Source organism: Tenacibaculum sp. Cn5-46, assembly GCF_022347705.1.
Classification (GTDB): domain Bacteria; phylum Bacteroidota; class Bacteroidia; order Flavobacteriales; family Flavobacteriaceae; genus Polaribacter; species Polaribacter aiptasiae.
Genome location: NZ_JAKRGD010000001.1, coordinates 115,344 through 230,686, shown reverse-complemented (window position 1 = coordinate 230,686; position 115,343 = coordinate 115,344). Strand labels below are relative to the sequence as shown.

The 115,343-nt window shown below is 30.7% G+C and carries 95 protein-coding genes and 2 tRNA genes (2 of these 97 cut by a window edge); 58 read left to right on the top strand and 39 right to left on the bottom strand.

Annotated features, from left to right (window positions below; translation table 11 throughout):
- The 3 genes from rsgA to MHN29_RS00995 form a co-directional block, all read left to right on the top strand.
- Positions 1–571, top strand: the 3' portion of a protein-coding gene (gene rsgA / locus MHN29_RS01005; RefSeq protein ID WP_235273471.1) for a ribosome small subunit-dependent GTPase A. 371 nt of this gene lie to the left of the window's left edge; 571 of the gene's 942 nt are visible here — the last part of the coding sequence; its start codon lies beyond the left edge, outside the window; its stop codon occupies positions 569–571.
- A gap of 32 nt (positions 572–603) precedes the next feature.
- Entirely contained in the window at positions 604–1,056 is a 453-nt protein-coding gene (gene dtd, locus MHN29_RS01000) for a D-aminoacyl-tRNA deacylase (RefSeq protein WP_235273472.1), read from the top strand.
- Positions 1,057–1,131: 75 nt separating this feature from the next.
- Positions 1,132–1,776, top strand: coding sequence for a YceI family protein (locus tag MHN29_RS00995; RefSeq protein WP_235273473.1), 645 nt, complete (start codon positions 1,132–1,134; stop codon positions 1,774–1,776).
- A gap of 51 nt (positions 1,777–1,827) precedes the next feature.
- On the opposite strand, the gene lipB is transcribed toward MHN29_RS00995, so the two are convergent.
- Positions 1,828–2,532: a lipoyl(octanoyl) transferase LipB gene (gene lipB / locus MHN29_RS00990; RefSeq protein WP_235273475.1), complete on the bottom strand. Its 705-nt coding sequence runs from the start codon at positions 2,530–2,532 to the stop codon at positions 1,828–1,830.
- A gap of 84 nt (positions 2,533–2,616) precedes the next feature.
- Here lipB and MHN29_RS00985 point away from each other — a divergent pair, with 84 nt between their 5' ends.
- A complete protein-coding gene (locus MHN29_RS00985) occupies positions 2,617–6,642 on the top strand; it encodes a reprolysin-like metallopeptidase (RefSeq protein WP_235273476.1) in 4,026 nt (1,341 codons plus the stop codon).
- Between the two features lie 69 nt (positions 6,643–6,711).
- Here the strand turns inward: MHN29_RS00985 and MHN29_RS00980 are convergent, their stop codons facing one another.
- The 4 genes from MHN29_RS00980 to MHN29_RS00965 form a co-directional block, all read right to left on the bottom strand.
- Positions 6,712–9,465 carry a TonB-dependent receptor gene (locus MHN29_RS00980; protein WP_235273477.1) on the bottom strand — a complete coding sequence of 918 codons (2,754 nt, stop codon included), beginning with the start codon at positions 9,463–9,465 and terminating at the stop codon, positions 6,712–6,714.
- Between the two features lie 26 nt (positions 9,466–9,491).
- Positions 9,492–10,346, bottom strand: coding sequence for a GLPGLI family protein (locus tag MHN29_RS00975; RefSeq protein ID WP_235273478.1), 855 nt, complete (start codon positions 10,344–10,346; stop codon positions 9,492–9,494).
- Between the two features lie 101 nt (positions 10,347–10,447).
- The gene (locus tag MHN29_RS00970; RefSeq protein ID WP_235273479.1) at positions 10,448–11,281 is read right to left on the bottom strand and encodes a GLPGLI family protein; all 834 of its coding nucleotides are present in this window, start codon (positions 11,279–11,281) and stop codon (positions 10,448–10,450) included.
- Positions 11,282–11,292: 11 nt separating this feature from the next.
- Positions 11,293–11,637: a hypothetical protein gene (locus MHN29_RS00965; RefSeq protein ID WP_235273480.1), complete on the bottom strand. Its 345-nt coding sequence runs from the start codon at positions 11,635–11,637 to the stop codon at positions 11,293–11,295.
- 122 nt (positions 11,638–11,759) lie between these two features.
- On the opposite strand from MHN29_RS00965, the gene MHN29_RS00960 reads away from it, so the two are divergent.
- Genes MHN29_RS00960 through MHN29_RS00950 form a run of 3 tightly spaced genes read left to right on the top strand, consistent with a single transcriptional unit; the run spans position 11,760 to position 14,707 of the window.
- Complete coding sequence (locus MHN29_RS00960; RefSeq protein WP_235273481.1) at positions 11,760–13,364, top strand: sensor histidine kinase KdpD; 1,605 nt, start codon at positions 11,760–11,762, stop codon at positions 13,362–13,364.
- Positions 13,357–14,037 (top strand): response regulator transcription factor, encoded by a 681-nt coding sequence (locus MHN29_RS00955; protein ID WP_235273482.1) that lies wholly within the window; start codon positions 13,357–13,359, stop codon positions 14,035–14,037. Before MHN29_RS00960 ends, MHN29_RS00955 begins: the two co-directional genes overlap by 8 nt.
- A 55-nt stretch (positions 14,038–14,092) precedes the next feature.
- Entirely contained in the window at positions 14,093–14,707 is a 615-nt protein-coding gene (locus MHN29_RS00950; protein WP_150900022.1) for a deoxynucleoside kinase, read from the top strand.
- Here the strand turns inward: MHN29_RS00950 and MHN29_RS00945 are convergent.
- A complete protein-coding gene (locus MHN29_RS00945; protein WP_235273483.1) occupies positions 14,704–15,441 on the bottom strand; it encodes an RNA methyltransferase in 738 nt (245 codons plus the stop codon). The genes MHN29_RS00950 and MHN29_RS00945 overlap by 4 nt on opposite strands.
- A 72-nt stretch (positions 15,442–15,513) precedes the next feature.
- Here MHN29_RS00945 and MHN29_RS00940 point away from each other — a divergent pair, with 72 nt between their 5' ends.
- The 6 genes from MHN29_RS00940 (at position 15,514) to folK (ending at position 24,371) form a co-directional block, all read left to right on the top strand.
- The gene (locus MHN29_RS00940; RefSeq protein WP_235273484.1) at positions 15,514–17,967 is read left to right on the top strand and encodes a BamA/TamA family outer membrane protein; all 2,454 of its coding nucleotides are present in this window, start codon (positions 15,514–15,516) and stop codon (positions 17,965–17,967) included.
- A 98-nt stretch (positions 17,968–18,065) separates the two neighbouring features.
- Positions 18,066–19,133, top strand: a complete 1,068-nt coding sequence (gene fbaA, locus MHN29_RS00935; RefSeq protein WP_150900019.1) for a class II fructose-bisphosphate aldolase — start codon at positions 18,066–18,068, stop codon at positions 19,131–19,133.
- Positions 19,134–19,291: 158 nt separating this feature from the next.
- Complete coding sequence (gene accD, locus MHN29_RS00930; RefSeq protein WP_150900018.1) at positions 19,292–20,149, top strand: acetyl-CoA carboxylase, carboxyltransferase subunit beta; 858 nt, start codon at positions 19,292–19,294, stop codon at positions 20,147–20,149.
- Positions 20,150–20,278: 129 nt separating this feature from the next.
- Positions 20,279–20,548 (top strand): 30S ribosomal protein S15, encoded by a 270-nt coding sequence (gene rpsO / locus MHN29_RS00925; RefSeq protein WP_150900017.1) that lies wholly within the window; start codon positions 20,279–20,281, stop codon positions 20,546–20,548.
- A 182-nt stretch (positions 20,549–20,730) separates the two neighbouring features.
- Positions 20,731–22,968, top strand: a complete 2,238-nt coding sequence (locus MHN29_RS00920; protein WP_235273485.1) for a polyribonucleotide nucleotidyltransferase — start codon at positions 20,731–20,733, stop codon at positions 22,966–22,968.
- A gap of 272 nt (positions 22,969–23,240) precedes the next feature.
- Positions 23,241–24,371: a 2-amino-4-hydroxy-6-hydroxymethyldihydropteridine diphosphokinase gene (folK, locus tag MHN29_RS00915; RefSeq protein WP_235273486.1), complete on the top strand. Its 1,131-nt coding sequence runs from the start codon at positions 23,241–23,243 to the stop codon at positions 24,369–24,371.
- A 26-nt stretch (positions 24,372–24,397) separates the two neighbouring features.
- Here folK and gldC read toward each other — a convergent pair whose 3' ends face one another.
- Together gldC and gldB are read right to left on the bottom strand one after the other, a co-directional pair.
- Complete coding sequence (gldC, locus tag MHN29_RS00910) at positions 24,398–24,736, bottom strand: gliding motility protein GldC (protein WP_150900011.1); 339 nt, start codon at positions 24,734–24,736, stop codon at positions 24,398–24,400.
- Entirely contained in the window at positions 24,736–25,701 is a 966-nt protein-coding gene (gene gldB, locus MHN29_RS00905; RefSeq protein ID WP_235273487.1) for a gliding motility lipoprotein GldB, read from the bottom strand. Before gldB ends, gldC begins: the two co-directional genes overlap by 1 nt.
- 96 nt (positions 25,702–25,797) lie before the next feature.
- On the opposite strand from gldB, the gene nadE reads away from it, so the two are divergent.
- Positions 25,798–26,586 (top strand): NAD(+) synthase, encoded by a 789-nt coding sequence (gene nadE, locus MHN29_RS00900; protein ID WP_235273488.1) that lies wholly within the window; start codon positions 25,798–25,800, stop codon positions 26,584–26,586.
- A 217-nt stretch (positions 26,587–26,803) separates the two neighbouring features.
- On the opposite strand, the gene dnaG is transcribed toward nadE, so the two are convergent.
- Positions 26,804–28,804 carry a DNA primase gene (dnaG, locus tag MHN29_RS00895; protein ID WP_235273489.1) on the bottom strand — a complete coding sequence of 667 codons (2,001 nt, stop codon included), beginning with the start codon at positions 28,802–28,804 and terminating at the stop codon, positions 26,804–26,806.
- Between the two features lie 106 nt (positions 28,805–28,910).
- Here dnaG and MHN29_RS00890 point away from each other — a divergent pair, with 106 nt between their 5' ends.
- Complete coding sequence (locus MHN29_RS00890; RefSeq protein WP_235273490.1) at positions 28,911–30,428, top strand: M43 family zinc metalloprotease; 1,518 nt, start codon at positions 28,911–28,913, stop codon at positions 30,426–30,428.
- Positions 30,429–30,550: 122 nt separating this feature from the next.
- Positions 30,551–31,885: a leucine-rich repeat domain-containing protein gene (locus MHN29_RS00885; RefSeq protein ID WP_235273491.1), complete on the top strand. Its 1,335-nt coding sequence runs from the start codon at positions 30,551–30,553 to the stop codon at positions 31,883–31,885.
- A 79-nt stretch (positions 31,886–31,964) separates the two neighbouring features.
- Here MHN29_RS00885 and clpX read toward each other — a convergent pair whose 3' ends face one another.
- From clpX to MHN29_RS00865, 4 genes are all read right to left on the bottom strand, one after another.
- Positions 31,965–33,203 carry an ATP-dependent Clp protease ATP-binding subunit ClpX gene (gene clpX, locus MHN29_RS00880; protein ID WP_235273492.1) on the bottom strand — a complete coding sequence of 413 codons (1,239 nt, stop codon included), beginning with the start codon at positions 33,201–33,203 and terminating at the stop codon, positions 31,965–31,967.
- A 42-nt stretch (positions 33,204–33,245) separates the two neighbouring features.
- On the bottom strand, positions 33,246–33,905 hold the full coding sequence (gene clpP / locus MHN29_RS00875; RefSeq protein WP_150900004.1) for an ATP-dependent Clp endopeptidase proteolytic subunit ClpP: 660 nt from the start codon (positions 33,903–33,905) through the stop codon (positions 33,246–33,248).
- A gap of 127 nt (positions 33,906–34,032) precedes the next feature.
- The gene (gene tig / locus MHN29_RS00870; protein ID WP_150900003.1) at positions 34,033–35,355 is read right to left on the bottom strand and encodes a trigger factor; all 1,323 of its coding nucleotides are present in this window, start codon (positions 35,353–35,355) and stop codon (positions 34,033–34,035) included.
- A 140-nt stretch (positions 35,356–35,495) separates the two neighbouring features.
- Complete coding sequence (locus MHN29_RS00865; RefSeq protein WP_235273493.1) at positions 35,496–35,843, bottom strand: phage holin family protein; 348 nt, start codon at positions 35,841–35,843, stop codon at positions 35,496–35,498.
- A 124-nt stretch (positions 35,844–35,967) separates the two neighbouring features.
- Between MHN29_RS00865 and MHN29_RS00860 the strand changes: the two genes are divergently transcribed.
- Both MHN29_RS00860 and MHN29_RS00855 read left to right on the top strand, forming a co-directional pair.
- A complete protein-coding gene (locus tag MHN29_RS00860; protein WP_235273494.1) occupies positions 35,968–36,501 on the top strand; it encodes a nuclear transport factor 2 family protein in 534 nt (177 codons plus the stop codon).
- A 63-nt stretch (positions 36,502–36,564) separates the two neighbouring features.
- Positions 36,565–37,272, top strand: a complete 708-nt coding sequence (locus MHN29_RS00855) for a hypothetical protein (RefSeq protein ID WP_235273495.1) — start codon at positions 36,565–36,567, stop codon at positions 37,270–37,272.
- A gap of 60 nt (positions 37,273–37,332) precedes the next feature.
- On the opposite strand, the gene MHN29_RS00850 is transcribed toward MHN29_RS00855, so the two are convergent.
- Positions 37,333–37,719: a helix-turn-helix domain-containing protein gene (locus MHN29_RS00850; protein WP_235273496.1), complete on the bottom strand. Its 387-nt coding sequence runs from the start codon at positions 37,717–37,719 to the stop codon at positions 37,333–37,335.
- Positions 37,720–37,863: 144 nt separating this feature from the next.
- Here MHN29_RS00850 and MHN29_RS00845 point away from each other — a divergent pair, with 144 nt between their 5' ends.
- Together MHN29_RS00845 and MHN29_RS00840 are read left to right on the top strand one after the other, a co-directional pair.
- Entirely contained in the window at positions 37,864–38,115 is a 252-nt protein-coding gene (locus MHN29_RS00845) for a hypothetical protein (RefSeq protein ID WP_235273497.1), read from the top strand.
- Positions 38,116–38,411: 296 nt separating this feature from the next.
- Entirely contained in the window at positions 38,412–39,029 is a 618-nt protein-coding gene (locus MHN29_RS00840; RefSeq protein ID WP_235273498.1) for a hypothetical protein, read from the top strand.
- Positions 39,030–39,476: 447 nt separating this feature from the next.
- On the opposite strand, the gene MHN29_RS00835 is transcribed toward MHN29_RS00840, so the two are convergent.
- Together MHN29_RS00835 and MHN29_RS00830 are read right to left on the bottom strand one after the other, a co-directional pair.
- Positions 39,477–40,244, bottom strand: coding sequence for an alpha/beta fold hydrolase (locus MHN29_RS00835; RefSeq protein WP_235273499.1), 768 nt, complete (start codon positions 40,242–40,244; stop codon positions 39,477–39,479).
- A 1-nt stretch (position 40,245) separates the two neighbouring features.
- Positions 40,246–40,959: a pyridoxine 5'-phosphate synthase gene (locus MHN29_RS00830; RefSeq protein ID WP_235273500.1), complete on the bottom strand. Its 714-nt coding sequence runs from the start codon at positions 40,957–40,959 to the stop codon at positions 40,246–40,248.
- Between the two features lie 59 nt (positions 40,960–41,018).
- On the opposite strand from MHN29_RS00830, the gene MHN29_RS00825 reads away from it, so the two are divergent.
- From MHN29_RS00825 to murI, 8 genes are all read left to right on the top strand, one after another.
- Positions 41,019–41,678, top strand: a complete 660-nt coding sequence (locus MHN29_RS00825) for an HPP family protein (RefSeq protein WP_235273501.1) — start codon at positions 41,019–41,021, stop codon at positions 41,676–41,678.
- A gap of 20 nt (positions 41,679–41,698) precedes the next feature.
- Positions 41,699–42,595, top strand: coding sequence for an NAD kinase (locus MHN29_RS00820; protein ID WP_235273502.1), 897 nt, complete (start codon positions 41,699–41,701; stop codon positions 42,593–42,595).
- A 107-nt stretch (positions 42,596–42,702) separates the two neighbouring features.
- Positions 42,703–43,395, top strand: coding sequence for a DUF6089 family protein (locus MHN29_RS00815; protein WP_235273503.1), 693 nt, complete (start codon positions 42,703–42,705; stop codon positions 43,393–43,395).
- A gap of 2 nt (positions 43,396–43,397) precedes the next feature.
- A complete protein-coding gene (locus MHN29_RS00810) occupies positions 43,398–44,150 on the top strand; it encodes an isoprenyl transferase (protein WP_235273504.1) in 753 nt (250 codons plus the stop codon).
- Entirely contained in the window at positions 44,143–46,689 is a 2,547-nt protein-coding gene (bamA, locus tag MHN29_RS00805; RefSeq protein WP_235273505.1) for an outer membrane protein assembly factor BamA, read from the top strand. Before MHN29_RS00810 ends, bamA begins: the two co-directional genes overlap by 8 nt.
- A gap of 62 nt (positions 46,690–46,751) precedes the next feature.
- Entirely contained in the window at positions 46,752–47,576 is an 825-nt protein-coding gene (locus MHN29_RS00800) for an OmpH family outer membrane protein (protein ID WP_235273506.1), read from the top strand.
- A 40-nt stretch (positions 47,577–47,616) separates the two neighbouring features.
- Positions 47,617–48,126 carry an OmpH family outer membrane protein gene (locus MHN29_RS00795; protein WP_235273507.1) on the top strand — a complete coding sequence of 170 codons (510 nt, stop codon included), beginning with the start codon at positions 47,617–47,619 and terminating at the stop codon, positions 48,124–48,126.
- A gap of 65 nt (positions 48,127–48,191) precedes the next feature.
- Positions 48,192–48,989, top strand: a complete 798-nt coding sequence (gene murI / locus MHN29_RS00790; RefSeq protein WP_235273508.1) for a glutamate racemase — start codon at positions 48,192–48,194, stop codon at positions 48,987–48,989.
- On the opposite strand, the gene MHN29_RS00785 is transcribed toward murI, so the two are convergent.
- Positions 48,986–50,038: a type IX secretion system membrane protein PorP/SprF gene (locus tag MHN29_RS00785; protein WP_317208009.1), complete on the bottom strand. Its 1,053-nt coding sequence runs from the start codon at positions 50,036–50,038 to the stop codon at positions 48,986–48,988. The genes murI and MHN29_RS00785 overlap by 4 nt on opposite strands.
- A 12-nt stretch (positions 50,039–50,050) precedes the next feature.
- Positions 50,051–50,890 carry an AraC family transcriptional regulator gene (locus MHN29_RS00780; RefSeq protein WP_235273510.1) on the bottom strand — a complete coding sequence of 280 codons (840 nt, stop codon included), beginning with the start codon at positions 50,888–50,890 and terminating at the stop codon, positions 50,051–50,053.
- A 143-nt stretch (positions 50,891–51,033) separates the two neighbouring features.
- On the opposite strand from MHN29_RS00780, the gene MHN29_RS00775 reads away from it, so the two are divergent.
- From MHN29_RS00775 to MHN29_RS00755, 5 genes are all read left to right on the top strand, one after another.
- Entirely contained in the window at positions 51,034–51,948 is a 915-nt protein-coding gene (locus MHN29_RS00775; protein WP_235273511.1) for a dihydrodipicolinate synthase family protein, read from the top strand.
- Between the two features lies 1 nt (position 51,949).
- The gene (locus MHN29_RS00770) at positions 51,950–53,536 is read left to right on the top strand and encodes an aldehyde dehydrogenase (NADP(+)) (protein WP_235273513.1); all 1,587 of its coding nucleotides are present in this window, start codon (positions 51,950–51,952) and stop codon (positions 53,534–53,536) included.
- 154 nt (positions 53,537–53,690) lie between these two features.
- On the top strand, positions 53,691–54,698 hold the full coding sequence (locus tag MHN29_RS00765) for a 4-hydroxyproline epimerase (protein ID WP_235273514.1): 1,008 nt from the start codon (positions 53,691–53,693) through the stop codon (positions 54,696–54,698).
- A 1-nt stretch (position 54,699) separates the two neighbouring features.
- Positions 54,700–55,947 carry an FAD-binding oxidoreductase gene (locus MHN29_RS00760; RefSeq protein WP_235273515.1) on the top strand — a complete coding sequence of 416 codons (1,248 nt, stop codon included), beginning with the start codon at positions 54,700–54,702 and terminating at the stop codon, positions 55,945–55,947.
- A gap of 30 nt (positions 55,948–55,977) precedes the next feature.
- A complete protein-coding gene (locus tag MHN29_RS00755) occupies positions 55,978–57,771 on the top strand; it encodes an aminopeptidase P family protein (RefSeq protein WP_235273517.1) in 1,794 nt (597 codons plus the stop codon).
- Here the strand turns inward: MHN29_RS00755 and MHN29_RS00750 are convergent.
- Together MHN29_RS00750 and MHN29_RS00745 are read right to left on the bottom strand one after the other, a co-directional pair.
- Positions 57,763–58,830, bottom strand: a complete 1,068-nt coding sequence (locus MHN29_RS00750; RefSeq protein ID WP_235273519.1) for a proline racemase family protein — start codon at positions 58,828–58,830, stop codon at positions 57,763–57,765. The two genes, MHN29_RS00755 and MHN29_RS00750, sit on opposite strands and share 9 nt — an antisense overlap.
- Positions 58,823–59,797 carry an ornithine cyclodeaminase family protein gene (locus MHN29_RS00745; protein ID WP_235273520.1) on the bottom strand — a complete coding sequence of 325 codons (975 nt, stop codon included), beginning with the start codon at positions 59,795–59,797 and terminating at the stop codon, positions 58,823–58,825. The genes MHN29_RS00750 and MHN29_RS00745 overlap by 8 nt, the downstream gene beginning before the upstream one ends.
- Before the next feature lie 120 nt (positions 59,798–59,917).
- Here MHN29_RS00745 and MHN29_RS00740 point away from each other — a divergent pair, with 120 nt between their 5' ends.
- Positions 59,918–61,225 carry a S28 family serine protease gene (locus tag MHN29_RS00740; protein ID WP_235273521.1) on the top strand — a complete coding sequence of 436 codons (1,308 nt, stop codon included), beginning with the start codon at positions 59,918–59,920 and terminating at the stop codon, positions 61,223–61,225.
- A gap of 66 nt (positions 61,226–61,291) precedes the next feature.
- Here the strand turns inward: MHN29_RS00740 and MHN29_RS00735 are convergent, their stop codons facing one another.
- The 12 genes from MHN29_RS00735 to MHN29_RS00680 all read right to left on the bottom strand — a co-directional run bounded on the left by MHN29_RS00735 (position 61,292) and on the right by MHN29_RS00680 (position 81,455).
- Positions 61,292–63,271, bottom strand: coding sequence for a protein-disulfide reductase DsbD (locus MHN29_RS00735; protein WP_235273522.1), 1,980 nt, complete (start codon positions 63,269–63,271; stop codon positions 61,292–61,294).
- A gap of 26 nt (positions 63,272–63,297) precedes the next feature.
- Positions 63,298–63,744, bottom strand: coding sequence for a protein-disulfide reductase DsbD domain-containing protein (locus MHN29_RS00730; protein WP_235273523.1), 447 nt, complete (start codon positions 63,742–63,744; stop codon positions 63,298–63,300).
- 216 nt (positions 63,745–63,960) lie between these two features.
- The gene (locus MHN29_RS00725) at positions 63,961–66,813 is read right to left on the bottom strand and encodes a VCBS repeat-containing protein (RefSeq protein ID WP_235273525.1); all 2,853 of its coding nucleotides are present in this window, start codon (positions 66,811–66,813) and stop codon (positions 63,961–63,963) included.
- A gap of 337 nt (positions 66,814–67,150) precedes the next feature.
- Positions 67,151–70,000: a VCBS repeat-containing protein gene (locus tag MHN29_RS00720; RefSeq protein ID WP_235273526.1), complete on the bottom strand. Its 2,850-nt coding sequence runs from the start codon at positions 69,998–70,000 to the stop codon at positions 67,151–67,153.
- A 7-nt stretch (positions 70,001–70,007) separates the two neighbouring features.
- Positions 70,008–74,186 carry a hypothetical protein gene (locus MHN29_RS00715; protein WP_235273527.1) on the bottom strand — a complete coding sequence of 1,393 codons (4,179 nt, stop codon included), beginning with the start codon at positions 74,184–74,186 and terminating at the stop codon, positions 70,008–70,010.
- Positions 74,187–74,207: 21 nt separating this feature from the next.
- The gene (locus MHN29_RS00710) at positions 74,208–76,124 is read right to left on the bottom strand and encodes an OmpA family protein (RefSeq protein ID WP_235273528.1); all 1,917 of its coding nucleotides are present in this window, start codon (positions 76,122–76,124) and stop codon (positions 74,208–74,210) included.
- A gap of 15 nt (positions 76,125–76,139) precedes the next feature.
- The gene (locus tag MHN29_RS00705) at positions 76,140–77,057 is read right to left on the bottom strand and encodes a type IX secretion system membrane protein PorP/SprF (RefSeq protein WP_235273529.1); all 918 of its coding nucleotides are present in this window, start codon (positions 77,055–77,057) and stop codon (positions 76,140–76,142) included.
- 6 nt (positions 77,058–77,063) lie between these two features.
- Positions 77,064–78,290, bottom strand: a complete 1,227-nt coding sequence (locus MHN29_RS00700) for a gliding motility-associated C-terminal domain-containing protein (RefSeq protein WP_235273530.1) — start codon at positions 78,288–78,290, stop codon at positions 77,064–77,066.
- 82 nt (positions 78,291–78,372) lie between these two features.
- Entirely contained in the window at positions 78,373–78,996 is a 624-nt protein-coding gene (locus MHN29_RS00695) for a hypothetical protein (RefSeq protein WP_235273532.1), read from the bottom strand.
- A gap of 292 nt (positions 78,997–79,288) precedes the next feature.
- Positions 79,289–79,361: transfer RNA gene (locus MHN29_RS00690), tRNA-Met, on the bottom strand.
- Between the two features lie 142 nt (positions 79,362–79,503).
- Positions 79,504–80,457 carry a sterol desaturase family protein gene (locus MHN29_RS00685; protein WP_235273533.1) on the bottom strand — a complete coding sequence of 318 codons (954 nt, stop codon included), beginning with the start codon at positions 80,455–80,457 and terminating at the stop codon, positions 79,504–79,506.
- 35 nt (positions 80,458–80,492) lie between these two features.
- Positions 80,493–81,455 carry an isopenicillin N synthase family oxygenase gene (locus MHN29_RS00680; RefSeq protein WP_235273535.1) on the bottom strand — a complete coding sequence of 321 codons (963 nt, stop codon included), beginning with the start codon at positions 81,453–81,455 and terminating at the stop codon, positions 80,493–80,495.
- A 119-nt stretch (positions 81,456–81,574) separates the two neighbouring features.
- On the opposite strand from MHN29_RS00680, the gene MHN29_RS00675 reads away from it, so the two are divergent.
- Positions 81,575–82,984 (top strand): rhodanese-like domain-containing protein, encoded by a 1,410-nt coding sequence (locus tag MHN29_RS00675; protein WP_235273536.1) that lies wholly within the window; start codon positions 81,575–81,577, stop codon positions 82,982–82,984.
- A 44-nt stretch (positions 82,985–83,028) separates the two neighbouring features.
- On the opposite strand, the gene MHN29_RS00670 is transcribed toward MHN29_RS00675, so the two are convergent.
- A tRNA-Met gene (locus MHN29_RS00670) sits at positions 83,029–83,101 on the bottom strand.
- 141 nt (positions 83,102–83,242) lie between these two features.
- Here MHN29_RS00670 and era point away from each other — a divergent pair.
- A complete protein-coding gene (era, locus tag MHN29_RS00665) occupies positions 83,243–84,124 on the top strand; it encodes a GTPase Era (protein ID WP_235273537.1) in 882 nt (293 codons plus the stop codon).
- On the opposite strand, the gene MHN29_RS00660 is transcribed toward era, so the two are convergent.
- Positions 84,121–84,570: a GTP-binding protein gene (locus MHN29_RS00660; RefSeq protein ID WP_235273538.1), complete on the bottom strand. Its 450-nt coding sequence runs from the start codon at positions 84,568–84,570 to the stop codon at positions 84,121–84,123. The two genes, era and MHN29_RS00660, sit on opposite strands and share 4 nt — an antisense overlap.
- Before the next feature lie 163 nt (positions 84,571–84,733).
- On the opposite strand from MHN29_RS00660, the gene der reads away from it, so the two are divergent.
- The 3 genes from der to MHN29_RS00645 all read left to right on the top strand — a co-directional run bounded on the left by der (position 84,734) and on the right by MHN29_RS00645 (position 91,426).
- Positions 84,734–86,038 carry a ribosome biogenesis GTPase Der gene (gene der / locus MHN29_RS00655; RefSeq protein ID WP_235273539.1) on the top strand — a complete coding sequence of 435 codons (1,305 nt, stop codon included), beginning with the start codon at positions 84,734–84,736 and terminating at the stop codon, positions 86,036–86,038.
- 77 nt (positions 86,039–86,115) lie between these two features.
- The gene (locus tag MHN29_RS00650; protein ID WP_235273540.1) at positions 86,116–88,890 is read left to right on the top strand and encodes an outer membrane beta-barrel protein; all 2,775 of its coding nucleotides are present in this window, start codon (positions 86,116–86,118) and stop codon (positions 88,888–88,890) included.
- Between the two features lie 145 nt (positions 88,891–89,035).
- Complete coding sequence (locus MHN29_RS00645; protein WP_235273541.1) at positions 89,036–91,426, top strand: GAF domain-containing protein; 2,391 nt, start codon at positions 89,036–89,038, stop codon at positions 91,424–91,426.
- 16 nt (positions 91,427–91,442) lie between these two features.
- Here MHN29_RS00645 and MHN29_RS00640 read toward each other — a convergent pair whose 3' ends face one another.
- Complete coding sequence (locus MHN29_RS00640) at positions 91,443–92,651, bottom strand: Pycsar system effector family protein (protein WP_235273542.1); 1,209 nt, start codon at positions 92,649–92,651, stop codon at positions 91,443–91,445.
- Positions 92,652–92,840: 189 nt separating this feature from the next.
- Here MHN29_RS00640 and msrB point away from each other — a divergent pair, with 189 nt between their 5' ends.
- From msrB to MHN29_RS00555, 17 genes are all read left to right on the top strand, one after another.
- Complete coding sequence (gene msrB, locus MHN29_RS00635) at positions 92,841–93,299, top strand: peptide-methionine (R)-S-oxide reductase MsrB (RefSeq protein WP_235273544.1); 459 nt, start codon at positions 92,841–92,843, stop codon at positions 93,297–93,299.
- A complete protein-coding gene (gene msrA, locus MHN29_RS00630; RefSeq protein WP_235273545.1) occupies positions 93,292–93,831 on the top strand; it encodes a peptide-methionine (S)-S-oxide reductase MsrA in 540 nt (179 codons plus the stop codon). Before msrB ends, msrA begins: the two co-directional genes overlap by 8 nt.
- Position 93,832: 1 nt before the next feature.
- Positions 93,833–94,072: a glutaredoxin family protein gene (locus tag MHN29_RS00625; protein ID WP_235273546.1), complete on the top strand. Its 240-nt coding sequence runs from the start codon at positions 93,833–93,835 to the stop codon at positions 94,070–94,072.
- Complete coding sequence (locus tag MHN29_RS00620; protein ID WP_235273547.1) at positions 94,051–94,572, top strand: peptide-methionine (S)-S-oxide reductase; 522 nt, start codon at positions 94,051–94,053, stop codon at positions 94,570–94,572. Before MHN29_RS00625 ends, MHN29_RS00620 begins: the two co-directional genes overlap by 22 nt.
- A complete protein-coding gene (locus MHN29_RS00615) occupies positions 94,569–95,792 on the top strand; it encodes a bifunctional alpha/beta hydrolase/OsmC family protein (RefSeq protein ID WP_235273548.1) in 1,224 nt (407 codons plus the stop codon). The genes MHN29_RS00620 and MHN29_RS00615 overlap by 4 nt, the downstream gene beginning before the upstream one ends.
- A 6-nt stretch (positions 95,793–95,798) precedes the next feature.
- A complete protein-coding gene (locus MHN29_RS00610; protein WP_150899947.1) occupies positions 95,799–96,068 on the top strand; it encodes a hypothetical protein in 270 nt (89 codons plus the stop codon).
- 5 nt (positions 96,069–96,073) lie between these two features.
- Positions 96,074–96,931, top strand: coding sequence for an alpha/beta fold hydrolase (locus MHN29_RS00605; protein ID WP_235273549.1), 858 nt, complete (start codon positions 96,074–96,076; stop codon positions 96,929–96,931).
- Positions 96,921–98,486: a YdiU family protein gene (locus MHN29_RS00600; protein ID WP_235273551.1), complete on the top strand. Its 1,566-nt coding sequence runs from the start codon at positions 96,921–96,923 to the stop codon at positions 98,484–98,486. The genes MHN29_RS00605 and MHN29_RS00600 overlap by 11 nt, the downstream gene beginning before the upstream one ends.
- Positions 98,487–98,667: 181 nt before the next feature.
- Positions 98,668–99,273, top strand: coding sequence for a hypothetical protein (locus tag MHN29_RS00595; RefSeq protein ID WP_235273552.1), 606 nt, complete (start codon positions 98,668–98,670; stop codon positions 99,271–99,273).
- A gap of 100 nt (positions 99,274–99,373) precedes the next feature.
- Complete coding sequence (locus MHN29_RS00590; protein WP_235273554.1) at positions 99,374–100,150, top strand: SDR family oxidoreductase; 777 nt, start codon at positions 99,374–99,376, stop codon at positions 100,148–100,150.
- Between the two features lie 50 nt (positions 100,151–100,200).
- A complete protein-coding gene (locus MHN29_RS00585) occupies positions 100,201–101,109 on the top strand; it encodes an AraC family transcriptional regulator (RefSeq protein WP_235273555.1) in 909 nt (302 codons plus the stop codon).
- 5 nt (positions 101,110–101,114) lie between these two features.
- A complete protein-coding gene (locus MHN29_RS00580; RefSeq protein WP_235273556.1) occupies positions 101,115–101,786 on the top strand; it encodes an NAD-dependent epimerase/dehydratase family protein in 672 nt (223 codons plus the stop codon).
- A gap of 3 nt (positions 101,787–101,789) precedes the next feature.
- Complete coding sequence (locus MHN29_RS00575; RefSeq protein ID WP_235273557.1) at positions 101,790–102,920, top strand: MBL fold metallo-hydrolase; 1,131 nt, start codon at positions 101,790–101,792, stop codon at positions 102,918–102,920.
- Positions 102,921–102,946: 26 nt separating this feature from the next.
- Positions 102,947–103,966: an XdhC family protein gene (locus MHN29_RS00570; RefSeq protein WP_235273559.1), complete on the top strand. Its 1,020-nt coding sequence runs from the start codon at positions 102,947–102,949 to the stop codon at positions 103,964–103,966.
- Between the two features lie 4 nt (positions 103,967–103,970).
- Positions 103,971–104,549 (top strand): NTP transferase domain-containing protein, encoded by a 579-nt coding sequence (locus MHN29_RS00565; RefSeq protein ID WP_235273560.1) that lies wholly within the window; start codon positions 103,971–103,973, stop codon positions 104,547–104,549.
- 95 nt (positions 104,550–104,644) lie between these two features.
- Positions 104,645–108,349, top strand: a complete 3,705-nt coding sequence (locus MHN29_RS00560) for a metallophosphoesterase (protein ID WP_235273561.1) — start codon at positions 104,645–104,647, stop codon at positions 108,347–108,349.
- Positions 108,350–108,413: 64 nt separating this feature from the next.
- Positions 108,414–108,785 (top strand): DUF423 domain-containing protein, encoded by a 372-nt coding sequence (locus MHN29_RS00555; RefSeq protein WP_235273562.1) that lies wholly within the window; start codon positions 108,414–108,416, stop codon positions 108,783–108,785.
- Here MHN29_RS00555 and MHN29_RS00550 read toward each other — a convergent pair.
- The 3 genes from MHN29_RS00550 to MHN29_RS00540 all read right to left on the bottom strand — a co-directional run bounded on the left by MHN29_RS00550 (position 108,768) and on the right by MHN29_RS00540 (position 111,045).
- Positions 108,768–109,628 carry a hypothetical protein gene (locus MHN29_RS00550; RefSeq protein ID WP_235273564.1) on the bottom strand — a complete coding sequence of 287 codons (861 nt, stop codon included), beginning with the start codon at positions 109,626–109,628 and terminating at the stop codon, positions 108,768–108,770. The two genes, MHN29_RS00555 and MHN29_RS00550, sit on opposite strands and share 18 nt — an antisense overlap.
- 98 nt (positions 109,629–109,726) lie before the next feature.
- Entirely contained in the window at positions 109,727–110,056 is a 330-nt protein-coding gene (locus MHN29_RS00545) for a MerR family transcriptional regulator (RefSeq protein WP_150899935.1), read from the bottom strand.
- 20 nt (positions 110,057–110,076) lie between these two features.
- Complete coding sequence (locus tag MHN29_RS00540; protein WP_150899934.1) at positions 110,077–111,045, bottom strand: M23 family metallopeptidase; 969 nt, start codon at positions 111,043–111,045, stop codon at positions 110,077–110,079.
- Between the two features lie 153 nt (positions 111,046–111,198).
- Here MHN29_RS00540 and alaS point away from each other — a divergent pair, with 153 nt between their 5' ends.
- Together alaS and MHN29_RS00530 are read left to right on the top strand one after the other, a co-directional pair.
- Positions 111,199–113,814: an alanine--tRNA ligase gene (gene alaS / locus MHN29_RS00535; RefSeq protein ID WP_235273565.1), complete on the top strand. Its 2,616-nt coding sequence runs from the start codon at positions 111,199–111,201 to the stop codon at positions 113,812–113,814.
- Positions 113,815–113,891: 77 nt separating this feature from the next.
- Positions 113,892–114,518 (top strand): hypothetical protein, encoded by a 627-nt coding sequence (locus MHN29_RS00530; RefSeq protein WP_235273566.1) that lies wholly within the window; start codon positions 113,892–113,894, stop codon positions 114,516–114,518.
- Here the strand turns inward: MHN29_RS00530 and MHN29_RS00525 are convergent.
- On the bottom strand, positions 114,513–115,343 hold the 3' portion of the coding sequence (locus MHN29_RS00525) for a deoxyribodipyrimidine photo-lyase (RefSeq protein ID WP_235273567.1). Its footprint extends 465 nt past the window's final position; 831 of the gene's 1,296 nt are visible here — the last part of the coding sequence; its start codon lies beyond the right edge, outside the window — the gene reads right to left on this strand; it ends in the stop codon at positions 114,513–114,515. The two genes, MHN29_RS00530 and MHN29_RS00525, sit on opposite strands and share 6 nt — an antisense overlap.

Genomic DNA, 115,343 nt, shown 5'->3' with positions numbered 1-115,343 from the left:
TTTAGTTTTTAATAAAATTGATTCATATGAACTTGAGCAACGCGCTGAAGTTTTATACTTAAAAGATATTTATGAAAAAATAGGTTATCAATGTATCGAAGTATCGGCTACTAAAGATATAAATGTAGACACTATTAAAAACCAAATGACTGGTAAGGTATCTATGTTTGCTGGACACTCTGGTGTTGGTAAAACAACTTTGGTAAATGCTATTGAGCCAGGCTTAGATTTAAAAACCAAAGAAATATCAGAACAATATAAACAAGGAAAGCATACAACAACTTTTGCAGAAATGTTTGATTTAAGTTTTGATGCCAGAATTATAGATACTCCAGGAATCAAAGGTTTCGGTGTTGTAGATATGGAAAAAGATGAATTAGGTGATTATTTCCCCGAGTTTTTTGCATTAAAACAAGACTGCAAATTCAATAATTGTATACATATAAACGAACCTAAATGTGCGGTTAAAGATGCTTTAGAAGAAGATAAGGTTTCTTGGTCTCGCTATAAAAGCTATATGCAAATTATAGAAGGAGAAGAAGAACATTACCGAACTGATATTTGGGAATAACCCCAAGATACATACCCCAGTAATTTAAAAACATGAAAGCTGTAATTCAAAGAGTTTCAAAAGCTAGCGTTACAATTAACGGAGAAAAAGTTGCTAACATTCAAAAGGGATTATTAATTCTTGTCGGAATAGTTGAAAACGATACTAAAGAAGACATCGAATGGTTGTCTAAAAAAATTTCAAACCTTCGAATTTTCAATGACGAAAACGAGGTAATGAATAAATCATTAATAGACATATCAGGTGAAGCTATAGTTGTAAGTCAATTTACATTACAAGCATCTACTAAAAAAGGAAATCGACCAAGCTATATCAAAGCCGCTAAACCAAATATTGCCATTCCTATTTACGAACAGTTTATTCAACAAATTGAAAATGATTTAAATAAAAAAGTACAAACTGGTCAATTTGGTGCTGATATGAAGGTAGAATTATTAAATGACGGTCCTGTTACTATTATTATTGACTCTAAAAATAAAGAATAAATTCCATGGAAAGTATTATTTTTTATTTACATTTGTTCTAAATAATTATTACAATCAAATATTAAAATCCTAAAAATGAAAAAAACAATTTTAGCAATTGCATTTGTTGCAATCGGAGCTGTTTCATGTAAAACAGAGAAAAATAAAGTAACTGCTAACGAAGAAGTTAAAGAAGTAAAAAAAGTAGAAAACGTAATAAACTCATATAAAGCTAACGTTGCTGAATCAACAGTTACTTGGAAAGGAAGCAAGCCAACTGGATCTCACAATGGAGTTGTTAGCTTAGAAAAAGGTTTATTAGATATTGAAAACGGTGTCCTTAAATCTGGAGAGTTTGTTATTAACATGAATTCTATTGTTTGTCAAGATATAGAAGATCCTAAAAGTAAAGGAGACTTAGAAGGTCACTTAAAAGCTGGAGACTTTTTTGATGTTGCTAAATTCCCAACTGCTAAATTTGCAGTAACTAGTTCTGAAATGAAAGAAGGAAAATTACATGTAACTGGAAACTTAACTTTAAAAGATGTTACAAAAAGTATTACTATTCCTGCTACTGTAACTGAAGCTGATGGAACAGCAACTTTTAAAAGTGATGTTTTTAGTATTGATAGAACTGACTTTGGTGTTACTTACAAGTCTAAGAAAATTGATGCTGCTTTAAAAGATAAATTCATTAACGACTTAATGGAAATTTCTTTTGATATTAAAGCTAAAAAATAGTTTTTAAATCACAATAAAATAAAAAGGATTGACTAAGTCAACCCTTTTTATTTACACTTTAATGAATTTTTCTACTTCAAATAAATCTTTAAAATGTTTTAATATTTTTTGAGTTACCTCTTCCTCTGAAACTTTCTTTCCTAATTCAACTTCCATTGAGGTAACAGCCTTTCCTCTAATTCCACAAGGAATAATATTATCAAAATACCCTAAGTTGGCATTCACATTTAGCGCAAAACCGTGCATTGTTACCCATCTACTTGCACGTATCCCCATTGCGCAAATTTTTCTAGCAAAAGGAGTTCCTACATCCAACCACACTCCTGTTTCACCTTCACTACGGGTTCCTTTTATACCATATTCTGCGATTGTCAAAATAATTACTTCTTCTAACAATCTTAAATATTTATGTATATCGGTAAAAAAGTTTTCTAAATCTAAAATAGGATATCCTACAATTTGACCTGGTCCATGATATGTAATATCACCTCCTCTATTAATTTTATAAAAAGTAGCTTTTTTTTCTTTTAATTGACTTTCTGATAATAATAAGTTACTAATATCACCTGACTTCCCCAATGTATAAACATGAGGATGCTCCACAAATAAAAAGTAATTTGGGGTCTCTTTTTCCTCTTTGCTTTCTCTGTTTTTCCTCTTTAAAGAAACTATTCCATCTAACAAACTCGTTTGATAATCCCATGTCTCTTTGTAATCTTTTTCCCCCAATTGATTGAGGATTATTTTTTTATTCATAAATTTGAGGTATATAAGATGCTCCAAAGGTAGGGAAAAATACCTTTAAGTTGTTATTATCTATATTAATCGACTAGACAAATTATGATTAAAAAAAACACCCTTTCACTATTATTAATTTTCACTCTTTCCATAGGTAGTTTATACTCTCAAAGCTATTGGAATAGAGTAGAATCGAAGACGGCTTCTGTTAAAAAAGAAAAAATTCTTGACAGAAAAAGCACCCCCGAAAAATACTCTTTAAGAACATTAGATTTAGATGGTTTTACAAACTACATTTCTGGTGCTAAATCTAAAGGCAGTAAAAAAATAATTCAATTACCTAATTCAAAAGGTGAATTACAAAAATTTTCTATTCATGAAACCTCTTCACTAGCACCTGGACTAGCTGCTAAATTCCCAATGATTAAATCGTATTCTGCACAGGGCTTGGACAATCCTACCGCAGTAGCTAAAATTAGTTTGGGTAATGATGGTTTACACGCTATTATTTTTTATGGAAATGAAAGTACTGTGTATGTAGATCCTTACACCAAGGATAAAAAACAGTACATTATATATAAAAGAGAGCATTTACATGCTAATAAAGATGAGTTTTCATGTCAAATACAAGAAACTACTAAAAAAGTAGTTGCTCCATCTTATCAAAACAAAAATGCTAATGATGGTAAATTAAGAACTTATAGAATTGCTATAGCCTGTACTGGTGAATATGCTCAATTTCATTTAAACAATCAGAGTGTACCAGCATCAGCAACTGACGCAGCTAAGAAAGCAGCAGTTTTATCTGCAATGAATACAACCATGACACGTGTAAATGGTGTTTACGAACGTGATTTAGGCGTTAGAATGGTTATTGTTGACGATAATGATAAACTAATTTTTTTAGATGCTGCTACGGATGGTTTAACCAACGACAGTGCTAGTAGTTTAATAAATGAAAGTCAACAAAAATGTGACGCCATAATTGGTAACGCAAACTACGATGTAGGTCATACTTTCAGTACTGGAGGTGGTGGTTTAGCCGGATTAGGAGTAGTATGTGTTCCTGGACAGAAAGGAAGCGGTATTACAGGTAGTAGCCAACCTATTTCTGATCCTTATGATATTGATTATGTTGCTCACGAATTAGGACATCAATTTGGAGCAAATCACACCTTTAATGGAACTGCAGGTAATTGTGGTGGTAATATAGGTCCTACCTCTGTAGAACCTGGAAGTGGTTCGACAATTATGGCATATGCTGGTATTTGTGCTCCTCAAAACATTCAAAACAATAGTGATGATTATTTCCACACAATAAGTATTAAAGAAATGTGGAACCATATCCAATCAGTTGCTAGTTGTGGTACAAAAACTGATACTGGAAATACAGCTCCTACTGCAGACGCTGGTAGTGATTATACGATTCCAAAATCTACTCCTTTCGTGTTAAGAGGTACAGCTACTGATGCTCAAGGAACTGCTAGTTTAACCTACAACTGGGAACAAATAGATACAGAATCTGCTTCAGTTCCCTTAGAATCAGAATCAACTCAAGGTCCAGCTTTTAGATCTTTACCTTCTGATACTTCTCCTAATAGATACATGCCTAAACTATCTACTATTGTAGCAGGTAACACATCTACTAAATGGGAAGTACTTCCTTCAGTTGCTCGAACATTAAATTTTGCTTTTACTGTAAGAGATAATCATGCTGGAGGTGGAAATTCAGCTAGAGATGATATGAAAATAACGGTTACTAATGATGAAGCATTTACAGTTACAGCACCTAATTCAGCAGTAACTTGGAATACTGCAGAGACTCAAACAATAACTTGGAATAAAGGAAAAACAGACGAAGCTCCAATTAATTGTGCTAAAGTAAATATAAGACTTTCTACAGATGGTGGATTAACCTTTCCAATCCTTATAAAGGAAAATGTTGACAATGATGGTACAGAAGATATTGTAGTACCTAATCATCCTACGACTAAAGCTCGTATAATGGTTGAAGCAGCAGATAATGTTTTTTATAATGTAAACTCTACTGACTTTATTATTAACTCTACTGTTCCTACATTTTTATTTACAAACAAAACAAGTAAACAAACTATATGTAATAATGCAGGTACTTCAGTTGACTACGTTTTAAACTTAGATTTTGTTAACGGGTTTACAGAAACCGTAACGCTTTCTGCAACTGGTTTACCTAATGGCGCAACTGCTACTTTTAACCCTGCAACTATCAACGCAGATGGCGATGTAACAATGACTATTAGCAACTTAAATGGAAGTAATCAACAAGATTACACAATAGTTGCCAAAGGTACTTCTACAAGTGTTACTCAAACAACAGATGCTTTCTTAAAAGTTACAGGTACAAATTTTGTTAATATTAATCCTATTTCACCAGCTAACTTAGCTACAAATGTTAGTACAAGTCCTAAATTTGAATGGGGTGCAGATGCAAACGCTTCATCGTACAATATTGTAGTAGCCACTGATGCTAGTTTTGCTAATATTTTAATAAACGAAACTGCAACTACTAACTCATATACGCATTCATCACCTTTAAGTAATTCTACAAAATATTATTGGTATGTAAAGCCTAAAAATGATTGTGGAGAAGGTCCAAACTCAAGTATTGGTGAATTTACAACTGAAGCACCATCTTATTGTTCTTCAACATTTACTGATGAAGCTGGTGGAGGTGATCACATTACCAATGTTACATTCAACACTATTAACAATACTTCTGGAAATGATACAGTTGATGGATATGAAGATTTTACTTCGAAATCAACTACTGTAAGCAGGTCTTTAACTCATAAAGTAAGTGTAACTTTCAATACTGATGGTTTTCAAGATCACTGTTATGTATTTATTGATTGGAACCAAGACTTTCAATTTAATAAAACAACAGAACGATATGATTTAGGTACAAAAACAGAAGATATAGCTACTGCTACCCTTGACATTACAATACCTGAAGGAGCGACATTAGGAAGTACTAGAATGAGAGTTGTTGTAGAATACGCTGACCCTTCAAAAGGATTTGGTGATGGACCATGTGACTCAGACCATAAATCTGAATGGGGTGAGACTGAGGATTATACTATTATTATTGAAGAAAAACCAGTGCCAAGTTTTGCTTTAACTAACACTACAGGAGATGCATCTATTTGTAATAAAGCTGACAATGAACAAAGTTTTGTTATTGACTTTAAAACTTTATATGGTTTTAATGAAAATGTAGCATTCTCAGTTACTGGAATTCCAACTAATGCAACTAGTTCTTTTACTCCTGCATCATTAAGCGCTAATGGAAATGTTAATTTAACATTATCTAACTTAAACAATGCTGCTGTAGGTGATTATAATATGACAGTAACAGGTACATCTGCCTCAGTTACTAAATCTATTAATATTTTATTAAATGTTAATGACAACCTATGTAAATCATCAGGAAATACTAAATCTCAAATTAGTATTACTAATGTTAAATTTGGAGAGATTGATAATGCTTCAACAAAAACTACGGGTTACTCAGACTTTAAATCTACCTCAACAGGGGTTGTTAGAGGGGAAAGTTATGATTTAACAGTTGCCATTAACAAAGATGGTAATGATGATGTGAAAACTTATGGATGGATTGATTGGAATCAAAACTGTTCTTTTGATGCTGGAGAAGCTTTTGATTTAAGCTCGAATTCAAGTTCAATTGTAGTTCCTGAAGATGCTCTTTTAGGATCAACAACACTAAGAGTTTCTACAAAGCTTACAACAGCTCCTAATTCATGTGAGTTGGATTTTAATGGTGAAGTAGAAGATTACACCATTAATGTTGAAGAAAGTTTTGCTACTTCAAAGAGCTTATTTAGCGACTTAAAATTATACCCTGTTCCTGCCGAAGGAAAATTAACGGTAAGCTTCAAAGTGAAGTCTAAAGATTTAACCGTTGTTAGATTATTCGACTTAAGAGGTCAATTATTAGAAACTCAAAGTTTTTCTACAATTTCCAGTTCTTTTAATAAAGAAGTTGAATTTAAAACTATGAGTACAGGAATTTACTTACTTCAAATTGAAAACGACGGAAAAACTAAGACTAAAAAAGTTGTATTCAAATAAAAAACACATATAATACAAACAAAAAAGCGAGCTAAATAGCTCGCTTTTTTTATTCAAATACACCAAATATTATAAGTTATATTTTATACTTAAAACTCCAATCCTTGGTTGAATTACATAAGTCGAATTTGTTACAAAAATGTCATTACTACTATTTTGGTTTAACCCTTTTGAGTTTAATAAATTAGTAACTCCAATTTTATATTCCCATTTACTATCTTTTTTCTGATACGTTAAATCTGCCCTTAAAAACCCATAACTATCAATACTTGTACCGTTATTCACAACATTGTTATAAGTATATCTTGAAGTAAATATAAATTCTTTTAAAAAGTAAGCGTCAAAATTTAAATATGGGCTATGTGTTGTAAAAGTGTTTTTTATCCCTTGAATATCAGACTTATTAATAGATACATTGTATCCTATATCAAAATTTGGAGCTTCTCTAAAGTTTGTACTAAACTTTGTTCTATATGATTGTGAAAAAGTTTTAGCTAATCTATTCTCTACTAAATTCGTTTGACGGTTAGTGATTAAACTATTCGATTTAGCATACGAAACATCTCCTCCTAAACTCAATTTAAATTTCCTATAACTCTTTTGAAAATTAGCTCTTGCTGAAATAGTTTCATCTGGTAAAGCAGAATTTATCGAAGTTCTTATTTGATTTACCCCTAAAAACGCTGTGTTTCCTTTAATAACATCTTTACGTTTACTATAATTTATTGATCCAAAAACATTTGTATAGTTAAACATGTTAAAACTAAAATAGTTTAAGTTTATATTGTGGTACAAAGCATTTTCTAACTCTCGATTCCCTTTATACAAGCTATTATAATTATTAAAAACATAGCCTTCTGCTAATTGATTTACATCTGTAAAACTAGTTTCCATGCTATATCTCAATCGTAAAGTTTCTGATTTCTTTAAACTAATTTTTATAGATGCGTCAGGTAAAATTTTTGTAAATGAATTTTTAGTCTGCGAACCTAATTGCGTGTTTTTAGATACATAATTATGTACATTAAAACCTTGTGTAAAGGTAAATATACCTGTTATAAATTTGTAATGAAGACCAGCATATAAATCGTTAAAAGTAAAATCAACATCATTAATTGAAGCTGGATTTGTTACTTGTGTTTTATTCCCTCCTAAAATCTCAAAAATATCAGAATTAAATTGTTGAGTACTTAATGTTGTTCCAAGAGTTACATTCAAGTTACTTTTAGAATTTATTACATAGTAATAATCTAAATTTGCATCAAACTTGTTTGTCTTTACTCTTTTGTTTTGGCTAATATTAAATGGATTCGCTGTTATATTTAACCCTATTAAGTTAGCAAATGAAAGTTGTTCTAATTCTGCATTGTAAAAAGGATCTTCGTCTTGCCATAAATGTTGAGCTTCAAAAGCAAAAATATTTTTATCATTTAATGTATAATAATAATTTAAATTCTGATTGATTGAAAAAGGGCTTTGATCTGAAAACTGATTAATTGGCACAACCTCATCACTTGCATTCAAATATGTTCTTGAAGATATTGTTGATTGACTTTGACTTTGACTTGATACTTTGGCAAAAATGTCATAATCTAATTGATTATTTGTATTAGGTTTATAACTAGAACTTAATTTAAATAATCCTAAATCACTTTTTTGATTTGTTAAATCTTGAGTATTTTCAGTATCAATAATTGGAGGTGTTCCAACTGGTAAATTATTAACATCTACTCCTCTATTTATGTATTCTCTTGAAGTAGTTTCTTGCATTTCAGTATCATTTCCTGAATAAATAGCAAACCCACTAATATCCCATGTTTTTTTAGGTGAGTAACTAAAATTTAACGCTCCAAATCTTGATTCAATTTCTTTAGCTCTATTATTTCTTAAAGTTAAGAACGATATATCATTTGAACCAACATCAAAATTAGTTCCATTACCAGAACCTCCTAAAGCTCTGAATCCTCCTGTGAACTTAAAATAATCTCTCATGGTAAAAGGGACTTCACCTATATTATTCACATCAGTAATAATATTGATACTGTACTTAGGACTATAGTAAAAAAGCTTAGGATGAGCTATATATCTACTATCATTCATTCCTACACCCAACCCTGCTGTTACTTCACCAAACCAAAAATTCTTTTTCCCTTCTTTAAGTTTTATATTAATTACAACATTATCCTCATTGTCTGTAACCCTACTCATTTGTCCAACTTCACTATGATTCTTTAACACCTCTACTTTATCTACAGCATTTGCTGGAATATTTTTAGTTGCTATTTTAGAATCTCCATCGAAAAAATCTTTTCCCTCTACCATTACCTTTTTTACTGTCTTTCCTTCTACCTCTATTTCTCCATCATCATTTACTTCAACACCTGGTAATTTTTCAAGAACATCTCCCAACTTCTTTTCAGTACCACTTTTAAAACTATCAGCATCATATACTATAGTATCACCTTTAACAGTAACAGGCATTTTATAAGTAATGTTTACTTCGTCTAGCGTATCATCTCCTTTTAAATTAATGTCTTTAACTACATTTACCTCTTTAGTCTCCACTAAAATATCTGAGGTTTTCATTCCTATATAACTAACCTTAATGCTGTAGGAAGAATTCTTCTTTAAATTCAGTTTATAATTTCCATTTGCATCAGTAAAACCATATGAATCTAACTTCTTAGTTCCTTTATTAATAGCAATTACGTTCGCCATTTCTAGCGGATTTCCGATACTATCTTTCACTACTCCTTTCAGGGTAATCTGGGCATACAATCCCCATGTAGCCATGAAAATGGCTATGAATAATATTTTCTTCATTATATAAATTTGTTAATTGTATTTAGTTAAAAGCCTCGACCTCTTCCGCCTCCTCGACCACCACGTCTATTTCTAAACATTTCTCTCATTTCTTCCATCTTCTTTTTCATAATCTCGGCATATTCTTTCTTAGATACTTTTTTTCCTTTTTTTGGCTCTTTAATCTCTACTTTTTCTGATGAATTCATCACAATTTCTGTACATAAAATAGTAGTTCTTCCTTCATTTATTTCTAAAATCAAACCTGGCAAACCTCCATAGTTTCCTGGACCATTACTCACTGGTATTTGAGGTGTATACCAAGCTGTAACTTTAATTTCTTTAGGCATCTCAATTTCATCAGTTATTTTTTTTGTTTTTGTAGTATCGCTCTTTTTCTTTTTAGGTCTTCTTCGCATATTACGCCAATCTAAACCATCCGCCTTCTTTGTCATTGTAGCTTTAAAACATGTATAATTTCCTATTTGTTTTGTTTCACTACCTAATTCCCATTCTAGCTTCTCTGAAGAACTATTTATCAGAAACTTTTTACCAAAAGACTCTTTAGATTCTAAAACCTTATGTTCTTTTAAGTTCTTATAAGTTTCCCCTCCGCTCATCATACCTCCAAAACGAAAACCTCTTCCTGTACCTGGAGTTGCTAATTTTTCTTCCTCTTTATAAACAGATTCATTTTTAGTAAAATTTAAAACATATGTTTTTTCCAACATACTTTTCATTCTTTGTAAAATCTGTTTCTTTCGTTCTTCAGACATTTGCCTACCTCCAAAATTAGGATCTATAGTAGTCTTAGATTTATAAACTGCTTTCCCTTGAAAATTTGATTGGGAAAACCCTGAAATTGAAATGCATAAAATTAGACATGATAAAAAACACTTCATGATTTTTGGCTTTTAAATTGATTAATAAAACTTTAGTTAACTAAAGTTAGACTAGCTAAAAGGCAAAAGGTTTAAATGAGCTTTTTATTTTAACAAAAAAATTATCCTTGAATTTCAATACTAAAAGAATTACCGTCTTTGCTTTTTCTTTTATTTTTAAAACGCTCCATCATATCTTTAGAGTGCTCGTCCATAATTTTATCAAACTTTTCCTGTGTAACTTTCTTTCCTTTTGTAGGCTCTTTTATCTCTATTTTATCTGATGAATTCATTACAATCTCTGTACAAACAATTGTTAGTTTACCATCCTGAATTTCTAAAATTAAACCTGGTAATCCCCAAAACTGTTCAGGACCGTTACTCAAAGGAATTTGAGGTGTGTACCAAGCCACAGTTGTAACAGTTACTTTATCTTTTTTCTCTTCACGTTTACCATCAGTCATGGTAAAAGAAGTTCTTGTTTCCTCACGTTTTCTTACTGCTTTATAACAAGTATAGTTTCCTATATTTTTAGTTTCACTTGTCATTTCCCAACCGTAATCTTCTAATTTATCTTTTATAAGAAATCGTTTTCCACTTATTTCAGTTTTATTCACATACCTTTTATCTGCAATATTTTTATATAAAATATCACTACCTCCACCTCCACCAATAGATATAACACTAATAGAGTTACCTCCTATTGCCTGAGGAGCTGATAATTCTTTATTCTGTGTATATACAGACTCTGATTTATTGAAATTTAAAGTATAAGTTTTTTGAAATTGCTTTTTAAGTTGCTCTTGTAACTGCTTTTGTAACTTAGAATTTCCTCCATGTGTTTCACCTAACTTTATATCAACTTTTCTAAATGTTTTATAAGTAGCTTTTCCTTGAAAATTCTGTCCCAATACTGAGACTGAAATTAATAGTAATAATAATGTAAATCGTATCATTTTCTTTGTTTTTATAAATTCTCAATTACTTTAATCATTCTTTTTGTCATTGCAATTGTTCCATCTAAATCAGACAACTTCCCTTTAACTTTAAAACTATGTTTAAACTTTAATTTTGAATCTTTTTGGTTATCTCTTACTGTGAATCCAACAGCAACAATTTCACTACTATTTTTATTGCTTTTAAAAATTTCTTTTACATCATTCCAATTAATAGTCTTCAGCTCTTTTACAGAATCTACTGAAAATATTAAAGAAGTAACTTTATTTTCATCAAGCTCAACAGTTGCAATATCTTTTTGTCCATATACAATTGCTGATAAACACAATAACAATAAGGTAATTGTTTTTTTCATTTTTGATTATTTTAAATTTTCACTTTACAAATATGAATACTTAAATATTCCTTTTGAGTTAACGAGTGTTAACGAGTGTTAAGCGATTGTTTTTATTGACCTTAACCCCTTATCTTTGAAGCATGAAGAACCCAAAAAGACATTGGATTTTATATTTAATTATAGTTACTATACTAACTACTATAACAGTACAGTTTTATTGGAACTATAAAAATTATGAACAGAATAAGCTACGAGTTTTAAACGAAATTCAAATTAGCTTAGACAATTCTATAGAAGCATATTATGTTGATTTCACTAAAGAAAGTCATTTTGCAATTGTTGAACCAAATCACTTAACAGCTGCCAATAAGAGAGAAAAAGATGCTGCTTGGAAAAGCATCTTTAGAAGGTCAGGAATTAAAAAAAGTGCAAAAAAATTCCCCGAGAAAAAAAAATCATCTTTTGAAATTACTGCCGTTGAAATAAATGGTGGAAAAGAAGATTTTACTAAAATGGATTCAGCTTTTATAAAATCTTTTATAGGAGAAAAAAACATGATCACTTCAAACAAGAAAGACTCATTAATGTTTTCTGGTAGTATATCCATTCAATCTAAAAAAGACAAGGAAACAGTAAAGTCTTATAAAAATCATAATGAAAAAGTTCAATTGTTTCTGGGAAAAAGATCTGTAGATAGTCTAAAACTAATAAAAGGAATACAAAGTATTTTTATTGCTATCCAAAACGATACCATTGACTACAGAAAACTTGATTCTATAATGGCTCAAGAATTAAATAATAAAAAAATTCAAACAGACTTTTATTTTAAACATTTTAAAAACGACTCACTTTTTTATACTAACAAAACAGACAATGTTAAATACCCTTTAATAACTAGTGCTAAATCAACTTTCTTAAAGTCTCATGAAGATTTTAATTTATATTATAATAATCCTACATACGAAGCTTTAAAAAGAAGTTTTACAGGTATACTATTATCCTTTCTTTTATCATTAGCTGTTATTTCTAGTTTAATTTATTTGCTAAAAATTATCAATCAACAAAAGGAACTTGCAGAAATTAAAAATGATTTAATTAGTAATATTACTCACGAATTTAAAACTCCTATTACAACAGTTTCAACAGCTATTGAAGCCATAAACAACTTTAATATTATTGATGATAAAGAAAAAACTAAAAAATACTTATCCATATCATCTATACAGTTAAAAAAGTTACACCAAATGGTTGAAAAACTTTTAGAAACTGCCACCTTAGATAGTGAGAAATTATTATTAAAAAAAGAACCTGTTAACATTATTGATTTAATTGAAAAGCTCACAAAAAAACATCAATTAATTGCTCCAGAAAAAAGCATACATTTTTCAAGTAATGTCTCAAGCTTAGAAAAAGAAATAGACCCATTCCACTTTGAAAATGCTGTTTCAAACTTAATAGATAATGCTATTAAATATGGAGGAGATAAAATTGAAATTAATATAAACTCTCTTCTAAATAACATAGAAATTTCTGTTGCTGACAATGGTATAGGTATTGATAAAAACCAACAAGATAAAATATTTGAAAAATTCTATAGAGTTCCCAAAGGAAACACTCACGATGTTAAAGGGTTTGGAATTGGTTTATATTATACCAAAAAAATTATTGAAAAGCACAACGGAATTATATCATTAACTACCAACTTTAAACAAACTGTTTTTAAAATTTCTTTACCAAATGACTAAAAAAATAAAATTATTATTAGCCGAAGATGAACCTAGTTTAGGCCAAATTATAAAAGAAAGCTTAGAAACAAGAGATTTTGAAGTTTTCCATGCTGAAGATGGAGAAAAAGCATATGAAATATTTCAAAAAGAAAAACCTGAAGTTTTGGTATTGGATGTTATGATGCCTAAAAAGGATGGCTTTACATTAGCTAAAGAAGTAAGAGAAGAAAATAATTCCATTCCTATTATTTTTCTAACGGCAAAATCACAAACTAAAGATGTATTAGAAGGATTTCAACATGGAGGTAACGATTATTTGAAAAAGCCTTTTTCAATGGAAGAATTAATTGTAAGGGTTCATGCTTTATTAGATAGAGTTAACTTGAAAAAAGATAGTTCAAAAATTAGTATTGGTAGTTTTACTTTTAACTACACAAAACAAACTCTAACACTTCAAAATCATTCAGAACTATTAACACATAAAGAATCTGAACTACTTTATCATTTGTCTCAAAAGAAAAACGAGGTTTTAGATCGTGGTTTTATCTTAAACAAACTTTGGGGAAATGATGATTTTTTTAACGCTAGAAGCATGGATGTGTTTATTTCTAAGTTACGTAAAAAATTAAAAAAAGACGAATCTATTCAAATTATAAACATTCGTGGTTATGGTTATAAATTGATGTGTTAAAAACTTTTGAAATCCCTTTTTTTATGTAATTTTACCACCTTGAAATTCGAAAACTATGCATGTAGCAATTGCCGGAAATATTGGCGCAGGTAAAACCACGTTAACCAAATTATTAGCAAAACATTTTAATTGGGAACCTCATTTTGAGTCTGTAGATGAGAATCCATATTTAGATGATTTTTATGGAGAAATGGAGCGTTGGTCTTTTAACCTACAAGTTTATTTTTTAAACAGCCGATTCCGCCAAGTTTTAGAGTTAAGAAAATCTGGAAAGAAAATTATTCAAGATAGGACTATCTATGAAGATGCTCATATTTTTGCTCCTAACCTGCATGCTATGGGACTTATGACAAATAGAGATTTTAGCAACTATAGTTCTTTATTTGAATTAATGGAGAATTTAGTTACACCTCCTGATTTATTAATATACTTACGTGCAGATATTTCTACTTTAGTAGGACAAATACACAAAAGAGGTAGAGATTACGAAAACTCTATTAGCATTGATTATTTAAGCAGATTAAATGAACGTTATGAAGCTTGGATTAGTAAATACAACAAAGGAAAATTATTAATTATTGATGTTGACAATTTAGACTTCGTTGCTAACCAAGAAGATTTAGGATACATCATTGATAGAATAGATGCGCAAATAAATGGTTTATTCTAAACCTGCGCTCTTTTAAATTCACTTAATAAAATAGCTGTTGCAGTAGCAACGTTCAAACTTTCAGTTTGTTGAATTTCCCCAAATCGTGGGATGGTTAATTTGTGCTTTACAATTTCAGAAATTTCTTTTGAAATTCCGTTAGCCTCATTACCCATTACCAGTATTGCTTTTTGGGGTAACTCTGATGTATAAACATTATCACCATCCATGTCTGCAGTATAAACTGGTAAAGTTGTATTTGACAAAAAGTTAGGTAAATCTACATACGAAATATTAACCCTTGTTAGTGACCCCATCGTAGACTGCACTACTTTTTGATTATAACAATCTACAGTAGTTTTAGAACAAACTAACTTGGTTATTCCAAACCAATCACACAAACGAATAATAGTTCCTAAATTCCCTGGATCATTTACATTATCTAAAGCAAGTATAAAATCGTTTTTATCGCTTATATCTTTATTTTCTGGAATTTTAAACAATCCCAAAACCTTATTTGGTTTTTTTAAAGTACTTATTTTTTTTAATTCGTTTTCAGATATCACAACAGAATCAATTTCATTTATAAAACCTAAAGAATCATCAGTAGTAAATACTTGATATAACTCTAAAGACGAATTCAACAATTCATTTACAACCTTTATTCCTTCAGCTACAAATAATTTATGTCGTTGTCTATACTTTTTTTGTTGTAAACTAGTTATTAATTTCAGGTTGTTCTTAGATAAACTCATTAAATCTTTTTTAACACTTTTAAACCACTAAAAAATAGTATTTTTGATAAAAAAATACGAGGCGTAAAGTTAATGAAAAAACTTTCTTTCTTCTTTTTATTAGTAGTCTTATTCTATTCTTGTAGTACCATAAAGTACGTTAAGGAGAATGAATTATTATTAGCCAAAAACACTGTTTACATAGACAGTTCAAAAAACTCCAGTAGTAATATTTCCGAATTATTAATGCAAAAGCCTAACGCTAAAGCTTTAGGAATGCCTCTTTCACTATATTTTTACAACTTAGGAAATCCTGATGGCTCTAAAACACCAAGTGAGTGGGCCAAAAACAATCCAAAAACGTATAATTTTTTTAAAAATAATTTTTCAGAAAAACAAAGTATTGCAGTTGCTAGAAGTTTTATCGGTTTTAACAATTGGTTTTTAAGAAGTGGACAAGCACCTATTATTATTAATGACAGAAAAACAAGAAGAACTGTAGCTAATTTAAGTACATATTTTCAAACAAAAGGTTATTTTAGATCAAAGGTAACTTCAAGAAAAGATACTATTGGTAGAAAAAAAGGAGCTATAACATATAGTGTTTTAAGAGGTAAACCATCTTTTTTAGACTCTATTAGCACAAAAATATCTTCTCCTGTTCTTTCAGCTTTGTACAAAGAATCAAAAGAAAATAGTTTTTTAAAATCTGGTGACCAATACGAAGTTGATAATTTTATAAAAGAGGCAGATCGATTAGTAAAATTGTTTAGAAATAAAGGTATTTATCATTTTAATGAGAATTACATTTTATTTGACATCGATACTCTAAAAAATTATAGAAAAACAGATGTTGACGTTAATATTTCTGACAGAGTTATTCCTTTTAAAATTCAAAAAATTAAAAAGGTAAATATCTATACAGACTATACTTACAATAAAAGAAACCTACCACATCAAGATTCTACATCTTATGAAGGCATTAACTTTTACGCTAACGACAAACTAAAATACAACCCTAAATATTTATCTCAATCAATATTTATCAAACCTAATTCTGTTTATAGTGATTCACTAAGAAATTTAACTAGAAGACATTTAAAAGGTCTAAGAAATTTCAAATCTACCTCTATCAGATACAACGAACTTAGTGATGATGAATTAGAAGCATCCATATTTTTAACACCTATAGAAAAATATACTTTAGGATTTGACACAGAACTTTCAAGGTCAAATATTAGAAATTTTGATATTTCACTAAAATTCTCTTTAACTAATAGAAACACATTTAAAGGAGCCGAAATTTTTAAGTTTTCAACTTTTGGTTCTTATTTTAATTCTAATAATGGTCCTGGTTGGGAAGTTGGAGGCGATATTTCTTTAGAAGTACCACGTTTAATGGCTCCTTTTGGCTTACATAAATTTGTACCCAAAAGAATGTTCCCTAGAACTAAGTTTTTTACTGGAGTAGGAATTCAGAAAAACATTGGTTTAGATAGACAAAATATTACAGTAGGAATTGATTATAAATGGAACTACACAAAGCGTAAATCAATTCAACTAGAATTATTAAATGCTCAATATATAAGAAACTTAAATGTTAATAATTATTTTAATGTATACTCTTCAGAATATTTAAAATTAATAGCCATAGGACAAGTTTCAAATCCAACTTTACCTGTTCCTGACAATACTCCTGGTAATTTTAATCAAATAGGAAATTACGCTGCACAAATAGCTAGTAATACTACTTATTTCCAAAACAATCCTGAAGATCTAGGTGTTATTTTAAATATAATTGACCGATATAGAATTATTACTTCCGATTTCTTAATTCCAGAAATTGCATATAGCTTTACTTACAACAATCAAGAAAATGCAAAAGATCAAAGTTTTTCATTTTTTAAACTTAGAATAGCTAACTCGGGAAATGTAATGGGGCTTTTATCAAAGCAAAAAAATGACAACGGAAAAACTACTGTATTTAAAATTCCTATAGCCCAATATTTTAAAGCAGATTTAGAATATAAAAAATACTGGAACTTAGGAAACAATACAGTATTAGCACATAGAACCTTTCTGGGAGCCATAGTGACTTACGATAAATCAAACATTCCTTTTTCAAGAAGTTATTTTGCAGGAGGCTCAAACGATATTAGAGCCTGGAGGACCTATGACTTAGGTCCTGGTACTCGATCAACAGGTTTAGAATATAACATTGGTAGTTTAAAGTTTCTTACAAGTTTTGAATATCGCTTTGATGTACTAGGATCGTTAAAAGGAGCTTTATTTGTAGACGCCGGTAACATTTGGGACATTACTAAATCTGAATTCATCGACGATGATGCAAAATTTAAAAATATAAAATCGTTAGGAGACATGGCAGTAGGGACTGGTTTTGGAATGAGGTATGATTTTAAATTCTTAATTGCTCGATTAGATTTAGGTTTCAAAGTTCATGAACCTTATTTAACAGGGAATAGATGGTTCAGAAATATGAACTTTTCAAGTTCTGTATTAAACATTGGTATAAATTATCCTTTTTAACTACTTTTTTTGCTACAACGTTATCGTTATTTTTAATTCAGATAAGTTTTAATTTTCTTATTTTTGGAGCATTATAATACAACTAAAAATCAATTTTAATGTCTCATAATATCAAACCAGGTGTTGCTACTGGAAAAGAAGTTCAAGCAATATTTCAATTAGCAAAAGAAAAAGGATTTGCTTTACCAGCAGTAAATGTAGTAGGTTCAAACACTATTAATACTGTATTAGAAACTGCAAAAGAACTAAACTCTCCAGTAATTATTCAATTTTCAAATGGTGGTGCTCAATTCAATGCAGGAAAAGGACTTTCAAACGAAGATCAAAAAGCTGCAATAGCGGGAGCTGTAGCTGGAGCAAAACACATTCATTTATTAGCTGAAGCTTACGGAGTACCTGTAATTTTACATACAGATCACGCAGCTAAAAAATTATTACCTTGGATTGATGGCTTATTAGATGCTAGTGAACAGTTTTATAAAGAAACAGGAAAGTCTCTTTATAGCTCACACATGATTGATTTAAGTGAAGAACCATTAGAAGAAAATATAGAGATTTGTAAAGAATACCTTGCTCGTATGAGTAAAATGGGTATGACATTAGAAATTGAGTTAGGTATTACAGGAGGAGAAGAAGATGGTGTAGACAATACCGATGTAGATGTTTCTAAATTATATACACAACCTGAAGAAGTAGCTTATGCATATGAAGAGTTAATGAAAGTAAGCGATCAATTTACAATTGCTGCTGCTTTTGGTAATGTTCATGGAGTATACAAGCCAGGGAATGTAAAATTAACTCCAAAAATCTTAAAGAATTCTCAAGAGTATATCTCAGAAAAATACAATGTACCTCATAATACTATTGATTTTGTATTTCATGGAGGATCTGGTTCTACTTTAGAAGAAATTAGAGAATCTATAGGTTACGGTGTTATCAAAATGAATATTGATACAGATTTACAATATGCTTTTACGGAAGGTATTCGTGACTATATCATAGGTAAAAAAGAATATTTATCAAGCCAAATTGGTAATCCAGAAGGAGAAGATTTACCTAACAAAAAATACTACGATCCACGTAAATGGTTAAGAGAAGGTGAACAAACTTTTAAAGCTCGTCTTAAAAAAGCTTTTGAAGATTTAAACAATGTAAACACCTTATAAACAACTATAAATCAACAAAAAAAAGCATCTAATCGAGGTTAGATGCTTTTTTTATTGCTCATAAAAGTAAAGTTCGTAAAAATCTTTTACATTTGTAGCCTACTCTTTTCATAAAAAGAGTTGATAACACACAAACAACAAAATATAAACTAAACACTATGGCTTGGTTTAAACGTAAAGACAAGGGAATTCAAACCCCTACCGAAGAAAAAAAAGACACTCCTAAAGGCTTGTGGTATAAAACTCCAAGCGGGAAAATTATTGATACAGACGAATTAAAGAAAAACTTATATGTAAGTCCAGAAGATGGATACCATGTACGTATAGGAAGTAATGAATATTTTGAATTATTTTTTGACGACAATAAGTTCGAAGAATTAAATTCAGAATTAACTGCTAAAGATCCTTTAAAATTTGTGGATACTAAAAAATATCCAGATCGTTTAAAGGCAGCACAAAAGAAAACAGGATTAAAAGATGCTGTACGAACTGCTGTTGGTAAATCTTTAGGAAAAGATATTGTTATTGCTTCTATGGACTTTGCTTTTATCGGAGGATCGATGGGAAGCGTTGTAGGAGAAAAGATAGCAAGAGCTATTGATTATGCAATCCAACATGAATTACCATTTTTAATGGTATCAAAATCAGGAGGTGCTCGTATGATGGAAGCTTCATTATCATTAATGCAGTTAGTAAAAACATCAGCGAAATTAGCTCAATTAGCAGAAGCTAAATTACCATACATATCATTATGTACAGATCCTACAACTGGAGGTACAACAGCTTCTTTTGCAATGTTAGGAGATATTAACATAGCGGAGCCTAACGCTTTAATTGCATTTGCTGGACCTCGTGTTGTAAAAGACACAACAGGTAAAGAATTACCTGAAGGGTTCCAACGTTCTGAATTTGTTTTAGAACATGGATTCTTAGATGGTATTTACGAAAGAAAAAACTTAAAGAAACAAGTTAACTTATATATTGATTTAATTCAAAATCAACCTATAAGAGCCTAATTAAGGAAGCTAGCTAACGCTAGCTTTTTTATTTTTTGGTTCTTTATTAACATTCTAAAAAATAATTGTACATTTGCAGCTTCAATGTAAAAGCATTGAGTACATTAAAATCATTTAAACAATATTGGTATGTATTTAACTAAAGAAGTAAAGGAAAGCATCTTTGCTAAACACGGTAAAGGAGCAAACGATACTGGTTCTGCAGAAGGACAAATCGCATTATTCACGCACAGAATTAACCACTTAACTGAGCACTTAAAGCAAAATCGTAAAGATTTCAACACGGAGCGTTCATTAGTAAAGATGGTAGGTAAGCGTAGAAGCTTGTTAGATTACTTAAAGAAAAAGGACATCAACAGATACCGTGCGATTATTAAAGAATTAGGAATTAGAAAATAATTTCTACCAAAAAGAGGCTCTATAAACGTGCCTCTTTTTTATTTTACAAAAAATTCATTTCTGACTAACAAACAGAAATTTATATAAAAAATCCAAAATTACTAACAACAATTTTGGTTTTCCATTGGAAATACAACAACACAACAACAAAAAACGAATTAAAAATTTAGAAGAATTAATTTATGATTCCAAAAGTATTTAACCAAGTCATTGAGCTTGGAGATGGAAGAACCATCACATTAGAAACAGGAAAATTAGCTAAACAAGCAGATGGTTCTGTTGTTGTAAGAATGGGAGATACAATGTTATTAGCAACAGTTGTATCAGCAAGAACTGCAAACCCTGGTATTGACTTTTTACCTTTAACAGTAGATTATAGAGAAAAATTTGCTGCTGCTGGTCGTTATCCAGGTGGATTTATGAAGCGTGAAGCACGTCCTTCAAACGAAGAAATTTTAACTATGCGTTTAGTGGATAGAGTTTTAAGACCTCTTTTCCCTAAAGATTACCACGCAGAAACTCAGGTAATGATTCAATTAATGTCTCATGATGAAAATGTAATGCCAGATGCGTTAGCTGGTTTAGCTGCTTCTGCTGCTATTCAATTATCAGACATTCCTTTTGAAGCTCCAATTTCAGAGGTTCGTGTAGCTAGAATCAACGGTGAGTTTGTTATTAACCCTAGTGCTACGCAATTAGCAGAAGCTGATATCGATTTAATGGTAGGAGCTTCTAACGATTTTGTTGCCATGGTTGAAGGAGAAATGGATGAAGTTTCTGAAGAAGAAATGGCAGATGCTATTAAAGTTGCTCACGAAGCAATTAAAGTACAATGTGCTGCTCAGGTAGCTTTAGCAGAAGCTGTAGGTAAAAAGGAAACTCGTGAATATGAAGCTGAAGCTACTAATGAAGAATTAGCTCAAAAAATTCATGATGCTTCTTACCAAAAATGTTACGATATCGCTAAAAGAGGTACTTCTAAACAAGAACGTGGTTTAGCTTTTTCTGAAGTAAAAGAAGAAGTAATGGCTATGTTTACTGAAGAAGAGTTAGAAGAATTTGGTGATTTAGTAGGAAAGTACTTCGGTAAAGCTCATAAAGCAGCTGTACGTGATTTAACTTTAAATGAAGGATTGCGTTTAGATGGACGTAACACTACAGATATTAGACCAATTTGGTGTGAGGTTGATTATTTACCAAGAACTCATGGTTCTTCAATCTTTACACGTGGAGAAACTCAAGCTTTAGCAACAGTTACTTTAGGAACTTCTAGAGATGCTAACATGATTGACTCTCCAACTATTCAAGACGAAGAGCGTTTTTATTTACATTATAACTTCCCTCCATTTTCAACTGGTGAAGCACGTCCTTTAAGAGGAACGTCTCGTCGTGAAATTGGACATGGAAACTTAGCTCAAAGAGCTTTAAAAGGAATGATTCCTGATGATTGTCCTTACACAGTACGTGTTGTATCTGAAGTTTTAGAATCTAATGGTTCTTCTTCAATGGCGACTGTATGTTCTGGTACAATGGCATTAATGGATGCTGGTGTTAAAATGAAAAAACCAGTTTCTGGTATTGCTATGGGATTAATCTCTGATGGTGATCGTTATGCTGTATTATCTGATATCTTAGGAGACGAAGATCACTTAGGTGACATGGATTTTAAAGTAACTGGTACTGCAGATGGTATTACAGCTTGTCAGATGGATATTAAAATCAAAGGATTAAGTTATGAGATTTTAGTAAACGCTTTAAAACAAGCTCGTGATGGACGTTTACACATCTTAGAAAAATTAACTGATACTATTGCTACTCCTAATGGAGAAGTAAAAGCACACGCTCCTAAGATGGTAAACAGAGTAATTCCTAACGACTTAATTGGTGCGTTTATTGGACCTGGTGGAAAACACATTCAAGAATTACAGAAAGAGACAGAAACTACTATTGTTATCAATGAAGATCCTGTTACTGAAGAAGGAATTGTTGAAATTTTAGGAACAAACCAAGAAGGTATAGATAAAGTAATAGCCCGTATTGAAGCAATGACATTTAAACCTGAAAAAGGTTCAGTTTACGAAGTAAAAGTTATTAAAATGTTAGATTTTGGTGCTGTAGTAGAATATACAGAAGCTCCAGGAAACGAAGTTTTATTACACGTAAGCGAATTAGCTTGGGAACGTACTGATAATGTTTCTGACGTAGTTAAATTAGGAGACATCTTAGACGTTAAATACTTTGGTTTAGATCCTAGAACTCGTAAAGAAAAAGTATCTCGTAAAGCATTGTTACCAAAACCAGAAGGTTATGTAGCAAGACCTCCAAGAGACAACAATAAAGGTAAAGACAATCGTAATCGCGATAATCGTCGTGATGATAGAAAAGATAGAAAGCCTAGAGAAAATAAAAAAGAAGCTTAAAATTCTTTTTTCAAAAAAAGCAACCATTACTGGTTGCTTTTTTTTATAACCTTATTAATCTTAATAAAAAAGGCCACTGTCAATAGTAGCCTTAGTAGAGTTCGTTTTGATTATTCCCCAATAATCTATTAAAAAATTTACTCTTAAAGAAATTCAGTATTAAAACAAGTAAAAAGTAGTTTACCCTATCCTTTTATGAAGAAATTTGTTAAATAAAAATTTTATTTTTTGCTCGTTCTTATTTAAGTTTTATTTTTCTTTGCACTCTACTCATGAAAATACAAAGAATTACATATTTATCTATAGGAACAAACCAAGGGAATAAGTTGCAAAATATTCAAAGTGCAGTTAATTTAATCGCCGATCAAATCGGTGCTATTCAAAAAATTGCAACTGTATATGAAACTCCTTCCTTAGGCTTTGAAGGAGCTAATTTTTACAACACATGTATTAAAGTTTCTACTTATTTACCTCCTGAAACCTTGATAAAAAAGTTACTTTTTATTGAAAAAGAATTAGGTAGAATTAGAAATACTTCTGAAGGTTATACCGATAGAATTATTGATATCGACATTTTATTATTTGATGATGAAATAATTTTTTCAAAAAACTTAATTGTTCCACACCCAAGAATGTTAGAACGTAAGTTTGCTTTAGTTCCTTTGGTTGAAATAGCTAGAAATACAATTCACCCAATAGAAAAAAAGCATTTATATATTTGCCTTGAAAACTGTGCGGACAGTTCAGAAATAACGCCTATTAACGAAGCGTTAAAAAGACCTATTCCTATTACTGAAAAGTATAATTATATAGCTATTGAAGGAAATATTGGTGCGGGAAAAACTTCTTTAGCTAATATGATGTCTGATGAATTTAATGCTAAAATTGTATTAGAACGTTTTGCAGACAATCCTTTTCTTCCAAAGTTTTATAATGATAATGAACGATATGCTTTCCCTCTAGAAATGAGTTTTCTTGCTGATAGATATCAACAATTATCTGATGATTTAGCCCAGTTTGATCTTTTCAAAAACTTTATCGTTTCTGACTACTATATATTTAAATCTTTAATTTTTGCTCAAATCACATTGCAAGAAGATGAGTATAAATTGTATAGAAAAATGTTCGATTTAATGTATAAAGAAATAACTAAACCTGATTTATACGTTTATTTATATCAAAACACTGAGCGTCTTTTACAAAATATTAAAAAAAGAGGTAGAGAATACGAACAAAATATTGAAGCTAGTTATTTACAGAAAATACATGATGGCTATAGCAACTTTATAAAAACACAATCAGATTTAAATATTTTAATCATTGATGTTTCTGATTTAGATTTTGTAAATAATCCTGAAGATTATCATTTTATAATTAATAAAATCAAAAATCATACAACATAAAAAAAGCAGCTTAAAAGCTGCTTTTTTTATTTTTTAACCAATTCTAGTTTCTCTGCAAAATAATCACAAAAATCGCGCATTGTTGCACTCATTTTATCATCATTGGTAGCTCTTTCAAATGAATTAGCCATCGATACTAATGTTTGATGAAAAAATTGCTTCATTTCATCTACAGGCATATCTTTAGTCCACAAATCCATACGTAAGGTATCCTTTTTTTTATGATCCCAAACAGACAACATGATTGCTTTTGATGCTTCGTTTGTTATTCCTCCATCTTCAGCACTCCATGAAATCTCTTCTGGAATTCTATTCTCATCTAACCCTACTTTAAAAGTAATCTTTGAAGTATGTTCTATTGCCATTATCTCTTCGGTTTATATTTTGATTTATTGAATATTGTTTCTTCGTCCGTTTGTAATAATTCTCGCAAAGATACATCATTCTTTTGCATATATGAGCGTACTATTTGCCAACCTATCCACTCACCTATTCTTCCTGGCGATTCTCCATCTCCTTCCATATAAAACTTAGAAAATGGAGCCAAGTTTAAAAACCTTTTATCATTTTCTTTACTAGTACTATATAATAAATCCTTTCCTACAAAATACTTCCATATCTGTTCTTCATTATCTACAGCCCAATCAAACTTAACTTTTGGATACCCTATTTTATATTCATCTAGTACATTTGGTAAATAAGCATCTAACAAGTACATTTTCTTTCCTTTGTATATCATTTTATCTATAAAGCGTCTTGACCTGCTAGGATACATTTGCTTACTTATTATTGCTTTAGCAACATCAACAATTATATTTTCTTTTTTATTATTCTCTTTAACATATGCAGGATAATCATTATAAAACTCATGTTCTTTTCCTAAATAAGAATCTAATGAAATTAACAGCAAACTATCTGAATAAACAATACGGTTATCATAATCAATATTAGTCAGCATTGTAATTACTTTCGGACTTACAAATTTTGGATTGTAATATTTCACATGTTTAAATAATGAAACTAATTCTAAATCTAATTCATTTATATCATTATACACACGTTGAGTTTCTATAAATAACTCTTGTTCGTCTTTATCATTTCGTTTATTTCCCCATATACTATCGTGAACATTTAAAGGAAATAATATTGGGTATTCTTTTTTTACTTGTTCCAAACTCTTTTCTGATATGTTGTAAAAATCTATATCAAAACGGTCAATTTCTACATTAACTTTTATGTTAGAAACATCAACATCTAACTTCGATTTTCCCTCTTTTTTACAAGAAACCATTCCTAAAACTAAAACACAAAGTGTCAAAAATTTTCTCATGAACTTTAGTATATTTACATTCAAAATTACAACGTCGAAATTACTAAAATAGTTTATATCATCTTTATATAAACTTTCATTAAAATATCTTTCATTATGAATACACCTAAAGTAGCTGAACATATAATTCAATGGTTAAAAGACTATGCTAACAATGCTAAGGTAAATGGTTTTGTAGTAGGTGTTTCTGGAGGTATTGATAGTGCTGTTACTTCTACTTTATGTGCCAAAACTGGACTACCTACTTTATGTGTTGAATTACCTATACATCAAGCAGAAAGCCAAGTTAACAGAGCCAATGAACACATTAAACAACTTAAAGAGCGCTTTGACAATGTAAGTGAGGTTGAAGTTAATTTAACTTCTACTTTTGAAGACTTTAAAACTGTAGTACCTGAAGTTGAATCTTCTGCTAAAACAGATTTAGCATTAGCAAATACCCGTGCACGTTTACGTATGACAACTTTATATTATTTTGCTGGTTTACACGGTTTATTAGTTGCTGGTACAGGTAACAAAGTTGAAGATTTCGGAGTTGGTTTTTACACAAAATATGGAGACGGTGGAGTTGACTTAAGCCCTATTGCTGATTTAGTAAAATCTGAAGTATATGCTTTAGGGGAATATTTAGGCGTACCGAACTCTATCCAAACGGCACAACCTACCGATGGTTTATTTGGTGATAGTAGAACAGACGAAGACCAAATTGGTGCTTCATATGATGAATTAGAATGGGCTATGGAAATGCAAAATATAGGGAAAACTAATGATGATTTTTCTGGTAGAGAACTAGAAGTATATAAAATATATACGCGTCTTAACCGAATTAATCAACATAAAATGATCCCTATACCTGTTTGTGAAATTCCTTTAGATTTAAAGTAAATTAACCAGCATCATTTGCCGTTTAATCTTTTGATAAGTACGTTTCTTTTCACCGTTAGATATTTTAAACGGCAATAAAACCAGCAGTCTAAGCAGTTCAAAAAACTGCAGCAATTTTCTCATAATTTTTGTTCTTTCTTGTTCTTTCCTCGGGATAAAGTTACAAAAAAATCGTATACAATTGTTAATTTCTGTTAACGTTTAAAATAAGTTAACGTTAAACTACTCTATTTAACTTTTCAAACAGACGCTTTTTTAAATCGGTATAATTAGAAATTTCCTCTAAATCAGGCATTTTATTTTCTGTTTGTACTTGTTCCAGTATCTCTTTAATTTTTTCTTCTATCAAAACTCTTCTTAAATTCAATACTGCATCTGACACTAATTTTGGAAGTATTTTTATAGTATCTGTAACAAACACTTCTTTTCTTTCCCAATCGCTTAATGAATATTTTTCTTCATCCATTAAAACATTAGTAACTAGGTTTGATATATTAGTATCTTCATGCATTATCAATTGATCTATAGATATTTTTTCATCTTGATTCAATTGATGAATTAACTCATAATAAGTTAACCTAAATACTTCATTGGTAAATTCAATTTCGTCTTCTTGTAAATTTAGATACAACTCATTACAAACTGAGTTTTGATACTCTTCTTTTTCTAAAATAGGTCTTCCTTTTTCATCTACTCCGTCTACCCAGTTTACAAATTCTATTACTTCATTTCCATACAGTAATAATATTCTTATTACTTCTTTCTCTAAAATATTTAATTGATCTATTTTCTGATTTGCCTTAGCTCCTTTTCCTTTAACAACCCCCATTCTAGGCTGCTCTCTCTCTTGCATACGTTGAGGCTCTGAATAAGAACTTTGCGATTGACCTCCGCTATTTCCTCCGCTTCTACTTAGTAATTGTGCTAACTCACTAAACAATACTCTTTCAGATATATCCATAATATTAGCACACTCTTGCACATATACTTCTCTTTGAATTCCATCTGGAATTTTAGAAATACTCGTTACAATATCACGGATTAATCCAGCTTTCTTTACTGGATCATTTGCAGCTTCCTTCATTAATAAAGATACTTTGAACTCTATAAAATCTTGGGCTGTATTTTCTAAGTAATCTTTTAATTCTTTACTTGAATGAGCTTTCGCAAAACTATCAGGGTCCTCTCCTTCTGGAAAGGAAACCACTTTTACATTCATTCCTTGTTCTAGAATTAAATCTATACCTCTAATTGATGCTCTAATTCCTGCCGCGTCTCCATCAAATAAAACAGTTATATTCTTTGTTAAACGATTTATTAAACGTATTTGATCCGGGGTTAAAGCAGTACCTGATGAAGCGACTACATTTTCTACTCCAGATTGATAAAACGAAATTACATCTGTATATCCTTCTACTAGAAAACAATTATCTTGTTTAGCAATTTCTTTCTTTGCATGATAAATACCGTATAAAATTTTACTCTTATGGTAAATCTCACTTTCTGGTGAATTTAAATATTTAGCTGCCTTTTTATCATTTGTAAGTATTCTTCCTCCAAAACCTAAAATACGACCAGACATACTATGTATTGGAAACATTACACGTCCTTTAAAACGGTCAAATTTTCTATCTTGAGCCCCGCCTTCTTTTACAATAGTCAAACCTGTTGACTTTAGATATTTTAGGTCGTATCCTTTACTTAAAGCTGCATTGGTAAAATTATCCCATTCATCTTTACAATACCCTAAATCAAATTTTTCTATTATGTCTTCTCTAAAACCTCTTTCTTTGAAATAAGACAACCCTATAGCTCTACCTTTTTGGCTGTTCATTAATACATCATGAAAGTAATCTTTAGCAAATTTTGAAACTAAAAACATACTTTCACGCTCATTCATTTGCTGTTTTTGCTCGTCAGACTGCTCAGTTTCTTCTATTTCAATATTATATTTTTTTGCTAACCACCTAATAGCCTCAGGATAAGTATAATGCTCATGCTCCATTAAAAACGACACTGCATTTCCTCCTTTTCCTGTACTAAAGTCTTTCCATATTTGTTTTACTGGAGATACCATGAATGAAGGAGTCCTTTCATCTGTAAATGGACTTAATCCTTTAAAACTACTTCCCGATTTCTTTAACTGTACAAACTCACCTATCACTTCTTCTACTCTAGCAGTTTCAAATACTTTTTCTATCGTTTGTTGAGTTATCATTGGCTATAAATATTGAATTTTCAAAGATAATGCTTTTAAAAATTTTCTTTTTTAAAAAAATAGGAGTATATTTATTAGGCTTTAAGTAGCTAAAAAACAAATACTTATGAATAGAAAAAGGATATCCCTCGTACTCCTGTTTACCATTCTATGCATAGCAAATGGTATATCTCAAAAAAGAATTAGTGAACTTTTAAAAAACAAAAGTCTTGAACTAAATAAAGTTGAAGAATACGTTTTAGAAAAAAAAATTATACCTCCCCAGTGTGGTTCTATCTACGACATAAATCTAATTAACAGCGAACTAAACCTTCATAAAAATACTTCTTCAGCTTCCTTTGATGACTCAAAATATGTTATTAATGTATTTTTTCATATTGTTAATAAAGATGATGGAACCAGAGAAATCCCTATAGAGGAAAGTAACATTATTGAAGCCATTACAATACTTAATGATAAGTTTAATCAGTTTGATATATACTTTAAGTTTAAAGGCTTTAATCATATAAATAATTCAAATAAGCTTACTGTTTTTCATGGACTACAAGGCCAAACTCCATTTGGTACTTTTAATGAGTTAGTCCAATATTCTAAAGACATTAATAAGTATCAGGATGATAGTTTTAATATTTTTATAGTTGATAAAATTTTCAACAACAATATTCAGTTTATTAAGTATTCTGGTATGGCTAATAGAAATGGTGTTAATACTGTTATTGATGATGAGTATTTATTAACCTCTACTTTACCTCATGAAATTGGTCATAACTTATCTTTATTACATACTTATCATAACTGGAATAGCTCAAATTGTGAATTAGCTCACGCAAATGACCATGTTGATGACACTGCTCCATCTACTACTTATGACAGTAGCGAAGTTGACTCTGATTGTTCTACATACACTGGTACCAACAATAATTCTAAATGCAATATTGAGTTTTCCAATATCCCTGCTAATAATTTTATGAGTTCAAGCACATTGCCTTGTAGATCTTTAGAAAATGCAGTATTTACAAAGGGACAAGGAGACAAAATGAGAACAGCTATTAGAGAAAATTCGGATACTAAATTTGCTAAAGTAATGAACTCTCTAGAAAGTTTATACGAACCTTATGCTTCAAAAATTATACTAGGAGAAGTTACACATACTGAGCCTGATCCTAATAATTTTGGGAATGAAATTGTTTATAGAACTCCAAGTAAAATTGTCCATAAGTTTCAAAAAGGGTTTGATTATGAGTTTTATCACACCCAAGCTCCTTGTGATACTCCTGGAAAACTCAGATTAGAGCATACTGTAAGTAAAGATGAAACTCCTGAAGACACAGGGTACATTAGAGCTGTAAAAATTAAACAACTTGGAAACAATATTATTGTGTACACTTGCCTAGGAGGATTTAAAGCTAAAAATTCTAATTCAGTACCAATTACTTCTGTTACTATTACCTCTAAGGAGTCATTAGGTGATAGCTATTATAAAACACAAACATTAGGATTGAACGACATTAAAACAAATCCTTATTATGAACGAGAGTTACCGCCTAATAAATATTATTTTATAAAAAAGGTTTTAGAAAATGGCATGCAAATAAAAAGAACAATCTATAAAATTGATATTTAATTTTTTATCTTTTTATTGTTGTTATGGTAAAAACCTTTTAACGGTTTAAACTTAAAAATAAGTTCTCTTTTAAGGGTAATTATATCGAAATTTTATACTTTTGACGCTAAAATTCCCTTTTTATGAAAACATATATAGGCCTTTGGTTATCTTTATTTCTATGCGCTAATTTATTTTCTCAAGAAACTATACGTATCCCTGATATTGGTCTTGAAGAATGTTTAATTGACTTAGACATTGATACTAATGGTTTAAATGGTAACATTTTAGTTAGCGATGCCGCTTATGTTGTTAATTTAAATATTAATAATCCTATAACAAACAAACTATTACCTAATGTACATTCTAAAATTAAAGATTTAACTGGTTTAGAAAGCTTTCCTAATTTAAAGCGTTTAGACTGTTTTGGTAACAATATTACTAAAATTGATTTATCAAAAAGTAAATCGATTACTTTCTTAAACTGTAGTGAAAATCAAATAGAAAGTTTAAATCTTAGCAATAATACAGAATTAGTATATGTAAGTTGTGACAACAATAAATTAAGTAGTTTAATTTTAGGAAACAACGATCGTTTAGAAACTCTATACTGTAGCTTTAACAACCTAACTGAACTTGATGTTAAAGGTTGTCACAATCTTGAAAACTTAGATGCTACTAGTAATAAAATAGATGTTATCGTAGCTAACGATTCTCAACTTAATAACATTCCTTCTGGTTGGTATAAAGATGGAACTACTTCTTATGCTAATAAAGCTTCAGAAGTACTTAACAATAATACTGTTGCAAATAATACTGAGAAAAAAAACACACCTCAAAACTCGACTCCTCAAAAAAAGGTAGAAACACCTAAGGTTAGTACAAGTAGTCAATCTAGTGACTCTGCAGCTAATTATTATGAGAAGTTTCAACTTTCAGTTATTACTGAATATGATAAATTGGTATTAGATCAAGCTCATTTAGACAATAAAAAAGCTGAACTTCAACAAAAGTACCAGTTAAACCCAGAACAATTTGCTCAATGGATAGCAAAATACTCTAATTTAAGCGCTAATAACGCTTCTAATGCAAATTCTCAGAAAAAAAGCACAATTGCTCATTATTCAAAATTTAAAAGAGCTGCGGTAGAAGAATATGAAAAGTTAGTATTAAGTCCAGCTTACTTACAAAGTAAAAAAGAGGAAATTCAAAAAAAATACAAGTTAAATCCTGAGCAATTTAAAGAATGGATAAACTCATTTGGTACTCCTTCTTTAAAAGCTAAAACAGAGCAACCACAGGAAACTACAGATAGCCATTATACAAAGTTTAAAAAAGCTGTCGTAGGCGAATATGATGCTGCAGTTTTAAACCCTACTTATATACTAAGTAAGAAAAAAGAAGTACAGCAGAAGTACAAATTAACTCCAGTACAACTCAATGAATGGATTAAAAAACACAGTAAGATTAGAAGTTAATCTTAGTTTTAAAATAGTATTATAAAAAAAGACCACATTTTTAAAATGTGGTCTTTTTTTATTTATGAGCTAACTAAATTTAAGAAGCTGCTCTTAATTTCTTTAAAGCTGACTTCGTTAATTTTGCCTCAGCGTATTCTTTAGTTACTATAAACTCTTTATCATCAGAACTAGGCATATCAAACATTGCGTCAGTTAAAATAGCTTCACATAACGAACGTAATCCACGTGCTCCTAATTTATACTCTATTGCTTTATCAACAATGTATTGTAATGCTTCTTCTGTTAACGAGAACTCTACATCATCCATAGCAAACAATTTAGTATATTGCTTAATGATTGAGTTTTTAGGCTCTGTTAAAATAGCTCTTAAAGTTTTTGCGTCTAAAGGATTCATGTAACTTAATACAGGTAAACGTCCAATGATTTCTGGTATTAATCCAAAAGATTTTAAATCTGAAGGAATAATATATTGTAATAAATTACTCTCATCAATCTTGTCTTCATCTATTGACGCACTATAACCTACCGCTTGCATATTTAAACGATTACTAATAATTCTATCTATTCCAGAAAATGCTCCTCCGGCTATAAATAAAATATCTTTAGTATTTACCTCAATAAACTTTTGTTCTGGGTGCTTTCTACCTCCTTTTGGTGCCACATTTACTACGGCTCCTTCTAAAAGCTTTAATAAAGCCTGTTGAACACCTTCTCCAGAAACATCTCTAGTTATTGAAGGATTATCACCTTTACGCGCTATTTTATCAATCTCATCAATAAAAACAATCCCTTTCTCTGCTTTTTCAACATCATAATCAGCAGCTTGTAATAAACGACTCAAAATACTTTCTACATCTTCTCCTACATACCCTGCTTGTGTTAAAACTGTTGCATCAACTATTGAAAATGGAACATTTAACATTTTTGCAATAGTACGAGCTACTAATGTTTTTCCTGTTCCTGTTTCTCCAACTAAAACAATGTTTGACTTTTCAATCTCAACTTCATCTTCATCATCTTTAACTTGTAATAATCGCTTATAGTGATTATACACAGCTACAGACATTGCTCTTTTGGTTTCTGTTTGTCCAATAATATATTCATCTAAAAAAGCTTTAATTTCTTTTGGCTTCTTTAATGTTAAATCTTGAGACAAACCTCCTGTTTTAGCTTCAGCAATTTCTTCCTCAACTATTCCATGAGCTTGTTCAATACATTTATCACAAATGTGTGCATCTAAACCAGCGATTAATAAATCCGTTTCTGGTTTTTTACGCCCACAAAAGGAACATTGTAAATTTTCTTCTTTCGACATCTTATCAACTTTGAGCTAATTATTACTTAGCTATTGTTATTCTTATTTTCTTGTTAAAATCTCATCAACCATTCCGTAAGCTTTTGCTTCATCAGCTTTCATCCAATAATCTCTATCAGAATCGGCATGAACTTTGTCAAAAGGTTGCCCTGAATGGTGTGAAATAATATTATATAATTCAGTTTTCAACTTCCCTATCTCTTTTACAGTAATTTCCATATCAGAAGCTTGTCCTTGTGCTCCTCCTAATGGTTGGTGAATCATGATACGCGAGTGTGGTAATGCTGAACGCTTTCCTTTTTCTCCTGCACACATTAAAACTGCTCCCATTGAAGCTGCCATACCTGTACAAATTGTAGCTACATCTGGCTTAATAAACTGCATAGTATCGTAAATACCTAAACCTGCATAAACTCCTCCTCCTGGTGAATTGATATAGATTGAAATATCTTTACTTGCATCTACACTTTCTAAGAATAATAATTGCGCTTGAATTACATTAGCTACTTGGTCGTTAATACCAGTTCCTAAAAAGATAATTCTATCCATCATTAAACGAGAGAAAACGTCCATTTGAGTAATATTCATTTGACGCTCTTCCATAATGTATGGAGTTAAACTGCTTGTTACTTTTCCTAAGTATGTGCTATTTATTCCGTGGTGCTTTGTTGCGTATTTCTCGAATTCTTTTCCGTAATCCATTCTTAAAATGTTTTTTTGGTTATATGATGTAAATATAAGAACTATTTCGTTAGTATTTTGTTACTGTTTATGGCTAAAAAAACCTGAATTTTCATTCAGGTTTTTCAATCATATCAGCCTTAAACTGTTACTTATATACTTCTTTAATGAAATCTTCGTAAGAAACTTCTTTTGTATCAAAACTCATATTTTCTTTATAGAAAGCTAATAATTTTTGGCTTATTAACTGTCCTTGTAATTTTTGAGCCTCATCTTGATTTTGTAAGATTCTTCCTGCGATATCATCTAACTCTTTTTCTTCTGGGTTCATGTTACCAAACTGAGCCATTTGAGCACGGATAAATCCTTTTGCATAGTCAACTAACTCTGCATAGTCTAATTTGATATCGTTATCTTTCATAATCTTTCCTTCGATTAATTGGTAACGTAATCCTTTTTCAGACTTTTCGTATTCTGCAGCAGCTTCTTCAGTTGTTAATTGCTTCTCTCCGGCAGTTTGTAACCACTTTTGTAAAAACTCAACTGGTAAGTCAAACTTTGTGTTTTCAACTAAGTTTTCAGTAACTGCATTTAACAATTGCTGATCTGCTTGTTGTTGGAATTGCTTTTCTGCGTCTTCTTTAATTTTTTCTTTTAATTCAGTAACAGTATTTACACTTCCATCAGCAAATAACTTGTCAAATAATTCTTTATCTAACTCAGCTGGTTCAATTTCTGTAATTTCTTCGATTGTTAAAGTAACTGGAATCTCTAATTCTTTAGCATCATCATGAGAAACTCCTAAAGCTTGTTGTAATTTGTGCTCTTCTTCGAATAAGTTTTTAGTTTTTAATTCTAAAACATCTCCAACTTTAGCTCCAACAAACTTCTTTAAGTTAGTTTTTCCTTTAATATCTTTTACAGAGATTGTAGATTTTTTGTTAATCTCTTTTTCTTCGTTTACAAATGTACCAGTAATGTTAGCTACTTCTGTACCTTCTTCTTTAGCTGACATTTTACCATAACGAGTTTGAATGTTTTCTAATTCTTTCTCGATTAATTCGTCAGTTGCAACAATATTATATTGAGTTACTTTTTTCTTTGGTTTTAAGTTTACGTCAAATTCAGGAGCTAATCCTAATTCGAACTCAAAAGAAAATTTATCAGCATCCCAATTAAAATCATCTTGTACTTTTGGTAATGGGTTACCTAAAATATCTAACTTCTCTTCAACTAAGAATTTATTTAATGATTCTTGTAAAAGCTTGTTTACTTCATCTATCATTACTGATTTTCCGTATTGCTTCTTTACCATCCCCATTGGTACTTGACCTTTTCTAAATCCTGGGATGTTCGCTGTCTTACGGTAATCGTTTAATACTTTTGTTACTTTATCTTGATAATCTTCTGCAACTATATCAACTTTTACAACTGCGTTTAGCGCATCTACGTTTTCTTTTGTAATATTCATCTTAAAATCTGTTTCTTTAAAATCGGGTGCAAAATTACTACTTTATTTATTTAGAAACAAGACAATTAGACACAAGAATATCGACTTTCTTTTCTTTTATTTAATCGTCTTACCTCTTGATTCTAAACATCTTGTGTTTTTTAATTCTTTTCTTCTTTTAAAAGCGAGAATAGTATCGACCTAAATATGGACAATAACACACTAAATAATAGTGCAGCAAAAAATCCACTTACCACAAATCCACCTACTAACTTACCTGCTAACAATATTATAATTGCATTTATTACAAAAAGGAACAAACCTAAGGTAACTATAGTAGCTGGTAATGTAAAAAATATTAATAACGGACGTACAAACATATTTAACAGTGAAATTACCGCTGCAACTATTACAGCAGTAACATAATTATTCACCATTATTCCTGGTAATATATTTGCTAATACAATAACAGCTAAAGCCGTTAACAATAATTTTAAAAATACTTTCATCTCTTCGTTTTTTCTTCTCTAAATCCATAACCATACCAAAGCTAAAAGACTGCTGTTTTGGCAGTTTAGTAAATTATTTTAACTATTTTTAATACCTCTTTTTATTTTTTAACAACAAAAAGTCATGTTTAAAAAAGCCACCTTCTTCTTTCTGCTATTATTTATAATTTCAAACCATAATTATTCTCAATCGAGAAAAAACCTTGAAGACATTAATAAAACTTGGTTTAAATTTTATCAAGCATTTGATTCTTTGGACTATCAAATAATGGGAAAAATCCACTCAAAAAAACTAATTAGAATCTCCGGTGGTAAAAGAATTTCTGATTACAAAACATATATAAATAATTATAAAACTAGTTTTTCTAAAACTAAAGAGAAAAATATTACAAGCAATATTTCACTTCGCTTTTTTGAAAGAATTAATAACGATTCTATTGCCAGTGAAAGAGGTATTTACAAATTAACAAGAAAACAACCTGACAAAAAAGAACAAATTTATTACGGTAAATTTCACGTAATTCTTACCAAAGAAAATAATGTTTGGAAAATTTTCATGGATTATGATTCTAATGAAAACAATAGTACTGGTGAAAAAGATTATGTAAAAGCTCATAATATAAATGAACTTGACACATTCATTTTAAAAACTCCTTAACACTTTTAATTTAAACCTTTTTCATTTCTCTAGGTCTAAATAGCAAACAAAACCTTTTGAATTATGAAAAGATTTAATTTTACCTACTGTATAGCTTTTTGCTTTTTTATAAGCATTGCCAATGCTCAATTTGTTAGAAACACTAAAGAAGCTATAGATAATAAAAAAGAGATTAAAACTAATAAAGCTCAATTAGAAAAAGACTTTAAACAACTTCATAGTTTTAAATCAAAAATTAATGCTTTTGAAAACGCTTTTATTAATCACAACAACGCTAAACTCAAGAGAATAAAAGTCGATCTTCTTTCTGATATGAAAAGAGAGATTGCTCAAAGCGAACGAAAAATTATACAAGATCAAAAAGAAGTAAAGAGGAGCAAATCGGAATTAAGAGCTTCTAAACGTGAAGCTAGATTATCAAGAAGAGATGTTGCTTATAGAAACACAAAAAAACAACGTCGTGAATACACCGATGATGTTCGTGATAAAAGAGATGATAAACGTGACCTTAGAGACGATCAAAGAGATTTAGCTTCTCAAATTTCGAGAACGAACAGACAAAAAGAGATTTATCGTTCTATCAAAGCTTACAATTTAGTTATTTCTAAAAACAAGTCTGGCAAGCATAAACTTGCTACCAACACTAAATTATTACGCGAATTTGCTAAAACTATGTTAGCTGATATTAATGCTACCAGAGCAGAATTAAATGAAGACTACAAAGAAGTCAGAGAAGACAGAAGAGAACGTAGAGAAGACAGAAGAATATAACAAAATTCTATTTTTTATTTAAATGCAACAAAACCTTGGTTAGTTAAACTAATCAGGGTTTTACTTTTTTAACCCCTCTTCTATTTGAGTTATTAATGCTTTTTTAACTTCTCCATCTTCTAAAAGTAACTTAAGTAAACTTTCTTTTACCTGATTAGCAATTGTTTCTGGTTTATATAATGAACTAGGTTCACTTGCCACATATTCTCCTCTATTATTTAAAAGCATTTCTCCTTTTCCTGTTAACAACCAAGTTGGATCTATTTCTGGAAACGAATGGAGAATTTTGTTTAACACATTACTCTTAAATGACGATTTTCTTCTAATTGCTGTTCCTATCGAATTGTTTGAAACGTTAATCTCCTCTTCAAAAGACCTGATATTAAACCTTTTATAGTTAATTATTTGTTCTACTCTTTTATACGTTTCATCTATAAAATCTTCCATTCAAAAACAACTTTTTTCTAATTAATTTCGATTTTTGTTTGTATTAAGGAATTTTGTTTGTATATTTGTAGTGTTATAAGTACAAAATACGTACAAATATAAAATTATTTGTTATGTGTTTTATAAAAATTAACTGCAGTTTTTATGATATCAATAACACAACGCAATGAATTAGAAAAAATTAAACCTCCTAAATACAGAGAAAAGGTTCGAGAATTTTTAATTCAAAATGGACACGAATTTTCCTTAGAAACCATTCAAAAAGTTTACTCTGGAAAAAGAAAAAACTTGATTATTGCCAAGGCTATCATTACTGTTTTTAACAATCATTTAAAAGAACAGGAATCAATTGATTCAGAACTTAATAATCTTATTAAACAGATAAAAAGAGATTAGGTAATAATTGAACAATAGTAAATTTAAAACCAAAACAAAAAGTATGAGAAAAAACTAATAAATATCCCTCTTCTCTAACCACCAATTATTTAGCTCTTTTAACAATAACTCCATTTAGTCTCAATTCCTACAAGAGATACAGAGCAATACATTCTTACTCTACTTAAACAATAATTGGGAACCATTTACCTTAACAACAACTTAAGCTTTCCTTACACAATTTACAATAGAGCAGCTATGCAAATATGCTTGCTCAAGCTATAAACACATAATATTTAAATTTTAAAATAATGACTATGAAATATTTAAAAATATCAACAATACTAATTGTATTGTTCTTAAGTTGTCAAAATGAAAAAGAAACAGATTCTGTTATTCAACTAACTGCTGTTGACCAAATACTTCAAAAAAACGAAAACTTTTTTAACAGTCTTGATGAATTGTCTGCTACTAAAAATAAAAAAGAAATAAATACTAAAATAGAAATTATTCTTAATGATTATTACGGCAAACAAACTGATTTAAAACTAAAAACAGAATCTTTAAACGAAGTCCAAAGCGAAATATTAAAACAGTATTTCACTGATTTAAATACAAAAGACAATATAACTCAGTTCACTAACTCATACATCCAACAAATTCAAAACAAAAGTATTAACGAATCTGACAAGCTCTTTTGTATTAATGCCATAGATTTTTATCAGAAACTAATGAATTATGTAAATTTAAGTAATGAAACTTACGAAGCCAAGGATTGGGAAGATTGTGCTCATCGAGGCTGTATGAATTGTTGTATGTATCGAAAAGCGCAAAATTTATCAAATTCAAACTGGGTTGACAAAGCATTCTTCTTAGTTTCTGCTGCTCAAACCACTTCTAAATGGTTTGGCTCTTGTTTGTGGGATTGCATTTAATTTTTAACTAAATTTATTTCTTATGAAAAGTTTAAACACCATTGAAAACAAAGTTGATTATTTAATAGTTATAATTTCTTACATATTTCTATTCACAACTACTAAACAAATAATTCCAATATATGTATATGCTTTTTTTGCATTACTTATTTCTTTATATTTCTTTCCCTTAAGATTAATCATCAACTCAAAAAAGAAAATTTCAAAGCTAAATTTAGTTATCACAGGATTAATATTTTCAATTCTATTAACCTTTTCAATTCTAAACCTATATATACCAAATGACAGTTTTATTAAATATACAATCTATGGTACAGGTCTATTAAATATAGCTTTTATGATTTATTATTATTTGAAACATAATCAATTTTTATTGTTAAATTTTTTATTCATTTTCTTCTCATCTGTTTTTTAAAAACTGATTTTTATAATGAATTGATTTGAATACTAAATAATAAAATCTACCACAAGCTGATAAAAATCTCTTGGATTTTCTGCATGTAGCCAATGCCCAGCATTGGCTACTGTTTTTATTGTTGAATTTGGAAAATGCGCTTGTATAAGTGGCTCTTCATTCTCAGAAATATAACCAGAGTTTTCTCCTTTCAAAAACAATGTTTGTCCTTCAAAAACTGTAAAAGACGGCAAAGCTTCTCCTACTTCATTATTATTTTCTGTTAATGACTTTAAATTAAACCTAAAAGCTAATTTTCCTTTTTCCTTCCAATAAGTACTCTTTAATAAAAATTGACGTATTCCTGGCTCTGGAATTAATTCCTTTAATTTTTCCTCTACTAATTTTCGTGAATTATCAACTTCAAAGTCTACAGAATTTAATGCTTGTAAAATATCATGATGATGTGGTGGATACATTCTTGGAGAAATATCAGCTACAATTAACTTTTTAACAAGCTCTGGGTATTCAGTAGCAAACAACATAACAGTTTTACCTCCCATTGAATGCCCTAACAGATTGACTTGCTCTAAGTTGTAATTCTCCATGTAATTGTATAAATCTTCAACCATTAACTCGTAATCAAATTCATCTGAATGAAAACTACGACCATGATTACGCTGATCTATTAAGTGAACTTCAAATCCATCTTCAACAAATTTATTTGCATGAGATTTCCAGTTATCTCCCATTCCAAAATAACCATGCAATATTAAAAGTGGTTCTCCTTCTCCTAAAATTCTTGAATGTAGAATCTCCATTTTACTTCAACCTATCTAAATACATATTTACAACATTCTCTAATCCCAAGTACAATGATTCCGATATAAGTGCGTGACCAATTGATACTTCTGCTAGGTTAGGAATGTTTTCCTTGAAGAATTTAATATTATCTAAGCTTAAATCATGTCCTGCATTGACCCCTAAACCTAGTTCATGTGATAAAACAGCAGCTTCGGTATAACGCTTTACAGCTTCTCTGTTACCAGCCTCATACTGAGTAGCAAACTCTTCTGTATATAATTCAATTCTATCAGTTCCAGTTTTAGCTGCAGCTTCTATGAGTTTTAAATCAGTATCAATAAAAATTGATGTTCTAATTCCATTATTTTTAAATTCAGCAATTACATCTTGTAAATAAGATTGATGCTTAATAGTATCCCAACCTGCATTAGACGTTAACGCATCTACACTATCAGGTACTAAGGTTACTTGTGTTGGTTTAATCTCCAACACCATTTTCATAAATTTATCTATTGGATTTCCTTCAATATTATATTCTGTAGTAACTATTGATTTAAGATCATAAGCATCTTGGTAACGAATATGACGCTCATCTGGCCTCGGATGAATAGTTATTCCTTCTGCTCCAAAATCTTGAATATCTGTTGCAACTTTTAATAAATTAGGAACGTTTCCTCCTCTTGAATTACGTAAAGTTGCAATCTTATTAATATTTACACTTAACTTTGTCATCTTATAAAATTAAACCACAAAGGTAAATCATTAAAACTTTTTAAACTATATTCGTAGTAATGAATATAAACGATTTTATACTTACAGATATTAAGGCTCTTACTTTAAAGAGTACTGTAAAGGATGCACAAAAGTTATGCGAAAACTTGCCTATAACTCACATCCCTATAGTAGAAAGTGGCAAACTAATTGGGTGTTTACCAGAAGCTGATATACAAATTATAGAAGACAAAGATGGTTTACTTAGTGAGTATTCATATTTATTAGACCTTTTTTACACAAACGAAAAAGCCACATTATTAGATTTAATAGTTTTATTTGCTGATAATGATTCTAATTTGATTCCAGTTTTAAACAAGGAAATGAATTACATAGGATACTATGAGCTAAATGATATCTTAGATGCTTTTGCTGATAGTCCATTTTTACACAATGAAAGCGATACTTTAATCATTACAAAAAGTAAAAATGATTATTTGATGAGCCAAATAGCTCAAATCGTAGAAACAAATGGTGGTAAACTTTTAGGTTTTTACATTTCTTCTGAAGGTCAAGACAATGTACAAATTACCTTAAAAATAATTTCTGAAGAAATAAATGAAATCATTCAAACCTTTAGGAGATACGACTACAATGTTATTACACAGCATGAAGATGATTTTTATTTAGAAGAGCTTAAAGACAGAGCTGCTTATCTAAGAAAATATCTAAACATGTAACCTTAAAACACTAATCAAGCGTGAAGAAAGTAGCTATATATGGTCAATCTTATACCATTACAGCAGAAAAAGAGATTAAAATTTTATTATCTGCCTTAGAAAATAAAAATATTGTTATTTTTTTTGAAAAGGATTTTTATGATTTATTAATTGAAAATAATTCATTAAATAAAAAGTACCCTACCTTTTCTCATTTTAGAGATTTATCAAATTCATTTGATATGATGTTTAGTATTGGTGGAGATGGTACTATCTTAAGAGCTGTAACTTATGTTCGTAATCTTAACATTCCAATTTTAGGAATTAACACAGGAAGATTAGGTTTTTTAGCTACAATTCAAAAAGATCAAATAAATGAAGCTGTAGATTTATTATTAAGAAAAGAATACACCATTCAAGAAAGAACTTTGCTTCAAATTAAAACAAGTCCAGTTGCTGAAGATTTTTCTGAATTAGATTTTGCACTTAACGAAGTTACAATAGCAAGAAGAAATACAACTTCGATGATTGGTGTTAAAACTTATTTAAACGACGAATACTTAACAAATTATTGGGCAGATGGTTTAATTATATCTACACCAACAGGCTCTACAGGATACTCTTTAAGTTGTGATGGGCCAGTAGTTTTACCTAATTCAAAAAGTTTTATCATTACTCCTATTGCACCGCATAATTTAAATGCTAGACCAATGGTAATTCCTGATGAAACCTCAATACAACTTGAAGTAAGCGCTAGAGAAAAAGATTTTTTAATATCTCTTGATTCGCGTATTACAACTGTTTCTCAAGAGACAAAAATTAAAATTTCTAAAGCTCCTTTTACCATTAAAAGTATTTTATTAAAAAATCAATCTTATCTAAAAACTTTAAGAGGTAAACTTTTATGGGGAGAAGATACAAGAAATGAATCATTATAAATCTCCTTTAATTACAATAAAACATTAAAAAAAAAGTTAATCAAAAAGACAGATTATTAACTTTTTAAAGCAAATTCATTTTCCTATATTTGCACGCTATTTTAACGATGAGAAAATTTTTTCTATTCATATCATTTGCTTTCACAGCAATAACAGTTTTATCGCAAACTCATGAAATTGGGGTATTTCTTGGAGGCTCTAATTATGTAGGTGACATCGGTAGAACTAATTATATTTATCCAAATAAGTTTGGAGGAGGACTTATATATAAATATAACTTAAACCCAAGAATAGCTTTAAGAGGAACATATACATACATTCCTGTTTCAGGAGATGATGCTAATGCAGAAAATCCTTTTAGACAAAATAGACCTCAAGGAGCTTTTAGATTCAACAATACCATTAATGAATTTGCTGTAGGTCTAGAATTTAACTTCTTCGATTATAATATAAGCGATTATAAAACAACTTTTACACCATATATATTGGCTGAAATAGCAGCTTTTAACTACAAAAGTCCTACTTCTGTTAATACTGCAAACAATACAATTACGCTAACTAATAAATTTTCTTATTCAATTCCTGTTGGTATTGGAATAAAAGGAAGGTTAGCAGACAATTTAGCAATTGCTTTTGAAGCAGGTGCTCGTGTAACCTTTGTAGATGATATAGATTTCACTACAGACAAAATAAATTCTTTAAATTTTGGAGGTACAGGAAACGATTGGTATATGTTTACAGGATTCTCAATTGTTTATACCTTTGGAAGACCACCGTGTTATAGTGGATTAGCAAATTAAATATGGAAAAAAAACTACAAAGCATTGACTTACAAAAAGTCCCAAATCACATTGCCGTAATAATGGATGGAAATGGTAGATGGGCTAAAGGAAAAGGAATGCAACGTGTTTTTGGTCATAGAAATGCATTAACTGCCATAAGAGAAACTGCAGATGCAGCGTCGGATTTAGGTGTAAAATACTTAACTCTTTATGCTTTCTCAACCGAAAACTGGAATAGACCTAAACTTGAAGTAGATGCTTTAATGAGTTTATTGGTAAGTACTCTTAAAAAAGAATTACCAGAATTTCAACGAAAAAATGTTAAGGTAAATGCTGTAGGTAATATTGCTAGTTTACCTAAAAGTGCTCAAAAAATCTTAGCAAAGGTTATCGAAGAAACTAAGAACAATACTAAGATCACTTTAAGCTTTGCTCTAAGCTATGGTTCTCGAGAAGAAATTGTTAATGCTATCAAAAACATATCTAAAAAAGTTGTTAATAACCAATTAGATATTGAAAAAATAGACGAAAAAATTATAAATAATCATTTATATACATTTAATTTGCCCGACGTTGATTTTATGATACGTACAAGTGGGGAACAAAGAATTAGTAACTTCTTACTTTGGCAAATGGCATATGCTGAGTTATATTTTACAGATATATTATGGCCAGATTTTAGAAGAGAACATCTTTTCGACGCAATAATTGATTATCAAAATAGAGAGAGAAGATTTGGAAAAACTAGCGAACAGATTGAAACCAATGAATAAATATTCGTATTTAGTAGTATTTTTTATCGCCTTTTTAACGGCGAGTACACAAGCACAAAACACAATTCCTAAAGATAGTACAGCAACTAAAGGTGTTATTTCTTACGAAAGAGGAAAGGAGTACATTTTAGGAGGAATCACTGTAACTGGTTTGCAAAAATTTAGTGAGCAAACTGTACGTGTTTATACAGGTTTAGTTGATGGGCAACCTATTAAACTTCCTGGTGATAAACTTACCAGTGCTATTAAAAAATTATACGAGAGTAAACAATTTAGTGAAGTAGATGTATACTTATCTAAACGAGATGGAAATACTGTTTATCTTCAATTTGATGTAACTGAATTACCTCAGTTATTAAACGTTACTATTTCTGGAGTTAGTAAATCTAAAAGAAAAGAAATTCAAAAAGAAACTGACCTTAAGAAAGGAGCTATGGTTACTGATAACTTAATCGTAACTACTAGAAACTACATTAAGAAAAAATATACTGACAAAGGTTTTTTAAAGACAAAGGTTACTTTAAATACTAGAAAAGACACTTCTGATGTTAATACGGTTAGCATGAATATTTTCATCGACAAAGGGAAACGTATTAAAATTAAGGAAATCAATTTCATAGGTAACAAAGCTATGTCTGATGGAGCTTTACGTGGGGCTATGAAAAATACCAAACGTAAATTCTTAGGGCGTTTTTGGAAATCATCTAAATATATCATAGACGATTACAAAGAAGATTTAGAAAGTATTCTTGAAAAATATAGTGAAAACGGATATCGTGATGCTCGTATTTTATCTGATAAATTAACTTGGAATGATGACAACACTATAAATTTAGAAATCGAATTAGATGAAGGTCGCCAATATCGTTTTGATGATATTAAGTTTATTGGTAATAAAAAATATTCAGACGAGTTCTTACATAGTATCTTAAGAATTGAAAAAGGTGATATTTATAATGGTAAAGTTTTAAAAGAGCGTATCTCTGGAGATGGGACTCCAACTTCAACAGACATCCAAACTTTATATCACAACAATGGTTATTTATTCTCTCAAGTAAATGCCGTAGAAACTAAAGTAAACAACGACTCTATTACTGTTGAAGTACGTATTCGTGAAGATGAGCCTGCTACTATTAAAAGAGTTACAGTTAGTGGAAATGATAAAACTAATGATCATGTAATTTTTAGAGAATTACGTGTTAAACCAGGAGATTTATTTAGTCGTCAAAACATTATTCGTTCTATCCGTGAAATTGGACAATTAGGTTTCTTTGATGCAAATGTATCTCCAGACGTAAAACCTGATTATCAAAATAAAACTGCTGACATCGATTTCTCTGTTGTAGAAAAAGGAGGTAGTCAAATTGAACTACAAGGTGGTTATGGTGGAGGATCATTTATTGGTACTTTAGGACTTTCATTTAACAACTTCTCTATTAGAAATATTTTTAATAAAGAAGCATATAAACCATTACCAATGGGAGATGGTCAGAAACTATCATTAAGATTACAAGCAAGTAGAACTTTTAATACTTATAGCTTTTCATTTACTGAACCATGGTTAGGTGGTAAAACACCACAATCACTATCTTTCTCTGTTTACTTATCTAATCAATATAGATTTGATTTCCAAACGAATACAGTAGACAAGAACCAAAGATTAAGTATTTTAGGAGCTACAGTTGGTTTAGGTAAACGATTAAGCTGGCCTGATGATTATTTCTCATTATCTCAAAGCATTAGTTACCAAAGAATTGAACTACAAAACTATGGATATCGTGTAGGTTCTTCAAATGATGTTATTAGTCAAGGAAACTTAAACAACTTAGCATATACAGTTGCTTTAAGTCGTAATTCAGCAGGTCCTACTTTAATATTCCCTACTTATGGTTCAGAATTCACAGTAAGAGCTAAAGCTACCTTCCCATATTCTTTAGTTAACGGAAAAAGCTATACAGAACCTAATAACCCAACTAATGATGAAAGACAAGCTTTTTTAGCTGATAAATATAAGTGGTTAGAGTATTATAAAATTTCTGCCAAAGGAAAATGGTATACAGCTCTGGCTGATAAATTAGTATTGATGTCTAATTTTGAGATGGGGTATTTAGGAACTTACAATGATAAATTAGGATTAACACCTGTAGAAAGATATTTTGTTGGAGGTGATGGAATTGCACAAGGACAATTAGATGGTAGAGAAGTTATTGGATTGAGAGGTTATGAAAATAATAGACTTTCTTCTATCGATGGAGGTTCAATATATAATAAATTCCAATTAGAATTACGTTATTCAATCACAGATAAACCATCTGCTTCAATCTATACATTAGGATTTTTAGAAGCTGGTAATTCTTATGACAATTTTAGTACATTTAATCCGTTTAACTTAAAACGTTCAGCTGGACTAGGTATTCGTATATTTATGCCTGCTTTCGGATTATTAGGTATTGATTTTGCCCATGGGTTTGATCCATTACCTGGTTTAACCCAAAAATCTGGTTGGCAAACACATTTTATTATTGGAAGACAGTTCTAAAACCTTACATTTGTAATGTGTCTGGTTTTTGGCACGGTTTTTTCTAAACACATTATAACAAGATGAAAAAAAACATTTTATCAATCGTTCTTTTATTTATTACTAGCATTACTATTGCTCAAAAAAATCAACGTATAGCATACATTGATATGGAGTATATACTTCAAAATATCCCTGAATATTTAGAAGCACAAAACTCTTTAGATGCAAAAGTTGAAAAATGGAAGACAAGATTAGATAAAGAAGCCCGTGCCATTGAAGTGTTAAAAACAGATTTAGCTAACGAAAAAGCCATTTTAACTAAAGATTTAATTGAAGAACGTGAAGAAGATATTAAAATAAAACATGAATCTTTACGTAGATTAGAATCGTTATATTTTGGTCCTAAAGGAGACATGTATAATTTAAGAAGGCAATTGATAAAGCCAATACAAGATCAAGTATACAATTCAGTACAAACTATTGCTTCAAGAAAAAAATACGATTTTGTTTTTGATAAATCTAGCGAGTTAGTTATGCTGTATTCAAACAAAAAACACGATATTAGCGATCTTGTTGTAAAAATGATCAATATTGATCAAAGAAAACAAGAAAAGAGAGATAAGATAGCAGCTAAAAAAGAATTACTTAAAGGAGAAGGTTTAAGTGAAGCACAAAAACAAAGAGCTGCTAAAAAAGAAGAATTAAAGAAGAAAAAAAAGGCAGACAGATTAGCTAGAATTAAATTAATTGAAGAAAAAAGACAAGCTAAGCTAAAAGCTAGAGATGAAAAAAGAAGATTGTTATTAGAAAAGAAAAAAGCTCTAAAAAAGGCACAAGAAGAAGCAAAAAAACAAGAAGAAGAAAAAAAGAATAAAGAAAGTCAACAAACCGACGAAAACAAATAAATCAAGAATAAAGAACAAAAATTAAATTAAAACAACAGAGATGAAACATTTAAAAACGTTATTATTAGTTGCAATTTTTACGATTGGATTAGGTGGGGTGGCAAATGCACAAAAAACTGCACATATTAACACTGATAAATTATTAGCTGATATGCCTGCTACTAAGGCTATGAAAGCGGAGTTAGAAAAGTTAAACAAAACTTACCGTGATGATATCGAAGCTATGTATAAAAAGTTAGAGGCTAAGTTAAAGAAATATGAAGCAGAAGGTAAAAACCAAACTCAAGAAGTAAACCAAAAAAGAGCTCAAGAAGTTCAACTAGAAAGAAGAAGAATTGCTCAAGCTGAACAATCTGCAAGTCAAGAAATGCAAAAAAAATATCAAGAAAAAACACTTCCTATTTTAAAGAAAGCTGAAGAAGCAATTAAAGCTGTAGCTGCTGAAAAAGGAATTATCTATGTATTTGACGCTACTCCTGGAAAAGGATTAATCGTTTATGATAAAGGAGAAGATATTTACGGAGCTGTAAAAGCTAAATTAGGTTTCTAATAAAACCTTAAAAATATTTTATAAAAATCCTGCTGTATACAGCAGGATTTTTAATTTTGTTACATATGATAACTACAAATTCTAAACATCCCATAGGTATCTTTGATTCTGGTATAGGAGGAATCTCAATTTGGAAAGAAATAAACAAATTACTTCCTTATGAAAGCACTATATATTTATCTGACAATAAAAATGCTCCTTATGGTCAAAAAACAAAGAGTGAGATTATTCAGTTATCAATAAAAAATACAGAATACTTAATAAACAAAGGTTGTAAAATTATAGTTGTTGCTTGCAACACTGCAACAACGAATGCAATTAAGCATTTAAGGGCCAATTACAATATTCCTTTCATAGGAATAGAACCAGCTATTAAACCTGCCTCTATTCAAACAAAAACAGGTGTTATAGGCATTTTAGCTACCAAAGGAACACTCAATAGTAGCTTATTTGAAAAAACGTCATCTAAAATTGATGATAATATTACAATTATAGAACAAATTGGAGAAGGTTTAGTTGAACTTATTGAGAATGGCAAAATGTATTCTGCAGAAATGACAGAGCTCTTAAAAGCATATATAAATCCTATGCTCAAAGAAAAATGTGATTCAATAGTATTGGGTTGTACTCATTACCCATTTTTAATACCTCAAATAAGAGCTATTGTTGGGCCAAATATAAATATAATAGACTCTGGAGAAGCGGTTGCTATGCAAACAAAAAATATCTTGCAGAAAAACAATGCTCTTTATACAATGAAGAATAAATCTTCAAACATATTTTTTTCAAATAAAGAGGAAGTAGTGCTACAAGATATTTTAAAAGAATATAAAAATATTACAATAAAATATTCTGATTTTTAAAAACTTCCGTTGATATTAGGACAAGCAGAAGCTCTTCTTTTTCTACATAATATATCTATACCAAATGAAAGTTGGTGAAAACCTCCATTAGAAAATACTACATCACCTGTTTGCTGAGTATATGTATATGCAAACATTAAGTTTTTGTAATTTAACCCTAAAATTGGAGTTATATAATGAGCATCACCAAAAACACTACTATCAAAACTTCTTCTATAAGATAGTGCAGCCCATAATTGGCTCTTCTCAAAAGTTTTGTATACTTTAAAGTTTAAATCTCCTATTTTTTCACCTGTTTGTTCTTTATATTGAAACATAACAGATGGCTCAAATTGTAATTTTTCCTTATCACCAAAAAAGTAACTTGCACCTAAAATATAATTTCTTAAGTTCAAAGATTCAAAGTTTGAATTTAAATTGTTCTTAGCCGACAATAGTATATTTTTAACTGTAAAATAAGATGCAAATCCTTTATAGTGGTAAGCCATACCAAAATCTGCATTAAAATAAAAATTACTTTCTATTACTTGACTAACTACAGGATCGTTTACAAATCTTCTTTGATCTACTTCATTTTGTACAATAGACATAGAAAGACCAAATGATAATTGATTAAATAAATTCTCATTCCCCATATCTAAATGATATGCATAGGTACCTTGAAGCCCTTTTTGAGAATGATAACCGTTCTTATCATTGAATAAAATTAAACCATAACCCGCATTAGAGTTTTCATTAAATTTTGCGTGAAAACTTGCTGTCTGTAAAGCTGGAGCATCTTTCACACCTATCCATTGCTGTCGAGCAGTAAATCTTATTTTTCCACAGTCTCCAACTCCAGCAGCTGCAGGGTGTAGCAAATAAACATTATCAGATAAATAATCTGCATAAATAGGTAGTGTTTCTTGTGCTGATATTTTAGACACAAAAACGATTAGTAACAAAACAACAATTTTTTTCATATACTTTAATTGATAAATAGCCGTCAAATATAGCCAAGAGAAATAAGAAATTTGCTTATTTTTTAAAAAAGTATAAATATAATTCATGTTTTTAACATATTAATGGCCTAATCTATAGGCAGATGGTGTTCTTCCTTTTAGTTCTTTGAACTTTCTATTGAAATTAGATATGTTTTTAAAACCTGATTTTTCCGACACTTCAATTATTGAATAATCTTTGTTTTGCAAGAGTTTACATGCTTTTTCTATTCTAAGCTCGTTTAAAAAAGTAAAATACGTTTTATTAGTTCTTTGCTTAAAATATCTACAAAAAGCATTAGTGGTCATATTGGCCACTTCAGATATATCCTCTAACTCTATCTTTTTATTAAAATTGTTTAGTGTATAATCCATAACATCTCCCATTCGTTTACCTTCATTATCCGAATACTTCTTTTTATAAAAAAAAGACGAGAGAGGTTCTATTTCAGATTTTATGATAACATTAATCATCTTTATAAAAACAATGAACTTTACTAAATCCCTACTTTTTTGTAGTTTTAAAAAGTATTTTTTTAATTTTTCTTTGTTTGTTTTTACTCTAAAACTATTTTGAGAGTTCACAAAAAATGTGGTTAACTCCTTAAAATCATCTAGTTCAAAAAAATCTTTACCAAAAGATTCTTTTGTAAAAAAAAGCGATATCATAAACGATTTTTTAACTTTCGAAGTATCACTTTTAAAAACATGAGGCTGATTACCTCCAATAACAAAAATATCTTCAGACTCGTAATCATTAACCGTATCTCCAATAATCAACGTGCCCTCACCTTTCACTATATAACATATCTGTATTTCCTTATGTTGATGAAGCTTATCATAAAAAGCATTGCCTTTATCTTCTTGGTATATTAAACCTAAGTTTTTTGTTTTTGGTATTTCAAACGGTAGAACTTTCATGACTAATATTTTACGCTAATCTATAACATATTAACCAATATAATACTAAATTAACAATAGATAGATAATATAGTATACATAATAGCTAAAAAACAAACATATGTCTTTGGCAATCATATATAGATTTGCAATAAAAAAACAAAATGAGTATAAATTGGAAAGGCGTTATGCCTGCTGTAACAACAAAGTTTACAAACGAGGACACCTTAGATTTAAACATGTTTGAAGTGAATATTAAAGCACAGTTAGATGCTCAAGTTCATGGAATTGTTTTAGGTGGTACATTAGGAGAAGCTAGTACTTTATCAACAGAAGAAAAAAGAGAATTAACCAAAACTACAGTTGATATTGTAGATGGTAAAGTTCCTGTGTTAATGAATGTAGCTGAACAAACTACAAAAGGAGCTATTGAAGCTGCACAAAGAGCAGAAGAAGATGGAGCTAAAGGTCTTATGATGTTACCTCCTATGCGTTATAAATCTGGAGATAGAGAAACAATTGAATACTTCAAAGCAGTAGCAAACAATACTTCATTACCTATTATGGTTTACAATAACCCTGTAGATTATAAAGTGGAAGTTACATTGGATATGTTTGAAGATTTATTGGAATGTAAAAATATAGAAGCAGTAAAAGAATCAACTAGAGATATTTCAAACGTTACTAGGATTAAAAACCGTTTTGTTGATCGTTTAAAAATAATGACTGGTGTTGATACTTTAGCTCTTGAAAGTTTATTAATGGGTGCTGATGGTTGGATTGCTGGTTTAGTATGTGCTTTTCCAAAAGAAACAGTAGCTATTTACGAATTACAAAAAGCAGGAAGAATACAGGAGGCATTAGAAATATACCGTTGGTTTTTACCTTTGTTAGAATTAGATATAAATTCTAAATTAGTCCAAAATATCAAATTAGCAGAAGTAGCAACAGGTATAGGTACAGAGAATGTTCGTGCACCACGTTTACCATTAATTGGAAAAGAACGCAAACATGTATTAAATGTTATAGAAACTGGATTAAAGAACAGACCTACTTTGCCTGATTATAAAAACTTATAGAATGATAACAGGAAAAAATTATATAGGAGATACAATATCAGCAACAGGAAACAAAACATACACAACGTTTAACCCAGAGTTAAACAAAGAAAATGAAGTTGTTTATACTGAAGCAACTCAAGAAGAAATTAACGAAGCTGTTTCTTTAGCATCAAAAGCTTTTAAAGAGTATAGAAATGTTTCTGGGAAACAAAAAGCAGCTTTTTTAAACGCCATTGCTGATGAAATATTAGCTTTAGATGATGAGTTAATTAAAACTTATTGTTCAGAAACTGGATTACCAGAAGGTCGTGCAAAAGGAGAAAGAGGAAGAACTGTATTTCAATTACGTTCTTTTGCTGACTTAGTAGCAGAAGGTTCGTGGGTAGAAGCTACAATAGATACGGCTATTCCAACAAGAGAACCTTTACCTAAATCAGACATAAGAAAAATAAATATTCCATTAGGACCTGTGGTTGTTTTTGGTGCTAGTAATTTCCCACTTGCTTATTCAACGGCTGGTGGTGATACAGCAGCTGCATTAGCGGCAGGTTGTCCAGTTATAGTTAAATCGCATCCTATGCATGCTAGTACTGGTGAACTAGTTGCCTCTGCTATAATAAAAGCAGTTCAAAAAACTAATATGCCAAAAGGTGTATTTTCAAATCTAAATTCAAGTGGAATTGAAGTTGGACAACAATTAGTATCACATCCTGAAGTAAAAGCAGTTGGTTTTACAGGAAGTATACGAGGTGGAAGAGCTTTATTAGATTTAGCAGCTAAAAGAGAGGAACCGATTCCTGTATTTGCAGAAATGGGAAGTATTAATCCTGTGGTTATATTACCAAAAGCATTACAAAACAGAGCTGAGTCTTTAGCAAGTACTTATGCTGGTTCAATCACTTTAGGTACTGGGCAATTCTGTACAAATCCAGGGTTAATTTTAGGAATTAAAGGTGAAGAACTAACAAATTTCACAAATGATTTAGCTTCTAAAATTGTAGAAATATCTCCTTCATTAATGTTACATCCAAATATTGTTGCTGCTTATGAAAGTAATAAGGAAAAAGCATTAGCACAAAGTGGATTAGTTGTCGTTGGTAAATATGAAAACGAAGTACAATCTAATTATGCAACACAGATTATTACTACTGTAGAAGGAGCTACATTTTTAGAAAACACAACATTACATCAAGAGGTGTTTGGTCCTTTTTCAATGGTAGTACAATGTGAAAATGCAGCTCAATTAGAAGAAATAATTTCTCAATTAGAAGGGCAATTAACAGGAACTATTATTTCTGATGAAAATGAAGTAGCTCAATATGGATCTGTTGTTTCAGCATTACAAAACAGAGTTGGACGTATTATATTCAATGGAGTACCTACAGGTGTAGAAGTTTGTCCATCTATGGTACATGGAGGTCCATATCCAGCATCTACAGATAGTCGATTTACAGCAGTTGGAATTGGATCAATAAAACGTTGGGTACGTCCATTTAGTTATCAAGATTGGCCGAATGAATTATTGCCAGATGAACTAAAAAATGAGAACCCATTGCAAATTTCACGTTCGGTTAACGGTATGTTAACAAAAAACGGTGTCAATTAGTAAATTTTAAGAATTTCTTTAGATAGTACAAAAAATCAAACCTTATTTTTGCCCTGTCTAGAGATTGAAACAATGCCAGCTTTATTTTTATAATAGAGGAATTTTTTGAAGGGTTTTTTCTAAGAGAGAATACAAGCTGGCGCTTCAATTAAAGATGAGAAAGACTTTTTTTTGCGTCGATGCGCATACTTGTGGTAATCCAGTAAGAGTTGTTGCTGGTGGAGGACCAAATCTTATTGGTACCAACATGAGTGAAAAACGCCAACATTTTTTAAAAGAATACGATTGGATTCGTAAAGGTTTAATGTTTGAACCTAGAGGGCATGACATGATGAGTGGTTCTATCCTATTTCCTCCTCATAATCCAGAAAATGATTTTGCAATATTATTTATTGAAACATCTGGTTGCTTACCTATGTGTGGACATGGTACTATAGGAACTATAACTATTGCTATAGAGGAAGGCTTAGTTACTCCTAAAATACCTGGCAAAATTAAAATGGAAGCTCCAGCTGGTTTGGTTGAAATAGAATATCAACAAACAGGTAAAAAAGTAGATTGGGTTAGACTAACCAATGTTAAAAGTTATTTAGCAGCTGAAAATTTAACGGTTGATTGCCCTGAATTAGGAGAAATCACTTTTGATGTTTCTTATGGAGGAAACTACTACGCTATTGTTGATCCACAAAAAAACTTTAGTGGAGTTCATGATTTTACCGCTTCAAAAATTATTCAATATTCTCAGGTAGTAAGAGATAGAATTAATGAGAAATACCCAGACTTATTTATTCATCCAGAAAATGATACCATAAGAGATGTAACCCATATGCTTTGGACGGGTAATCCTTTAAACCCAACTTCTTCAGGACGTAATGCTGTTTTTTATGGCGACAAAGCTATTGATAGAAGCCCCTGTGGAACTGGTACTTCAGCTCGATTAGCTCAGTTACATGCTAAAGGAAAACTTAAAACTGGAGAAGAATTTATTCACGAAAGCTTTATTGGAAGTAAATTTATCGGAAGAGTAGAAAAAGAAACAACTTTAGCAGGGAAACCAGCCATTATTCCAAGTATACAAGGTTGGGCTAAAGTATACGGATATAACAACATTATTATTGACGATCAAGATGATCCATATGCACATGGATTCCAAGTAATATAAAATGAGTAAAAAAGTAGTAATTATTGGTGGTGGAATTATAGGTTTATCTTCAGCTTATTATTTACAAAAAGCTGGACATGAAGTTACAATTATTGATAAATCAGACTTTTCATCTGGAGCTTCTCATGTAAATGCAGGTATTATTACACCTAGTCATATTATTTCTTTAGCTGCTCCTGGTATGATTAACAAAGGAATAAAATGGATGTTTAGTTCCACAAGTCCTTTATCTATTAAACCTCGATTAGACCTTGACTTTTTTAAATGGTCCTTACTTTTTAAAAAAGCTTCTACTCATAAAAAAGTACAGCAATCAATTCCAGTCATAAAAGACATAAATTTGTTTAGTAAAGAATTATATGAAAATATAAAAGCTTCTAATGACTTTGACTTCTTTTATCAAGACAAAGGCTTATTAATGTACTATAAGACAGATAAAGCAGGTGAAGAAGAATGGAATGTGGGAAAACAAGCTATTAAAGAAGGGTTAAAAGTTGAAAACTTAACCAAAAAAGAAGTTCAAAAGCTAGAACCTAATAGTAACTTAGATATTAAAGGAGCTGTGTACTATCATTCAGATGCACATATGACTCCAAATGAATTTATTCCACAATTAAAATTACATTTAGAAAAAAACGGAGTTACTTTTTTATCAAATGAAGAAGTCTTAAAAATTAATATTTCTAAGAATGAAGTAACTTCAATCGATACCAATAAACAAAACATATTGGCAGATGAATATGTTTTAGCAACAGGCTCTTGGACACAAGATTTAGCTAAGGAATTACAAATAAATATTCCTGTACAAGCAGGTAAGGGTTATCGAATTAATGTAAAAGAAGAAACTGGCATTTCAATTCCAGCAATTCTTATGGAAGCAAAAGTTGCCGTTACCCCAATGAATGGTTTTACTCGATTTGCAGGAACCATGGAAATTGGAGGTATAAATCATAAAATAAACCCAGCACGTGTTAAAACAATAGCCAATGCTGGCGAACAATATTATTCTGGCTTAAAAATAAAACAAGAAGACATTGATAATGCCGATTGTGGTTTACGTCCTTGTTCTCCTGATGGTTTACCATATATTGGACGTTTATCTAAAGTTAAAAATGTTACCGTAGCAACTGGTCATGCAATGATGGGATGGAGTTTAGGACCTGCAACTGGAAAACTAGTTTCTGAAATTATTTCTGATGAAAAACCTAGCTTAAACTTAGCTCCTTTTAATGTAGAAAGATTTGCTTAAAAGCATTTTTAAACTTATTAATTTTATCGAATGATTTCAGAAAAACTAGCAGCCTTAAGAAAAGAAATGCTTCTAAAAAAAATAGATGCATTTATTATTCCTTCAACAGATCCACATCAATCAGAATATGTAGCTGATTATTGGAAATTACGTGAATACTTTTCTGGGTTTACTGGTTCAGCTGGAACATTGGTTGTTACACAAGATACAACTGCGTTATGGACAGATTCTCGTTACTTTTTACAGTTTGAGGACGAATGCGGAAATACTGAAGTTAAACTTCACAAACAATCTATACCACATGCACCAGAACATGTAAAGTGGCTTTGTAATTTGCTAAAAAACAATTCGGTTATAGGAATAGATTACCGTCAATTCTCTAAATCGCAAGTAGATTATATATTGAGTTTTACCAATGAAAAGCAAATTCAACTACAAAACGAGCCTCATTTTGCGAAACATATTTGGACAGACAGACCCAATCTTCCAAATTTTGAAATAGATATACATCCTTTTGAGTTTAGTGGAGAAACTACTGCTTCAAAACTTTCAAAAGTTCAAGAAGAAATTCAAAAACAAAACGCCGATTTTTATTTCTTTTCTTCATTAGATGAAATAGCTTGGTTGTTTAACATTCGTTCTCGTGATGTTGATTTTACCCCCCTGGTTACTGCATATGCTTTAGTAGGAAAAGAAAAAACTCTTTTATTCTGTAATAAAAATAGATTTTCTCAATCTGCTATTACTGCTTTTGAAAAGCTACATATTGAAATAGTTTCTTACGATTCAATTGCAACTATTTTACCTTTAATAACCAATGATAAAAACATTATTACTGATTCTTCTTCTTTAAATTACGCTGTGTTTGATGCTATAAATGGTAAATTCCAATATCAAAACTCAATAGTTAAAGAGTTAAAAGCCATAAAAAACACTGTTGAAATACAAGGTGAAGAAAACTGTATGCTAAAAGACGGTGTAGCACTAACAAAATTCTTTATTTGGCTGGAAAAAGAATTAGAAAAAAAATCAATTTCTGAATACGAATTAGGAAAAAAACTAGAAAGTTTTAGACAACAACAAGAGTATTATGTTGGTGAATCTTTTGCTGCCATTGTTGGATATAAAAAAAATGGCGCTATTATTCACTATACAGCACCAGAACAAGGTTCTTCTATCATAAAAAATGAAGGTATTTTATTATTAGATAGTGGCGCTCAATATAAAGACGGTACTACAGATATTACACGAACTATATGGTTAGGAGGTACTCCTTCTGAAAAAATTAAAACAGCATACACATCAGTTTTAAAAGGATATATTTCTTTAGAACAACAACAATTTCCTTTAGGAACTACAGGAACTCAAATTGATGCTTTTGCTCGTATGCATTTATGGCAAAACGGTTTAAACTACCCTCATGGAACTGGACATGGTATTGGAAGTTTTGGTATGGTGCATGAGCCTGCTCAAGGTTTTGCTACTGGACCCACAACTGCTAGAGGTACTACTCCTCATTTAGCCAATCAATTTACAACTATAGAACCTGGTTGCTATGTTACCAATGAATTTGGAATTCGTATTGAAAACATTGTTCTTTCTGAAGTAGTCCAAGAAACTGAATTTGGTACATTTTTAGGTTTTAGACCTTTAACTCTTTGTTACATAGACACACAACTAATCAATGTTACTATGTTAACCAATAAAGAAATTGAATGGTTAAATTCTTATCATCAAAAAGTCATAAAAAAACTCACTCCCTTATTAAATAATAATGAAGTGAGTTGGTTACAAAACAAATGTAAACCTATAGAATTATCTTAGTATAAATCCGTCTTTCATTGGGTCATTAGGATCTATTATAAAAGTTTGTTTTCCTGTAATATAAGCAGTTCCTTCTACTTGCGGTATTACTGATGTAAACGAACCATATTGGTCTTCTGAAACTACGGAACCTTTAAATACAGAACCTGTTATACTTTCTATAGTCATAGTTTCTCCAAAGTCTATTTCTTTTCTAGCCTTATGTATTGCCATTCTTCCTGATACTCCTGATCCAGTAGGACAACGATCTACTTCACCTTCAGCAAAAATGCATACATTTCTACTATCATTACCTGACTCTTGCTTTGTATTATCAATAAAAATAGTTCCATATAAAAAGCTTAAATCTTCTTCATATGGATGTTTCACTTCTTTATCTTCTTTCATTACCGCATGTTTAATATCCATTCCTTTGCTTATTAATTTTCGGTAAGAATTAGAGGTTAAATCAAAATCTAATTTATTTTTAGCCATATCAACATATGCATAAAAAGCACCTCCATAAGCTAAATCATACACTACCTCTCCTACTCCATCTACATTTACCTTTCTATCTAAACCTACAACAAAACTAGGTACACAATGAAAACGAACTCCTGTTACTTTTCCATCTTTAACATTTGCATATGATGTAATTCTACCACAAGGTGCATCTATTTTTAAAATATTATCACCTTCTTTTACATCTACCCAATTCATTTCTATTGCCAACGTAGAAATAGCTATAATGGCATGCCCGCACATTGTAGAATACCCTTCGTTATGTAAAAACAGAATTCCAAAATCACCTTCATCATCATTAGGTGGTAATAAAATACAACCATACATATCTGCATGACCACGTGGTTCAAACATTAATGCTGTTCTTAAATGATCATAATTTTCTTTACAATATCTACGATATTCTAATACCGAATTTCCTTTTAATTCTGGAAATCCATCTACAATAACACGTAAAGGTTCTCCCCCTGTGTGCATATCAATAGTTTTGATTTGCAACCAATCTTCAGACGGATTGAACTCTGTTTTTGAAAGTATATTTTGGTATGTTTTACTCATTGGTATATTGATTGTAATAATAATTTGCAGCTGCTAAATCTTCCAGAGCATGCCCTACTGATTTAAAAACTGTTATTTCTGTTTCTGAAATTCTTCCTTTGTTCTGATCTGAACTTAACTCAAATAAATCTGCTTTAATTTCCTCCTCTTTAAGCGTTCCATTTTCCAATGGTATTACTATATCTCCGCTTTCTTTTAAACCTCCTTGAAAAGTATCTACAAATACCGTTGCTTTCGTTATCACATCATCGTCAGCTTCTCTCATATTCTTTTTATACGCTCCTACAAGATCTATATGTTGTCCTTCTCTTACCAATTTACCTAAAACTAAAGGTGTTGCTGATAATGTTGCGCAAGAAATAATATCTACCTCTCCTATTTTCTCTTCAATAGTTTGAATGGCTGTTATAAAGAAGTTTTCTTCTTGTAAACTATTAACTATACTAACAGCTTTTTCAAAATTCCTTCCCCAAACAAACACTTCTTTTATAGGTCTAACTGAAGCATGTGCTTTAATAAGATTTACTGATAAAGCTCCTGTACCAATCATTAATAAAGAACTTGAATTTTCTTTTGATAAAAATGTGGATGCCAAAGCTGAAGCAGCAGCCGTTCTTTTTACTGTTAAACTTTTTGCTTCTAAAATAGCTTTAATAGTACCTTTTAAAGCATCTAAGTATATGTATGTCCCATTTATAGAAGGTAAATTAAATTGACCATTCTCCGGACTTACTGTTACTATTTTTACTCCTGCATTTTTATTGGGTTCCCAAGCTGGCATTAACAATAATGTAGAATCTGCTTCAACCTCTGGATTTGGAAAATCGTGATGATGCCTCATAGGAACAATCACATCTTTTTTAGAAAAGCTTTTTTTTAATTCAGCTATTAGCTCAGGGAAACTCGTATTTCCTTCAATAAAATCGCTACTTATTTGAATAATAGGGTTCATAGGATAAAAGTACATGTTTTTTAGTTTTTAAGAATATCTTACCCTAATACACATCAATATTTACATTAATATAGATAAAATAGTATCATATCGAGTTTTCTAAAGCCTTTAATTTTAACCAATAAATATTTGATTATGAAACTATTTAAATTTTTGCCTTTTCTTTTTCTAATAACTCTTCTTTCTTGTAAAGAAACAAAAGAGAAAAAGGAAATCACATTTAAAACCCAACTACAAAACTTATTTCCTAAAGCTCAAATAGACTCTATTAAAGTTAACGATCACTTTACTGATGCCTATCAAGTTGTTTTGGAACAAAATTTAAATCCTAAAAATCCATCAGAAGGAACTTTTAAACATTATATGTATGTTTCCCATGCCGATTATAAAAACCCAACAGTAATTATTACTGATGGTTATGCTTCAAGAAACAGAACTACTGAATTAAGCAAGCTTTTAAAAGGAAATCAGGTTATTGTTGAATATAGAATGTATGGAAAATCTAGACCCGACTCTATTCCTTGGAAATATTTAACCAACGATAATGCTATTGAAGATTATCATGCTATTGTAAGCAAATTAAAAACCTTATACAAAGGAAAATGGTTGTCTTCAGGAATTAGTAAGGGAGGTGAAACTACATTAATTTATAAATCTAAATATCCTAATGATATTGATGTAGCTGTTCCGTATGTAGCTCCATTAATTAATGGTTTGGAAGATGAAAGAACTACAAACTTAATTAACTCTGTAGGCAGTGAAGAATGTAGAAACGCTATTAAAAACTTTCAAAGAACTGTTCTAAAAAACAGAGTCGAAATACTTAATCATTTAACTTCTTATGCTGAAGAAAAGAAAATGAATTTTACTGAACTTTCTCAAGAGGAAGCTTTAGAATACTCTGTTTTAGAATTCCCTTTTTCATTTTGGCAATGGGGTGGAAAATGCAATGAAATTCCTTCTGAAAAAGCTAGCTCTAAAGAATTATTTGATTATTTGGTAAAAGTTTCTGGCTTTACTTTGTATAGCGATTGGGGATTTGATTATTATCTTCCTTCTTTTTATCAACACATTAAAGAATTAGGATATTATGGTTTTGATTTAGAACCTGTAAAAGACTTATTAAAGGTTGTTACTTCTTCATCTAACATGAGATTTGCTCCTAAAAATGTTGACCTATCGTATAATGAAAATTATATCAAAGAGGTAAGAGATTTTGTTGAAAACAAAGGAAACAACATATTGTATATTTATGGCGCATACGACCCTTGGGGTGCTTGTGCTCCAAATCCAAAGCCTAATGTAGATGCTTTAAAAATGGTATTGGCTGATGCTGATCATGGTACAAGGATTAAACACTTTTCTAAAGAAGATCAAGAAAAAATTTATAACAAACTACAGACTTGGCTAGGAAAAGATGTGAAACTATATCCTGTAAAATAGTTTGATACTCTTATTTTTAGTTCAAAAAAAACACTTTAGAAAATTCTAAAGTGTTCTTTTATTTACTTATTTTTTATAATTCGCTATTCCTTTTTCTAGCCAATTAAAATATTCATCTGCATCAGGTGTATATGCCACTGGATCTATTAAGTTAGATTCATCGTGTGCCATTAATACATAAAATGGTTGTGAATTAGCCTTATACTTAATAGTCTGTAATTCACTCCACTTTTGACCTATATACTTTAGTTTCTTTCCTGGATTTAACTTAGAGTCTACAACTTCATTCTCTTCTAAAGGTCTTTTGTCATCTACATAAAGAGAAATCAGTACTACTTTATTCTTTAAAACATCTAAAACTTTAGGTTTTACCCATACGTTTTGTTCCATTTTACGACAGTTAACACAAGCATGCCCTGTAAAATCGATCATAACTGGTTTTCCAACTTTTTTAGCATACGCTAATCCTTTATCATAATCGTGAAAAGCCACTATATCATGAGGAGGCATTAAGTGTGCTCCTTCTGGCAATCCACCATGATCATCATTTTGTTGGTTAGCAACACTCATTGTTCCTTGTTTTGTAAATCCAACTCCATATGGCGATTCGCTATAATGTTGTGGTGGTGGAAAAGCACTAATTAAATTTAAAGGTGCTCCCCATAAACCTGGTATCATATATATAGTAAATGATAAAGCTACTAAACCTAAGCTTAATCTTCCTACTGAAATATGACTTTGTGGACTATCGTGAGGTAATTGTATTTTTCCGAATAAATAAAATGCTAATGCTCCAAAAATTGCAATCCAAATAGCAATAAACACTTCTCTTTCTAATAAGTGCAGTTGTAATACTAAATCTGCATTTGATAAGAATTTAAATGCTAATGCTAATTCTAAGAATCCTAAAACAACTTTTACTGTATTTAACCAACCTCCCGATTTTGGTAATGAATTTAACCAACCCGGGAATGCTGCAAATAAAGCAAATGGTAAAGCAATTGCCGATGAGAATCCTAACATTCCTACCACAGGTGCTATTCCTCCTTTTGTAGCTGCTTCTACTAATAAAGTCCCAACAATTGGTCCTGTACATGAAAAAGATACAATTGCTAAGGCTAATGCCATGAAAAAGATTCCTATCAATCCTCCTCTATCTGCTTGTGAATCTACTTTTGTTGCCCATGAACTTGGCAATGTAATTTCAAATGCTCCAAGGAACGATACAGCAAAAATGATTAATATTAAAAAGAATGCTATGTTAAACCATACATTTGTTGACAATGCATTTAATGCATCGGCTCCAAAAATTCCAGTTACTACATATCCTAACAATACATAAATTGCTATAATAGACAATCCGTAGATAATAGCATTTCTAATTCCTTTCGATTTACTCTTACTTTGTTTTGTAAAAAAGCTAACCGTCATTGGAATCATTGGAAACACACATGGCGTTAACAACGCTGCAAAACCTGATAAAAAGGCAATAATAAAAATACTTACTAAACCTTTCTTCTCTTTAGCTTTTCCTTCTTTAGTAACTGCTTTCTTTGCTTCTCCTTTTTTTGAAGCCATAGTAGCTTTCTCTAAATCGAAAACTAAGTCTACTTCTTTAGGAGGCAAACATTGCTCATCAGTACAAGCAATAAATTCAACAAAAGCATTTACCTTTTTTATTTGGCTATCTACTAATTCTATATTTTGTTCAAAAACGGCTTTAATAGCGAAGGATTTAATACTCATTCCTTCTTCATTAAAAAGCTTTGTAAACTTTAATTTCCCTTTAGGTTCTGATGTATTTCCTAGTAATTTAATTTTACCTCCTTCATCATCATATGTAAAAGTAGTAGGGATTGGTCCACCTTGTGGAACTTCCTGAGAATACAAAGTCCAACCTTGCTCAATTATGGCTTCGGCTTTTAATTTGTACTTTGATTCTGACGTTTTTTCTACTTTAGTTTTCCATTTTATAGGATTGAAAATTTGCCCTTTTACGCCAAAACTAATCGTAAAAAGGAGCAAGAATGCAAAAAGGTTCTTCATTTAAACTTTATTAAGGGGATAATTTTTTAATTTACTGAAAAAGATAAATCTACTTCTTTAGGAGGTAAACAATTTGTACCAGAACATACCATGTATTCTACTGTTCCTTTAATTACAAACTTCTCTGTAGTTTTTAATCTTACTCGTTGTGTAAAAACAGCTTTCTTATCAAAGTATTTAACACGCATGTCAAACAACTTATCATCAACTTCATGTCCTTCTCCTTCTTTTGTATTTCCTTTTTTTAAGTAACGTTGGTCACCAACAAAAGAAAATAACGTAGGGATTGGACCTCCTTTTGGTATATTTTGCGAGTAAATATGCCAATCGTTTTCTAAACTTGCCGTAGCTACTAATTCAGCTTCTTTTTCTGAAATTTTCTTTACAGATGTAGTCCATTTTACAGGATTGTGGATTTGTCCGTACGACACGATACTTGTTAAGAATAACAATACTACTATTAATTTCCTCATTTTTATACAGTTAGTAGGTTTATAAAAATTTCGGTAAAAATAGCATCTTTATTTTTAATAACACGATTTCAGCAAATAAACTTTGTTTATAGTAAAAAAGAGCAACCATCTCTGATTACTCTTAACCGTTAGTGTTTAATAGACTTTGTTAGTCTTTTCACCCTTAAAAAACAACTAACATTCACCTTTATTAAAGACGTTATATTTTACCTATCCTTACCATTGCATTCGAGATTCTTTTGAATTTACAAACGTTTTACCATGTCTCATAAAATTTGTTCGTGGCATACCCAAAGAAAAATACTTAGCTCCGTTAAAATTTATTGTGGCTTCTTGGTAAATTCCATTCTTTACAAATGGCACCATTACAACGTTAGTAGTAAACGCTTCATCATCTGCCACAAACAAAGTTAACCCTTGTAAATTCACAAAAATTGAAGTAGCTACTGCATCTGATATTTGCACTTTTACATCATCAACGGTACCGGTCTCATTAACTAACCAATTACGAATAATTTTTTTTGAAAACACACTAGGGATACCTGAATTAACCATTGTAGCTCCACCATTATTATTACCCCATATTAAAAAACTTTTATTATTTGTAAATGTATTTGAGTTGTCTGCATTGGTAGCCTCAATACTTCCTAATCCTATACTAACTATAGCTGTTGAATTTGCTGATTTTGATTGTTTTTGATGCAACGCCGAAGCTTCATCTCTTCCAATACCAGCTACATCTATTGAGTATAATAAATTTGAAGTAGCATCCCAGATAACTGTTCCATCGCTTGCTAAATAGTTTGTTGGTGTTGATTGATTTAAGGTAATTCCATATTTTACTGCATTATAGCTATTAACTCGTTGTCTTTCTGTACTAGAAAGCACTTTACTATATAAAATTACTTCACTAATATCTCCTGTAAAAATTTCATTATGTACTGCTCCTATATATACACCACTAGATCCTGTTGGAAATGAAAAATCAGTAGTATTTACTGTTGTAAGTGCTTTAAATTGTCCATTAAACTGAATTCCCCAATTATTAGCTGCACTATGAGTTCCGTAAATGTTCCAATTTTCAAGGGCTACTGGATGTCCAAGTATAGAAGATACGCCTGGTTTAGGATCGTCAATAGCATTAGTTATTGGATTAAACCCTAAACGATCTGTAGTAAAGGACCCTTGATAAAGTCTTCCTGTTTGATCGGGATAATAATAATCTCTTGCAGAGTTTGCTCCTCCAAAATCATAAGGATGCCCATTGGTTATACCTGGAGCTGGGGTAATATTACTTTTAGTTACAGTAATTACTTCAATTGCAGTATAAGTATTTGTAAAAAAATGATCAGTACTTAAAGAAATATAATCATCTCCATCAAACCTAATTGATGGATTATAACTTAAATCAAGCTGGAGAGATGTAGGGTCACCAGTAACTACGTTTGCATCTCTTTTGAAAGTTGATTGATCTTTCCACTCTGTAACAACTGAGCTTCCTACTACACCTACATTTGCTTTTAACCAAAACCCTAAGCCAGTTTTCACTCCTCCTGGCGCTACTATATCTCTATAATCTATATCATCAATTTCATCAGAATTGGGTAAAGTAGTAGGATTATTTAGACTACCATTTACATCTGCGTATGTTGGGTTTGCTGTTACACCACCTTCTACATTATCATTTTCTCCTTGATTATCTGAATCTAAATCTAAATAATCCGGATCATCTGTACCATCAGTATTTACAGGTGTTAAACCTCCTAAATATGCTGAATTTAATCCATTATTAGCAATATATGTTGCAGGAGTATCTGCATTTGGTGCTATATAACCTACTGTAGCCTGAGCTTCTACATTGTCTGGTATACCATCTCCATCAGAATCTAAATCTAAATGATTAGGTATTCCATCTCCATCTGGATCAAGACCAAAACTACCACTAAAGGTAATTTCATCTGTATTATTTATATTACCTACGTTCTGTATATTTTGGCTAATTTGTGAACCTGTTTGAAAAGTTCCATCACCATTTCCTTTATAAAAAACTATTTGATTTGAAAAATCTGATAAAAAAAAGATATCAATAGTACCGTCCGCATCTGCATCTCCTAAAAGAGTAACTTCAAATAAATCACTTCCCACATTTTGCACATTTACATTTGTTGACACTCCATTCTGAAAAGTCCCATCACCATTTCCTTTATAAAAAGTTGTGAGATTTCCAGCACCATCAATATAAATTATATCTAAAACACCATCATTATCGGCATCACCTGAAAAAGTAGAATCAGCTATATCACCTATCCCTCCAACACTTGGTACATTTATATTAGTTGTTACTCCATTTTGAAAAGTTCCATTACCATTTCCTTTGTAAAAAATTATTCTATTACTTTCTGATATCCAATATATATCAATAATACCATCGCTATCTATATCACCTGCAAATGTAAGTTGTGTAACATCACATCCTACATCTGGTACATTAACAGTAGTTGTTATAGCATTTTGAAAAGTTCCATCTCCATTTCCTTTATAAAAAATACTTTGATTCCAAAATGCTAATATCCAGAACACATCTAAAACACCATCTCCGTCTGCATCTTTTAAAAAAGCAACTTCACCAGAATTAGTACCTACATTAGGAATATTCATATTTGTTATTACACCATTTTGAAAAGTCCCATCACCATTCCCTTTATAGAAGGTAATTCTATTATCAAATTCTGAAATAAATATTATATCTTGTAGATAATCACCATCTACATCTCCTATAAATGTATTCTCTCCAAAAGAAGTTCCAATCTTAGGTATGTTTATATTAGTTACCTTCCCTGTATCAAATGTTCCATCATTTTTACCTTTATAAAAAATAGTTTGATTATTTCTTGTTATCCATAAGACATCAATAGGGCTTTCTTCTACATCTAAAATCCCATCATTATCGTCATCAACATCAATATTATCTACAACACCATCTCCATCGGTATCTTGTGAATAAGTTATGTGTACTATATTTATTGAAAATAATATGCATAAAAATATTATTAGATTTACTCGTTTCATCTTGTTATGTTTTTATTGTTAAGGGCAATATCAACTACACTAACCTTTCTAGTCTTATTGCCTGCGACTTTGTTAGATTTAATAGTAAGCATTTATAATTTCTGCTTCTATAACTCCTGAAATCATATTAACAGAAGCTTCCCTACCAATACTATTAGGTAAAAGATGAGTATGTAACCCCTGTATATCGTTAATCAAATACCTATTTAGACATACAGGACTTTATTAATTATTCTCTTTCTACATTCCTAATTCTATGGTTTTAGTGTTTCTTATTTTTATTTTAAAAATCATTCATTTATCCTAATAAGTAAACAAGGTTCTTTTACCTAATTATTTACCACTCCATTCTAGTTTCTCTAAGATTTTTAAATGTTTTTCCATGACGCATAAAATTAGATCGTGGTATACCCAAAGAAAAATACTTAGCTCCGTTAAAATTTATAGTGGCTTCTTGGTAAATTCCATTTTTCACAAATGGCACCATTACAACGTTAGTAGTAAACGCTTCATCATCTGATACAAATAGAGTAAGTCCTTCAGTACTTACAAATAATGAGGTTGCTAATGCATCTGATATCTGTACCTTAACATCATCAACAGTACCAGTTTCGTTTACCAACCAATTACGAAGAGTCTTTTTTGAAAACACATCTGGGATACCTGTATTAACCACTGTAACCCCACCATTATTATTACCCCAAACTAAAAAATTCTTATTATTAGTGAATGTATTTGGATTGTCTGCATTGGTAGCCTCAATACTTCCTAATCCTATAGTAACTATAGCCGTAGAATTTACTGATTTTGATTGCTTTTGATGCAACGCTGATCCTTCATCTCTTCCAATACCAGCTACATCTGTTGAGTATAATAAATTTGAAGCAGCATTCCATATGACAGTTCCATCACTTGCTACATAATCTAAGGGACTTGCTTGATTTAAAGTAATTCCATACTTTATTGCATTGTAAGTATTTACTCGCTGTCTTTCTATAGCTGTTAATGTTCTACTATACAATATTACTTCACTTATATCTCCTGTATAAATTTCATTCTGTACTGCTCCAATGTATACTCCGTTAACTGGTGTAGGTGATGAAGGAAATTCAAAATCGGTAATATTATTTGTAGTAGTCGCTTTAAATTGTCCATTAAACTGAATTCCCCAATCATTAGCTGCACTATGAGTTCCGTAAATATTCCAATTTTCAAGAATCACTGGATGTCCAACTATAGAAGAAACACCTGGTTTAGGGTCATCAATAACATTAGTTACCGGGTTAAACCCTAAACGATCCGTAGTAAAAGAACCTTGATAAAGTTTACCTGTTTGATCGGGATAATAATAATCTCTTGCAGAGGTTGCTCCTCCAAAATCATAAGGATGTCCATTACTTACCCCAGGTGTTACTACATAATTACTCTTGGTAACTGTAATTGCTTCAGCTGCTGTGTACAAATTTGTGAAAAATTTATCATTGTCACTCAAAGAATAATAATCATCTCCATCAAAATTAATTACTGGATTAAAATTTAAATTAGTTGTTGAAAATGAAGGATCTCCAGTAACAACATTTGCATCTCTCTTAAAGGGCGTTTGATCTTTCCATTCCGTAACAGTGGTTGTTCCAACCGTACCTGCATTTGCTTTTAACCAATAACCTAATCCTATTTTTACACCTCCAGGCGCTACAATATCTCTATAATCCACATCATCCACCTCATCAGAATTTGGTAATGTTGTAGGATCATCTATAGAACCATTTACATCAGTATATGTTGGATTTGCCATTACACCTCCTTCTATATTATCATTCTCTCCTTGATTATCTGAATCCAAATCAAAATAGTCTGGTTCATCAGTTCCATCTGTATTTACAGGGGTTAAACCTCCTAAATAAGCTGAATTTAATCCTCTATTGGTAATATAAGTTGCTGGGCTATCTGCATTTGGAGAAACATAAGTTGCTGTAAGTTGTGCTTCTACATTATCTGGAATACCATCGCCATCAGAATCTAAATCTAAATGATTGGGTACCCCATCTCCATCTCTATCAGTATTAAAACTTGCTAAATAAGTATTTTCACTAGAACCTATTCCTACTTGTGGCACTGTGATATTAGTTACCTGACCAACCTGAAATGTTCCATCTCCATTTCCTTTATATAGAATTGTTCGATCTAAAGCTTCTGATATAAAGGTAAAATCTAAATTCCCATCTGCATCTACATCTCCTAAAAATGTATTTTCAGAATCGGTAGTTCCTACATCTAATATGGTAACATTTGTTGTAACACCATCTTGAAAAGTTCCATCTCCATTCCCTTTATTAAAAACAGTTGTATTATTTTGTCCAATATAAACTATATCTAAAATTCCATCATCATCTACATCACCTATACCTGTGTAACTACTTACATTATCATAACCCGCTACATAAGGAATATTTGGATTTGTAGTTACTCCATCTTGAAAAGTTCCATCTCCATTTCCTTTATAAAAAATAGTTTGATTAGCCATAATAAAAATCACATCCATATTCCCATCATTATCTATATCTCCTGTATATGTAGTTTTAAAAAATGCATATCCTATGTTTGGAACATTTACACCTGTTGTTAAACCTCCTTGGAAAGTACCATCTCCATTTCCTTTATAAAAAATAGATTGATTCCAATCTGCCATCCAAAATATATCTAAAATACCATCACCATCTAAGTCTTCCATAAAAGTAACTTCTGAACCAGCACTTCCTACATTAATAAGGTTTGTAGTTGTTATAGTTCCTGTTTGAAAAGTACCATTTCCATTTCCTTTGTAAAAAACAACTTGATTTGGCCCTTCTAAAACTGTTACTATATCAAGAATTTTATCTCCATCTACATCACCTATAAGAGCATTTTTTTGATTATCAACTCCAGCAAAAGGAATATTCATATTTGTGGTTACTCCATGTTCAAACTTCCCATCGTTATTTCCTTTATAAAAAATACTTTGGTTAAATTGTGAAAACCAAACTACATCAAGAGGGCTTTCTATTACATCTAAAATACCATCGTTATCATCGTCTATATCCTGAGTATCTACAACACCATCTCCATCGGTATCTTGAGAATAACTATTATGCATACTACTCATAAAGAGTAGTATACCTAATAGTATTATATTTTTTATCTGTTTCATGATTTTATTATTTTGTGTAATTCAGCGTAATATCACCTACTCTTACCTTTTGAGTACCATCTCCAGCTGCACTTGTTAGTTTTAATAAAATAACTGCTGTATCTCCAGCTGTCATTGCTCCTGGATTTAAATTTGCAGTAGTCCAAGTAGCAGAAGAACTTGCTGCTATTGTACCTAAAGCTGTACCATTTTCTAAAAACATTGTTGCACTAAAAGTAGTAGCTCCTTCAGCCTGATAATCAATTACAATAGGGTTGGTTGCATCCCAAGACGTAAAATCATTAGGTAAAGTAAATCGAACAACAATATCATAATCTTGAGCAGTTGCTTCACTACTATACCATTCGTAGAAGTTCATAAAATTACCTGAAGCACCAGTATTATCAGAAGTCATAACACCTAAATTATTTGTTCCGTCTGCATACAATGTAGCTCCTGCATATTCAGCACTTAATACTTCTTTTACTGTATTATTAACCGTTCTCCATTCAGCATCTGTTCCTACAGCATTCGTCATTAAAACTTGATTTGCTGTACCATTAGCAATCTTAGCAACTGTTACATTTTTATCTGCTATGTCATCTGTTTTTACTTCTCCATTTTTAATATCCTCAGATAAAATCGTTTCATTTAGAATCTTATTAGTTGTTACCGCATCTGTCTTTATATCAATCGTAACATCTTCTAATAAAGCCGTTGCTCCATTTGCCGAGATATCTAAATCTGTAGATGTTAATGCTTTTCCTGTAATATTATCTAATGCTGACAATGGTACTGTTGCAGTATTTCCATCTTCTAACGTAATACTTAAATCAGTTCCTACAACACCAAAATTTGTTATTGTTTGATCATCAGTATTATCTAAGAACGGTGTTAAATCTACTGTTCCACCATCCTCTAATGTTAAGATGTTTCCAGTTGCTAATGTTAATGCCTGATCATCGGTTCCTGCGGCTGCTAATACAGTTGAGAAATCTACCGTTTGTGTTCCGCCATCTTCCAGCGTAATCGTTAATATTTTTGTTGTATTATCTAGCGTTGCTGTTATTGCTTGATCATCAGTATTATCTAAGAATGGTGTTAAATCCACTGTTCCTCCATCTTCTAAGGTTAAGATATTTCCTGTTGCTAATGTTAAAGCCTGATCATCTGACCCTGCTGCTGCCAACACTGTTGAAAAATCAACCGTTTGTGTTCCACCATCTTCTAGCGTAATTGTTAATATTCTTGTTGTATTGTCTAGCGTTGCTGTTATTGCTTGATCATCCGTATTATCTAAGAATGGTGTTAAATCTACTGTTCCGCCATCTTCTAAAGTTAAGATATTTCCTGTTGCTAATGTTAAAGCCTGATCATCAGTTCCTGCTGCCGTCAACACTGTTGAGAAATCAACCGTTTGTGTTCCGCCATCTTCCAACGTAATCGTTAATATTCTTGTTGTATTATCTAACGTTGCTGTTATTGCTTGATCATCCGTATTATCTAAGAATGGTGTTAAATCTACTGTTCCTCCGTCTTCTAAAGTTAAGATATTTCCTGTTGCTAATGTTAAGGCTTGATCATCTGTGTTTACTCCTGTTGCTATAGTAGCTAATGGTACAGTTGCTGTATTTCCATCCTCTATGGTGATGCTTAAATCTGTTCCTACAACTCCAAAATTCGTTACCGTTTGATCATCCGTTCCTCCTCCTGTTAATACAGTTGAGAAATCTACCGTTTGTGTTCCGCCATCTTCCAGCGTAATCGTTAATATTTTTGTTATATTATCTAGCGTTGCTGTTATTGCTTGATCATCAGTATTATCTAAGAATGGTGTTAAATCTACTGTTCCACCATCTTCTAAAGTTAAGATATTTCCTGTTGCTAATGTTAAAGCCTGATCATCAGTTCCTGCTGCTGCCAACACTGTTGAGAAATCTACCGTTTGTGTTCCACCATCTTCCAGCGTAATTGTTAATACTCTTGTTGTATTATTAAGTGTTGCTGTGATTGCTTGATCATCCGTGTTATCTAAGAATGGAGTTAAATCTACTGTTCCACCATCTTCTAAAGTTAAGATATTTCCTGTTGCTAATGTTAAAGCCTGATCATCTGATCCTGCTGCTGTCAACACTGTTGAGAAATCTACCGTTTGTGTTCCGCCATCTTCCAGCGTAATTGTTAATATTCTTGTTGTATTATTAAGCGTTGCTGTTATTGCTTGATCATCTGTATTATCTAAGAAAGGAGTTAAATCTACTGTTCCACCATCTTCTAAAGTTAAGATATTTCCTGTTGCTAAGGTTAAGGCCTGATCATCGGTATTTACTCCTGTTGCTATAGTAGCTAATGGTACAGTCGCTGTATTTCCATCTTCTAAGGTAATGCTTAAATTATTTCCTACTACACTAAAGTCTGTTACTGTTTGATCATCTGTATTTACGCCTGCAGCAATTGTTGCCAACGGTACACTTACTGTACCTCCTGCACTATCGGTAATTACTAAATTTGTTCCTACAACTGTAAAAGTTGAATTCGTAACTGTTGTGTCTACTCCTGCTGCAATACTTGCTAATGGTACAGTTGCTGTATTTCCATCTTCTAACGTAATACTTAAGTTCGTCCCTACAACACTAAAATCTGTTACTGTTTGATCATCTGTATTTACGCCTGCAGCAATTGTTGCCAATGGTACACTTACAGTACCTCCTGCACTATCGGTAATTACTAAATTTGTTCCTACAACTGTAAAAGTTGAATTCGTAACTGTTGTATCCACTCCTGCTGCTATAGATGCTAATGGTACACTTACCGTACCCCCTGCACTATCAGTAATTACTAAATTTGTTCCTACTACTGTAAAAGTTGAGTTGGTTGTATTTGTATCAACTCCAGCGGCAATAGTTGCTAATGGCACCGTTGCTGTATTTCCATCTTCTAACGTGATACTTAAATTCGTTCCTACAACACTAAAATCTGTTACTGTTTGATCATCTGTATTTACGCCTGTAGCAATTGTTGCCAAAGGTACAGTCGCAGTATTCCCATCTTCTATAGTGATACTTAAATTATTTCCTACTACACTAAAGTCTGTTACTGTTTGATCATCTGTATTTACGCCTGCTGCTATAGTTGCTAACGGTGTACTCACAGTATTTCCTGCACTATCGGTAATTACTAAATTTGTTCCTACAACGGCAAAACTTGCATTAGTTACTGTCGTATCTACTCCTGCTGCTATATTTGATAAAGGTACCGTTGCTGTATTTCCATTCTCTAACGTAATGCTTAAATTAGTTCCTACAATACTAAAATCTGTTACTGTTTGATCATCTGTATTTACGCCTGCTGCTATAGTTGCCAACGGTGTACTCACAGTATTTCCTGCACTATCGGTAATTACTAAATTTGTTCCTACAACGGCAAAACTTGTATTAGTTACTGTCGTATCTACTCCTGCTGCTATATTTGATAAAGGTACCGTTGCTGTATTTCCATTCTCTAACGTAATACTTAAATTAGTTCCTACAATACTAAAATCTGTTACTGTCTGATTATCTGTATTTACGCCTGCAGCAATGTTTGACAAAGGTACCGTTGCTGTATTTCCATTCTCTAACGTAATACTTAAATTGGTTCCTACAATACTAAAATCTGTTATTGTTTGGTCATCAGTATTTACACTTGTTGCAATCCCTGATAATGGTGTACTCACTGTATTACCATCACTATCTGTAATTACTAAGTTGGTTCCTACAATTCCAAAACCAGTAGTAGTTGTGTTCGTATCTACAACACCTCCTGTAATATCTGTTAAAGGAATACTTACGCTATTTCCTTCAGAATCGATTAATTTTAAATCCGTTCCATCTTTAATTAAACTAGCATTGGTTGTATTATTAGCTAATACATTTACATCATCTCCAGTTATTAACCTATTCCATTTATTGTCAAGCCAATAATAATATCCTTTTTTCAATCCAGATACTTCTGAGGTATTATAAACTGTAAGACCTTCAACGTTTCCAGATGTTATTGTTGAAGTATCTGTTAACGATGTTAATGCTACTTTTGGTATCAATAATCCTTTATTATTTGATACTATTTCTAATTGAGCCGATTTATTTGGCGCTACAGTACCAATACCTACTTGTCCGTAGATACTACTTCCAATTAGAAGGGCTAATATTTGTACTTGTTTTTTCATAATTATAAAAGTTTATTTTTTTTATTTTTTTATTATTTGGAACTCTGTTCTCCTGTTCAACTGATACTCTTGCTGAGAACATTTTTTAGGGTATTTACAATCAACTACTGGGTCTGTTTCTCCATAACCTTTACCTATTAATCGAGTCTTGTTAACCCCTCTTTTTTCTATAAATTCTATTACTTTTTGGGTTCTTTCATCAGATAGTTTCAAGTTGTATTCTGGACGACCTCTACTATCTGCATAAGATTTAATTTCTAAGCTGATTTCTTTATGCTTTTGTAAAAATTCAATGAGTTTTTCTAACTTGGCTATTGCATCTTTTCTGATGTTAGCTTTGTTATAATCGTAGTAAATTTTGGTATTTAAAACCTTTGTAAAATCTTCATCATTTTTAACCTCAACTACACGTTTTTTTACTTTTAATTGAATATTTCCTCCTTCGTATTTTTCAGGAATAAGTTTATCTATAAAAACATAGTTGTCATTTTCTGCCTTTAGAATATTAGGTTTAAACTTGCTTACTCTTAAACTAAATTTACCATTTGCATCAGTTACTCCTTTCGATTGAATTTTCCCATCTGTATCAGTAACTGTAACTACTACGCCAGAAATTGGCTTATTGTTTTCTTGATCTATGATAACACCTTCTAAATCATATTCTATAACCTCTTTTATAGGAATTATCTCTGTAAACTTGTAAATATTATCTACCCCAGACCTATCTGAACTCAAAAAACCTTTTTTACTAGTATTATTTATTGAAAAAGCATAATCGTCTTTTGAACTATTAATCGGTTTTCCAACATTTATTAACTGCTGTCTCTTAGATGCTAAATCGAAATAAAACACATCGTAACCTCCTAATCCAAAATGTCCATCAGACGAGAAATACAACTCATATTTTGAAGTCACAAACGGAAAAGACTCTCTTCCTTTTGTATTAATTTTTGGTCCTAAATTTTTAGGTTTCCCTAGCGTTCCTTGATTATAAATATCTACTGAATAAATATCCGTTTCTCCATAAGAACCAGGCATATCTGAAACATAATAAAGTATCTTCTCATTTGGAGATAACACTGGATGTGCTGTAGAATAACTATCTCCATTAATGGTTAAATCTTCAATATTCCCCCAATTTCCATTAGCTCCTTTTGTAGCTCGGTAAATTTTCAACCTTGTTATCTTACTATTCTTATCTAAAGGTGTATTATTAGATTTTGTGAAGTACATGGTTTTACCATCTTTCGTAATAACAGCTGATGATTCATGGTATTTAGAATTTACAGATCCTTTAAGCAGTTTTGGTTTTGAATAATGATTACTTTTTGAATCTAAAACAGCTGTATAGATATCTAAAAAACGTTCATTGTCCCAAGCATCTATTCTACCAATACTTGTTCTAGTATTCCTAGCTGATGAAAAGTATAAGGTGTCATTTCTCAAAAAAGCACCATAATCCATATACTTTGAATTTATCTCTAAAGAATCTAATGTGAATCGATTAGAGTTTAACTCAATAATATTCAGATAATCTTCACTGTTTTTTAGATTTTTGTCTAAAGAGCCTGAAACTTTTAAAAATTCATTATAAATTTTTTCAGCTTGTTGTTTTTCTCCAATAGCTCTTAAAGATTGCGAGTATCTTAATAAGTAACTTTGATCTTCTTGGGCAGCTTTAGTACTATATAATTTTTCATACCACGTAACAGCCTTTGAATAATCTGCATTATAATAATAAGAATTCCCTAGTTTTAATAGCACTTCTGGTGACTCATTCCCTGAATTAACTACTTTTAAGTACGCTTTTGCCGCATTTATATATGCGGAGTTTTCATATTCTTCATTTGCCTTTTTTAATTCTTTTTCTTGAGCTGTTAATCCAAACAGCATAAAAAAAGCAATTACGAATAAGGTTATTGTATTGTTATATTTCATTAGATATTTTTTTAATTAAAAGAATCTTGGAGAAACCTTTCCTTGTACTTTTCTGAAGAATTCAAACCTTAGAAATACTTCATGAGAACCAGAATTGTAATTTCCAATATCAGTAGTATCATAGTCATAGGCATATCCCATAAATAATGAATCTGATATCTGTACACCTACTAAAGCACTTATCGCAGCACTCAATCTATACGACGCTCCCAACGTAACCTTCTCATTGATTAAAAAATTGGTTGATAAATCCATCACTAATGGCGCTCCATTAGTTACTTTAAAAAGTGTTGCAGGTTTAAATTTTAAATTATCTGTTAGTTCAAAAACATATCCTCCTGTTAAGTAAAAATGTTGTGTTTTTGCAACATTGGAGGTTGATGAGTTTTTATAATGTTTTGTATAAAGTAAATTAGGTACCGATAAACCTACGTACCATTTTTCTGTATATAAATAACCTCCAACACCAACTATAGGTGAAGTTTCTCTTAAATTGTTTTGAAAGGCTGGGTCTAATGGGTCTTTAATATTTATCCTAGCATAATCTATATCTATGATATGTAGCCCTCCTTTTAACCCAAAAGCAAAGTTTAAATCATAATCGTTTAGAGGCAATATATAAGATAAATCTGCTGCAAAAGATGTTTCTATCGATGGTCCTATTTCTTCTCTATATACAGATAAACCCAATCCTGTTCTTTCTCCCATTGGAGTATTAATAGACAACGTTTGCGTTATTGGTGCCCCTGGTATTCCTTGCCATTGCGACCTGTGTAGCGCATTAATACTTAATACATTTCTTGTTCCTGCATAAGCTGGATTTATAGAAATGGTATTATACATATATTGTGTAAACTGTGAATCTTGTTGAGAATATATTGAGTAATTAGCTAACAAAACAAGCAACACAATTATTACTTTAAAATCCTTCATAATTAATTAGTTTATAAATAAGTATCCAGCTCTTTTTACCATTTCAGAATTGTATTTATATTCTAAAATGTAATAGTATGTTCCTTTTGGTAGCCTGTCATTTCGGTTTAGAGTTAGCCTTCCATCCGAGTATCCTCTAAATGATTTGTCTTTATTATTATATCCTTTAGTTTCAAATATTTTAACACCTGATTTATTGAATATTTTAACTGTGTTATCTGGATAATTTTCTATACAACTAAACTCTAAAACGTCATTCTTACCATCATCATTGATACTTAATCCATTATACACTGTTAAACAACCACCTGGCAATATCAACTCTTCTTTAACCAGAGCTAATGCAAAGACACCGTAGCCTGTAGCTTCTGAAACTGTTGTTACCGAATTTGTAAGTTCATCTACAATTCCGCCTTCATCTACCCAAAACCCCTGAGTAGGATCCCAACGTACTATGTGTATTGCCGTTTTTGAAGTTGCTTGTGTAATAGCTGAAGAAGTTGTATTGTTATCCCATGTAAGCGTAACAACTACATTGGAATTTCCATTTTCTTGTGTAATTTCCCAATACTCATTTGTATCAATGTATTTAATTACACCTACCTTTAAGTTATGTGGATATAGTGCGTTACTGTTTTCTAAAAAATATTTAGACTTTATAATCTCTCTAGTATCAAGAGGTGCTGATATTTTTGACGCTCTGTATAAGTTTTTATCACCTACAGGAAACTCAAATTCAGTATCACCTTCTTTATGTACATAACCATCAACATGACTGGTATTAGAAGTATTACTATGCGATGCATTTTGCTCAAAAGTTATTATACCATTAAAGTTTGTGTTATCTACAATACCAGAAGAAAAATCTGCTTCATTGTATACATTTAATCTTCCTGATAATTGAAATGGTATTGCATTAGATGTATTATTAAATAATACATTATTAAAACGACTTACTGCACTTCCTGAAATTTGTTGGAAATCTGTTCCAATAAAATTAGCCGTACCATTAGGAGTTAAAAAATCGACGAGACCATCATTTTTAAAATCGGCATAAACATACATTTCACCTTCATTTACGAAGTTGCCTGTATTCGTATTTTCAAAATCATTAACCAATGAAATTGTCGTGCTTGGAGTAACGTATAAATCTCCTTCGTTAATTGTTTGTCCAAAACTATAAGTGCTACGAATAAACACTATAATTATAATGACCATGCTCAGTTTCTTCATTCTTATTTTTTTAAGTGAATTAAAATTTGAAACACAGAATTGGTTTTCCCTTTAACCATTCTGTTATTTCTTAAACATCAGGTTAGCTATTTGCGTTAAACATTAGCTTATTAAACAGGGAATCTTTGTCATTTCTCTTTTTTAACAAAGCATGTACAGGAGTGGAAAAAAAGTACTGGCAGTATGTTAAGTGTACTCTAGATATAGATGGGAAAACACTTTGATTTAAGGTATTCAAAGTCATCATTTTCCTAAAAATTGTAATCACTAAAGAATTGTGGTAATTCTGTTTAGGTAAGGTTATAGTATTGGTGATTACTTTTAATGAATCAATATTGATGATATTCTCTTTTTCATCTACATATGCTAATGCTTGCTTTTTTAAATTAAAAAAAACATTAGCTATAGATTTTAATATTAGAATATCATAGTTATGATCAACTTTAATATATTTTGCTTCCTTCCAATAATAAAACTCCTTAGTTATACTATTAGAAAAAGCTAATACATTTTTTATGTTATTATTAATGAATGATGATGTTTCTGAAACTCCAATTAATTTTATTTTTGGAGCAACAGTATCGTTAGTAAACGATATTACATCTAATTTTGAAGGTTTGTTTTGTGAAAAAATTTGCTCTCCGATTATGGAGAACGAATCTGAAGCAGAAAACAAGAATACTAATATAAAGGCATAATTCCTCATATTTAATAGACAATAATTGTTATTAAACTGAGGGGGGAAATAGTACTCTTGCGGCAAAAATACATTTTTTTCTGTATTCGTACACTTTTTTTAAAAATAAATTAAAATTTAGGGGAAAAACCCTTAATCTTGATTTTGACGTTTTTAAAATATTATAACCATACTATTTTTCTAAAGAAACAATGCGTAATAAAAACTTTTAGTTTTATGGAAAAGATATAATCTAGTAAGTAAAAATCTAAATATTTTTTTTCATAAAAAAAGCCAAATGTTAAACATTTGGCTTTATTAGTAGCGGGAACAGGACTCGAACCTGTGACCTTCGGGTTATGAGCCCGACGAGCTACCTACTGCTCTATCCCGCGATTTGCGGTTGCAAATATACAACTTTTTATTATTTAATTCCTAATATAATCTCATTTTTCTCTGATAAAACATGGAAAACCATTAAAAACAAGCATTTATAAAGTATATTCACTGTAAAAAGTATCTATATAGAAAACTCCATTAAAAAGCATTCTTTAATTTTTGCCATAAATTTGAAAATGGTTTGTAGAGATTCTTAGTTAATGTATTATAATTTTTATCGTCTTTTAACCCCAATCCAAATTTTACTTTTTTAATTTCTTCTGAACGTACTAGAGTACCAAACATCCAATCCCAAATAGCAAGTTTGGCTCCCATATTTTTATTAAAATGATTCTTATTATTACTATGATGAATCTGATGTTGAAAAGGGCTAATAAAAACATATTCTAACCAATTAAAATAGGTAAACCTGATATGAGAGTGTCTTAAATTTGCTCCAAAAACGAAGAAGAAAAAACTAAAGATATTCGCTCCTAAAAACATGACTTTATGAACAGAGTTACCTGACAGAAATTCGAAAAAACCTGTTGTAAACCCAAAAATAATAATCCCTCTAATATTATTTATAATCAATTCTACAGGATGAAGTCTGTACTGTGTCATTGGTGTTAAGCTAGTGGCTGAATGATGAATTTTATGAAATTCCCATAAAAAAGGAACTTTATGCATTGCATAGTGTATTAAAAAGCTAAAAAAATCATTCAGTATGGTTAATGTAAATGTATAAAGCAATAGAATTTGAATACTATTTATAGCCATTTTAGGGTACCCAAATTGATTGATTAAAAACTCATTAGTATAAAAAGCAATATAAAGCCCGTATATCAAATAAGGAGCTATACATAATAACTTAATAAAACTATTAATAAAGATTAAATAATAATCAATAAAAGCTGAACTGCTAAACCATATTTTTTTAGGTAATAGATATTGAACAAAATTTACTTTAGGTCTTATTTTTTTAAAAGTGTAAAAAGCTAGAAGCATAGCAGTAAATAAGTACAAGACATAAATTCTCTTACTTGGATTCTGGAAATAAGAAAAGGGCATATTAAGCCCTTTCTGAATGATATTAATAATATTATCTAACATCTACTACATGTTTCAATTCTTCTTTTTTTCAATCACTATTTTTTTAATCCCAACTCAACTAAACGTTCTGTTAAAAACTCTCCTGCTGTCATATCTTCATATTGCTTTGGCGCTTCTGTAGTAATACAACTTTCTAAACAAGTTAAATCCATATTTGGATTAGGATGTAAAAAGAATGGTGTTGAATATCTTGGTTTCTTTAATTTATCCAAGTTAGTTGGATTTACCACTTGATGTATTGTTGATCGTAATTTATTATTAGTTAAACGTGCCAACATATCTCCTACATTAATCACTATCTCATCTGGAGCTGGCATTACATCTATCCATTCTCCTGCTAAGGTTTGTGCTTGCAACCCTTCAGCACTGGCTCCCATTAATAATGTTATTAAGTTAATATCTCCATGTGCAGCTGCTCTTACAGAATCCTTATGTTTTGCTATAGCCTCTTCTGATAATGGATAATAATGTAATAAACGCAAAATGCTATTTCCATTTTTTATTTTATCACTGAAGTAATCTTCTGGTAATTCTAAATATAAAGCAATTGCTTTTAATAAATTTTTTCCTGTATTTTCTAATGTTTTAAAAACTTCTAAGCCCTTTTCTTTAAACTCAGGCATATTTTCTGGCCAGGTGTTTTCTGGATAATTAAATTCATTAACCTCTTCTACTTCTTGACCAATATGGAAAAACTCTTTTAAGTCAGGTACACTTTGCCCTTTTGCACTTTCTTTGTTTTTAGAAATATATCCACGTTGCCCAGCAAATTCTTCGTTTTCGAATTCTTTTTTAGTTTCATCTGGCAATGCAAAAAAGGTTTCGATAGTATCGTATAAATCTTTTTTTAAGTCTGTTGACACACCATGATTCGCAACTATCGCAAATCCCATATTAGAAAATGAATCACCAAAATCCTTAATAAACTGCTTCCTCTTATTCTCATCTGTTGATATAAAATCTAAATAATCAACTCTTTTAATTTCGTTTTTCTCCACTTCGTATTTATATTAATTATCAGGCTACAAATAAACTTAACACTCATCAATTAAAGCATGATAATTATCATGTTACAACACAAGCATTCGTTGTTACTTTGGATTAAATTTTTTGACAAGTGAAAATCGAACAGTTATATACCAAATGTTTAGCAGAAGCCACCTACTATATATCTTCAAACGGTGAAGCTGCCATAATAGATCCATTAAGAGAAACAACTCCTTATTTAGAAATGCTTAAAGCTGATAAAGCTGTATTGAAATACATCTTTTTAACACATTTTCATGCCGATTTTGTTTCTGGTCATGTAGACTTAGCCAAAGCAACTAACGCTACTATTGTGTATGGTCCAACTGCTATTGCTGATTTTGAATTTTATCAAGGAAAAGACAATGAGATATTTAAAATTGGTAATACTACTATACGTTTACTGCATACTCCGGGGCATACTCTAGAATCTTCATCATATCTGTTATATGATGAATCCAACAAAGAGCATTGCTTATTCTCCGGTGATACTTTATTTATAGGCGATGTTGGTAGACCTGATTTAGCTGTAACTTCAAATGTTTCAAAAGAAGATTTAGCAGGTAAACTATTTTCTTCCTTACATGATAAAATCATGACACTTCCTGAAGATATAATTATCTATCCAAATCATGGTAAAGGTTCGGCTTGTGGAAAAAATATGAGTTCTGAAACTTACGACACTCTTGCTAATCAAAAATTAGTAAACTATGCTTTAGCCCCTAACTTATCTAAAGACGAATTTATTAAACAAGTATTGGACGGTTTATCTACTCCCCCTCAATATTTTCCGAAAAATGCTTCCATGAACAAACAAATTAATAAACCAATAGATTTAATAATAAAAGATAGCCTTCGAGCTATTTCCTTAGATGATTTTATAGATTATACAACTCATAAAAACGCACTCATACTAGATGTTAGAACTACTAGCGACTTCATAAAACATCATATTCCTAATTCTATTTTTATTGGACTAGAAGGTAGTTTTGCTCCTTGGGTTGGAGAACTTATAAAAGACATTAATCAGCCTATTATCATCGTTGCTCCTAAAGGCAAAGAGGAAGAAACTGTAATTAGATTAGCAAGAATTGGTTATGATAATGTTTTAGGATATTTAGAAGAAGGAATAAATTCTTGGTTAAGAAGTAAACATAATACCGAATCAATTGATTGTATAGATGCAGATTCTCCACAATTACTTGAAAATAATTCTTTTGTTGATGTAAGACGTATTGGAGAAATAAATGACAACTCTGTTAAAAATGCTATTCATTTACCTTTAAATAATATTCAAAGTCAATTCAACAAACTAGATAAAAACCAACCTTATTTTATATACTGTGCTGGCGGATATCGTTCGGTAATTGCTATTTCAATTTTAAAACAACATGGATTCTCTAAACTAACTAATATTAATGGTGGATTTTCTGAAATTTTAAAAAGCACAATTCCACTTGAGAAATGTAGGAAAAACTGCCCTACTTGTCTTTGTAGTTAACAAAATAAAAAAAGCTTCACAGAAATGTGAAGCTTTTTGCTTAGTAGCGGGAACAGGACTCGAACCTGTGACCTTCGGGTTATGAGCCCGACGAGCTACCTACTGCTCTATCCCGCGATTTGCGGTTGCAAATATACAGCTTTTTATTCTTTATCACCAAACAAAAAGTAATATTTAAATTAATAAAATCGTTAACTACAACAAGAACAAGCATATAAAAACAAACATTTCTAACTTAAAACAGCTTATCTTTGCAACATGACACATAAAGCAGGATTTGTAAATATTATCGGGAACCCAAACGTTGGAAAATCAACTTTAATGAATGCATTAGTTGGTGAAAAACTATCAATTATTACTTCTAAGGCACAAACAACCCGACATAGAATTTTAGGAATTGTAAATAATGAAGACTATCAAGTCGTTTTCTCAGATACTCCCGGAATTATTAAACCTGCCTATGAGTTACAAGCTTCTATGATGGATTTTGTAAAGTCTGCTTTTGAAGACGCTGATGTTTTAATTTACATGGTAGAAGTAGGAGAAAAAGAATTAAAAAACGAAGCTTTCTTCAATAAAATTATTAATAGTAAAATTCCAGTTATATTATTATTAAATAAAATTGATAAATCTTCACAAGAAGAAGTTGAAGAAAAAATAGCTTACTGGAGAAACAAAGTACCAAACTCATTTGTTTATGTAATTTCAGCGTTAGAGAAATTTAATGTTGAAACTGTTTTTTATAAAATTATAGAATTACTTCCTGAAGCTCCTCCTTTTTATCCAAAAGATCAATTAACGGATAAACCTGAACGTTTTTTTGTAAATGAAAAAATTCGTGAAAAAATTCTTCAACACTACAAAAAAGAAATTCCATATTCAGTTGAAGTAGAAACAGAGGAATTTGTAGAAGAAGAAAAAATCATAAAAATTCGTGCAGTAATTATGGTTGAACGCGAAACCCAAAAAGGTATTATTATTGGTCATAAAGGAACAGCCATAAAACGTGTAGGTACTGAAGCAAGAAAAGATTTACAGCAGTTTTTTGATAAAAAAGTGTTTTTAGACTTATATGTTAAAGTAAATAAGAACTGGCGTTCTAATGAAAGACAATTAAAACGATTTGGTTATAAAGATTAACCTTTTACTTCTTTTAATAGTTTTTTTGTAAAATCTTTCAATTCATCCATTTGCTTTTTTCCAGTGGCTTTACCTATGGTTCCCACAAAATATAACAATACCCAAACTATAGGTAATACAACCAACATTACAATAGGTAATATTGACGATTTGTTTAACGACCAATTACTGTAAGCAATAATTCCGAAAATTAGAAAAGCAGTAGCCACAAAAAAATGCAAAAACATAAAGAGTGTCCATACTTGAGGTTTCGGGCCAAACAACCCTTTAACTTTAGAAGTTAAATCAGTTATATCTTCAATTTCAATATGTAATTGTGGTGACCAAAAATGATTTTCTTTATCAGGAACGTCAATCACCAAATGATTGTCTACAAGTTTAGTTCTATACTTTGATACTTCAGATAAATTCTTTTTAATCTCACCCAATAAAACTTCTGAATTCATCTCAAATTCAATTTGGAATCTCGGTTTTAGAAAAACCTGATTATATAATTTATCATCCATATTCTATATATTATTTGCCTACAATTTAGTAAAAACATTATACTATATGAAATTCTTATAAAGTTCATACTGTAAATTGTATCTTTGCACAAATTTTTGCAAAATGAGTAGTATTGTTGCCATAGTTGGTAGACCCAATGTAGGAAAATCCACTTTATTTAATAGGTTAGTACAACGCCGTGAGGCTATTGTAGATTCTGTTAGTGGTGTTACAAGAGATCGTCATTACGGTAAATCTGAGTGGAACGGAAAAGAATTTTCTGTAATCGATACTGGAGGATATGTAGTAGGATCAGATGATATTTTTGAAGGAGAAATACGTAAGCAAGTTCAATTAGCTATTGATGAAGCTGATATTATTGTTTTTGTAGTTGATGTAGAACAAGGAATTACTCCTATGGACGAAGCTGTTGCAAAAATATTACGCCAAGTAAAAAAGCCTCTTTTTATGGCTGTAAATAAAGTAGATAATGCGATGCGTGATGCTGATGCTGTTGAATTTTACAATCTTGGTTTAGGAGATTACCATACAATTTCTTCAATAAATGGAAGCGGTACAGGGGATTTATTAGATGCTGTAGCTGAAGCTCTACCAGAAGAAGAAGAATCTGCTGAAGATGAATTACCTCGTTTTGCTGTAGTTGGTAGACCTAACGCAGGGAAATCTTCTTTTATCAATGCTTTAATTGGTGAAGATAGAAACATTGTTACAAACATAGCTGGTACTACACGTGATTCTATTGACACAAAATACAACCGTTATGGTTTTGAATTCAATTTAGTAGATACTGCTGGTATTAGAAAAAAATCGAAAGTAAAAGAGGACTTAGAGTTTTATTCTGTAATGCGTGCTGTACGTGCCATTGAACATTGTGATGTTGCTATCTTAGTAGTAGATGCTACTCGTGATTTTGAAGGTCAAGTTGAAAAAATATTTTGGCTAGCAGAAAAAAATAGAAAAGGTATTGTTATACTTGTTAACAAGTGGGACTTAATCGAAAAAGAGACTAATACAATGCGTGATTTTGAAGCGCATATTAGAAAGAAAATTGCTCCTTTTACAGATGTTCCAATCGTATTTATATCTGTATTAAACAAGCAACGTATTTTTAAAGCTATTGAAAGTGCTGTTGAAGTTTATGAAAACAGAAAACGCCGTATTAAAACAAGTAAATTAAACGAAACTATGCTGGAAATTATGGAGCACAACCCTCCTCCAGCAACTAAAGGAAAGTTTATAAAAATCAAGTATTGTATGCAACTACCTACGCATACACCACAATTTGCATTTTTTGCCAATTTACCTCAATATATTAGAGATCCTTATAAACGTTATTTAGAAAACCAATTGCGCGAACATTATAACTTTAATGGTGTGCCTATTAGCATTTATTTTAGACAAAAATAGGTTTAACATAAATTAACTTTTTTAACAGTAGTTTTTTCATTTCTTTGTACGCTATTTAATTTTTTGCTACAAAAACTATGAAAAAACTACTTTTTGTTTTTGGGTTATTTCTTATTGGAAATATTTCAGCTCAATCCTATCAATTTAAAATTACTGGAAAAATCAATTCTTTTAAAGAAAAGAAACCAATAGAAGCAGCAACCATCCATTTAGAAAGAGTTAAAGATTCTTCCGTTATTTCATACACTATTTCTAACGAAAAAGGTAACTTCTCCTTAGAAGGTAAATCGTTTCACAAAGATTTAAAACTGTTTATTTCTTTTGTAGGAATGGATAATTACACCAAACTAATATCATTAGGTAAAAAAACAGATTTTAATCTTGGAAACATCGATATAAAAGAGAGTAGCAATTTATTAAACGAAGTTGTCATTAAATCTAGAGCTCCAATTACGATAAAAAAAGATACTGTGGAATTTAATGTAAAATCTTTTAAAACTAAAAAAGATGCTAATGTTGAAGATTTATTAAAAAAATTACCAGGTGTAGAAGTTGATGAAGAAGGAAAAATAACTGTTAACGGTAAATCTGTAAATAAAATACTTGTTAACGGTAAACCATTCTTTGGGAACGACCCTAGCATTACTACTAAAAATCTAACAAAAGACATTATTGAAAAAGTTCAGATTACCGATACAAAATCAAAGTCTGAAGCTTTTTCTGGAGAAAAGGGGGATTCTGAAAACAAAACAATTAATCTTACCATAAAAAAAGAAAACAACAAAGGTTGGTTTGGTAGAGTGTCAGCTGGAGGAGGTACAGATAAACGCTATGAAGCCGCTACAATGGTTAACCGTTTTGACAATAATCAACGATTTAGTGTTCTTGCAAGTACAAATAACATTAACTCACCAGGTTTTAGTTTTGGTGAGATTCAAAAAATGTTTGGAAGTGGTGGTAATACATGGATTAATGGAAACGGAAGCTTTAGTATCAACGGAAGAAATTTTGGGGGCGGAAGTGGAATCATAAAATCAAAAACTGCTGGAGCTACTTATGCTGATGAATATGGTAAAGGACTAGATATTAACGCTAACTATTTCTATTCAGGAAGTAATTCTAATAATGAATCAAAAAACAATAGAGAATACACTTTACCTGATAGAAAATATTTCACAACATCTTCTTCAAACTCAGATAATGAAAACCACAACCATAGTATAGATACTGAGTTAGATATAGAAATAGACTCTACTTTCCTTATAAACATCAACCCTTCGTTTGTTTATAATAAAAGAATAGGAAACAATAGTATACAAGAAGAGTCTTTAGACGAAAATAAAACACTAACCAATAGTTTTACTAGCAACTCATATTCAAAATCTACAGCTAACAATTTTAGAAATAAAATAGACATCACAAAAAAGTTAGGAAAAAACGGTTCATTCATTAAAGCTTATATTATTAATCAAGTTGATAAATCTGACTCTGAAGACTTTAATAGATCTACAATTAATATTTTAGGAACTAACCCTAGTATAGAAAATAGAGATCAAAAAAGCACAACAACTAATAACTTAAATAGCATCAATTCTAAAATTACATACAGGCTTCCTATAATTGCTAAAAAATTCTTTTTAGACACGAAATATACTTTTATTCAGGATGAAAGAGATAACAAGAGAGGAACCTTTGATTTTAATAATACAACCCAACAATATTCAGATTTTAACCAGGATCTAAGTTCTGATTTCACTTATAATGACATAGTTAAAACTCCAGCTTTGGAATTTGTATACAACACGAAAAAATGGCGTTTTAATGTTGAAACAGGATTAGTAAACAGAACCTTAGAAAATAAAGATAAACTGAGACCAAACTTAAGTTTAAAAAAGGAGTTTAATAACTTATCATTAAGATCTAACCTCCGATATCGATTTGATTCTAAAGCTTCTTTATCTTTTAGTTATCGTATAAACAATAGAGTCCCAACACTTAATCAAATTCAACCATTTTCTAATGTAAACAATCCTTCAAACATTATTACAGGAAACCCTGAATTAAAACCTACACAAAACCACAGAATGTATATTAACTTCAATAAATATAACTGGCAAGCTGGTACTGGATTATGGTTTTATGTAAGTGGTAGTATGTTTAAAGACCAAATTGTTTCTAACACAACAATAGATGCTGATTTACGTAGAAACACTACTTATGAAAATGTTGATGGAGGCTACGATATCTGGAGTGGTGGTAGTTACACTAAAAAAGTAAAACTAGACTCTATTACTAGTTTAAAACTTAGAGCTGGTGCTAACATAAGTGCTTATAAAAACTTTAATATTTTAAACAATGTAAAAGAAGGAGCAAGAACTACAGCGCTTAGACCAAATCTTGGAATTACCTTAAACTGGAACAAGTTAGTTTCTATAGAAACTAGATATGACATCTCTTTTTCAAGAACAAAATATGACATAAACACCAATCAAAATCAAGACTTCACTAGACATTCATTACGAATATTAACAAGGACAAATTTTCCCAAAAAGCTTGAATGGAGAAATGATATTAGATATACTTACAATCCTAATGTAATTGGTTTTGATAAAGCTGCTTGGTTTTGGAATGCAACACTAGCATACTCGGTTTTAAAAGACAAGGGTACCATTAGCTTAAAAGCATATGACTTACTAAATCAAAACACAAATGCACAACGTAGAGCCATATCTAATTATGTAGAAGATTCGCAAAGTACCGTTTTACAACAATACTTTATGCTTGGTTTCAGCTGGAAATTTAACAGCCTAGGTAAAAAAGGAAAAATTAGAGAATATAATTTTAATTTCTAAAACTAATTTTCACTATACAAAGCCATTGTTATTAATTTAACAATGGCTTTTTTTCGTTTTCAAGCATATTTCGAAAGCAAAATAGCCTAAAAACGACAAACTGTATACAATTTCGTAAATTTGCACACAGAAAGAAAGGAAACAAATGAAAATAAGGCAACCAAAAGATTTAAAAAACGTAGAATTACCAATGCAACTTAAAGTTAGCTTTGAAAAAATCTACCAAATGATTAGTGGTTTTGCTAGTGAAGAACAAAAAGACCACCCTTATCATGCCTCAGCAGGCATTATGATGAAGGAAATTCAAAAGTATCCAGAACTTATTACCGGATTTTCTGACTTATCTTTATTAAAAAAATATGAAGATATTATAGATCTTTTATTGGAAAACCTTTTTCCTCTTATGCTAACTAATAATGAGATAAAAGCAGCTACAATGCCTTTTACTTTTACTTCTTTTAAGTTTACAGAAAGGTTTGAAAGTATTATTCAAAATGCAGGAGAGGATTATGATTTACGAATTAGAGATTTTGAAGAAGGTACTATGTACATTATGGCTTGTACTCTAATTTTAGGATTAGTATACAATACCCACATTGATTTAAAAAGACCTTTCTTCTTTGATATCCCTGATAAAACAGCAGGTATTACTAAACATTATCGTGTTGCTTTTAATGGTGATTTTATGGAAATAACTCCAACTGAAAAAGCACCTATACTTACAGAAGAAGACATCAAAATATTGCTAGACAATTTTGACAACCCTGATGTTTGGAGAGAAAAATTTCCTCCAAACTCATATATATTCAAAGGTTTTGGCATCATGAATTTATTTGATGTAACGGCTGATGAAACGATTTCTTCTATCAGAAACACCTTGTTAGAAAAACACGATGATAGTATTAATGAAAAACTTCAAAAAGACTTACGTGAATTTTTTAATATTAAGGATTTAACCACTGGATTTTCGCTTTTTGACACATCTCATTCTAAATTAGAATCAACACACATAAAAAAATCTGAAAGTCTAATTTTAAATGACGAATGTGCTATTAATTGTGATCTCTTTTTCTGTGATTATATTTTAGAAAAAGTTTTTCATCAAACTGAGACTATTGCCATTTCTGATATTGAAAAATATGGCAAACAGTCTAATCAGAATTTCTTTTACAAACGTTTAAAAGAAAAAAGTATTGGTAGTCTTTTATTAATTCCAATAAAAGCCTCTAATAATGATGATCTCGCATTAATAGAAATTGCTTCTCCTAGACCTTATGAATTAAACTCATTAAATCAGCAAAAATTAAAAGATTTAATTCCAGTTTTCGAAGCTGCTATTGAGCGTTCTGCTGATGAATATCAAAATGTTTTAGAAGCTACCATTCAGGAACATTACACTTCTATTCACCCTTCAGTAAAATGGCGTTTTTATGAAGCAGCTGAAAATTATCAGACTGATATTTTCAACAAAGAAGAAGATATTAAACTAGACCAAATTGTTTTTGAAAACGTTTATCCTCTTTATGGGCAATCTGACATTAAAGGATCGTCTATAGCTAGAAACAATGCTATAAAAGAAGATTTAACAACTCAGCTTAACTTAGGAATTTCTGTTCTAAAAGAAGCTTGTAAATCTGAAAAACTACCTATTTACAACGAATTAATGTTCCGCATTAAAGAATATTCACATGAGGTAGAAATTGGATTAAAAGCTGGAGATGAAATTGGTATTTTAGATTTTTTAAAACGAGAAATATATCCTGTTTTTAATCATATCAAAGAAATAAATAGTGAGTTACATTCCTTAGTAAACACCTATATGGATCGTTTAGACCCTAATCTACAGGTAGTATATGAAAAACGTAAAGCTTATGAGCATAGTGTGACTTTGTTAAACAATAAACTTGCTAAGTTTATAGACTCTAAACAAGAAGATGCACAAAAAATGTTTCCTCACTATTTTGAACGCTATAAGACAGATGGTGTAGAATACAATATGTACATAGGACAATCTTTAACAAAGACAAGAAAGTACGATGACTTATATCTATACAACTTAAGATTATGGCAATTACAAGTTATGTGTGAAATGGAAAACGTTGCACATACTGCACGTAAATCTATGGAACACGATTTACAAGTAGCCTCATTAATTTTAGTGCATAGTAATCCATTAGCTATTAAATTTAGAATGGATGAAAAGCAGTTTGATGTAGATGGTGCTTACAACATTCGTTATGAGATTATAAAAAAACGTATTGATAAAGCACATATCAAAAACACAAATGAACGTTTAACTGTTCCAGGTAAAATAGCCATTGTATATTCTCAAGATAAAGATGCTGATGAATACTTAAAATACATTAAGTATTTACAGTCTAAAAATCAATTAGGAGAAATTGAAAAATTAGAATTGGAAGATCTACAAGGCGTGTCTGGATTAAAAGCTTTACGTGTTGAAGTTATTTATCAAAAAGAATTTGACAGTCAAAAAACAATTACTATAGATCAATTAATGGATGAGTTTAAAGCATAAACTCATCCATTTTATTTTATGAAGCAGCAGCTGCTACCTCTTGTATTTGAAATGCTATTGCAAATACCATTACACTTACTATAATACCAATCATAAATACAGTATACGTAGTTCTTAACAATTTATACTTTCTATTTAAAACCAATCCTAAAAAGTATAAATCTTTGGTAAGTGAACCATATAAATAATCACGATCTTTCATCATTTCATCCATAGCCCACTCAAATTCAGGCAATTTCATTTGATGAAAATTTCCAAAGAATAATAAATTCACCTTTTTATTCGCTACATCTTCCTTCGTAAATTTTCCTTCAGTTACATTAGGCCTTGTTGCCATTACCGATAAAATAATAGACGCTACAGTAAACGCAATAAATACTATTGAAGGTATTATTAAATAATGATTTGATGGATTATCTAACTTAGGAATCAACGTAGATAATGCCATAGAAATAATAATAGCATTAACCGATAATAAAATATTAGCTTTTGTATCGGCAATATCACTTAAAGTTATGTGATTTCTTAAAGCTACCCGAAACATGGTTTCAATACCTCTTTCCGGTAACTCAACCTTATTCTTTTTAAAATCTAGCTCGTCCTTTTTCTGCTTAAGCTTAGTATTTTCTTGCTTTATTTTTTTCTGAGTTTTTAATAATTGAGCTAGGTTTTTACTTTCAGTCTTACTCCAATTTTTGGCAGCAAAATCTGTGTAAAAACGATGCTTGGTCATAAACTTAATATTTTCTTCATTCCATTCAATATCAGAAACAACATGATCTTTAGTTAACTCCCACTCTTTTCTTAACAAAGAACTATAATCACTAAAATTCTTACTTCCTAAATGCGCACAATCCGCGTCGCGAATTATTTTTTCTCCTTCAGTTTTAGGTTTAGTTCCCATCTTGGTTGCCATTATTAAACCAGAAACCTCAGCAATAATAGCTTCAGAAACACTTTTCTCTTTAAGAAAACTTTCAGCTATTTTCACACTTTCTTCCTCATGATTATCCATAGATACAGTATATCCAGTATCGTGAAACCATGCTGCTAAAATTAAATTATTAGCAGAAGCTTCTTCAACTTTTAACCCTTCAATCAACTCTTTAGTTTTTTCAACTACACGTTGCGTGTGAAAAAGGTTATGATATACAAATGAAGGTTTCAACTTTTCATTCAAAAAGTTTATTACAAAATTCTCCGCTTCAATTAATAAATTTTCCATCAAAAAGGTTTTTGCTAAATTAAAAATAATATTTAACTCTAGTTAAACGTAAGTTTATTGAGTTTAGTACGACTACCCTATTGTTAAATGCTTTAAAATATAGTACAAGGTCAAAATTATAATTGGTTATGTACTATATTTTTTGTTCAAAATTTTCATATTTTTAATTAAAACAGAAAGGACTATAATATGCTAACTTGGAACAACATTATTCATTTTGCTGTAAACGGAAATCCAACTCCAAATAAAAGAGTTGAAAAAACTGAAGCTGAATGGCAACAATTATTAACCCCAGAACAATTTAGAATTACACGCTTAAAAGGAACTGAACGTCCTTTTTCTGGTGAACTGTGTTCTGTTTATGATGAAGGACAATATAACTGTATTTGCTGTAACACTCCTTTATTTGATTCAACAATTAAGTTTAACTCAAGTTCAGGATGGCCTAGTTTTACACAGCCTATTAAAGAAAACGCTATACAATATCATCGCGACACCACACATGGAATGGTTCGAGTAGAAGTTTTATGCAATACTTGTGATGCTCATTTAGGACATGTTTTTCCAGATGGTCCTGAACCAAGTGGATTACGTTATTGTATTAACTCAGAATCTATGCAACTAGAAACGGATGACAACAATGGATAATAAAAACATACAAATTGCCACTGTAGGTGGTGGTTGTTTTTGGTGTACTGAAGCAGTATTTCAAGAAATAAAAGGAGTTCTAAAAGTTGTATCTGGTTATTCAGGAGGAAATGCACCTGGACATCCAACTTATAGAGAAGTTTGCTCTGGTTTAACAGGACATGCAGAGGTAATACAAATAACTTTTGATGCTGATATTATTTCGTATCAAGAAATATTAATCATTTTTATGACAACACATGATCCTACAACACTAAATAGACAAGGTGCAGACAGAGGAACTCAATATCGATCGGTGATATATTATCATAATGATGAACAAAAAGAAATCGCCGAAGTAGTTTCAAAAGAGGTTGCTCCTTTTTATGAAAACCCGATTGTTACAGAGATAAGTCCTTTAGCTACTTTTTACGAAGCAGAAAAGGAACATCAAGATTATTACGCTAGAAATCAATCACAAGGGTATTGCAGTTTTGTTATTACACCAAAGTTGTCAAAACTCAGAAAATTACATGCAGATAAACTGAAATAGTATGATTAAATTATACGGAGCACAACGTTGTCATAAGACACAATACTACCAAAATTATTTAAAAACGCGTAACATAAGTTACGCGTTTTTTGATGTTGAAAAGAACGAATTATATGCTGAAGAATTACGCAATTTATACGAAAACAGAAGGCTAAACTTCCCTACAATTACCATTGGTAAGAAAAGGCTCAGAAATCCGACAGATAAAGAGTTAAACAAATGGTTACAAAAACTAAAATAGCATTTGGAGGAGGTTGTCATTGGTGTACAGAAGCCGTGTTTCAATCTTTAGTAGGCGTAAATAAAGTAGAACAAGGTTTTATTGCTTCCACTAATGAAGACAGTACATTTTCAGAAGCAGTTATTGTACACTTTAATCCAGAAGAAATTTCCTTAGAAACATTAATTGAAATTCATCTTCATACACATAAGAGTACATCACAACATTCAATGAGAAAAAAATACAGATCGGCAGTTTATGTATTTTCAAAAAAACAAAAGTTAGATACTACTCAAATCATAAAAAGTCTACAAAAAAACTTTCATCAAAAAATAATTACACAGGTATTAGATTTTGTAGAATTTAAAGCTTCAGATGAAAGGTTAATAAACTACTACTATTCAAATGCTAAAAAACCTTTTTGTGAAAAATTTATCAACCCAAAATTAAAAATACTCTTAGCTAATTTTTCCAAACATGTAAATAGAAATAAGCTAAATCATGCAAGTCCATCATTATGAGAATAACAAAACTTAATATTACCAATAAAAAAGGTTACAAGCTACAGGCTTATTTAGAACTACCAGTAAATCAAAAACCTAATTACTATGCTATTTTTGCACACTGTTTTACTTGCAGTAGTACTTTAGGAGCTGTTAAAAACATTAGTCGTTCTCTAACAAAACATGGGTTTGGAGTCATACGTTTTGATTTTACAGGTTTAGGACGAAGCGAAGGGAACTTTTCTGAAAGTTACTTTTCAGCAAACGTTGATGATCTTATTGCTGTAAACAACTATATAACCGAGCATTTTGAAGCTCCATGTTTATTAATAGGACACTCATTAGGTGGTGCAGCCGCTATTGTTTCTGCTTCTAAATTAGAGAATATAAAAGCGGTAGCTACTATTGGAGCTCCTGCAGATATAGCACATGTAAAACATTTATTTTCTCACGGAATTGAAAATATAGAAAATGAAGATTCAGTTGAAGTAAATATTGGAGGAAGACCTTTTAAAATTAATCAAGAGTTTGTTTCTGATTTCGATAAAATAAACTTAGCAGAGGTAACCAAATCACTCCGCAAACCTATATTAATTTTACACTCTCCTGTAGATACAATTGTAGGAATTAATAATGCTCAGGAACTTTATTTAAACGCTCATCACCCTAAAAGCTTTATTAGCTTAGATAATGCTGATCATTTATTATCAGATCCTAAAGATAGTATCTATGCAGGTAATGTTATAGGGACATGGGTAGCTCGTTATTTTCCTCAAAAAGAAAATACAATGCTAGAAACTAAAGGAGAACAGCTAGTTGGTCATCTAAATTTGGTAGAAGATAATTTTACAACAACAATTCAATCTAAGAATCATACTTTAATTGCAGACGAACCCGCTTCTGTAGGAGGTGATGATTTTGGTCCTTCTCCTTACGAATATTTAAACGCTGGACTAATTGCCTGTACAGCTATGACTTTGAAATTATATGCAGAACGTAAAAAATGGGATTTACAAGAAGTCTTTGTTTATGTTACTCATTCTAGAAAACATAGTGATGATTTAGGAATTGAAATAGAAAAACCTACATACCTAGACCATATCAGTAAAAAATTAAAATTTGTTGGCAATTTAGATGAACAACAAAAAGAACGATTAAAAGAAATTGCTTCTAAATGTCCAGTACATAAAACTTTAGCTAGCCAAGTAATTTTTAACACAACAATCATAGAAAATTAACAAATTATGAACCTAATAAACAATTTAAAAAGTTATTTTAAAACAAGAACAGAAGGAAATAACACCTTAAATGCTCCTGAAGGAGTATGCCCTAACTGCTGGGGAAAACAGGAGTGGGAAGGAGAATTTTACAAGAAGATTAAAGTAAATAATATTACACCAGAGCATAATACATATGATAATTTCATTCATGAAGTAGCCTCTAAACTTGATAAAATTACCTTAAAAGAAGATATTTTAATATGCGAAACTTGTAATGTAAGTTATAAAAATTAACACCAATGGACTATTCTGATTTTAGAGAATCTCAACAATTTTTCAACACTAAAGATGGGAAAATAGCTTATATCGATCAAGGAACTGGACCTACCTTGCTTCTACTCCATGGAATTCCAACTTCTGGTTGGTTATATAGAAAAATGATTCCATTATTAGTGAAAAAAGGATACAGAGTTATAGCTCCTGATATGCTAGGTTTTGGAACAAGTGATTCACCCAAAAGCTATGATGCTTATATTGAAAAAAAGCAAGCAAAGCGAGTTTTAGCGTTAATGGATTTTTTAAAAATTAAAGAATGGACACATATTTTTCATGATGCAAGTGGTTTATGGACTTGGGAATTATGTAAACTGAGCCCTGGAAGAATAAAAAGACTTGTAATTTTAAACACAATAATATATACCGAAGGCTTCAAGCCTCCTATGCGATTTGGAAAAAATCTTTTTACTAAAATAGTAATGTCGTTATACACCTTTAAAATAACGAACAATCTTCTCATCAAAAATCTTTTTAAAATGGGACTTGTAGAGAACACACTATCCAAAACAGATTTAGAAGGATATCAAAAACCATTGTTAGAAGGTAAAAATAAAGCTATGTATTATTTTTTTTCTAGAACATGTCATAACCTTCCTAACTATAAAGAAGTATTAAAGAAACTACAAATACCTACCATGGTTATTTGGGGAAAGGAAGATGAGTTTTTAAAATGGACTCCACAAGAAATGTTAGTTTCAAAAGATTTAAAAATTAATAGTAAGAACATTCATCAAATAGACGCTAAACATTTTATACAAGAAGAAAAACCAGAAGAAATTAGTAATTTTATCCATTCATTTATTCAAGATAATGAAGCTTAAAAACCACGATACTTTTAATACTGAATTGCCTGCTGATAAGATATTAGAAAATTCACGCAGACAAGTTCTAGATGCTTGTTTTTCTTATGTAGAACCTAAAAAAACGGCAAAACCACAATTATTACATGTTTCCGAAGAAATGCTAGAAGCAATTGGTCTAACTTCAGAAGATGCTTCCTCTAACAAATTTCTAAATATATTTACTGGAAATGAAGTTATAGAAAACACACATCCATATGCAATGTGTTATGGCGGACATCAATTTGGTAATTGGGCTGGACAGCTGGGAGATGGACGTGCTATTAATTTAACTGAAGTTGTACACAATAATAAACGTTGGGCAATTCAATTAAAAGGAGCTGGAGAAACTCCCTATTCAAGAACTGCCGATGGATTAGCTGTATTACGCTCGTCAATTAGAGAATATTTATGTAGCGAAGCAATGTTTCATTTAGGAGTTCCAACTACTAGAGCATTATCTCTAAGTTTATCTGGCGATCAAGTTTTACGTGATGTATTATACAATGGAAACCCTGCTTATGAAAAAGGTGCTATTGTTTCACGCTTAGCGCCAAGTTTTATTCGTTTTGGAAATTTTGAAATTCTAGCTGCACGCAAACAGCATTTAATACTTCAAGAGTTAGTTGATTATACTATAAAACATTTTTACCCAGAGATTATATCAACAGGAAAACAAAAATATCTTGACTTTTTAACGCAAATTCGCAATCGTACAATAGACATGATTGTACATTGGCAACGTGTTGGTTTTGTCCACGGTGTAATGAACACAGACAACATGTCAATACTAGGGTTAACTATAGATTATGGACCTTATGGCTGGTTAGAAGGTTATGATTTAGGATGGACTCCTAATACTACAGACAGGCAACATAAAAGATATCGTTACGGAAATCAATCACATATTGGACTGTGGAATTTATTCAAACTAGCCAATGCCTTATATCCTATTATTGAAGAAGTAGATCCTTTGCAAAAAATATTAGATGAGTATTCTGATATTTATAATGAAAAATATCTTCAAATGATTAAGTCTAAAATTGGAGTATTTTCTGAACATAAAGACGATAAAGAATTAATTGGTCGTTTAGAGGAAACATTACAACTAACAGAAACTGATATGACTATTTTCTTTAGAAAACTAGCCAATGTTTCTATTGAAGATAATATTGATGTTGCTTTCAAAAAAGTTGAAAACGCTTTTTACACACCCAATGAAATTACTCAAGAAATAAAAAATTATTGGGAAGACTGGTTTAATAGATATTTTAAAAGATTACAACAAGAAAACAGTTCTGACACTGAAAGAAAACAAAAAATGAATTCAGTAAATCCAAAATATGTTTTTAGAAACTATATGGCTCAATTAGCAATAGATGACGCTGATAAAGGCGATTATAAATTAATTGATGAATTCTACACATTATTTAAAAATCCTTATTCAGAACAACCAGAATTCGAAAAATGGTTTGCAAAACGACCTGAATGGGCACGTCATAAAGTTGGTTGTTCTATGCTAAGCTGTAGTTCGTAAAACACTAAATTAATATTATTACAAAAGCACCTCTTTGAATTATGAGGTGTTTTTTTATGCTCCAATTTTACATCTGTAATATATATACAAGCATCAGTAAAATGTATACATACACCCTATTAAACCATTATAATTTTACACCATAAATAACTGAAAGTTAAAATCGTAAAATTTAAAACCAATGAAAAAACTAATAGCTTTTATATTCCTATTAACTACAATTAATGGAATTTCACAAAACAGAAACTGGAGCACAAAAACATCAAAAGATGGAAAAACTGTTGTTAAATATGACATTGTAAAAAACAATGGCAAAACACATATTTATTATACAGCAGAAACCAAAGGAGATGTTTCAATAGAAAAAATTGAAAACTATTTTTCCGTTTCAGAAAACCATAAACAATTTTTAGAAAACACTACAAAAAGTGAACAAGTAAAGAAAACATCCGATACCGAATGGACTACTTATTATTATTTTGATGCTCCATGGCCAATGCCTAATAGTGATGCTGTCCTAAATTTTAAAACAACTAAAACAAATACTACAATTGCTTTTACAGGAACTTCAGCTCCTAAAAGTTATAAAACGACAGATGTAAAACGTATGGAAATATATAATATCAAATACAGTTTTGAAAAAATTAATGACAATTCCACTAAAGTTATCATCTCGGCAGATTTTGTTCCTATTGGCTCAGTACCAAAATGGTTATTAAAAGGTTGGTTTCCTAAAGGACCTGCTGGAATTGCAAGTAGATTACTAAAAGAAGCTTCTAAACAGTAAAATGTATACATCAATCTGTAATATATATACACCTAACCTACTCATGTACAATAATTTTGCATTGTAAACAACAATTAAATAAAACATAAAAACATATATCATGAAAAAAGTAGCATTAATCACTGGAGCTAGTAGTGGAATTGGGAAAGAATTAGCTATAATTCATGCTCAAAAAAAAGGAGATCTAATTCTGGTTGCTAGAAGGTTAGATAAATTAGAAGAACTTAAAATTGAATTAGAAGTAAAATTCGGCATCACCGTTATAACCATAGCTAAAGATTTAAGCATACCAAATGCAGCTAAAGAACTATATAATGAAATTCAAGAAATGAACGTTCAGGTTGAGTTCTTAATAAACAATGCAGGTTTTGGTTTACGTGGTAAATTCCATGAATTGCCTTGGGAGCGTCAACAACAAATGATAAACTTAAATATGGTTGCTTTAACAGAGTTAATGTATTTATTTTTACCAGCAATGGTAGCTCGCAATAGAGGTAAAATCTTAAACACTTCATCAACAGCTTCTTTTATGCCTGGGCCTTTACAAGCTATTTACTTTGCAACTAAATCATATGTTACTTTTTTAAGTAATGCTATTGCAGAAGAATTGCACGATACCAACGTTACTGTAACCAACTTAATGCCTGGCGCTACTGAAACTGAATTTGCAAAAACTTCTGGCATGGATGAAACAGGATTATTTGAAAAAACTGTAACTGCAAAATCTGTAGCTGAAGATGGTTATAAAGCAATGGAACAAGGGAAATTAGACGTTGTTTCTGGATTAACTTTTAGCCAAAAGTTAATGATGAAATCAATTCCTTTTACACCTAAAAAGACCATCTTAAAACAAATACGCAAAATGCAAGAAGTCTAAATAGTGTATATTGTATTATAAATTAAAACTTGATTAGCGTTTAAAGAGACATGAAAGAAATAATTCATATAAAATCTATTACTGAAATTAATAAAACCTTTGGTTCACCAGCTCCGAAACACCCATTAATTGCCATTATGTGGGCTAAAGATTTCCCAGATTTTAGTCAATTTTATGGTATTAAATACAACTCTGATTTATTTACAGTATCTCTAAAAGATGGTATTGAAGGTGTAATGGGATATGGTCGTAACAATTATGACTTTCAAGAAGGAACAATGGTTTTCTCTAAACCTAATCAAGTAGTTTCAATAGAAGAAAAAAAAGTAGCCAAAGATGCTAAAGGATGGACCCTAATATTCCACCCAGACTTAATTAGGAAATCTGAATTAGGTAAAACGATAAATCAATATTCATTTTTTGATTACGAAGTACACGAAGCACTACACTTATCTGAAGAGGAAAAAGATATATTAACCGACTTAGTACAAAAAATTGAATTAGAAATTAATCAGAATATCGATAAGCATAGTCAGAAGTTAATTATATCTACCCTTGAACTTATTTTAGACTATTGTAATCGTTATTACGACCGTCAATTTTATGTTCGTACCAATCTTCATCAAGACCATGTAACAGAACTCGCAACATTACTTCGTGAATATTTTTCATCAGATAAACCTTCAAAACTGGGACTTCCATCGGTAAAGTATTGTGGGGAACAATTAAATATGTCTCCAAACTATTTAAGTGATTTATTAAAAAAAGAAACAGGAAAAAGTGCTAAAGATCATATTTATGCTTTTGTAGTAAACAAAGCAAAAAACAAACTATTAGGCACAACAGATTCTGTTAGTGAAATTGCTTACGATTTAGGTTTTGAATACCCACAACATTTCAGCAAACTTTTTAAAAAACAAACAGGAATAAGCCCCGCAAAATACAGGTCTCAAAATTAAAAACCATGAAAAGAGTAATTATTACGGGCTCTACCGGCATGGTAGGAAAAGGTGTATTATTGGAATGTTTAGATAATGTCAATATTGAAAAAGTATTGGTAATTAATCGTTCTACTTTAAATATCCAACACTCAAAGTTAGAAGAAGTTTTACTAAAAGACTTTTCACAACTAACATCTATCAAAGATAAATTGATAGGCTATGATGCTTGTTTCTTTTGTATGGGGATTTCTTCCGTAGGAATGAACGAAGAAAAATACACACAAATTACATTCAATATTGTCAAGGTTTTTGCTGATGTTTTGCATAAAATAAATTCAAATATGGTTTTCAATTACGTTTCTGGTACTGGAACAGATAGCTCAGAAAATGGAAGTAGTATGTGGGCTCGTGTAAAAGGGAAAACTGAAAATTATATTTTTAACAAAGGATTTAAAGATGCTTATGCATTTCGTCCTGGAGCCATCATTCCAGAAAAAGGAATCAAATCGAGAACCAACTGGTATAGTATTATTTATATACTTCTAACTCCTTTTTTTGGTTTAATGAAAAAATCAAAAAACATTACAACTACTACAAAAATCGGTTTAGCGATGATAAACTCTTTACATCATACACAAACCTTAAAACATTTAGAAAATAAAGACATAAATGTCTTAGCTGAAAAGCTTTCTTAACTCATGAAAAAACTTTTTAAAAAAATGACAATCGCAGTTATTTCAATAATTGCAATTTTTATAATTGCATACCTACTATTTGTTAATTTCAATCCAGTATTTGGAGGAAACGTTTCAAAAGAATTACAAGCAGAATATGTAAAATCTAAAAACTATAAAAATGGTAAATTTCACAATATTGGGGGGATAGAGCAAAAAATGACATTTGACAAAACCATCGACATTTTAAAACAAATGTTATTTGAAAAATTTCCGAATGCTAAACCTAAAAAAGAACTTCCAATATTAAAAGCTGATTCTACTAATATTGCTAATTATAAAGAAGCAACTAGACTTCTTTGGTTTGGACATTCAGCATTTTTATTACAAACCAATAATAAAAACATTCTAATAGATCCAATGCTTACAGAAATGCCTTCTCCTATTTCAAGAGATGCACAGCGAAGATTTAATAAAGAAATTCCAATTGAAATTGAACAGCTTCCCAAAATAGACGTTATCCTAATTTCACACGATCATTACGATCATTTAGATTATGAATCTATTAAACGTTTAAAAAATAAAGTAGCACATTATATCGTTCCTTTAGGAGTTAGTACACATTTAAAAGCTTGGGGAATACCTGATAATAAAATTACAGAACTAGATTGGTGGCAAGAAATTGATTATCAAAACATAAAATTTGTTTGTACTCCTTCCCAACATTTTTCGGGAAGAAGATTCGAAAATAACGGAAGTACATTATGGAGCTCTTGGGTTATTAAAACTGAAACAGATAATTTATTTTTCAGTGGAGATAGCGGTTACAACTCACATTTTAAAGAAATTGGAAACAAATATGGCCCTTTTGACTTAGCCTTAATGGAATGTGGACAATACAATAAAATGTGGCCTGAAATACATATGATGCCAGAAGAAACTGTACAGGCAGGAATAGATGTACAAGCAAAAAAAATGATGCCTATTCACTGGGGAGCATTTCGTTTAGCTATGCACGATTGGAATGATCCTGTTATAAGGGTTTCAAAAAAAGCAGCAGAGCTCAACCTCCCTTTAGTTGTTCCTAAAATAGGTGAACCAATCATAATTAAAGATAAAATTAAAGCGTATTCAGCATGGTGGAATAACGAATAAAAATACTTTTTGTAAATTGATGGCTTATGACATACGAATTCAAAGAAATTATTCAACAAACTATACGAAACCAACAAAACAACATTCATAATGTTTTGGCTACTGTAGTTGATTTAGATGGATCTTCCTATAGAAAACCCGGTGTTAGAATGTTACTTTCTTCCGATGGAAACATGATAGGTGCAGTAAGTGGTGGTTGTGTAGAAAAAGAAGTACAAAGAAGAGCACAAACAGTTTTTGAAACTGGAGTATCTAAAATAATAACTTACGATGGTCGCTATCGATTAGGTTGTGAAGGTATTTTGTACATACTACTTGAGCCTTTTAAAATTTCTTCAGAATTTATAAATGTATTTACCAACAGTTTAGAAAATAGAGAATCATTTAATATTCAATCTTTTTATAAAAAAGAAGATGAAGCATACGGAAACTTTAGTTCTATAATTAAATTTCAAAACAATAAAAACTTTTCTTTTTTTGAAGGAAATGAACCTGCAAACTTTAAAGATTTACAAGTATTCTCTCAAACCTTATCTCCATTATTTCGTTTATTGATTATTGGTGGAGAACACGATGCTGTAAAACTATGCAAACAAGCTGTACAACTAGGCTGGGAAGTTGATGTAGTTACATCAATTAAAGACCCAAAACAATTATCTGATTTTCCAGGAGCAAAATCGGTAATAGCACAAACTCCAGAAGTTATCGATTTAAAAAACATGAACCAAGATACAGCTGTGGTTATTATGAATCATAATTTTACATACGACCTACGTTGGTTAATAAAACTACAAGAACAAAACCCTGTTTATATAGGAATTTTAGGAGCAGCCAAACGACGAGAAAAATTATTCGATGAACTGTTTGAATTTTCTCCTGAAGTATCCGACAATTTTCTTGAAAAAATCCATACCCCAGCCGGATTAAACATTGGTGCAGAAACACCCGAAGAAATAGCCTTATCTATTTTAGCAGAAATACTATCAGTAATTCGTAAAAAAGAGGTGTTCTCATTAAAAAAAGTAACAGGTCGAATTCATAGTTAACTATATGCAAAAAACCGCAATTATCTTATTAGCAGCAGGAAGTTCATCAAGAATGGGAACTATAAAACAAGCACTCCCATATAAAAAAACAACTCTTTTAGGTTGGTCTCTTAAAACCGCAATACAATCAAATGCTAATAGTGTTTTTTGTGTTTTGGGAGCAAATAAAAAAACTTTAGAGAAAATAGTACAGAAAAACGAAGTTCCTATTATTACAAATCCGAATTATAAAAAAGGGTTAAGCTCAAGTATAATTGCAGGCATACTTCAAGTTGAAGAAAACTATGATAATGTATTAATTATGTTGGCAGATCAACCAAATATTACAAGCGAATATCTTAATGAGCTAATCAAAACATCCTCTGAAAATCCAGAAAAAATTATAGCTTCAAACTATAATGAAAAAGCAGGAGTTCCCGTAGTTTTCCCAAAAGCATATTTTAATGATTTAAAAACATTAAAAGGAGACAATGGTGCAAAGATGTTTTTGAAAGAAAATCTTTCTGCAATTATTAAAATGCCCCCAACTAATTTAGTTGATATTGATACACTTAAAGATTATAAAAACTTAATCGATTCTTAGCATTTAAAACAAGCTGCTAAAACCGTTTATTTTATAGCCACTTTGTAGCTCTAATGGTAAAAAAGAGGTAAATTTACACTACTAAACACCAAACCATGAATTCAGTAAAATCATTTCTATATTTTATAACAATTATGTTGCTGATTGGTTGTGCTTCTTACAATGCAAAGTATGCTGATAAGACAGCTCCAAAAACAGTAACTACCAATAAAAAAATAGCACATTCCTTTTATTTAATTGGAGATGCAGGTAATGCAGAAATGGGAAAAACAATCCCATCTTTAACCTACTTTCAAGCAGCCTTAAACAAATCAGATAAAAATTCGACAGCTTTATTTTTAGGTGATAATGTATATCCTTATGGAGTACCTAAAAAAAGTAGTAAAGAAAGAGCTTTAGCTGAACATAGAATACAAACGCAAATTGATGCTGTAAAAGACTTCAAAGGGAAACCAATTTTTATTCCTGGTAATCACGATTGGTATAACGGATTAAAAGGATTAAAGCGTCAAGAGAAAATAGTAGAAAAAGCCTTAGGCAAAAATTCTTTTTTACCAGAAGATGGTTGTGGTTTAAAAAAGGTTGAAATAAACGACGACATAACATTAATTATTATTGATAGCCGTTGGTTTATTGCCGATTGGGACAAACACCCTACTATTAACGAAGACTGTGATATTAAAACACGTGAACGTTTTATTGATGAAGTTTGGGGATTATTTAAAAAGAACCGTTACAAAAATGTTGTGGTAGCAATGCATCACCCAATGTTTAGTAATGGGCCTCATGGAGGAAGTTATTCTTTTAAAGACCATATGAAACCATTTCCTATTCTAGGAACATTAAAAAACGGATTACGTACTCATGTAGGAATTCAAACCGATATTTTTAATAAAAACTACACTGATTTTGTAAAACAACTACAAACTATTGCTGGTGACTTTAGACAAAATATTGTTTTTGTATCTGGTCATGAACACAACTTGCAATATATTGAAGACAACCCAGTAGACGAAAACATTCTTAATTACGGGAAATTCAAACAAATAATTAGTGGTTCAGGCTCAAAAGAGTCAGCTGCCTTAGCAAACTATGGAGCTCAATTTACTTATGGAAATCATGGATATGCTATTTTAAATTATTATACAGATGGTTCTGCTATTGTTGAATTTTATTCGGCAAATGAAAAAGATGGAAACAAATTATTATTTAGTAAGGAAATTATAAAACCTAAGAAAACACAAGAGTATAATAGTTTCCCAGAATATGACGCTCACAAAGAATTCGTAGAAACATCTATTTATGATAAAGAAAGTACAGAAGTAAGTGGCTTCCATAAATTTATGTGGGGCGATTTACATAGAGAAAAATATGGTAAAAAGGTAAAAGTTCCTGTTTTAGAACTTGACAAAGTTTACGGTGGTTTAAAACCAATTCGAAGAGGTGGAGGAAACCAAACCAACTCACTACGATTAGAAAATCCAGAGGGTAAACAATACGTTTTACGATCTATTGTAAAAGATGGAAGTCGTATTATGGGAGGTATTTTAAAAGGTACATTTTTAGTAGATGTAGTTCAGGATATCTTTACCATGTCGCATCCTTATGCAGCATTTGTTATTCCAGATATGGCTAAATCGGTAAATATTTACCATACCAATCCTAAGTTATATTACATGCCTAAACAACCAATTTTAGGACAATACAATGATATTTTTGGAGGAAGTTTATACTTACTGGAAGAACGTCCTGCTGGAGATAGGAGCGAATTAGACAACTTTGGAAACTCAAAGAAAATAGTAAACACCTTTGATGTTTTAGAGAAAATAAGAAAGAATGGTAAGCACTCAGTAGATCAAGATTGGGCAATACGTTCTCGTTTGTTTGACATGGTTATTGGTGATTGGGATAGACACGAAGACCAATGGCGTTGGGCTTCTTTTAAAACTGATGATGGAAAAACTTTTTATCGCCCTATTCCAAGAGATAGAGATCAGCCATTTTCTAAATTTGATGGAGTTATGATTCCACTTTTTCAACAGTTTGCTCCTTTAGTAAAAAACATGCAAACTTTTGAAGATGATATTAAAGATATGAAATGGTATAACAATTACCCTCGATTCTTTGATGCTGAATTTTTAAATAAATTAACTCTAGATGATTGGTATAAACAAGCCGATTACATTCAAAAGAACTTAACCGATGAAGTAATTGAAAATGCTATTAAACAACTACCTAAATCTATTTATGATATTGATGGTGAAGAAACCATTGTTAAAATAAAAGCACGTAGAAACAAGTTAAAAGATATAGCTAAACGTTATTACGAAAAACAAGCAAAAATTGTTTATGTAGTTGGAACTGATAAAAAAGATAAATTTATTATCAAACGTTTAAATGATGATGAAACCAATATAACTGTATTTAGAAAAGATAACGAAATTTACAATCGTACATTTAAAACAAAAGAAACTAAAGAGGTACAATTATATGGTTTAAATGGTGATGATGAATTTTTAATTTCAGGAGATGTAAATGATGGTATTTTATTACGAATCATTGGAGGGCAAGATCATGATGTTTATACAGATGAATCTAAAGTTTCTGGTTGGAGTAAGAAAACAAAAATCTACGATTACAAATCGAAGAAAAACACGGTAAATCCAAGTTCTGAAACAGCCGATTTACGTTCTGATAATTACTTCAAAAACACGTACAATCACCGTGATATTAATAATAACACAACCGTAGTTTTTCCTAATATAGGAAGCAACCCTGATGATGGTTTCTTTTTCGGAGCTACGCTTACATATACTAAACAAGGATTTAAAAAACGCCCATTTGGAAGTCAACATATAGTTTCCGCAAATTATTACTCATCAACAAGTGGTTATGATGTAGAATACAATGGAGAGTTTACTGAGTTTATTGGAAACTGGAGTTTACATTTAAAAGCAAAAGTTACTAGCGACAATTATTCTATCAACTTCTTTGGATGGGGGAATGACTCTTCATTCTTAATGCCTACTGGAGACATGGATGAAGATTTAGATTTTTATAGAGTAAAAAGAAGCGAATTAAGCTTTACTCCTTCATTATTAAGAAGGCTTAGAGGTGGTAGTATTGTAAAACTATCAGCTTCTGTTGAAGGTTATGAAATTCAAAACACTCCAAATAGAAATATTACCAATTTTAATCAATCACCAATTAATATTTTCGACACAAATTATTTCTTAGGTGGTGAATTAAGTTTTACCCACAATCGAGTAGATAATGCTAGTTTTCCTACGAAAGGAATGAATTTTGAAGCATCTATTGGAGCTAAAACAAAGTCGGATGATTTTGATAGACGTTTTGGATACATTAAAAGTTCATTAGCTTTTTATCAAAACTTAGTACAAAACCGTTCTTTAGTTTTTGCTTCTGAAATTGGAACTCACATCAATATTGGAAATCGTTTTGAATTTTATCAAGGAGCAACTTTAGGTGGTGATAAAAGCTTAAGAGGTTTTAATCGTCAACGTTTTACTGGTACAGAAAGCTTTTACCATTCAAGTGATTTACGTTTACGTTTCGGGCGCTTAAACACTGGTATTATGCCAATGAAAATAGGAATCACTGGAGGATTTGATTATGGACGTGTTTGGTCTCCATACTCTCCAAACTCTACTACTTGGCATACAAGTTATGGTGGATCAGTTTGGTTAAGTGGTATCGATTTATTTACCATGAATATCTCATATTTCCAAGGAAATTCCAACGAAGATAGATTTGCCTTCGGAATTGGATTCTCTTTTTAATTCGTAATTATTAACTTAAAATATAAAGACTTTACATTGCATTCGTAAAGTCTTTTTTCTTCTTATGATAACACAACAAACTATATTAATTTCTGGAGCTATTTTCGGAATGTTAGCTGTAATTTTTGGTGCTTTTGGAGCTCATGCTTTAAAAAAAATATTATCAGACGATCAATTAAAATCGTTTGAAACTGGAGTAAAATATCAAATGTATCATGCAATTGTATTGCTTTTTGTAGGTATAAACTTTACTACTCCAAATCAATTAATGGCTTGGTCTTTTATTTTAGGAATCCTCCTTTTTTCTTTTAGCATTTACGGTTTGGTATTGTCTGATGCAAAAGGTAAAAAAATGAAGTTTTTAGGACCAGTTACTCCTTTAGGAGGCTTATTATTAATTGTTGGTTGGGCAATGTTGTTATTGAGCTTTATTTAAGCTAAACTCATACAACATCCCTCCCTCTAAACGGTCTCTCTCATCAGCAATAAAGAGGGTATTGTTATCTTTAAAAGCAACACTCTCTTTTTGAGAAACATGTTTTAAAGGAAGTTCTTTTACATCTCCTGACATAAAATTATCACCTGTAAAATTTGTAAATACATAAACCGATTGGTGATTTAACAAAACAACCTTTTTCCCATCTGGTGATATTGCTGCGGAAGTAATCCAACAATGAAAATCGCTACAAGCTTCAAAAGATGAAACATATTTTGCAGTGTAACGTCCTTTTACTGCAGGTATTTTGTACAAACTAGTTTCTCCGTAGTTTCCTTTTACTCTACTTTTAGTAAAAATGTATAATGAACCATCTTTATACAACAAGCTTTCAGCATCAAAAAAACGTTTCTTCTTTTTAGGTGGAAACTTTTCCTGATTAGGATATGAGAACTTTATTTTTTCAACATCAACCTCATCATTATTTAATAAATCTTCATTCTTAATTTTCAAGATTTTTAAATTCTTTCTCTTATTACCATTGTTACCAAAATCAGCAATATACAAGTTCCCTTCATCATCAGAAGTAAGATCTTCCCAATCGTGGTTTTTAGCATTTACAACTACTTCTCTTATAATATTTCCCTTGGTATCAACACCGTAAATAACAGGAGCATTCCCACTATCGTTAAGCATCCATAATAAATCTGAATTCTTAATTTTTTGAACTCCAGAAACTTCTTCTAAAATATCTGGTAAACTGGCTAATACTTTTAACTGTCCAAAATTTTGACAGCTAGCAATTAACAAAAATGATAGTAGAATTAGGCTTTTTTTTATCATTATAAAATGAGTTGAATTAACAATTTCTAAATTGTATGAGTTAGAAAAACACAACAATCTAATTACTTAAAGTAAGCAACTACATTTTCTATATTTTATTATAGTTGATTCTTGATTTTTTGCAACTCAGCTTTAACAGCTTCTAATCGACTAATGATTTCGTGATTATTGACAACCTCTTTAGGATTTTTCTTTAGTTTTTGCCTCGCACCATCTAAAGTAAAACCTCTTTCTTTTACTAAATTGTATATTAATTTGAAGTTTTCAACATCTTCTTTGGTAAACAACCTATTCCCTTTAGCATTCTTTTTAGGTTTAATTACTTCAAATTCATTATCCCAAAAACGTATTAAAGAAACATTTACTCCAAAAGCTTTGGCTACTTCTCCAATCTTATAATATCTTTTATCAGGTAAATCAATATACATTATTCATAGCCAATTAATGATTAATCGTAAGATTGTCCTTTTTGTTGAGATGCTTTTTGCATTGCTACGAACTCTTCAGGAGTTAAATCGCCATAGTAATAATAAATAGGATTTACAGCTCTCCCGTTTTTGTGCACTTCATAATGTAAGTGAGGAGCAGCAGAACGTCCAGTATTTCCAACATAACCAATTAAATCGCCACGTTTTACTTTCTGTCCTTTCTTAGCTACAATCTTACTCATGTGTGCATAAATAGTTTCGTAACCATATCCATGATCTATATAAACTACTTTTCCAAAAGTAGAACTACGATGTGCTTTTTTAATCTTACCATTTCCAGAAGCAAAAATTGGAGTACCAGTTGGTGCAGTAAAATCCATACCGTTGTGCATTCTCCAAGATTTTAATATTGGGTGCAAACGCATACCATAACCAGAAGCCATTCTTTTTAAATCCTCATTTTTCACAGGTTGAATAGCTGGTATTGAAGCCAACATTTTTTCTTTTTCTTTTGCCAAAGAAACAATTTCATCTAAGGATTTAGATTGTACCACCATTTGCTTTGCTAATACATCTAAATCTTTAGTTACGTTTTTTACCATTTCAGAATTATCAAACCCTTCTAAATGTTTATATCTATTTACTCCACCAAACCCTGCTTTACGCTGTTCTTCTGGAATAGGACTTGCTTCAAAATAAGTTCTATAAATATTATTATCACGTTCTTGTAACTCTCTTAAAACATTAGAACTCTCTTCCATTTTCTTTGAAAGTAACTCATAATGTAATTTCAAATTATCTAACTCCCTCTTTTGCGCTCTTTCTTTAGGCGACATTAAGAATTGGCTAAACCCAATAAAACCGAAAAAAGCAATCAATAAAGCACTTATAATTCCTAAAAAAGATTTCTTATAAGTTTCACTTTTCTTAGCTTCTATTTTTCGATATGATAAAGTCTCTGGGTCGTAATAATATTTTACTTTCGCCATAATGCTAAATGTACTATTTTTGTGCTCTTTAAACGAGCAACTTGTTTTAAGGGGTTATGTTTAGAAACTCACAAATTTACAAAATGTTTTAAAACTTCTTTTCTAAAGCGGTTTTTTAATGATAATTTAACAGAATTAAGATACTAGAGTTGTATGAAATCTCAGGATATTAGAGCTAAATTTTTAGAATTTTTTAAATCAAAACAACACGACATCGTTCCTTCAGCACCTATGGTGTTAAAGAATGATCCTACTTTAATGTTTACCAACTCTGGTATGGCGCCTTTTAAAGAGTTTTTCTTAGGGAATGCCACTCCAAAAAATAATCGAATCTCAGATTCTCAAAAATGTTTACGTGTTTCTGGAAAGCACAACGACTTGGAAGAGGTTGGTTATGATACTTATCACCACACCATGTTTGAAATGTTAGGAAACTGGAGTTTTGGTGATTACTTTAAAAAAGAAGCAATTGCTTGGGCTTGGGAATTATTAACCGAAGTTTATAAAATAGATAAAGACATTTTATACGTAACTGTTTTTGAAGGTGATGAAAAAGACGGTACTAAAATGGATCAAGAAGCATACGATTTATGGAAACAATACATTTCTGAAGATCGTATCTTAATGGGAAATAAAAAAGATAATTTCTGGGAAATGGGTGATCAAGGTCCTTGTGGTCCATGTTCAGAAATTCATGTTGATATTCGTTCGGCTGAAGAAAAAGCTAAAATTGATGGTAAAACATTAGTTAACGAAGATCACCCTCAAGTTGTTGAAATATGGAACTTAGTTTTCATGCAATTCAACCGTAAAGCTAATGGTTCATTAGAAGATTTACCTGCGAAGCATATTGACACAGGTATGGGATTTGAGCGTTTATGTATGGTTTTACAAGATGTTCAATCTAATTATGATACAGATGTATTTACACCGTTAATTAGAGAAGTTGAAACAATTACTGGAATTTCTTACGGTAAAGATGAAAAAATAGACATCGCTATTCGTGTAATTTCAGATCACGTTCGTGCCGTAGCCTTTGCTATTGCCGATGGTCAATTGCCTAGCAACAATGGTGCTGGTTATGTAATTAGAAGAATTTTACGTAGAGCTATTCGTTATGGATTTACTTTCTTAAACAAAAAAGAACCATTTATATACAAGTTAGCAGAAACTTTATCTCACCAAATGGGAGATGCTTTTCCTGAAATTAGAAAACAATATTCATTAGTTCATAATGTAATAAAAGAAGAAGAAGCTTCTTTTTTAAGAACTTTAGATCAAGGTTTATTATTACTAGATAGAGTAATTGAAACTACTGAAGGCAAAACAGTTTCTGGTAAAAAAGCTTTTGAATTATATGATACTTATGGTTTCCCGTTAGACTTAACACAGCTTATTGCTCGTGAGAAAGGATACGAGATTAATGAAGAGGAATTCAATGCTGGAATGAAAGCTCAGAAAGATCGTTCTCGTGCTGCATCAGCAAGTGAAACTGGTGATTGGATTGTATTAGTTGAAGATGAAATTGAAGAGTTTGTTGGTTACGATACACTTAGTGTTGATGTAAAACTAACTCGTTATAGAAAAGTTACTACCAAAAAAGATGGAGATCAATACCAATTGGTATTCAACATGACTCCGTTTTACCCAGAAGGTGGTGGACAAGTTGGTGATAAAGGTTATATTGAGTTTTCTAATGGTGATGTTATTTATGTAGTAGATACTAAAAAAGAAAACAACGTAATTATTCACTTTACTAAAAACCTTCCTAAAAACTTAAATGAAACGTTTAAGGCGGTTGTAAATGATGAATTTAGACGTTTATCTGCAAGCAATCATACTGCTACGCATTTATTACATCAAGCATTACGTTCTATTTTAGGAACACATGTAGAGCAAAAAGGATCATTAGTTAGCCCTGATTATTTACGTTTTGACTTTTCTCACTTCTCAAAAGTAGACAAAGATCAACTACAAGAAATTGAAGAATTTGTAAATGCTCGTATTCGTGAAAACTTACCTTTAATAGAAAGAAGAAGTATTCCTATGCAACAAGCTATTGATGAAGGTGCAATAGCATTGTTCGGTGAAAAGTATGGAGATAGTGTTCGTGCTATTAAGTTTGGACAATCAATGGAATTATGTGGAGGTACTCACGTACAGCAAACAGGTGATATTTGGTATTTCAAAATAAAATCAGAAGGAGCTGTTGCTGCTGGTATTAGACGTATTGAAGCAATTACTAACGTAGCTGTTGGAGAATATTTTGAAGATGTTGAACGTAATTTTACTGCTGTAAAACAGTTATTAAAAAACCCTAAAGATGTTGCTAAGTCTGTAAACAACTTACAAACTGAAAATACTGCCTTAAAAAAGCAAATAGAACAGCTTTTAAAGGACAAAGCTAAAAACATGAAAGGAGACATTAAAAATCAATTAGAGGAAGTTAATGGTGTTCAGTTCTTAGCTACTAAAGTAGATTTAGATCAAAATAGTATTAAAAACCTAATGTTTGAATTAGGTGGCGAACACAAAAACCTGTTCTTATTATTTGCTACTTCAGCTACTCCAGAAAAAGCAATGTTAACTTGTTATATATCTAAAGAGTTAGCTAACGAGCGTGGTTATGATGCTGGTAAAGTAGTTCGTGAATTAGGAAAGTATATCCACGGTGGTGGTGGTGGACAAAATTTCTTTGCTACTGCTGGTGGTAAAAACCCAGGAGGTTTACCAAAAGTATTAGATAAAGCTAAAGAATATGTAGTATAACTACTAGTTTATAAAATCATTAAAAAAGGTTCAAAGTTTGTATTTCTTTGAACCTTTTTTATTTTTATAAAAAAAAAATGGAAAAAGAATATAAAAATTTATTAGCCCCCATTGGTATCCCTATCATTCTCTATCTTCTTAAAGAAAAATTTGATTTTGATATAAACTTCTACATAGATAAAATTCCTTCTAAATATTTTACAATTTTTCTTTCTTGCCTGTTAGTCTTTTTAATACTAAGCTTCTTTTTAAAAAAAACTAAAAAACATAGAGACGATAACATTATAATTTTTGCGAGTCAAAATGATTACTCAAGTAAAGATTCATCTATAGTGTTTCTAACTATTTTATCAATTGGATTATGCTTATATATAATGTTTACAAAATCTCCTAACATAAATATTATTCTACTATGGGCAATCTTATTTTTTCTAGGTATCTCTAATAGTTTTTTAATAAAAACTGCCAGTTTTGAAATAAAAGAAAAATCTGTTTACTACAAAAGTGGAAAGGAAAAACGAATATTTAACCTTTTTAATTTAAAAGAATTAAATATATCTCCTAATGAGATTAGAGTTCTATATCATGATAATGAAAAATTAATTTCTTTTCTTGAAATTAAAGAAGAAGATTATAAAGAAATCAAATCTTGGTTTCAAAAAAATCTACCTGAAATTATAGTTTCAAAAAGTAAAGCCTCATAAAACTTTCGCTAATGCTTCCTTATAAGTGCTAATTGCTCGTTCTCTTGCAAATTTATGCTCTACCATTGGTTGTGGATAGGTAAGCTCTTCAAAATCTTTCACCCATTTCTTCACATACACTAAGTTTTTATCAAACTTTTTTAATTGTTCTGATGGATTAAAAACTCTAAAATAAGGGGCTGCATCACATCCAGTTCCTGCTGCCCACTGCCAATTCCCATTATTTGCAGACAAATCATAATCTAACAGTTTTTCTGCAAAATATGCTTCTCCCCAACGCCAATCGATAAGTAAATGCTTACATAAAAAACCAGCAGTTATCATGCGTACTCTATTGTGCATATACCCTGTTTCATTCAGTTCTCGCATTCCTGCATCTACCATTGGATATCCTGTTTCTCCATTACACCATTTTTCAAAATCCTCTTTGTTATTTCTCCAAGGAACTGCATCATACTTTTGCTTAAAATTATGAGTAACTACTTTTGGGAAATGATATAGAATTTGCATAAAAAACTCACGCCAAATCAATTCATTTAAAAAGGTACTATTTAACTGAAGTGCTTTTTTCACCATTTTTCTTACGCTCACTGTTCCAAAACGCAAGTGTGGAGAAGCATAAGAAGTCGTGTTTTTTGAAGGAAAATCTCTAGTTTCATCATAAGTAGCTATTTGGGTTAAATTATAAGGCTTTACCTTTATAACACTCTCTTTAAACCCAATAGTTTCTATAGCAGGAAACGCTTTTGAAATCTCTAAAAAATTAGAAAACTCAAGTTTATATTCTTGTGTATGTTCTTCTTCCTTAAAAGCCTTTAACCATTT

What these genes read in the sequence shown, in the direction of transcription:
- dtd (WP_235273472.1), top strand. Translation starts at nt 604, where the DNA reads ATGAAAGCTGTAATTCAAAGAGTTTCAAAAGCTAGCGTTACAATTAAC.
- MHN29_RS00995 (WP_235273473.1), top strand. Translation starts at nt 1,132, where the DNA reads ATGAAAAAAACAATTTTAGCAATTGCATTTGTTGCAATCGGAGCTGTT.
- lipB (WP_235273475.1), bottom strand. Translation starts at nt 2,532, where the DNA reads ATGAATAAAAAAATAATCCTCAATCAATTGGGGGAAAAAGATTACAAA.
- MHN29_RS00985 (WP_235273476.1), top strand. Translation starts at nt 2,617, where the DNA reads ATGATTAAAAAAAACACCCTTTCACTATTATTAATTTTCACTCTTTCC.
- MHN29_RS00980 (WP_235273477.1), bottom strand. Translation starts at nt 9,465, where the DNA reads ATGAAGAAAATATTATTCATAGCCATTTTCATGGCTACATGGGGATTG.
- MHN29_RS00975 (WP_235273478.1), bottom strand. Translation starts at nt 10,346, where the DNA reads ATGAAGTGTTTTTTATCATGTCTAATTTTATGCATTTCAATTTCAGGG.
- MHN29_RS00970 (WP_235273479.1), bottom strand. Translation starts at nt 11,281, where the DNA reads ATGATACGATTTACATTATTATTACTATTAATTTCAGTCTCAGTATTG.
- MHN29_RS00965 (WP_235273480.1), bottom strand. Translation starts at nt 11,637, where the DNA reads ATGAAAAAAACAATTACCTTATTGTTATTGTGTTTATCAGCAATTGTA.
- MHN29_RS00960 (WP_235273481.1), top strand. Translation starts at nt 11,760, where the DNA reads ATGAAGAACCCAAAAAGACATTGGATTTTATATTTAATTATAGTTACT.
- MHN29_RS00955 (WP_235273482.1), top strand. Translation starts at nt 13,357, where the DNA reads ATGACTAAAAAAATAAAATTATTATTAGCCGAAGATGAACCTAGTTTA.
- MHN29_RS00950 (WP_150900022.1), top strand. Translation starts at nt 14,093, where the DNA reads ATGCATGTAGCAATTGCCGGAAATATTGGCGCAGGTAAAACCACGTTA.
- MHN29_RS00945 (WP_235273483.1), bottom strand. Translation starts at nt 15,441, where the DNA reads ATGAGTTTATCTAAGAACAACCTGAAATTAATAACTAGTTTACAACAA.
- MHN29_RS00940 (WP_235273484.1), top strand. Translation starts at nt 15,514, where the DNA reads ATGAAAAAACTTTCTTTCTTCTTTTTATTAGTAGTCTTATTCTATTCT.
- fbaA (WP_150900019.1), top strand. Translation starts at nt 18,066, where the DNA reads ATGTCTCATAATATCAAACCAGGTGTTGCTACTGGAAAAGAAGTTCAA.
- accD (WP_150900018.1), top strand. Translation starts at nt 19,292, where the DNA reads ATGGCTTGGTTTAAACGTAAAGACAAGGGAATTCAAACCCCTACCGAA.
- rpsO (WP_150900017.1), top strand. Translation starts at nt 20,279, where the DNA reads ATGTATTTAACTAAAGAAGTAAAGGAAAGCATCTTTGCTAAACACGGT.
- MHN29_RS00920 (WP_235273485.1), top strand. Translation starts at nt 20,731, where the DNA reads ATGATTCCAAAAGTATTTAACCAAGTCATTGAGCTTGGAGATGGAAGA.
- folK (WP_235273486.1), top strand. Translation starts at nt 23,241, where the DNA reads ATGAAAATACAAAGAATTACATATTTATCTATAGGAACAAACCAAGGG.
- gldC (WP_150900011.1), bottom strand. Translation starts at nt 24,736, where the DNA reads ATGGCAATAGAACATACTTCAAAGATTACTTTTAAAGTAGGGTTAGAT.
- gldB (WP_235273487.1), bottom strand. Translation starts at nt 25,701, where the DNA reads ATGAGAAAATTTTTGACACTTTGTGTTTTAGTTTTAGGAATGGTTTCT.
- nadE (WP_235273488.1), top strand. Translation starts at nt 25,798, where the DNA reads ATGAATACACCTAAAGTAGCTGAACATATAATTCAATGGTTAAAAGAC.
- dnaG (WP_235273489.1), bottom strand. Translation starts at nt 28,804, where the DNA reads ATGATAACTCAACAAACGATAGAAAAAGTATTTGAAACTGCTAGAGTA.
- MHN29_RS00890 (WP_235273490.1), top strand. Translation starts at nt 28,911, where the DNA reads ATGAATAGAAAAAGGATATCCCTCGTACTCCTGTTTACCATTCTATGC.
- MHN29_RS00885 (WP_235273491.1), top strand. Translation starts at nt 30,551, where the DNA reads ATGAAAACATATATAGGCCTTTGGTTATCTTTATTTCTATGCGCTAAT.
- clpX (WP_235273492.1), bottom strand. Translation starts at nt 33,203, where the DNA reads ATGTCGAAAGAAGAAAATTTACAATGTTCCTTTTGTGGGCGTAAAAAA.
- clpP (WP_150900004.1), bottom strand. Translation starts at nt 33,905, where the DNA reads ATGGATTACGGAAAAGAATTCGAGAAATACGCAACAAAGCACCACGGA.
- tig (WP_150900003.1), bottom strand. Translation starts at nt 35,355, where the DNA reads ATGAATATTACAAAAGAAAACGTAGATGCGCTAAACGCAGTTGTAAAA.
- MHN29_RS00865 (WP_235273493.1), bottom strand. Translation starts at nt 35,843, where the DNA reads ATGAAAGTATTTTTAAAATTATTGTTAACGGCTTTAGCTGTTATTGTA.
- MHN29_RS00860 (WP_235273494.1), top strand. Translation starts at nt 35,968, where the DNA reads ATGTTTAAAAAAGCCACCTTCTTCTTTCTGCTATTATTTATAATTTCA.
- MHN29_RS00855 (WP_235273495.1), top strand. Translation starts at nt 36,565, where the DNA reads ATGAAAAGATTTAATTTTACCTACTGTATAGCTTTTTGCTTTTTTATA.
- MHN29_RS00850 (WP_235273496.1), bottom strand. Translation starts at nt 37,719, where the DNA reads ATGGAAGATTTTATAGATGAAACGTATAAAAGAGTAGAACAAATAATT.
- MHN29_RS00845 (WP_235273497.1), top strand. Translation starts at nt 37,864, where the DNA reads ATGATATCAATAACACAACGCAATGAATTAGAAAAAATTAAACCTCCT.
- MHN29_RS00840 (WP_235273498.1), top strand. Translation starts at nt 38,412, where the DNA reads ATGAAATATTTAAAAATATCAACAATACTAATTGTATTGTTCTTAAGT.
- MHN29_RS00835 (WP_235273499.1), bottom strand. Translation starts at nt 40,244, where the DNA reads ATGGAGATTCTACATTCAAGAATTTTAGGAGAAGGAGAACCACTTTTA.
- MHN29_RS00830 (WP_235273500.1), bottom strand. Translation starts at nt 40,959, where the DNA reads ATGACAAAGTTAAGTGTAAATATTAATAAGATTGCAACTTTACGTAAT.
- MHN29_RS00825 (WP_235273501.1), top strand. Translation starts at nt 41,019, where the DNA reads ATGAATATAAACGATTTTATACTTACAGATATTAAGGCTCTTACTTTA.
- MHN29_RS00815 (WP_235273503.1), top strand. Translation starts at nt 42,703, where the DNA reads ATGAGAAAATTTTTTCTATTCATATCATTTGCTTTCACAGCAATAACA.
- MHN29_RS00810 (WP_235273504.1), top strand. Translation starts at nt 43,398, where the DNA reads ATGGAAAAAAAACTACAAAGCATTGACTTACAAAAAGTCCCAAATCAC.
- bamA (WP_235273505.1), top strand. Translation starts at nt 44,143, where the DNA reads ATGAATAAATATTCGTATTTAGTAGTATTTTTTATCGCCTTTTTAACG.
- MHN29_RS00800 (WP_235273506.1), top strand. Translation starts at nt 46,752, where the DNA reads ATGAAAAAAAACATTTTATCAATCGTTCTTTTATTTATTACTAGCATT.
- MHN29_RS00795 (WP_235273507.1), top strand. Translation starts at nt 47,617, where the DNA reads ATGAAACATTTAAAAACGTTATTATTAGTTGCAATTTTTACGATTGGA.
- murI (WP_235273508.1), top strand. Translation starts at nt 48,192, where the DNA reads ATGATAACTACAAATTCTAAACATCCCATAGGTATCTTTGATTCTGGT.
- MHN29_RS00785 (WP_317208009.1), bottom strand. Translation starts at nt 50,038, where the DNA reads ATGAATTATATTTATACTTTTTTAAAAAATAAGCAAATTTCTTATTTC.
- MHN29_RS00780 (WP_235273510.1), bottom strand. Translation starts at nt 50,890, where the DNA reads ATGAAAGTTCTACCGTTTGAAATACCAAAAACAAAAAACTTAGGTTTA.
- MHN29_RS00775 (WP_235273511.1), top strand. Translation starts at nt 51,034, where the DNA reads ATGAGTATAAATTGGAAAGGCGTTATGCCTGCTGTAACAACAAAGTTT.
- MHN29_RS00770 (WP_235273513.1), top strand. Translation starts at nt 51,950, where the DNA reads ATGATAACAGGAAAAAATTATATAGGAGATACAATATCAGCAACAGGA.
- MHN29_RS00765 (WP_235273514.1), top strand. Translation starts at nt 53,691, where the DNA reads ATGAGAAAGACTTTTTTTTGCGTCGATGCGCATACTTGTGGTAATCCA.
- MHN29_RS00760 (WP_235273515.1), top strand. Translation starts at nt 54,700, where the DNA reads ATGAGTAAAAAAGTAGTAATTATTGGTGGTGGAATTATAGGTTTATCT.
- MHN29_RS00755 (WP_235273517.1), top strand. Translation starts at nt 55,978, where the DNA reads ATGATTTCAGAAAAACTAGCAGCCTTAAGAAAAGAAATGCTTCTAAAA.
- MHN29_RS00750 (WP_235273519.1), bottom strand. Translation starts at nt 58,830, where the DNA reads ATGAGTAAAACATACCAAAATATACTTTCAAAAACAGAGTTCAATCCG.
- MHN29_RS00745 (WP_235273520.1), bottom strand. Translation starts at nt 59,797, where the DNA reads ATGTACTTTTATCCTATGAACCCTATTATTCAAATAAGTAGCGATTTT.
- MHN29_RS00740 (WP_235273521.1), top strand. Translation starts at nt 59,918, where the DNA reads ATGAAACTATTTAAATTTTTGCCTTTTCTTTTTCTAATAACTCTTCTT.
- MHN29_RS00735 (WP_235273522.1), bottom strand. Translation starts at nt 63,271, where the DNA reads ATGAAGAACCTTTTTGCATTCTTGCTCCTTTTTACGATTAGTTTTGGC.
- MHN29_RS00730 (WP_235273523.1), bottom strand. Translation starts at nt 63,744, where the DNA reads ATGAGGAAATTAATAGTAGTATTGTTATTCTTAACAAGTATCGTGTCG.
- MHN29_RS00725 (WP_235273525.1), bottom strand. Translation starts at nt 66,813, where the DNA reads ATGAAACGAGTAAATCTAATAATATTTTTATGCATATTATTTTCAATA.
- MHN29_RS00720 (WP_235273526.1), bottom strand. Translation starts at nt 70,000, where the DNA reads ATGAAACAGATAAAAAATATAATACTATTAGGTATACTACTCTTTATG.
- MHN29_RS00715 (WP_235273527.1), bottom strand. Translation starts at nt 74,186, where the DNA reads ATGAAAAAACAAGTACAAATATTAGCCCTTCTAATTGGAAGTAGTATC.
- MHN29_RS00710 (WP_235273528.1), bottom strand. Translation starts at nt 76,124, where the DNA reads ATGAAATATAACAATACAATAACCTTATTCGTAATTGCTTTTTTTATG.
- MHN29_RS00705 (WP_235273529.1), bottom strand. Translation starts at nt 77,057, where the DNA reads ATGAAGGATTTTAAAGTAATAATTGTGTTGCTTGTTTTGTTAGCTAAT.
- MHN29_RS00700 (WP_235273530.1), bottom strand. Translation starts at nt 78,290, where the DNA reads ATGAAGAAACTGAGCATGGTCATTATAATTATAGTGTTTATTCGTAGC.
- MHN29_RS00695 (WP_235273532.1), bottom strand. Translation starts at nt 78,996, where the DNA reads ATGAGGAATTATGCCTTTATATTAGTATTCTTGTTTTCTGCTTCAGAT.
- MHN29_RS00685 (WP_235273533.1), bottom strand. Translation starts at nt 80,457, where the DNA reads ATGTTAGATAATATTATTAATATCATTCAGAAAGGGCTTAATATGCCC.
- era (WP_235273537.1), top strand. Translation starts at nt 83,243, where the DNA reads ATGACACATAAAGCAGGATTTGTAAATATTATCGGGAACCCAAACGTT.
- MHN29_RS00660 (WP_235273538.1), bottom strand. Translation starts at nt 84,570, where the DNA reads ATGAATTCAGAAGTTTTATTGGGTGAGATTAAAAAGAATTTATCTGAA.
- der (WP_235273539.1), top strand. Translation starts at nt 84,734, where the DNA reads ATGAGTAGTATTGTTGCCATAGTTGGTAGACCCAATGTAGGAAAATCC.
- MHN29_RS00650 (WP_235273540.1), top strand. Translation starts at nt 86,116, where the DNA reads ATGAAAAAACTACTTTTTGTTTTTGGGTTATTTCTTATTGGAAATATT.
- MHN29_RS00645 (WP_235273541.1), top strand. Translation starts at nt 89,036, where the DNA reads ATGAAAATAAGGCAACCAAAAGATTTAAAAAACGTAGAATTACCAATG.
- MHN29_RS00640 (WP_235273542.1), bottom strand. Translation starts at nt 92,651, where the DNA reads ATGGAAAATTTATTAATTGAAGCGGAGAATTTTGTAATAAACTTTTTG.
- msrB (WP_235273544.1), top strand. Translation starts at nt 92,841, where the DNA reads ATGCTAACTTGGAACAACATTATTCATTTTGCTGTAAACGGAAATCCA.
- msrA (WP_235273545.1), top strand. Translation starts at nt 93,292, where the DNA reads ATGGATAATAAAAACATACAAATTGCCACTGTAGGTGGTGGTTGTTTT.
- MHN29_RS00625 (WP_235273546.1), top strand. Translation starts at nt 93,833, where the DNA reads ATGATTAAATTATACGGAGCACAACGTTGTCATAAGACACAATACTAC.
- MHN29_RS00620 (WP_235273547.1), top strand. Translation starts at nt 94,051, where the DNA reads ATGGTTACAAAAACTAAAATAGCATTTGGAGGAGGTTGTCATTGGTGT.
- MHN29_RS00615 (WP_235273548.1), top strand. Translation starts at nt 94,569, where the DNA reads ATGAGAATAACAAAACTTAATATTACCAATAAAAAAGGTTACAAGCTA.
- MHN29_RS00610 (WP_150899947.1), top strand. Translation starts at nt 95,799, where the DNA reads ATGAACCTAATAAACAATTTAAAAAGTTATTTTAAAACAAGAACAGAA.
- MHN29_RS00605 (WP_235273549.1), top strand. Translation starts at nt 96,074, where the DNA reads ATGGACTATTCTGATTTTAGAGAATCTCAACAATTTTTCAACACTAAA.
- MHN29_RS00600 (WP_235273551.1), top strand. Translation starts at nt 96,921, where the DNA reads ATGAAGCTTAAAAACCACGATACTTTTAATACTGAATTGCCTGCTGAT.
- MHN29_RS00595 (WP_235273552.1), top strand. Translation starts at nt 98,668, where the DNA reads ATGAAAAAACTAATAGCTTTTATATTCCTATTAACTACAATTAATGGA.
- MHN29_RS00590 (WP_235273554.1), top strand. Translation starts at nt 99,374, where the DNA reads ATGAAAAAAGTAGCATTAATCACTGGAGCTAGTAGTGGAATTGGGAAA.
- MHN29_RS00585 (WP_235273555.1), top strand. Translation starts at nt 100,201, where the DNA reads ATGAAAGAAATAATTCATATAAAATCTATTACTGAAATTAATAAAACC.
- MHN29_RS00580 (WP_235273556.1), top strand. Translation starts at nt 101,115, where the DNA reads ATGAAAAGAGTAATTATTACGGGCTCTACCGGCATGGTAGGAAAAGGT.
- MHN29_RS00575 (WP_235273557.1), top strand. Translation starts at nt 101,790, where the DNA reads ATGAAAAAACTTTTTAAAAAAATGACAATCGCAGTTATTTCAATAATT.
- MHN29_RS00570 (WP_235273559.1), top strand. Translation starts at nt 102,947, where the DNA reads ATGACATACGAATTCAAAGAAATTATTCAACAAACTATACGAAACCAA.
- MHN29_RS00565 (WP_235273560.1), top strand. Translation starts at nt 103,971, where the DNA reads ATGCAAAAAACCGCAATTATCTTATTAGCAGCAGGAAGTTCATCAAGA.
- MHN29_RS00560 (WP_235273561.1), top strand. Translation starts at nt 104,645, where the DNA reads ATGAATTCAGTAAAATCATTTCTATATTTTATAACAATTATGTTGCTG.
- MHN29_RS00555 (WP_235273562.1), top strand. Translation starts at nt 108,414, where the DNA reads ATGATAACACAACAAACTATATTAATTTCTGGAGCTATTTTCGGAATG.
- MHN29_RS00550 (WP_235273564.1), bottom strand. Translation starts at nt 109,628, where the DNA reads ATGATAAAAAAAAGCCTAATTCTACTATCATTTTTGTTAATTGCTAGC.
- MHN29_RS00545 (WP_150899935.1), bottom strand. Translation starts at nt 110,056, where the DNA reads ATGTATATTGATTTACCTGATAAAAGATATTATAAGATTGGAGAAGTA.
- MHN29_RS00540 (WP_150899934.1), bottom strand. Translation starts at nt 111,045, where the DNA reads ATGGCGAAAGTAAAATATTATTACGACCCAGAGACTTTATCATATCGA.
- alaS (WP_235273565.1), top strand. Translation starts at nt 111,199, where the DNA reads ATGAAATCTCAGGATATTAGAGCTAAATTTTTAGAATTTTTTAAATCA.
- MHN29_RS00530 (WP_235273566.1), top strand. Translation starts at nt 113,892, where the DNA reads ATGGAAAAAGAATATAAAAATTTATTAGCCCCCATTGGTATCCCTATC.